Source organism: Phycisphaeraceae bacterium (assembly GCA_040222855.1).
Classification (GTDB): domain Bacteria; phylum Planctomycetota; class Phycisphaerae; order Phycisphaerales; family Phycisphaeraceae; genus Mucisphaera.
Map to the genome: position 1 here is coordinate 519,044 of JAVKCD010000003.1, position 115,343 is coordinate 634,386.

A 115,343-nucleotide genomic window follows, 5' to 3' on the forward strand; every position below is an offset into this window, starting at 1 on the left:
GCACGGTCCGCGCCAGCAGGACCCGGATCATCGAGTACGGCGTCCTGGTGCCCTACCTCTCCGACATGCAAAGCATGGTCTGCCCGATGTACGAATCCATCGTCGAAGGCGGTGTCCCCAACGGCACCTCCGCATCCGAACCCGACAACGTCTACTTCTCGTATTCCTATAACTTCAACCTCGATCGCAACCTCAACGATCGAGACAAAGTCGGCGGCTACGAGGGCGAGAAGTTTTCTCGCGCTACACAGATCAAAGACACCACCGGCATGGCGGTCTTCACCGAAGAAAACCCGTGGCCTCACCCCACATTCGCCGGGCAGTACGGTGCCATCAACGATGGCGTCTTCCTTCCCTACGCATACAGCACACTCAAATGGCCAGCGCTCGACACCATCGCGACCTTCCATGGCAGCAAAAACCCCAGCCGCTACAGCGCCGTGGGGGCCAACATCCGTGATTCTGATATCGGCGGAGAGCTGAACTACGGCGTCGGCCATGTCGCTTTCCTCGACGGGCATGTTGAAGCCGTGGAATCCTTCAGATCGATCGAAGTCTGCTTTGATGGCGAAGCGCCCGCGAACGGTCCGGTCGGACGCCGTGGCGGGCAGCGAGGCGGATAAACCTCGCGATCAGTAATCACCCAACGAACAAGGCCGCATCGAAGGCCTTGACCGCGGTGCCTGGGGTGGGCTTGAAGGAGCCGCCGGATTGTACGGTGAGTTCTGTCTCGATCGCACTCAGGGCGACCCGGGTGTCCTCGGCGTCGACGAAGCCCATGTGGGAGACGCGGAACACACGGCCCTTCCACTTGTCGCCGCGGCCGTCCTGCCCGCCGGCGATGTGAACGCCATGGTTGTCGCGGACGGCCCCACGGAGTTTCGAGTCGTCGATGCCTTCAGGGTAGTACGCGCCGGTGACTGAATCCGACGGGCTGTGGCTCGCCAGCGTCAGCCCCATGGCCTTGAACGCCGCGCGCGTCGCCGCGGCGAGCCCGCCTGTCCGGCGGTGGACGGCCGCCAGCCCCTCCTCAAGGATCATCTCGCAGGCCACCTTCTGGGCCCGGATCAGCGAGACCGGGGGCGTGAACGGGACATCGTTCTTGGCGTGGCTCTTGAGCCATTTTCGCAGGTCGAGGTTGTAGTAGGGGCCTGGCTGAACCTCCTCGAGTCGCGCGATCGCGCGTTGGCCCAGGCCCACAAACCCGAGGCCGGGCGGGAGCATCATGGCTTTCTGGGAACCGGTGACGAGCACGTCAATGCCCCAGGCGTCCATCTCGACGGGCATCGCCCCAACCGAGGTGATGCCATCGACGATCAGGATCGCATCGGTTTTCTGCACGATCTCGGCCAGCCGTTTGGCGTCGCAGACGGTTGCGGTGGAGGTCTCGCTGTGGACGACGGTGACGACCGAGATGTCGGGGTGGTCCTTGAGGGCCTGCTCGACCTCAGCGGGATCGACGGCGTGGCCCCAGGGGACGTTGATCCGGACCTGGGTGGTGCCGAGGGCCTTGGCGTAGGCGTCGTAGATGTCCTGCCAGCGTTCGCCGAACTTGCCGGCGGCGATGGTCAGGGCCTTGGACCCCGGTCGGATCAGGGAGACCTGGGCGGCCTCGTAGGCCGTGGTTCCCGATCCGGCGATGCTCAGGACGGGGCCCGCGGTGCAGTAGACCTGCTGGAGCATGCCTGAGAGGTCGGCGAAGATGGCCTGGAACTGCTTGGTGCGGTGGTGGATGATGGGCAAGGCCATCTCCGTCAATACGCGGGGAGGCACGGCGGTGGGTCCTGGTGTCAGGAGTCGCTGTTGGGGCGCAGTGGCCGTCGTCATGGCAGGCTCGATTCGGGTTAGCGATGAGTGGAGGGCTCGAGGTTGATGGCCAGCGGAAGGCTGGACACCCCTTAGCGACGGGATTGTAGCAGCCCCGCGTCGGCGGTCTCGGTGTATCGCGGCTTTAGCAGCCCTGCAGCGCGAGCATCGCCTCATCGAGCGTTCCGACCACGGCGAGGTCCGCGAGGGCGCGCGCACGGGCGAAATGGGTGTCGAGGAGGTGGTTAAAGAAGGCGATGAGGGGGTCGTAGAAGCCCTGGTGGTTAAGCAGGACGATGGGTTTGTCGTGGTAGCCGAGGTAGCGGAGGACGAGGATTTCTGAGAGTTCCTCCAGGGTGCCTAGCCCGCCGGGGAGGGTGAGGAAGGCGTCGGCGCGGCGTTCCATTTCGGCTTTTCTGGGTCGCATGTGGTCGGTCCAGATGAGCTCATCTGCTTGCTGGTAAGCGACTTCGGTGATGCGCATGGACTCGGGGATGACGCCTACGACTGTTCCGCCACGGTCGTGGACGCCGCGGGCGACCTCGCCCATTAGGCCGACGCCGCCCCCGCCATAGACCAGGCGGTGGCCGTCCTCGGCGAGTCGTCGTCCGACCGAGCGTCCGAGGTCGAGAAAGCCCTGATCGACGTCGCCGGACGCCGCGCAATAGACACAGATGTTGAGCGTTCGGTCGTTCATGACTGCAAAAGCGTACGAAAAGCGCGCACAACGTGCCCAAAACGGCTCCAAACGACAACCAAATGTGCGCGCGCCGTGGCTAACCGGCGTTGACCGCGATAGAGTCAGGTTTCTTAGGATGAGCAGGACTTGGGCACATCACCACCATCATCAGCCGCGCACGCCACATCCGATGGGCCCTCGAATCTGCAACTGATCTGGCGTCTGCTGGGGCTGGCGTGGCGGTACAAGTTTGGCTCGCTGGGGGTGGTGGCGCTGGAGATCGTGCTGTTGGCGTTGACGCTGTCGGGGCTGGGCTTTGTGGGTTTGACGCTGGATGTGCTGGGGCACGCGATTGGTGTGCTGGATCGGGCGCCTTCGTGGCCACTGGGTTGGCATCCGCCTGAGGATTGGGGGCCGATGACGCTTTGTCTGGTGCTGGCGGGGGCGATACTGGGTATTGCGGCGGTGCGTTTTGTGCTGGAGCACATCTCGACGGTGCAGAAGTCGCTGCTGGTGCAGGGGATCATCGTGGACCTGCGGTCCGAGGTGTATGACAAGATCCAGCGGCTGAGCTTTCGGTTTTTCAGCAAGAACCCGTCGGGGTCGATCATCAACCGGGTGACGGGTGATGTGCAGGCGGTGCGGCGGTTTATTGATGGCGTGATCATCGAGCTGATGCTGATGGCGCTGGCGCTGGTTTTTTATCTCGTGTACATGCTGCAGATCCACGTCACGTTGACGCTGGCTTGCCTGGCGACGACGCCGATCCTGTGGCTGCTGACCGGGATGTTCTCCAGGCTGGTGCGGCCGGCGTACCGGACGAATCGCGAGTTGTTTGACCACTCGATCACGGTGCTCTCGGAGAACGTGCAGGGGGTGCACGTGGTCAAGGGGTTTCGGACGCAGGACCGGGAGATTGAGAAGTACCGGACGGCGAACCGGGACGTCTATGAGCAGAAGAACTGGATCTTTCGGCAGATCGGGAACTTTATCCCGCTGATCAGCTTCATTCCGAATCTGAATCTGATGATTCTGCTGTGTTTTGGCGGGTATCTGTTCGCTCAGGGCGAGATCGCTTTTGGTGCGGGGCTGGTGGTTTTTTCTCGACTGCTCGAGCAGTTTTCGGGTCAGGTAGGGAACATCGCGCAGGTGGCCAACGCGATGCAGCAGTCACTAACGGGTGCCCAGCGGGTGTTCGAGGTGATTGATGAGCCGGTGGAGATCATGTCACCGGCTGAGCCGGTGCGTATCTCGAAGCCAAAGGGTCGGGTCGCTTTCGAGGGGGTGCGGTTTCAGTACGAGCACGATCACAGCCCGGTGCTCGACGGGATTGACCTGATCGCGGAGCCGGGTGCGTCGGTGGCGATCGTGGGAGCGACGGGGTCGGGCAAGTCGACGCTGCTGAATATGATCCCGCGTTTCTATGACCCGACGGTGGGACGGGTGACTCTTGATGGTCACGACTTGCGTTCGCTGAGTCTGGATGACCTGCGGCGGTCGATCGGTGTGGTGTTTCAGGAGTCGTTTTTGTTCTCGACGACGGTGGCGGAGAACATTGCGTTTGGTCATCCCGAGGCGACGGACGAGCAGATCGTCCGGGCTGCGGAGATCGCTCAGGCCAGTGATTTTATTGACAAACTCGACCGCGGTTACCGCACGATTCTGTCTGAGGGTGGGGGCAATCTCTCGGGCGGTCAGCGTCAGCGTCTGGCGATTGCGCGGGCGGTGCTGCTTGATCCGGCGATCTTGATCCTCGATGACCCGACCTCGGCGATCGATCCTGAAACAGAGTCGGAGATCCTTTCGGCGATGCACCGGGCGATGTCGGGTCGGACGACTTTCACGGTCGCGCACAGGCTGTCTACTCTGAAGCGAGCCGATCTGGTGGTCGTGCTCGACAAAGGTCGGATCGTGCAGTCAGGCACGCACGATGAGTTGATGGCGGAGGTCGGTCATTACTTCGAGGCGGCGAATCTGCAGCTTATTGATGATGAGAGCCAGCGGTTGCTGCGTGAGACCGAGGAGGCGCGGACATGAGACGCAAGCCGACCCTCGACATTGAGAACGCCCGGCGGGCGATCACGCGACGGACTGCGCTAGACGGGGAGAACGAGCCGAAGCATCGCCCGCTGGATTGGGCTCTGATCCGGCGGCTGTGGGCGTATACCGCGCCTTATGCGGGGCTACGGAACACGCTGATCGTGCTGGTGCTCTTGCGAGCGTTGACCATCCCGATCACGGCGACGCTGCTGGCTTATGTCCTTCAGGGGCCGATCCAGCAGAAGGACGTGCCGGGCATCATCTGGGGATCGATTTACTTCATCCTGTCGGCCGGCTTCACGTCGTTTGTGTTTCGGTACCGGATGATGCTGGCGCTTCGGCTTGGCGAGCGGGTGATTCACGATCTGCGGAACGATATTTTTGATCATCTTCAGCGCCTGTCGATGCGGTTTTACGACCGGACGAAGCTGGGTCGGATCATCTCGCGGATGACCTCGGACGCAGAGGCGATGCGGATGGGTGTGCAGGATGTTTTCTTTGTCTCGCTGGTGCAGCTTGGTCAGATGCTGGTGGCGACGGTGATCATGGCGTGGATCGACATCGGTCTGTTTCTGGCGCTGGCTGTGATGGCGCCGGTTCTGTGGTTTGTGGTGCGGTACTTCCGCAACCGACTTACGAATGTCTACCGGCAGATCCAGGAGTCGTTCTCGCGGGTGACCTCGACGCTCGCAGAGTCGGTTAATGGGATCCGGGTCACGCAGAGTTTTGTGCGGCAGGATGTGAATGCGGACTTGTTTGCTGACCTGGTTGAGGATCACTCGCTGCATCACAACCGTGAGGCTCGGTTGCGGGGTGTGTTTCTGCCGATGCTGGAGCTGAACAATCAGTTTTTTATCGCCATCATTCTGGCGCTTGGAGCGGTGCAGGTGTTGCGGGGCGAGTTTTTTGCGCCTGAGACGCCCGAGCGGGCTTACGACGCGGTGGTTTACTTCTTCTTTTTGGCCCCGCTGTTTTTTGGTCCGGTGACGGCGGTGGGTCGGCAGTACAACACCGCTCTCGCGGCGATGGCGGGTGCCGAGCGTGTGTTCTCGTTGCTCGACACCGAGCCGGAACCGCTGGACGACGCGGATGCCAAGGTCGTGCCGACGCTGTCGGGGCATGTTCGTTTCGAGGATGTGACGTTTGCCTATGACGCGGATCGGCCGGTACTGCACGGTATCAACTTCGAGGTGACGCCTGGGCAGATGATTGCGTTGGTTGGTGAGACCGGGTCGGGCAAATCGACGGTCGTCAAGCTGATCTCGAAGTTCTATGTGCCGACATCGGGGCGGGTGCTTCTCGATGGGGTGCCGACGCGAAAGATCACGACCGACTCGCTGGCGATGCATCTTGGGATCGTGCTGCAGAACAACTTCCTGTTTACCGGAAGCGTGATGGACAACATCCGGGTGGGTAAGTACGACGCCAGCGATGATCAGGTGCTCGAGGCGGTGCGTCGGCTGGACTGCCTGGATCTTCTTGAGGCGCTGCCGGATGGCCTTGGTACGGATGTTGGTGAGCGGGGCGGGAACCTGTCGCTGGGCCAGCGGCAGCTCGTGTGTTTTGCGCGGGCGATGCTGGCGGACCCGGCGATCCTGATCCTGGACGAGGCGACCTCTTCGGTCGATACGATCACCGAGGCGCGGATCCAGCGGAGTCTGTCTCGGCTGCTGGCGGGTCGGACGAGTTTTGTGGTGGCGCACCGGTTATCGACGATCCGGCACGCTGACCTGGTGCTGGTTCTGGATAACGGGAACATCGCTGAGCGCGGCAGGCACCACGAGTTGCTGACCCAGGATGGGCTGTATGCGCAGCTGTACCGGCAGTTTGTCCGTTCCGGCGTCTGAAGCCCCAGCTATCGACCCGTATCGCCCTCACCTACAATCCAGCGTATGAGCATGCCTGAAGCCACCCGGACCACGATCCGACACCTCCGCCACTGGGCTCGTGACGGCGAGACGTTCGCGATTCTCACGTGCTATGACGCCAGCATGGCCCGTTGGCTGGCTCGGGGGGGGATCCGGGTGATGCTGGTTGGGGACACGGCGGCGCAGACCATGCTCGGTTACGACTCGACGCTGCCTGTCTCGATGCCGTACATGGTCGAGATCACGCGGGCGGTTCGGCGGGGTGCCCCGAATGTCTGTCTGATGGCGGATATGCCGTTTGGTTCTTATCAGTGTGGGGATGATGAGGCTGTGGCGAATGCTGCTGCTTTCCTGAAGGATGGGGACGCGGACCTGGTCAAGCTGGAAGTGGATGAGACGTATGCCCCGTTGGTTGAGCGGATGACTCGTGCGGGGATCCCGGTGGTGGCGCACATCGGCAGCCGGCCGCAGACGTATCGGTCGTTCGGGACGCCGGTTGTGGCTGGCCGGGATGAGCGGGTGGCGCAGCTGCTGGTGGAGACGGCTCAGAAGATGATCGACGCGGGGGCGGTCGCCTTGCTGGTCGAGGCGGTGCCGGATGGGGTGACTCGGCGGATCGTGGATCTGGCTGTGCAGCCGCACACCGGGCGGCCGGTGCCGGTGATCGGCTGTGGTGCGGGGCCGGGCTGCCACGGTTATGTGGTGGTGCTTCATGATCTGCTGGGGCTGACGGATCACCAGCCGAGCTTCGCGCGGCCGCAGGCCGACCTGGGCAGGCAGATTCAGGACGCGGCGAGCGCCTGGCGCAAGCGGGTGAACTCGGGCGACTATGTACGTGAGGGCGGGCCGTATGGGCGTGAGTGAACCCGGCCGGTTCTGTGTGCGTATGCTTCTTACGAACTCAACCAACCGTTTCAAGCCAAGCAGGAGTCTGGACGTATGAGTCAGTTACGCTGGTACGGTCCCTCATTGATCCTCATCATCGCCGCAATGGCTGTCATGATCTTTGGACCTACGACGGCCCGGCAGATCGTGCACGCTCAGGAATCGGAGCGGATCATTCTCGCCCGGGAGAGTCTTGAGAGCTCATCGGTGCTGATGGAGTTGTCGGAGGCGTTTACTCGGGTCTCCGAGGCGGTGGAGCCGTCGGTGGTGAAGATTGTGGTGCTGGCGCGTCAGCAGTCGTCCACGTTGAACCGGCCGGGCAACCCCGACCTGAGGGATTGGTTCTTTAATCGGCCCGGTCAGTCGCCGCCCGACCCTCGTGAAGACGAGGAGGAGGACCTGAACCGATTTAATGCGCCGACGGTGATTGGTTCGGGTTCCGGCTGGGTTTATGACACTGAGGGTCACATCATCACCAACAACCACGTGGTGGAGAGTGCCGATCAGGTGCGGGTTGAGTTTGCCAATGGGGACACAATCGAGGCCGAGATCGTGGGTACGGACCCGCGGACGGATATCGCTGTGCTCAAGGTGGATGCTGACTATCTCCACCCGGCGGCGATCAACACACAGCCTGTCCGGCAGGGGGAGATGGTGTTCGCGTTCGGTTCGCCGCTGGGTTTTGATTTCTCGATGTCGCAGGGCATCGTCTCGGCAACGGGTCGGCAGCTCGGCATTCTCCGCAGGGGACGCAACTCCGGTTACGAGGACTTCATCCAGACTGATGCGGCGATCAACCGGGGTAACTCGGGTGGTCCGTTGACGAACGTGCACGGCGAGGTGGTCGGGATGAATACGGCGATCGCGTCGCGCACGGGCGGGTCCAACGGCGTTGGGTTCGCGATCCCGTCGGAGATGATCCTCGATATTGTCACCAAGCTGATTAGCGATGGTCGGGTGTCGCGGGGGTTCATCGGGGTGCGGATCCGAGACATCACCGAGCCGATGGCTCGTGCTTATGGCCTCGATTCAACGAGCGGCGCTTTCGTCGAAGACCCGTTGCCTGGCAGCCCTGCTGAGGTCGCGGGGCTTGAGCCGGAGGACATCATCACGGAGATCAATGGCTCGCCGATCGATAACGCTGACGATCTGCGTTTCCGCATTGCGCGGATGGGGCCTGGGACCGATGTCGATCTGGGCGTTTGGCGTGACGGCACGACGCTGACGATTACCGTCACACTCACCGAGTTCCCCGAGCAGACCATCCGGACGGCTTCGCGTCCCGAACGGGAGCTTGAGGAGATGCCCGAAGCACGGGAGCTGCTGTTTAGGCTGGGGATTCAGGGGATTGCCCGGTTCACGGCTGAGGACGCCCAGCGGATGGGTGTGGACACCGGGGCGGGCATACTGGTGACGTTTGTCCGCGGCGGTTCGGTCGCCGCAGCGCAGGGTATCACGCGTGGGACGGTGATTCTTGAGGCGCAGGGGCAGCCGGTCACCCGGCTCGACGAGCTGAGCCCGCTTATTGAGGGGCTTGGTGCGGGCGACGTGATCCGGCTCCGGGTGACGGACCCGAGGCAGTCGGGAGACCCCACCTTTGTGTTTCTGGAAATCCCCGGCGAGTGATGGTCTCAAGCCATGTTTCGGGCATGGGGTTATCATCTCCCGCATGCCAGAAGCGACCGCCCAGGCCAACGGACACTCTGCAGGCAATCCCGCCAGCGCGCCGCTGCTGAGCGTGCGTGACCTTAAAACTCACTTTCCGGTGAAGCGCGGGCTGCTGCGTAAGACCGTCGGGCACGTCCGGGCTGTCGATGGCGTGTCGTTTGATCTGGCGCCGGGTGAGTCGCTTGGGCTTGTTGGGGAGTCGGGTTGCGGGAAGTCGACGGTGGGGCGTTCGATACTGCGGCTCATCCCGGCGACCTCGGGCGAGGTCTTCTACGAAAACAGCAACGTGTTTGACGCCTCGTCGTCGGAGATGCTCAAGCTCCGGCGGCAGATGCAGATCATTTTTCAGGACCCGGTGGGCTCGTTGAATCCCCGGATGCGGGTGGCTTCGATCATCGGCGAGCCGATCAAGGTCCACGGGCTGGCGAAGGGCTCCGATCTTGATGACCGGGTGGCGGATCTGCTGAAGCACGTCGGGCTCACGCCCGATCACGGTCGGCGGTATCCCCACGAGTTTTCGGGCGGGCAACGCCAACGCATCGGCATCGCTCGGGCGCTGGCGCTCAAGCCCAAGCTGATCATCTGTGACGAGCCGGTTTCGGCGCTGGATGTGTCGATCCAGGCTCAGATTCTCAACCTGCTCAACGACCTGCAGGACGAGTTTGGTCTGACGTATCTGTTTATTGCACACAATCTCGCGGTGGTCGAGCACTTCGCGGATCGTGTGGCGGTGATGTATCTGGGCCGGATTGTCGAGTTGGCTGATCGAGACACGCTTTATCGCAACCCGATGCATCCGTACACGCGGGCGTTGCTCTCGGCGGCTCCTGTGCCCGATCCCAAGCGGGTGCGGAACCGGATCATGCTCGAGGGGGATGTGCCGTCGCCGATCGTGATGCTGGGCGACGACGAGAGCCGCACGAAGAACCGTGGCACAGCGGGCGAGCGTACCGAAGGCGGCGTGACTTTCCTCTCGCGGGACTCGCTGCTCGACCGCCCGCCGCTGCAGGAGGTCCCCGGCGAGCCGGGGCATTATGTGTCGATGGAACAAGACCTTGCGCACGCGTGAGGGGCGTTCAGATCAGGCCGCTTTGACCCGGTGCCTGCCCTTGTTACACTGTTTGGCTCGACCGACCCCAAGGAGATCCCCGTGGTCCGACTTCGTCTCAAGCGCTTTGGCCGTACTCATCATCCGTTCTACCGGCTTAACGCCATGGACATCCGCACCCGTCGTGATGGCCGTGAGATCGAGCAGCTCGGGCATTACGACCCTTGCAATAAGAACGAGGACCAGCAGTTCAAGGTTCAAGAGGACCGGGTGCGTTACTGGTTGAGTGTCGGGGCCCAGCCGAGCGAGACGGTGGCCAACCTCCTGAAGAAGGCTGGCATCGATCCGACCCCGGGCAAGGCCTGACCCCCCCCCGGCCCCCCCGCCCCGCCCGCCCGCTGCGGTCTCACCCCGGCCGCAAGTGTTGGTGCTGGCGGGTTCCAACCGATCGCCCCCCCGAGCCCCGGTCGTTTTTCGGGGCTTTTTGCTGCGCAGCCAGTTATGACCACTCGCATCGACATTTTGACGCTCTTCCCAGAGATGTTCGACGCTGCTTTGGGTTCGAGCATTCTCCGCCGGGCTGCTGAGTCGGTGGCCCATCCGGCGGACCCGAGCCGTGTCCGCGCGCCGGTCGTGAGCTATCACCTCACCAACATCCGGGACCACACTGAGGACAGGCATCAGAAGGTTGATCAGCCGCCGTTTGGCGGGGGTCCGGGCATGGTGATCCAGTGTCAGCCTGTTTTTGATGCGGTCCGTCATGCCGAGGGGCAGGACGCGCGTCCGGCGCGTCGGGTGCTGATGACGCCTCAGGGCCAGCCGCTGACTCAGGCACTCGCCACGGAGCTCTCGAAGGAGCCTCGTGTGCTGATCCTCGCCGGTCACTATGAGGGCATCGACCAGCGTGTGATCGACGCTCTGGACCCGATCACGGAGGTGTCGCTGGGCGACTACGTTCTCTCGGGCGGAGAGCTGCCGGCAATGGTGCTGATTGATGCGATCGTGAGGCTGCTGCCCGGTGCACTCGGCGATGACCAGTCCGCGACGGAGGACAGCTTCACCGGCGACCACGCCAACCTGCTTGAAGGACCGGTCTACACGCGCCCCCGCACCTGGCAGGGGCGGGATGTGCCGGAGGTTCTGCTCGCTGGTGATCACGGCAAGATCGCCGCCTGGCGGCAGGAACAGGCCCTTGTACGCACTCGTGCGCGCAGGCCTGATCTCTTGGGGCACCACACGCCGGGCACGACCGCCCCGCCGGTGGTCCTGCGGACCCCGCGTGCCTCGGACAGCTCAGCCATTCTCGGGCTTGCCGGGACGATTGATCCTGCTGGCGGGCTCGCCGATCGACTCACGGTGCTCTTCAAAGCGGACGAGTTCATCGATTCCCGACTGGCCACGCAGGCCGGTCGCGTCGTCGCTTTTGCCGGGTTGCTGCCAGCGACGCTCGTTGAGGAGCCCTCCCGCAGGGGTCTGCTTGCGTTTCACCCCCTGCTGATTGCCCCGGAAGTCGATGGTGACGCCCTCAGCGCAGTGTTGATTGAGGAACTGACCGCCGCCGCTGACCAGGCAGGGGCGACGGCGACGTTGATCGAATCAGAGTGTGCGCCCGCTGGCTACGCCCCTGCCTCAGACCACCAGATCATCGCTAAAGACCATCTTGAAAAGGGTTTATGGCTCTGTATTCACCGCTCTCAGCGCATGGAGAGCCTCCGGGGCCCGGTCCACTGGCCCCCCGCTGGCGGTTGAGGGCTGCTCGCTGCGGTGGCCTCTGCTGTTTGTCTCCCATGCCCTATCGCGGTACATTATTCGGCTCGCCCGACCCAGAAGGACCCACGCCATGAGCGACGCGATCATGCAGGCCGTGCAGGCCTCACAACTCAAAAGCGACCTGCCCACCGTCAACGTGGGTGACACCGTGAATGTTCACGTGCGCATCATCGAGGGGGCCAAGGAGCGGATCCAGGTCTTCTCGGGTGTCGTCATGAAGCTGCAGGGCAAGGGCCTTGAGCGGAACATGATGGTCCGGCGGATTGTCGCCAACGAGGGTGTTGAGCGAACCTTTCCGCTGCACTCCCCGCGTGTGGCTGCGATCGAGATCCTTCGTCACGGGCACACTCGTCGCTCGCGTCTGTATTACCTCCGGGATCGCGTCGGCAAGTCCCGCCGGCTCCGCGATCGCCGTCGCGGCTTGAAGAACGTCACGGGCGTGATCGAAGCCTCGACCCTCAAGGGTTCCAAGGCCGAGATCATGACCAAGCCAGCAGAGGACGCGAGCTAAAAGCGAGCCCCCCATCCAAGAACAGACCAACGGCCGTCCTCTTGCGGGACGGCCGTTGTCGTGGATGACCCCGACTCGCCGATCTCTTGAGTAACCCGATCGATATGAACCCCTCTGCTACGATCATCACCATGGCCGAACCCACCCCGCCCCAGAAGCCCGAGTCCACCACTTCCGAGCTGCTCGCGGACCGGCGCAAGAAGCTCACGCGGCTGCGTGACGAGTTTGCTATCGACCCCTACGGCCAGCGTGTCGATGGTCTGGTGTCTCTCGACACTGCCCGACACCGCTACGACCCCAGCGCTGATGAGGCTCACAAGGCCAACGCTGATGATGACCGGCGGCCGATGGCCCGTGTCGCCGGGCGTGTGATCCAGCACCGGGTGATGGGCAACCTCATCTTTATGCTCTTGCGTGATGAGTCGGGCGACCTACAGATTGCTGTGAGCAAGAAGGCGGTCGGCCCCGAGACCTTCCGGATGGCCAAGGCCGTGGACCTCGCTGATCTGGTCATGGCCGAGGGCCCGCTGGCCAAGACCAAGACCGAGGAGATCACCCTCTGGTCGACGCGGCACGATGGCGCAGCCGAAGGCGGGTTCGCCGTCACCACCAAGAGTCTGGCGTTGCCGCCAAACAAGTTCCAGGGTCTCACGGACGCTGAGCTGAGGTATCGGAAGCGCTACGTCGATCTATATGACAACCCCGAAGTGATGGGGGTGTTTCGTCAGCGCAGCCGGATCATCGCCAAGGTCCGAACCTTCCTGACCGACCCGCCGGCGCACATCGGCGACGGCTACCTCGAAGTTGAAACGCCGATGATGCAGCCTATCCCGGGCGGGGCTGCGGCGCGACCGTTCATCACCCACCACAACGCGCTGGACCTGGAGTTGTTCCTGCGCATCGCGCCTGAGCTGTATCTCAAGAGGCTGCTGGTAGGCGGGATGCGGCGCGTGTTCGAGATCAACCGGAACTTCCGCAACGAGGGGCTCTCGCCACGGCACAACCCCGAGTTCACCATGCTCGAGCTGTACCAGGCTTACGGCGACTATCAGTCGATGATGGCCCTCACGGAGACCCTCATCAACACGATCGCCAAGGAAACGATCGGGAGCAAGGTCCTGGCGTTCAACGAACAGCAGATCGACTACGCCCTGCCCTTCCGCCGCGCGACCTATCACGAGCTGTTTGAGGAACACAACGGTTTCCCCGCTGGCGACATGGCACTTCTGAAGAACAAGGCGCAAGAACTCGACATCGAGACCGACGGTAAGGACGCTGACCTGCTGCTCTCGGAAGTCTGGGAAGAAACCGTCGAACAACACCTGATCCAACCCACGTTTGTGATCGATTACCCGGCGTCGCTCTGCCCGTTGACCAAGCAAAAGAGTGGCAAGCCCGAGATTGCCGAGCGGTTCGAGCTCTACATCGCGGGGATGGAAATCGCCAACGCCTACACCGAACTCAACGATCCGGATGTGCAGGAGGCCAACTTCCGCCAGCAGATTGACGGTATCGATCATGAGGAGTCGACCTTCCGGAACGTGGATGAGGACTTCCTCGAAGCGCTGCGCGTCGGGATGCCTCCCGCTGGCGGGCTGGGCGTCGGCATCGATCGGCTGGTGATGCTGATGACCAACCAGCGTTCGATCCGTGACGTGATCCTGTTCCCATTGATGCGGCCCCAAGGCGGGAACCGTTCGGCATCGGAACCCATGCCCGAGAACACCGCCAAGGCAGGCGATCCTGCGTGAGCGACCACTCGCCCGAATCAACGGCAGCTGGCGCCGATGACGGTGACAAGGACTCCGGCGTCGCCGGTCTTGTTCTGGGTCTCACCGCTGACCTCGCCGTGACGGTTGCGAAGTTGATCGCCTTGACTGTTGGCGTGCTGGCTTTGATCGGCGTCATCGCCGGGGTGTTTCTTCTTGCGGGGAACCTGCTCTCGGAAGACTACGGCGGCATGGTGCTCTGGGGAGCACCCGTCGCCGCGTTGCTGCTGTTTCTCGTCGTCTCACTCCGAGGCGGGGTGTACCAGCACACGATGGTCCGGCGTTATCTGCGCAGGAGGCTCCCGCCTCTCTTCGCCGCGCTGACGGTCATGCTCTGCACCGCCATGGTGATCATCGTCATCTCGGTGATGGGTGGGTTCATTGATCTGCTGAGCGAGTCCATCCGCAAGCTCTCGGGTGATGTCATCGTCACGTCTTATGCTCAAGAGGGTTTTCCTTACTACGACGCGTACATCCAGCGGATCGAGGCCTTGCCCGAAGTTCGGGCCGCGGCGCCGAGTATTGGTGCTTACGGGCTTGTTCGCTTCAGGGGACAGACCCTGACGGTGCAGGTCCAGGGCATCGACCCGTCACGACTGAATCGCGTGCTCGATTTCGAGCAAACGCTGTACTGGAAGACCGAGGACTATCTTCGTGAGTTTGATGCTTATGTCGATTCCTTCCCGGAGCTCTCGGATCAGGGCCGGGAAGTTGCCAGGCGGCAACGCGAGCAGCTCGAGCAGTCGGACCCGGTGCAAGCGGGTATGACGATGACCCCGCCAGCCACCTGGCAGCTCCCGGAGACTGACCCGCTTCCCGGTCTGGTCATGGGGGTCGAGGTCAACCCGTTTAGTCAGCGCGACCCGACTGGCCAGTATGTCTTCAAAGACCGATCGCTGGAACAGGAAGTCACGCTTACCGTTGTGCCTATCACGCGGTCCGGTGCCTTGCTCGACCCGGCGGTGCGCCGGATGGTCGTGGTCAACGAGTTCAAGTCCGGGCACCACGAGGTCGATGCCAACCGCGTCTACGCTCCCTTCGAGCTCGTCCAGCAGATGCTGCGGATGGACGCTGCGAGCCGTGTGGATCCCGAGACCGGTGAGCCCACCGGCGACATCATTCCGGCGCGGACCTCCGAGATCCTGATCAAGGCCGCGGACGGCGTCAGTCCCGAAGCCGCCGCTGACGCTGTGCGCCTCGCCATCGCCGAGGCACAGATTGACCTGGGATCGGCGCACTCTTTGTATGTGCTGACCTGGCAGCAACGCTACGCGCGCATTCTGACTGCGGTGCAGAACGAAAAGGGCATGGTGACGTTCCTGTTTGTGATCATCTCGATTGTTGCGGTGGTCATGGTCGCGGTGACCTTCTATATGACTGTGCTCTCGAACATCCGCGACATCGGCGTGATCCGTGCGGTCGGGGCTTCTCGGCTCGGCATCCTCAACATCTTCCTCGGCTACGGACTGGCGATCGGCACCGTTGGCGCTGCGCTGGGCTTTGCTCTTGGTGCCTCGATCGTCATCAACCTCAACGAGATTCAGGACGTGATCTACGCGCTGTCGGGCTGGCGGATGTGGGACCCGCAGACGTACTTCTTCGACAGCATCCCGAACAAGATCAACCCGGCTGAAACCCTGGCCATTGTGCTTGGTGCCATTCTTTCCTCGGTCGTCGGAGCGGCTCTCCCCGCCATCATGGCCGCTCGACTCGATCCTGTGGAGGCGCTACGGCATGAGTAAGCTCGCCGCCTCGAACCTCTCGAAGACCTTTCGATCGGGAACCCGGCGGCTGCATGTTCTCGGCGAGGTCTCTCTGGCCGTCGAAACCGGTGAGTGGGTAACGATTCTCGGTCGCTCGGGGTCGGGGAAATCGACGCTGCTGCATCTGTTGGGCGGGCTGGATCACCCTGATGCTGGCAGCGTCGCCTTCGACGATCAGGACATCCGTACGATCGGAATCAACCGTTTTCGCAACACGCATGTCGGCTTTGTCTTCCAGGCGTATCACCTGCTGGCTGAACTCTCGGCGATCGAGAACGTGCTGATCGCCGCCATGATCGGCCCGTCGCCGCTGACCTGGGGGCTCAAACGACGCCGGGCTCGCGCCCACGCCCGTCATCTCCTCGAACGGATGGGGCTTGCGGACCGCATCAACCATCGCGTCGAGAAACTCTCCGGCGGCGAGCGGCAACGCGTCGCCATCGCGCGTGCCCTCATCAACCAGCCCGCCCTGCTGCTGGCTGATGAGCCTACGGGGAATCTCGACGCGCAGACGTCCGCTGAAATTCTCGACCTGATGCGCGATCTTCACGCTGAAGGTCAGACCATCGTGATGGTGACGCACGACCAGACCGTGGCCCGAGCCGCCGATCGACGCCTGACCCTCAAGGAGGGTACTCTGATAGGTAGCCATGAATGAATCACCTGATCCCCTAAGACGTGGCCCCGACGACCAGCCCGGCGATCCTCAGCCCGACAAGCGAGACCCCCTCGCCGTCCCTGGCGACTCGGATCAACCGCAACCCATCGGCGGGCCCGAGCCTGTGGACCCCAACGCCCGTGAGCAACCCGTTGCTCCCGAGCCCGCGTATCAGGGCGAGGTCCAGCGGGATCTTCCGCAGGGCTACGCTTTGTCAGACATCGGTGAATCGGCGAAAGCCTCGACAGCCGATACGCCCGCCGCCGCCGCTCCCGAGATGATCGAGCAGAAGCAGCAGGCTCCCAAGCCATCGAGGCCCATCGGGGTCATGCGCTCCTACGCCGTCGACGCCCTGCGCGGGATCGCCATCCTTGGCATGTGCCTCTCCGGGATCGTCCCCAATGGACTCTGGAACGGCATGTACCACGGCTACTATCCCCGGTTCCTCCCGGCTGAGTATCACCACGATGCGCAGCCCGATCCGGGAGCGACCAACACCGAAGCGCTCGAGGCCTCGCTCGACGTCCCCGTGGTCGATCCGGCCCTCACCGATCAAGCGGCGGAGGTGTGGCCTGCGGTCTCGGACCCCGGAGCCTTCTACGCGGACTGGCCCTCATTTACCTGGGTCGACTGGGTGTTCCCGCTCTTCCTGTTTGCGATGGGGGTCGCGATCCCGCTGGCCTACTACGGCCGCAGGGCCAAAGGCGCATCGTGGTGGGCTTATCCGTTTAGCACGGTCTGGCGCTTCGTTGTCCTTGTCGGTTTCGCCATCTACGTCAGGCAAGTCACGCCCTACTTCATCGATAATCCGCCGACCTTCGGCACCTGGTGCCTGGGGCTCATCGCGTTCCTGATCCCGTTCGCTGTCTTTGCGCGAATCCCCAAGGGCGCGACTTACGGTGCCTGGATCAACCTCCGGCTGCTCGGTGTCGGTGCCGCGATCGCGCTGCTCGCTTATATCAACGGTCGCCCCGGTCACAGCTTTAGCTGGGGCAACTACGACATCATCATCCTCCTGCTGGCCTGGGCCTCCCTGGCCACCTCCCTCATCTGGTATGTGGCCCGCGCCATCCCGGGACTCACCCTCATCATCGGCCTGCCGTTCGCCTTCATCGCGCACCATCAGTCGATGAAAGCCGAGTGGCGTATCTTCTCTCCCAGCCCCGACGGCGTGGCTAACAACATCGGGGACCGGATCAATACCCTTGTCGAGCCCATCTGGTCAGCCCCGTGGCTCGACCTCCGCTGGCTGAATAATCACATCCCCGGCAAGCTCCCCGATGCGCTGCTCGATCTCTCTCCGCTCTACAACTTCGGCTATTTCAAGTTCGTCTGGATCACCGTCGCGGGCACCATCATCGGCGACATCATCATCTCCCGGGCTCGCAAGGCGGCCAATGAGCCCGAAGAGACTGTCGAACGCTGGGGCTATGCCCGCATCACCGCCATCTCGATCCTGATGCTGCTCACCATCATCGGAACCTTTGTGGGACTCAAGGACTACGCCACCCCCTTTGTCGATCTCGGTTTCATCTCGATCGACACGCCTTATGCCTCGCTGCTGGTGCTCTTCCCGCTTGCGCTGACGATCTTTCTGGTCCAGCCCGCGACCGATCTCTGGGACCGTCACGTCCGGGTGCTGACGTGGTGGGGCAGCGCGTGGCTGGTGATCGGTCTGCTGCTCGCCATCGTGCCCTCGGGCGTCGAGACGATGCGTTTCGCCTTCCTCGAAGGCGGGGTCTCCAAGGGTCCGCCCTCGACGCTGAGCTGGTACTGCCTGAGCCTCGGTCTAGGCATTCTGCTCGTCGCCTGGTGGACGATGTGGGTTGATGCCCGAGAGATCCGCTGGCCCCTCGGGCTGCTGATCGCCAACGGCCAGAACCCGATGCTCGCCTACATCGCAATCCGCAACCTGCTCGCGCCCCTGGTCGCGCTGCCGCTGCTGGCGCCTTTCATCTCCGACCCCAGCCTCCAGTCCCTCAACGCCTGGGCCAATGACTACTTCACCCCTGGCGGGCCGTGGTCGCTGTTCCTCTGGGCGCTGGCGCAGACCCTCGCACTGGCCATCGTGGTGTGGGTATTTACCCGCGCGAGACTTGTCTGGCGGAGCTAGAGGCGTATTCAGGCAGGTTTTTTAATCAAAGCAGCGCAGAAACCCCTTGGTGCTCGCGTAAACAACACTTAAAATCCTGACCCGGTATCTAGAAGCAAGAGAGAAGGAGATATCCCGCATGATACGCCTCACCTGCGCTCTGGCCCTTTCCCTGTCCTTCATCCTGGCCCCCGCGTCACTCGCCCAGGAATGGGGCGCTCAATCCACCAGCGGCATTGGCGACATCCGCTCCACGGGCGGACAGTCCAACTTCACTTTCGATTCAGCTGGCGGAGCGGGTATCCCGATCGCCGACACCGAGCTCAATGACGCCGTCTCAACCGACTTCTCCGGCAACGGGCCGTGGGACCGCGGACTCGCTCGCGGCTTCACCGGACTGACCTTTGCCGGCAACCAGCCCAACCCGATGCGTTCGGAATCCACCCTGACCGGCAACCTATCCCAAGAGTTCAAGTTCGGGTCGTTCCCCGCAGGCGCGGTCGCCAGCAATGGCGTGTTTGTCTCCGACATCTTCCTCTACACCGGCAATCAGCCTGGCACGATCACGCTCAACTACAGCCTCGAAGGCACCCTCGTCGACTCGGGCGGCTTCTCCGGCATCGCCGACCCCCTCACCTTCATCCGCGCCCAGGTCGCCGTCTTCGCCGACACCCCGCAGTACCGCTTCCTCGATGACGTTCCGACGCTCACCCTCGAAGAGGGCGCCACCCTCAAACAGGACAGCCTCGGCAATGACGCATACGACCAAGACGCGCTGTTCATCAACAACGACACCGGAGGTGTGAAGGTCACACAAACCACCTCGTTGACCTTCGACGTGGTCCCCGGCGAAACCTTCTACGTCTGGCAGACGCTCCGCACCAGCGCCGCCTTCGGCACCCGCTCCGCCGACGCTTGGGGCACCCTCACCGGCTCGTTCGACCAGCCGGGACTTGTCACCTCCCTGAGCGCCCCCGAGCCGGCTTCCGCCGCCCTGCTGGCGCTGGGCGGGCTCCTCTCGCTCCGCCGTCGATGAGCACCACCCACATCCCGGTACCCCAAGGCCCGCTCTCGCGGGCCTTTTTCATGGCGCGAACCATGCGCACGCCCCCGTCACGCACCACGGTGGTGGCTCAATGCGGTAGTCTGATATCCATCAGCCAACCCCGCACGGAGCAACACCCTTGGCAAGCAAATCCACCCCCAAAGACGGTCTGGCAGACATCGGCCTCATCGGTCTCGCCGTCATGGGTCAGAACCTCATCCTCAACATGGCCGACCACGGCTACACCGTCGCGGTCTTTAACCGCACCACCTCCAAGGTCGATGACTTCATCGCCGAGGCCCGCGAAAAAGAGCCGTCGCACGCCCGGCTGATCGGCACCAAGACCATTGAGGCGTTCGTCTCGTCGATCCGCCGGCCGCGCAAGATCGTCCTGCTGGTTCAGGCTGGCAAAGCCACCGACGCCACCATCGACTCGGTCCTCCCCTACCTCGAGAAGGGCGACATCGTGATCGACGGCGGGAACGCCCTCTGGACCGACACCATCCGCCGGGAGAAAGACCTGTCCGCCAAAGGCCTGCACTTCATCGGCTCGGGCGTCTCGGGTGGCGAGACCGGCGCACGATTCGGCCCATCCCTTATGCCCGGCGGGTCCAAAGAAGCCTGGAAGCAGCTCGAGCCGATCTGGAAGGCCATCGCCGCGAAGGTCGATCGAAAGACCGGCAAGCCCATCGAGGTCAACACGCCCGGCAAGGTCGCCAGAGGTGGGGAGCCCTGCACCGTCCACGTCGGCGAAAATGGCGCGGGCCACTACGTCAAGATGGTCCACAATGGCATCGAGTACATCGATATGCAGCTCATCTGTGAGGCTTACATGCTGATGAAATCTCTGCTGGGCATGAAGCCCGACGCGATGAGCAAGGTCTTCGCCAAGTGGAACAAGGGCGATCTCGATTCGTTCCTGATCGAGATCACCGCCGACATCCTCCAGCAGAAAGACCCCAAGAACCCGCGCAAGTTCCTGGTTGACTGCGTTCTCGATACCGCAGGGCAAAAAGGCACCGGCAAGTGGACCGCCACCAACGCTCTTGACCTGGGCATCCCCGCCAACGCCATCGCCGAAGCCGTCTTCGCCCGATGCATCTCCGCCATCAAAGACGAGCGCATCGTCGCCAGCAAAGCCCTCAAGGGCCCCAAGGCACCCCGCCTGCCCATGAGCAAGGAGAAGGCCGTCAACGCCATCCGCGATGCGCTCTACTGCTCGAAGATCTGCGCCTACGCTCAGGGTTTCCAGCTCATGGCCGAAGCCGCCAACGAATACAACTGGAAACTCAACTTCGGCGCCATCGCCAAGATCTTCCGGGGCGGGTGCATCATCCGCGCCCGGTTCCTCCAGAAGATCACCGAGGCCTACGCCAAGGACCGCAAGCTCCAGAACCTCATGCTCGATCCCTACTTCAAGTCCGCCCTGCACAAGAGCCAGGCCAACTGGCGCTCGGTCGTCGCGATGGCGACCCACGCTGGCGTCCCGGTCCCCGCCTTCTCCTCGGCTCTGAGCTACTACGACGGCTACCGCACCGAAGTCCTCCCGGCGAACCTGCTCCAAGCCCAACGCGACTACTTTGGTGCCCACACTTTCGAGCGACTCGACGCCAAGCGCGGCGAGTTCTTTCACGTCGACTGGCCCGAGCCCGACCGGCCCATGAATAAAGTTTAATGATTTCTTGACATCCTGATTCGATGCGGTTAACTTGCTCTTTCGCCAGTGAGAAGGAGCACGCCATGATTGATGCCGCCGTCGCCATTGTGATCACCGAGATCATGTACAACCCCGCCTCGAACGAGAAACAGCCCGTCAAGGTCGAGTGGGTCGAGCTCTATAACCGCTCGGACCAACCCGTCGATCTCTCGGGCTGGAAGCTCGCCGATGAGGACGGCGAATCCGCACCGATCCCCGATAACGCCATTCTGCCCGGCGGGCAGGCTCTCGTCCTGATCCCCGATGCTCAGGACCCCAGAGCCTTCCGCTCCGCCTGGCCACAACGCCGAGGCGAGCAAACGTACCCCGTCCTCCAACTCGACGGCTGGCGCCGGGGCGGCTTCGGCGGGCTCTCCAACCAGCCCTCACCGACCAACGAGGTGCTCTCGCTCCGACGCCCCGACGACTCCATCGCCGACCTCGTGAACTTCGACGACACCGACCCCTGGCCCACCGACACCCCCGAAGGCCCCTCCATCTACCTCCTGCCCCACGCCATCGACCCCGACCTCAATGACGATGGTCACAACTGGGCACGCTCCGAACCCAGGACCCACCAGGCCCGAAACGCCATCAACCGTGCCGGCTACTCCGAACTCGACATCGGCTCCCCAGGCGTCGTCGAGATCGATCTGCCTGAGGACGCGCCCGAAGAGTGAGTCGTCCGTTAAACTTCGCCGATGAAATCCATCCTCACCCCCCTGCTGCTGACCCTCTCGCTCATCACCCCCGCCCACGCCTGGCACGCTGAGGGCCACATGGCCATCGCTCGCCTGGCCGTCGAATCTCTCCCCGAAGATGTCCCCGCCTTCTTCCGCGACAACGCCCAGGCCATCGCCGAAGGCTCGCTCGACCCCGACCTCTTCAAGAACCGACAGCTCCCTCATCTCACGCCCACCGAGGCGCCCGATCACTACTTCCACCTCGAAGAACTGCCCTCCCCCGAACTCCCTGAAACCCGGGAAGACTGGATCGCCTTCTGCAACGACAACAACATCGCCATCGACGACGCGGGCACCCTCCCATACGTCGTGATGGAGATGACCGAGCGCCTCACGCTGGCCTTTGCCGAAGTCCGCCGTCGGCCCGACTCCGAAGCCGTCAAGCAGCGGGCGATCACCTACGCGGGGCTGCTCGCCCACTACTCCGGCGACCTGTCCATGCCCCTGCACTGCACCGTCCACTACAACGGCCGCGCCAACCCCGACGGCTCCTCACCGCGCACCGGGATCCACGGCCGCATCGATTCTCTGCCGGGCAAGGTCAATCCCGCTCGCTTCACCGCCGAGCCCCTGCCCGCCCCCTATGTCGCCCAGAACCTGCCACTGATGATGGTCCGCGAGATGCGTGTCAGCAACAGTCACGTCGATCTCTCCTACGAACTCGACGACCGCATCCCGCCCATCGGCGTCACCCAACTCGACGACGAGCAGGTCATCGACTACACCATCGACCGTGTCCGACACGGCGCCCACGCCACCGCTTCCCTGTATCTCACCGCCTGGCGCAACTCCGAAGACCTCCGACTCCCCCGCTGGCTCAACAACGCCCTGCCCCCTCACGATCACCAGCACTAGTCGTGCCGCAGCGCGTCAATCGGGTCCTGCCGTGACGCCTTGACCGCCGGGTACAACCCGAACACGATTCCCACCACCGTCGCCACGCCAAAACTGACCAGGACCGACCAAAGCGTCACCACCGGCATCTCGAGCCCGTCCACCTGGGTGTGCAGCAGCGCCAGTACCCCCGCCAGCGACAACCCGACGCCCACGCCCAACACCCCACCCAGGCCCGACAGCGTCGTCGTCTCGACCAGAAACTGAGCCACGATGTGCCCGCGCGTCGCGCCCAGCGCCCGGCGGATCCCGATCTCCCGCGTGCGCTCGGTCACCGTCGCCAGCATGATGTTCATGATCCCGATCCCGCCGACCAGCAGGCTGATCGACGCGATCGCCACCATCAGCAGGTTAAACAGCCGCTGGGTCCGCTCGACCTGAGCCAGCAGCTCAAGCGGGACCACCATCGCCACGTCGTCCTTGCCCGCGTGCGACAGCTCAAGAATCCGCCGGACCCGATCCGCGATCGGCAGCACATCCTCCTGACGCTCCGCGACCAGAATCAACTCCTGCAACTCCACCTTCGTCGCCTCGAACGACCCCGACCGTCGCCGGATCAGCATGTCGCCGAACTGATTCTCCGCCGCCGGCAACGGGATATGCAGGTCGTAGTTCAGATTCCGCCCCACGTCTGACGTGATGTTTCCGCCCAGCACCCCCGTCTCCGCCAGCACACCGACCACCCGAAACGGCGCGTTGTCAATCGTAATCACGCCCTCCAGCGGGTCCGAGAGCGGGAACAACGCCTCCGCGACCTCCGCCCCCAACACCGCCACGCGACGCCCCTGGGTCATGTCCTCGGACTCGATATAACGACCCCGCGCCACCGTCAACGCCGTCACATCCAACAACTCTGGCGTCGTCCCGTAGACCTCCGCAGGTGCCCCGTAAATCCGCTGCATGACCCGATTCCCCACCCGCTTAAGCGGAACCAGCCGCTCGACCCCATCCACTGTCTCCCGGATCCGATTCAGGTCCGTCCGCAGGATCCCGTACGAAATCATCCGCTGATTCGCGTTCGCCGCGCCCAAATCCTCAGGCGGCTTGCGGCTCTGGAGAATGATGTTGCGTGCCCCCAGCTGAGCGATCTCCTCCAACGCCTTGACCTTCGACCCCTCGCCGATCGCCACCATCCCGATCACCGACGCGACCCCGAAAATGATCCCCAGCATCGTCAGCAGCGACCGCAGCTTGTGCAGCAGCAGATTGGTAAAGCCAAGCCGGAGCGTCTCGAGCAAAAACGTCATCAACAAAACCCGCCGTCAAAAACACAACACGAATCACGCCAGGTAAACATCCAGCATACAGCCCCCGCTCACCCCCCACAGGCCTCGCCACCACCCTCTGTCATGCGAAACTCCTCGATCTCATCAAACCGGATCAGGAACCCCTCCACGATGACACCCTCCGCCGTCACCTCCTCCACCGCGAAAAAGCACCGATCCGTCGTCCGCCTCACCGCCAGTGGCGGGTCATCACCCGCAAACACCGCCCCCCCAAGGCCACCATCCACAGGTTCCGGACCGTCGGACGCCATCATGCCGATACCCTTCACAAAGCCCACCCCGCACGATCCGTGCCCCCCTCGCTCATCATGCAGGGGGTTGAGGTGGGGGGTAAAGCGTAGGCGGAAACCATGCCCGAAGTCGAAATCGGCCCCGAAACCCAGTCCGACACCCGCTGGCACTACGACGTCACCGTCTTCGACCAGGGCAAGACCCACCGCTACGAGGTCTCGCTCTCCTTCGCCGACTACGACCTCTGGTCCCGCGGCTCCAAACCCCCCTCCAAAGTCGTCCACGCCGCCTTCACCTTCCTCCTCGAACGCGAGTCCCCCGCCGAGATCATGAGCAAGTTCGACTGCTCGGTCATCCGCCGGTACTTCCCGGAAGTCGATGAACACCTGCCCAAACTCATCTGATCACCACATCACTGCTCTCAACTCAACATCCCCGTTCACCCCGACAATCACTCGAACAACACGCCACCAAAACAAGGGTCTGAACGCCAGTTCCCTGGACAATCGAATCTCGCTCCACTCACCCTGAAGGAACAGAGCACCCCAAATCTGACCATCAACGTCCAATCGCTTAGTCCCACCTGGCGATAATTCCCCAACCCGATAGTGTCCACCGCCACATTGAATAACTAAATGTTCAACGGGCGTGCTCGATTGATTCTCAACAATCACCCAGCAGACGCCGTCCAACGCTATAGCTTCATCAACAATATTAGCGGCAACGACGAACGGAACGATCATCAATGAACACGCGCAGAACGCTTTAATCAACTGGACCCAACCTAGCCGGTCCCTTATCCAGAGAAGAAGAAGCCAGCAACCGAAGACCGGCATCGAACAGAAGAGAAAGAATGTAAGCAGGCAGATCAATAATCCTGCCATCTCAAGCCATGCCCAACCAGTGAACAGCCACACCACAAAAACAAAAAGCCCGGTAATCAAGACTCCGTAGCACACCCGAAACAATGTCAGCACCCGAGCACTAAAGCGATCCGCTGAGCCACCCACGCAACATCTCACCCCTCCACCCCCCGTACCACCCCCTCCACCATCCGCACCTCGCCCACCTCCTTCTCACTCCCCGCCCCGAGCTCCTCAAACCGCCGCGCCTGGGGCAGCACCTGGCGATCCACCGAACCCGCGAACTTGTTGTAGCAGTCCACCGTCGAGTCGATTGCCTTGCCCAGCCGCTGCAGGTGCGCCACCGCCGTCGCCACCCGCTTGTGCAGCTCCCGGCCGTGCTCCGCGATCTCCCGTGCACTCTCAGCGACCCGCTCCTCCCGCCAGCCCATCGCCACCACCTTCAGCAGCGCCATCAGCGTCCCGGGCGTCGCGATCACGATCCCCTTGCCCATCGCCTCCTCGATCAGCGTCGGACGACGCCGAAGCGCCGGCTCAAGAAACGCCTCGCTCGGGATAAACAGCACCACAAAGTCAGGCGAACGCTCAAAGTTCTGCTGATACCCCTTCGATGACAGGTTGTTGACCTGCGTCATGATCTGCGCCGCGTGTCGATCCAGCTGAACCTCCCGGGCCGCCTCATCCGACTCCTGCATCGCATCCAGATAGGCATCCAGAGGTGTCTTCGCGTCCACCACAATCCGCCGGCCCCCCGCCAGCGCCACCGCCATGTCCGGCCGCTGCTTGCCCACCTCCGGCTTGTCAAAACTCGGCTGCTCCGCGAAGTCGCAGTGATCGATCATCCCCGCCAACTCCGCCACCCGACGCAACTGAATCTCGCCCCAGCGCCCGCGCACCTCCGGCCGCCGAAGCGCCTTGACCAGATTCCCCGTCTCATCCTTGAGCTTGATCTGCGTCTCACCAAGACTCACCAGCTGCTGACGCAGCGCGTGATACGCAGCCTCCCGCTCCTTCTCCATCTTCGTCACCGACTCGCTCTGTTTCGCCAGCGCCTCCCGAATAGGCGTCACCAATCCCTCCACCGCCTTCCTGCGCTCCTCGATCTGATGCAGCCCCTCCTTCTGCTCCGTCTTGAGTCGTTGCCCGGCGACTTTGAGAAACTCATCCGTGCTCGACTTGAGTACATCCCCCGCCAGCGCCTTGAACACACGCTCCGACGCCTCCTGCGACTTGGCCAGCGCCTCCTCCAGCGCCTTCTTCTGCTCCACCAGCCGCTGCTCAAAACCCGCCACCTGCTCGCGCAGCCGTGCTTGCTCAACCTCCGCATCGCGCAACTCACGATCCAGGTCCCCCACCAGGTGCTTCTCGTGCTCCAGCGCGACCCGCCGCTCCTCCGCCACCCGTCTCTGCCGTTCGCGCCCCCGCCACAACACCCCGCACCCCAGACCCAGAACACCACACAAGACGCCAAGTCCAACCAATAGCGTTGTCATCATCCCCCCATCATAAACACAACAGACCCCCGCCCTCTCCGGTTCCCCTCTCGCCGCTGTCTCCAATCAACTCGTCAGCGGCCGACTGCTGCGGCTACGCCTTGAGGTCCACATGCTGATACACCGGCCGCTCGCCCTTGGTTTCGCTCGCCACCTTCTCGACCGCCTCCACCCGCTCCTCCGGCTTCGCGTGGCCCTTCACAGGCGGGGTGTCCAGCACCTCCGCCGTCGTCCCCGCACCGTGCTCATCATCCTTGACCCCGCGCGCCGCCGCATCCTTCTCGACCGCGTCATCCGCAATCCGCTGCGACGACGACAACTCCAACTGGTCCGCCGCCGTCTGCCCGCCTCGTGAATCCCGGACCCGCTTGTCCCGATCCCGCGCGACATCCCGAGAGGTCTCCGAGCTCTGCAACGCGGACGAGGCCAAGCCTTGCTGGATAATGTTCATGGTCGCACTCCAGTAAGAGGGCAGGAACACCCGCTCCTACACCCCATATCGGCAAGATCGGCGTTCACCACCACTTTAAGCCCCACCATCAACCCCACTAAGGCCATGCATAACAGGCTTTTATAGGATTTTACCGCGATTCAGAATGGCCCCTAACCCACAAGCGAGCGCCGCTCGCTTAGGCATCCTCAACGCGCTCGATCAGCCAGTACTCCAGTTCCAGGGGCGTCGAACGACCAAAAATCGTCACGATCACCTTCACCTTGCCCTGGTCCGGCATCAACTCGTCCACCGTCCCCTCCATGTTCTCGAACGGACCATCCACAATCTTGATGTGGTCGCCCTTCGCGAACTCCATCTTCACCTGCGGCTGCTCCTCCGCCGGCTTCGACGCCATCAGCATCTTCTCGATCTCCGGCTCCGACATAGGCGACGGACGACCCGCCGTCCCAATGAAATCTCCCACCCCCGTCGTCTCCTTGATCAGGAAAAACACGTCCTGAGGGATCCGGCCATCGTCCTCCAGCGCCATCTCGACAAAGACATATCCGGGATACAGCTTCTTCTCGATCACGCGCTGCTTCCCGCCCTTGATCGTCTTCTCCTTCTCCGTCGGAACCAGAATCCGGTTCACCAGGTTCGTCAGGTCCTCGATCTTGATCTTGCGCAGCAGCGTCTGACGCACCGAGTCCTCTTTGTTCGACGCCACCCGCAGCACAAACCAGTTCATCCCCGGCATCACCAACGGCTCATCCGCAGGAATCCCGCCCTCCGCAATCGGCGAATCCACCGGGGCCGTCGTCTCTGTCCGCGTCATCTCGTCTGACATCATTCATCTCCGTCCCGCATCCCAGCGGGCGCGTCTCTAAAAATCAACCCAACTCACGAACTCTGAAGAACACCGATCTCCTGGAATAACCAGGAAAACGCCACGTCCGCCGACAACAGGAACGCCGCAAAAATCAGCGTCCCCGAGATCACCACGATTGTCGAGCCCACAATCTCTCGACGAGATGGCCAGTTCACCTTCTTCATCTCCGCCTCGGTTGCGATCATGAACTCAGCCACTGCGGGCTTATTGAAAATCCAGTAGAGCAGCGTCCCAAAAATCATCACCGCTGCAAAGGCCATCCCCGCCTGCCAAAACACCCGCGTGTCCGACGGGATCCCCGACATCTTGCCCCACACCCACGCGATCCCGCACAACACCAGCGTCCCCGCACCGATCGCGCTAAGCAGCCGCGTGTAGTAACCCTGACCCGGCTTGTACAACGAAAATGCCATCGACCAAAGCTCCGTTCAGCAGCCTGCCAAAAACAGGCGACGTTCCATGCTACAGCGTCCCGGGCAACGGCCCGACCTGACTCCCCGATAGCGTCAGACTGCACCTCTACACCATAAACCACCCCCGTCCCCAAGTCCACCCCCGCCAGACCCTCTCACAACCCCAAAACACCTACACATGAAGCCATCAACCCCCAAATCACCTTAGCCCTTGACAGGGCACCCCCCCCACGCCGATACTGTTGACTCTGGTTCGATGCGACACGCGGCCACGCGATCTGCATCTTTACCGTACCGGGCGTGTGCCCGGCGGTCGTCCGTTCAGCAGGTTTGCGGGTACTCTCGTGCATTCGACATCAAAGCGTCAGAACGAAGCTCCCGGCAGCTGCATCACTTTTGGAGCTTCGAGATGAAGATCTACGTTGGCAACATGTCCTTCCGCACCACAGAGCAAGGCCTCGAAGGCCTGTTCTCTAACTACGGCCAGGTCGATGAAGTCGCTGTCATCACCGACCGCGAAACCGGACGCCCCCGCGGCTTCGCTTTCGTGACCATGGGCAGCGACGAAGAAGGCCGCGAGGCCATCGAAGCCCTCAACGGCACCGAGTTCGAAGGCCGTACCCTCACCGTCAATGAAGCCCGTCCTCGCGCCGAGCGTCCCGCCGGCGGCGGTGGCGGTGGCTTCGGCGGCGGCCGTGGTGGCGGTCGTGGCGGCGGCGGCGGTGGCCGTGGTGGCTACGGCGGCGGCGGTGGCGGCGGCGGCGACCGCTGGTAAACCAGCTCGCTAACACCCCACATCCAGAACACATCACCGGCACGCCCCTCAGGGCGTGCCGGTTTTCGTTAACCCGCTATGACATCAGATAAAAAGCACGCCCGGCAGCTCAGAGCGACCGGGCGTGCTGTCATGCAGTGACACCATCTTGGCACAAAAAACCAGCCAGTAAACTGATCTAGACCCGCGGGCCTTTACCTCGAACCAAACCCAGAATCAGACTGACCAAAAACAGTATCAGGAACAGCACAAACAGGATCTGCGCGATCGATGCCGCCCCAGAAGCAATCCCTCCAAACCCAAAAACCGCGGCAATGATCGCAACCACGAAAAAAGTCAATGCCCAGCCAAGCATAAATTCTCCTTTCAGGAATAATCACCACCCGTATCACACGTGCTCAACCCGAGCACTCAGTCACTGAATCTCACGCTTAACCTCACGAACTGCATCCTTCACCTCGTCAGCAGCGTCATCCGCCGCATCCTCGATGTTGTCGCCCGTCTCCTCCATATCCTCACCCGCCCCCTCCATCATGTTGCATCCCGTCAACGCACCCGCAACCGGAAACGCCAAACCAAAGCCCAGAAGCAACCCCAAATACCGACGCTTAGACTTAATCATGCTGGTCACCTTTGTAAAAAGAGTTTAACAAACAACCTACCTTGACTGGATACCAAACTTGACTTGAATACACTAGAAAATTCCCGCACATCATCAATGACTAAAAAAAACGCCACACTCAACAGAGTGTGGCGTCAATCAAAAAAAGCGGGTGATGAGATTCGAACTCACGACATTCACGTTGGCAACGTGACGCTCTACCACTGAGCTACACCCGCAAACAACCGACGTTCCAGCCGGGCCAAGTAAGGTACCAGCCACCCCCACCGATGCAAGCCCCAACCAACCTGAACCCAGTTTCTTCACGAGATAGGGTTGTCCCGTATTGACTGGGCAATCCAGGCAACTACCCTGCACTCGCCTCTGGTGCGAGACGGTTCGGTTCCCCGAAAACGTCTCCTGAAAAGGGAAGCGAGGTGAGTCACGGCCCTTCAGACCGTGACAACTCCTCCGCGGACGCGCCGCCGTAATGGGCTCCTACTCCACAAGGGATAGGTAGGTTCGACCCACACGCCACTGCTCTCGCCCGCAACGGGCCCGAGTGGGAAGGCGGGCCGAACCACAGCCCTGAGCCGGAAGACCTGCCCGAGGCTTGGGCTTCTGTCCTCGCGAACAGGACGGCCCGGGCCACGCGCCGTCTCGTTCTCCCGACGATTCAGCCCAACACCCGGACCACGCGAGGACCCCTCTTCCACCCTCGGGAGTCGGCCTGCGCGATGGCCGGAAAGGTCCCCATGACGCACCCACGGTGCCACCGTTCGGCCGTCGCCTGCGCGATCGCCTTCTCCGCCCTCTTCACCCCCAACCCAGCCCTCGCCGGCCCCTTCTCCGCCCCCTCCAATGACCCCGCTCACCCCATCGATCCCCCCATATCAAGCACCGACCCCCGCATCACCGCCTGGAACGGCTCACTCGCCGACTACTCGCCCTCCCCAGGCGTCAACCCAACTTTCAACGACCCCATCACTGGCTTCGCCTCCCTCGGCGACCTCTACGACCCCAACAACCCGCCCCCTACCGGCGAAATACCACCGTTCTCAGGGATCGAAACACCCTTCTCAGGCGACATCAACGACACCACCGACCCCTACGGCTTCACCGGCATCGACAACCCCGGCTCCGCCACCATCCAACTCGCCCACCCCATCGTCGATGGCCCCGGCTTCGATCTCGCCGTCTTTGAAAACGGCTTCACCACCTCCGCCAACCAGCTCTTCGCCGAACTCGCCTTCGTCGAAGTCTCATCCGATGGCACCACCTTCGCACGCTTCCCCTCCACCTCACTCAACACCCCGGCTGATCTCATCGGCTTCGGCGCCTTCACGACCCTCGACACCACCAACGTCCACAACCTCGCCGGCAAACACGCCTCAGGATGGGGCACCCCCTTCGACCTCGCCCAACTCATCGATCACCCCGCTGTCACCACCGGCAACGTCAACCTCCAAGCGATCACTCACCTCCGCCTCATCGATATCCCCGGCACAGGCTTCTTCACCGACACCCACGGCAACACCATCCTCGACGCACACCCAACCCTCGGCTCCGCAGGCTTCGACCTCTCCTTCAACAACGCCGGCGTCGCCCTCCTCACACCACCCAACGCACTCCCTGGCGATATCAACAACGACAGCACCATCACACCCGACGATATCGACACCCTCACCGACAACTTCGGCAACCCCGACTTCGACCTCACCGGCGACCGCCTCGCCAATCAAGATGACCTCCACCGACTCGTCACCGACCTCCTCAACACACACTTCGGCGACACTAATCTCGACCACGCCGTCGACCTCATCGACCTCTCCACCCTCGCCGCTAACTTCGGCGTCGACTTCATCCAACCACCCGGCTGGGGACTGGGTGACTTCAACGCTGACCACACCATCGACCTCATCGACCTCTCCACCCTCGCCGCCAACTTCGGCAACACCACCACCTCCATCCCCGCCCCCTCATCCCTGACACTGACCCTCCTCGGCTGCCGAGCCCTGCTCCGACGCCAACAACAACAACAAAACCCGCCAAAAAACCAAAAACTACGAGCCCCAGGCGCAAGCCTGGGGTCAGGTAACCCACAACCAACCCACGACCACAAACCAACCCCAACAAACACATACCCCCTCACCCCCGCCCTCATCGCCCTCGCCCTCACCACACCCGCCCTCGCCACCACGACCATCACCTTCGACGACCTCACCCCTCCCGGACCCGACTACTTCACCGGCGCCGGATTCAACACACAAAACACAGACTTCACAGGCGGCATCTTCGCCGGCTGGACCTTCTCCAACACCAACAACACCGCCGACGCCTCCTTCAACAACCAATACGCCGCCTTCACCGGCACCGACCTCTCTGGCGACGGCAACTACGCCATCGCCTTCGGCAACGGCTCCTACATCAACCTCCCGCCAGGCCGTTCACCCGAATCTGCCTACATCACCAACACCACCTACACCGCCCTCACCATCCGCGACGGCAACCCGTTCTCAAAACCCTTCGGCGGCCTCACCGGCGACGACCCCGACCGCTTCACCATCACCCTCACCGCCTACACACAACCCAACGGCCAGGGCGACACCATCGGCACACCCGTCGAAGTCGTCCTCGCCGACTACACCTTCGCCGACAACAACCTCGACTTCATCCTCAACACCTGGCTTGAAGTCGATCTGACCCCGCTCGCTTTGGAAAACGTGGGTGGGGGCTCCATCGGACTCTCCTTCTTCTCCACCGACACCGGCACCTTCGGCATCAACACCCCCACCTACATCGCCCTCGACAACCTCACCCTCATCCCCACACCCGCCTCCGCCACCCTCCTCACCCTCGCCCTCACCGCCCTCACCCGACGGACCTCACGATGACACCACAACACCACCACCAACCAACACCACGAGCCCCGGGCGGAAGCCCGGGGGCCTCTCTCACCAATACATCTCGAGGGTTCACGCTCATCGAACTCCTCGTCGTCATCTCCATCACCGCCACCCTCATCGCCATCACCCTCCCCGCTCTCGGCACCGCACGCCACACCACCAAAGCCATCGTTTGCGCCTCCAACCTCCGACAACTCACCCTCGCTAACCTCGCCTACGCTCACGACCACAACCAACACCTCGTCCCCGGTGCCCCCAACATCCTCCAGAACCTCAGGCGATGGCACGGCGAACGAGACACCCTCGACCAACCCTTCGACCACACACGCTCGCCCCTGCTCCCCTACTTCCAGGTCCCCGCCATCAAAGAATGCCCCACCTTCGACACCCCACGCCCAGGCTTCGAAGCAGGCAACGGCGGCTACGGCTACAACCAACGCTTCCTCGGAACCGACAACCCCGACAACCTCCGCTCCGAATCCTCCGCCAGACTCCATCACGCCAAAGACCCCACCAACACCCTCCACTTCGCCGACACAGCCTTCTCCACCGATGGCGTCGAACTCATCGAATACTCCTTCGCCGAACCCCCCTCCCACGGACCCGGCTTCCCCGCCTCCCCCTCCATCCACTTCCGACACCACCACACCACCAACGCCGCCTGGCTCGACGGACACCAAAGCACCCAAACCCTCAGCTTCACCCGAGCCTCCATCTACGGCGTCTCCCAAACCACCAACCAACAACTCCACCTCGGCTGGTTCGGCCCCGACAACAACACCCTCTTCGACCTCGAATAATCAGCTGCTACGTGCACACCCCACACCAAGGGCCAAGTCGGGCGACCACCAACCCACTCCTGTGCCCCGATCACCGCGCAGCGTGGCTCGGGAACCACAAGCCTCCAACCCACCACCCCCGCCTCTCCACCCCCTAAACTCCACACATGCCGAACCGCACCCCGCCACGTACCGACCCCCTGCACACACTCCGCCCCCAAATCTGCATCGACCGTTGCATCTGCGCCGGCATCCCCTTCACCGAACTCCTCGCCCTCGCCAAAGCCAAAAGCCTCACCGCCGATGACCTCGCCCAACAAACCGGCGCGTCCGCCGGCTGCGGCATGTGCCGCCCCTACCTCGAAACCGCCCTCAACACCGGCGAAACCACCTTCACCCAACTCATGACCACGGCGCGAAAAACAAAAAACTAATATTACCTAGACCGAGTTATTTGAGAGTCTTGCAGCCATGCCTGAAGATCCGAAAGACCCAGAACGAGCCGAACTTCTACTTAACCACCTTGCTAAACCCGAATGGGTATCTCTTGTTAATGAGAAGTATCTAGAAGTCATGCACGACGCATGGTTCTTGTATGAGTTTGATGATGAAGAAGTGGATCCAGACCTCGTCCGTACTTTCTATGGAAACTGGTTTAACTCGATCCATAGCAGCTTAAGTCTCAATGAGTTGGAACGGATGCTCAGTATTCATATCGAAAAGTTCCCATCGCCTTGTGTAGCTATCACCGGCGAGTTAGTTGAAGCCTTCACCGCGTACTTTGAAAGATACCGCGACATAGACCAGGTAGAAGGCGATTACAAACGATTTCTTGATCATGTAAACAGCCGAATGCTAAGAGAACATGATCTGAAAATTAAGGTCTGTAGAGTCACAGATTTACCTTCAAAAGATATGTATCAAACTGATATAGGAACGCGAATGCTCTCTCTAGGTCGCGATTCAGTCTTAGGTGAGTTGGATACATCTGATCTGGGTAAATCAAACACATTGACAGATGAATCCATAAGACTCGACGGATTAGTTTTCTGGTCGCAAGATGATCTAGAACTACGTTGCGACCACATCGAAAGCATACGACGAGTACGCAGTACAACGAGGTCAGGTGATGAATCAGATAATGAGAAGCCCTACGGCGATCTGGTAGTAAGCCTGACAGGAAGAATGACCGAAAAGGCTTCCGAGAACATTTGTTCAGACCTGCTTCCATTGCTTCGATGTGCGATGCGTTGTGCAGCACTTGTTAGCCACGGTTCAGATTATCGTACCGACTTACCCTTATCGATCAAGCTCAGCTGCTTAATAGAGCATAAGCAATTTATTGCAAAATGTATGAAGTTCGCTTATGTAAGTAAAAGTGGTAAAGGGACATTGTCTCGTAGACTCGGAAATGCTGTACGTCTGCTCGCGGAATCTGATAGCCAACAGAATGTTGCTGTCTCGCTTGGCTTGGCAGTCACTGCGATCGATGCTCTTCTAGGTCAGAAAGGCGACAGTGCTACAAAAGTGTTGGCTGAACGCGTAGCTGTTCTAATGGAACCCAAGTTGGAAATGAGGACTTCTGCCGAGCGGTTTGTAGAGAAAATTTATGATAAAAGGTCGGATGTCCTACATGGCCGAGATGTTCAGGGCTCAGATAAGGATTATCAGAAGTCGCGGCTTCTCGCTTCAGGCATTCTTTACTCTGTTTGGTTTAGAAGTGACACGCTTGCCAAGATGGCAGTAGATCATGATACTCCCGAAGATCTTGTTAAAGACTTAAGAAATCTTAAATACACCGAAGGTCAGCCAACTGGAGTACTTCCGATCCCGCAAGTGCAACAACTCTGGAGAGAGAGTAACAAGCCATCCGCTAGTTAGTTAATCTGGGTTCACCCACATGTCTCTTCATCGCTGGCTGTTGCCGCGTCTTGGTTCCAACAGCCCCAGACCCCATCTCCCCACAACCCCGCCCCAATCCCCCTCAGCCCCGATCGTGCGCACAATCAACCGCATTCCGGGGGCCATCGGTCACGTTTGATTGACGAGTCCTGCGCATAAACCCCATGAATCAGCCCGTTTAAAGCCTTTCCACTAGCCCCCAGGACCCCCCTGTGGTCTAATAAAGAACACTTTTGCCTCACGCACGCACCTGGAGAGGGAGCACCATGCGCACATCACACCCATTCCACACCCGATCGCTCATCGCCGCCCTGCCCCTGCTGGCCCTCGCCGTCGCGGCCCCAGCAGACGATTTCCAGTGGACCGGCGCCGCAGGGAACTCCAACTGGAACGACGCTAACAACTGGATTAATCTCGACTTAGGCAGCATCGTCTCCGGGTTTCCCACCCTCACAGACACCGCCACCATCCCCGCCAACGCCACCGCCGGGGGCGGGCAGACCGGCGGGCTCACCATCAACCCCGCCATCACCTTCACCCTCTCCCTCGACGACCTCACCCTCACCAACACCCTCACCAACAACGGCACCTTCACCTTCCAGAACTCCGGCTTCTCCAACGCGGAAGTCCTTTCACTGGAAGGAGTTGTGACCTTCACCGGCGGCGGGACCCTCGAACTCAGTAGCGGCGACACCCGCATCAACGCCGCCAGCCCCGGCAGCTCCCTCATCAACTCAGGCCACACCCTCCGCGCCACCGCCTTCAACTCCGGCAGCATCAACCTCGATATCAACAACACCGGCGGGTTCATCGAAGTCCCGGATGGGTCAAGACTTACCATCAACGGAACCGTCACCGGCGGGACCATCGACAACGGTCCCAACGGCTACCTCCGAGGCGGACTCCTCGCCGACATCACCAACGCCGGCACCCTCGTCGTCACCACCGACGACCGCCGCGTCGCCGGAACCCTCAACAACCCCGGCACCATCACCTACGAAAACTCCGGCTTCTCCAACGCAGAAGTCCTGTTCCTGGAAGGACCTGTGAGCCTCACCGGCGGCGGCTCGGTCAACATGAGCAACTTCGAGGCCCGCATCGACGCAGGCCTCCCCGGCTCCACCCTCCACAACGTCAACAACACCATCGCCGGCCAGGGCGTCATCTCCGTCGAGGTCGAGAACGACAGCGTTATCCGCGCCGAGGGCGGCCGACTCCAGCTCGCCGCCACCGACAACACCCAGGGAATCGTCGAGATCGCAGCAGGCGCGCGCCTCAGCCTCACCGGACCGCTCACCGGCGGAACCCTCTCCGCTCAGCCCGGCAGCACCCTAGACGGTAACGGCCTGGTCGATGTCGACCTCCTCGGCACCGTCACCATCCACCGCGACGACCTCGTCGTCACCGGCTCCCTCACCAACCCCGGGCTCATCACCTACGAGAGCAGCGGGTTCTCCAACGCCGAGCAGCTGGGCCTCGACGGTACCGTCACCCTCGATGGCGGCGGCGTCATCGAGCTGAACTCCGGCGACGCCCGCATCGACCAGATCAACCCCGGCGGCGGCGACCTGATCAACGTCGATAACACCCTCCGCGCTACTGCGGGCAACTCCGGTCAGATCAACGTCAACGTCCAGAACGCCGGAACCATCGAAGTCGTGCCCGGCGCCACCCTGACCCTCGGCGGAGAGGTCACCGGCGGCCTCATCGACATCGCCCCCGGCGCGATCATTAACGGCGGGCTCCTCCGCGACATCACCAACGTCGATACCCTCACCGTCTCGATCAGCGACCGCCCGGTCGCCGGCACGATCAACAACCTAAACACCATCACCTTCGAAAACAGCGGGTTCGCCAACAACGAAGCCCTGCTCCTCAACGATCAAGTCACCCTCACCGGCGGCGGCGAGGTCATTATGACCAGCAACGACGCCCTCATCGCCCAGCAGACCGGCACCGGCGGGCTCATCAACGCCAACAACACCCTCCGCGGGCACGGCACCATCAGCGTTCCGGTCGTCAACAACCACCTGATCCGCGCCGAGGGCGGGCGCCTGAACCTCGCCGAAACCCAGAACACTGCCGGTGACGTGGAGATCGCCGCCGGCGCTCGATTGCACCTCACTGGCCCGCTCACCGGTGGCTCGCTGCACGCCGAGGCCGGCAGCTTCATCCAGGGCAACGGCCTGCACGATGTGGACCTCTCCGGCACCGCGACCATCACCATCGACGACCTGGTCGTCAAGGGCACGCTGACCAACACCGGCACCATCACCTACGAGAACAACGGATTCTCCAACGGCGAGATACTCTTTCTCGACGGCCCGGTCACCCTCGACGGCGGCGGCGAGATCGTCATGAACTCCGCCGACGCCCGCATCGATCACGTCGGCGGGACCACCGGGGGGCTCAACAACGTCGACAACACCATCCGTGTCATCGGCCCCGGCAACTCCGGCACCATCAGCGTCGATGTCACCAACGCCGGCACGTTTGAGATCGAGTCGAACTCAACCCTCAACCTCGGCGGAACCGTCGAAGGGGGCACGTTCGATATCGATGGCGGTGGACGGGTTCTTGGCGGGCTCCTCAAGGACATCACCCTCAACGGCGTGATGACCGTCACGATCAATGACCGACGCGTCGCCGGCACACTCCACAACACTGGCGAGATCACCTTCGAGAACAGCGGGTTCAGCAACCCAGAAATCCTTCTGCTCGACGGCCCGGTGGAGATCTTGGGTGGCGGGGATCTCGATATGAACAACTTTGAAGCCAGGATCGGCGAAGTCCGAGGCAGCGGCGGGGTGCTGACCAATACCCACAACACGATCCGTGGGCAGGGCTTTCTTGATATACCGGTCATCAACAACGATTCGATTCAGGCTGTTGGCGGCAGACTCACCGCTCAGCAGGATCTGACATCCCTGGGTGGGGGCTCGGTCTTCATCGCTGCGGGTTCGGAGTTTGAGTTCAATGGCTCCCTGATGCAGCAGCGATCCCTCAGGTTGCAGGACCCGACCGCTGTGTTTGATTTCAACGGCGATCGGCTTGAGGTCGGCACGATCGACGGCGGCTACCTGCACGACCAAGGAACGCTGGCGATTCGGCGGTTCGGCTCGGGACGAGGTGGCAGCGGGCCCCAGATCTCGGGCGACTACAACCAGCTCAATACCACGGTGAACCTCGAGTTCCTGATGAACGGCAACGAGTATCGTGACATCGTCGTGATCGGCGATGTCACGCTGGCTGGAACATTGAGCCTGGTGGGCCTCGACTTCACCGCCATCGGTGGCGAGGTCTATCCGCTGATGACGATCGACGGGACGCTAACAGGCGCCTTCCTCGGTCTGGACGAGGGTGCCTTCGTCGATAACATCGGCGGGGCGGACCTGTTCATCACCTACCTGTCCGGCGACGGCAATGACATCGCGTTGTTCGCCATCCCCGAGCCCACGGCGGCGGTGCTGCTGGGGCTGAGCGCTCTGGTCGTTCGCCGTCGGGCGACCTGATCAGGACGCAGGCAGATGGCTAGCGAAAAACCGGTGCCAGTTCCCCGCGAAGAGCCGGTTGATGGCCTCATCGCTCCAGCCTCGGGTTTCGAGCAGGGCGCCGAGTTTCGGCAACTCGGCGTAGCGATCAATCCCCGTTGGCGTGTATTCGAGACCGAACCCGCCATCCATGTCAGTGCCTAACGCAACGTGGCGATCCGAGCCGGTGAGCTGGGCGATGTGGTCCAGGTGATCGGCGGCATGCTCGATCGAGCAGTGCTCGCGCGGGGTCTCGGGTGCAAAATCAGATACGAGGTAGGGGCCGTGCAGCGGTAGGCCGATCACGCCCCCGCGCTGCGCGATGGTCTTGATGACCTCATCGGGAAGATTCCGCTGGCACTCGGGGACCAGGGCGCGAGCCCCGCAGTGGCTGGCGTAGATGGCCCCGCCAAAACGATCGATCGCCTCATACAGCGACGTGTCCGACAGGTGCGTCAGGTCGAGGGGCATCCCCAGCGCCTCGATCTCGGGCAGCAGCCGACGGCCTTCCGCTGTCAGCGGGCCATCGACATCGTTGGGGTGATGGTTGTAAGGCTCCGACGGGGTGCCGTGGGCGTGAGTCGAGCGACCGAAGTGCGCGAGCATCAGGGTGCGTACACCCTGGGCGTGCCAGCGGTGCAGGTCATCGAGGTCGCGAACCGGGTCGGTGCCCTCGAAGGTCAGGAGGATGGGCAGCGGCTGGTCATCGGTGAGCGGGGTGGGCGTGTCGAGGGCGGGCAGGTCTCGGGTGGTCGTGATGATGCGCAGGATGTTTCGATCTTCGAGGCAGCGGGTGTAGTCGAGCTGCGCCGCCGCCATGGCGTGGGCACCGTCCTGATCGGGGAAGTCGAGCGACCCGACAGCCTGGCCGGAGCGCGACCGCCAGGGACGAGCCCGGGCAATCAGGGTGGTGACGACAAGGATCGCCCCCGCAGCCCGGAGATCGGGGAGGGAGACCGTGGCGGTGTCGAAGGGCCGGTTGGGGCCGCGCGGTAAATCCGCCTCGGCGGCCCGGATCGCTTCAAGGGGCTGCGTGATGGCCCGGCGGATGCCCAGGGCGTTGAGTGCGAGGTCGAGATGTCCGTCGATGAGGGGCCGCAAGTCGTTTCCTCAAAGTATGTTCCTGCTGACGAGCGATGACAGATCGGTCGTGACCACGATCCTCTCGGAGAGGAGCTTTCCGGGCAAGGCAGGGGGATGAGATGATGAGATGTCGAGTTGCTATCGGATCAGTCGGCTTCATCAAACGGCGTGTACGAGAAGCCCGTCAGAATGACTTCGACGGGCTGTCCATCGGTCGGCGGGTCTCCCAAGCCCTGTCTGTCTGCGTTAAGCAACCAGAGATTGATACGCACCGAAGTGGTGGGACTAGGACGCGGGATGGTGATGGGGCCGGTTACTTCGCCCGCCGGGTTGCCTGTGGTGCGTGGCGGGTTGCTGGCGTCGTACGACCACGCAGCGATCAGCCGATCGGCGTCGGGCCCCTGGTCGCCGATATAGCTGGAGCAGGTGATGCGATCGGGTGTCCAGCGGATGACGTGCGTTGAGCCCTCGCCCTGGAGATCAATGGTCTCGGCCCGGTAGCGCTCCCGGTGCCGTTGGCCCTCGACCCCTCGCGTGGGATGGACCGAGTAGTGCAGATTCGGCGCATCAGCTTCTGCCCATCGGGTCAGTTCGATGTCGATCTCGGAGTTGGCGTCGGTGGCCCAGGTGTGATGGTCCCAAGTGAACAGGCCCAGGACGGCGTTTGGGTCGAGGTGTTCAGTGCCTGGCGCAAGTCGGAACTCATACGTACCGTAGCCAACGGGCCAATCTGAGATGATCTCGCTGCTAAGCCAGCGGCCGTCACGCTCGTGCAGACGCAAGTGCAGAAAGCCATCGTCGTCCACCCAGACCTCGGTGGGCTCGTGGGAGAAGTGATTGGGCCCAGGCCCCGCAGGCTCCGGGGTATGCTTGATCCCCCAGGTATAGCCCGCGAACTCCATGCGTTTAATGACCTGCTCCTGAGCTTGGGTCAACGTCGTCATGCAGAAGACCATGCATACGATTGACAGAGAAAAAAAGTGCTTATTCAAGAGACGCCGTGAGTTAAGTTCATCCATTGTTCAGAACAAAGGTAGCAAGTTTAATCCTCATCCGACATGAGCGGCCGTTCGACGCGGGAACAGTTTGGCGGAGTCGCTAGTATCCCCCATATGAATGATGCAGTTGAGCCTAACGGGACGGACGGGGTCGAGAAGGTCGTCATCATCGGCTCCGGCCCGGCGGGGTGGACGGCGGCGATCTACGCGGCCCGAGCGAACCTCAATCCGCTGGTTTATGAGGGTTTCCCCAAGCAGACGCCGTCGATCGTGCTCCCCGGCGGGCAGTTGATGCTGACGACCGAGGTCGAGAACTACCCCGGATACCCCGATGGCCGCACCGGCCCGGACATGATGGGCGATTTCAAGAAACAGGCCGAGCGATTCGGCACCCGGGTCATCATGGCGGACATCGACACGGTCGATTTCTCCCAGCGGCCCTTCGTGCTGACCTCGGGGGAGACCGTGATCAAGGCTCACAGCGTGATCATCGCGACCGGGGCGACGGCCAACTGGCTGGGACTCGACAGCGAGATGCGTCTGGCCCAGATGGGTGGCGGGGTCAGTGCCTGTGCGGTCTGCGACGGCGCGCTCCCGGCGTTCCGGGATCAGCCTCTCGGCGTCGTGGGCGGGGGCGATACCGCGATGGAAGAAGCCAGCTATCTGACCAAGTTTGCCAGCAAGGTCTACATCATCCACCGCCGTGACGAGCTGCGGGCCTCCAAGACCATGCAGGATCGCGTACTGAGCAACCCAAAGGCCGAGGTGCTCTGGAACAAAGGCGTCGTCGAGGTGCTCGGCGAAGAGCGGATCACCGGCGTCCGGCTCAAGGACACCGTGACGGGCGAGGAATCGACGCTGGACCTCGGCGGCCTGTTCATCGCCATCGGGCATACCCCCGCAACCAAGTTCCTGAGTGACTCGGGTCTCGAGTTCGACGACGGCGGGTATCTCAAGGTCGAAGGGTCCGGGACCGACACGAATATCCCTGGCGTCTTCGGCGCGGGCGATGTCAGCGACTCGGTTTACCGGCAGGCCGTCACCGCAGCCGGCATGGGCTGCAAAGCGGCCATCGACGCCGAACGCTGGCTCGCGGATCAGGGGATCGAGTAACCCCCCCGCGAGCCTCGCCGCCATGCATACGCCGCGCATCGACGGTGGTGGCTCGATCGCTGAATGAGGGTAAATCCCCACTGCAATCAACCGACTCTTTCATCGTTAGACAAGCATCTAGCGATGAAAGGGTTGAGCCATGACACGGAACTCACTCAATGGGCTGATTGACTTGGCCTTGGCGGGTCTGATGCTGGGGCTGCTGCTGACGGGTTTGGGGATGGCGTATGTGTTGCCCGCAGGGACGGGGCACTCGGCAACGCTCTGGGGGTTGAGTCGACACGGCTGGGGAGAGGTACATCTGTGGATGAGCTACACGGTCGTAGTGCTGGTGGGTCTGCACCTGGCGGTGCACTGGGGCTGGGTGCTGATTACAGCGCGGCGCGGCGTTTGGCCTGCGGCGAAGGGCTGCCCGTCGCTGGGGACCAAGGTTGTGACAGGCCTGGGCGCGGCGGCGCTGGTGATCGTGTTCGTGCTCAGTCTGGGTTGGTGGGCGACGGAATCGGTCATCCACAATGAGCGCGGCGAGGGCTGGCGGCATGAGGTGGGCGTGGTCCAGACCGATGCTCAGGATCTCCACGCAGATAACGAGCAACGGCCTAGGCGGAGAGCCTGGGGCGAGGGTCAGCGGAGTCGGTAGACCGCGGCCAGGATCGCGTCGGGGCTATCGGCGTCGGGCTCGGCCTTGAGGGCTCGATCGATCAGCACTTCGGCGGTCGCCCGCTGCTCGCCGAGGCGGATCAGGATCCCCGCGGCTTCCTCGGCAGGCCCGGAGAGGCCCGACGGTGAGGCCAATGGTTTTGTGGGGACAGCGGGTCGGTCGGGGTCGGGGAGGGTGAAGCGATCGACCTTGCCGGAGAGGGTGGCAATGATCGTCTCGGCGGTGCGCTTACCGATCTCGGGGAGCCGCTGGAGAGTCGGGAGATCGCGGTGGGTGATGGCGTTGGCGATGGCCGATGCGGGTAGTGCCATCGCACGGAGTGCTTTGCGGTGACCAATGCCCTTGCAGGTGATAAACAGCTCGAAGAAGGCGCGGTCGTCGGCGGTCGCGAAGCCCAGGAGGCGGGGCATGAAGCTCGTGCCCTGGTTCTGGCTGTCGATGATCATCAGGGTGTGCAGGGTGATGTCGCCGCCGAGGCGGTCTTCGAGGCGTTCGGCGTCGGCGGCGGGGACCAGGACGTCGAGGCTCATCGGGCCTGAGCGCAGGGTCACCCGGTCGGGGGCGACACGCTCGAGATGACCTGTGATGCGGCTGATCATGCCCGTGAGTTTACCCACGAGGGGTGCTGAGGGTTGCAAGGTGTCAGCCGTAGCGGGATGGCGTTACCTTGGTGGCATGAACAAGCAGAGCCTGATGTTGTTGCTGGCGGCGGTCGTGGGTCTTGGCGTGATCGCGGATTCCGGGATGGGTCAATCAGACGAACCGCTGGATTTTTCGAGGTACGAGGGCGTCACCCGACCGATGCAGCAGGTCAGGCTGTCGGCCCCGACAGACGGAATAGTTGACGCGGTGCTCATCAAAGAAGGGGCGATTGTCACCGTCGGGCAGCCGCTGATTCAGATGGATGATGAGGTTCAGCGGCTGGCGGCCGAATCGGCCAAGCTCCAGGCAGAGAGTACGGCTCAGATCGAGCGAGCCGAGTACGCGGTCAAGGAGACAGAGATCCTGGTCGATCGGATCCAGCAGAGCTTCGAGCGCGACGCGGCGAGCGAGTGGGAGGTCCGGCGGACATCGCTCAATCGTGACCAGGCCAAGGCCGACCACAAGCTGGCCATGGACAACCAGAAGCTGGCGATCAAGCGGTACGAGCTGGAACTGGCACGGCTTGAACGCTATCGGATTGACGCACCGTTCGACGGCGTGGTGCTCCGTCGGCTGGTGGAGCCGGGCGCGACCGTCCAGCGTGAGGACGAGCTGCTGATCGTCGCGAGCCGAAGCCCGATCCGGGCGGACATCCACCTGCCAGCCCGCGTCTACGGGGCTTTGAAGGTCGGTGGGCAGTATCGGCTGATCGGATCGACGCCCGCCCCCGAAGAGCTGGTCGGCGAGCTGACGGTGGTGGACGCGATGATCGATCCGGCCAGCCAGACATTCCGGTGCATGTTCGAGATCGACAACCCGGACGGCGCCATCCCGGCGGGGTTTGTGGTACGGCTGGGGTCTCTCGACCCGATCGAGTGAGTTCTATTCGGGGGCAAAGCCGAGGTGGCGTTCGAGCCAGTGGTCGTGTTCGAGCACGGCTTTCCGCTGGGCACGGGCAAGACGCTGCGCCCGCGACTGCGCTTGGTTAAACAGAAATCGTGTCGCCGATGGCTTGTTGGCGTAGCGGGTCAGCAACGCACGATCGACTCGGCGGGAATGGCGTTTGATCAGCTCGTCATCCAGGGAAATGAAGCAGACGGCGGAGCCGGGATCGCCCTGCCGGCCGGCACGACCAAAGAGCTGGCGATCGATCCGCCGGGTTTCGTGCCGTTCGGTGGCAATGACCGCGAGCCCGCCCGACTGGGCTACGTTCTGCGCGAGCTTGATGTCGGTCCCGCGACCGGCCATGTTCGTCGCTACGGTGATGCGGCGAGGCTCGCCGGCGCGGGCGACGATCTCGGCCTCTTCTTCGTGGCGGACCGCATTAAGCACCTCGTGCACCAGACCCTGGGCCGTGAGCAGCGTGCTCAGGTGTTCGGAGGCATCGACCGAACGCGTGCCGATCAGCACGGGACGGCCAGCGGCATGGAGTCGGCGGGTCTCCTCGACCACAGCATGCCACCTCTCATCGCTCGATGCGAAGACGCGATCGGGCTGCTCATCGCGGATGCAGGGCTTGTTGGTCGGGAAGCGCACGCTCACGAGGCGGTAGACCTCCCAGAACTCGTTGCGCTCCTCCCACGCCGTGCCGGTCATCCCCGAGAGGTGCTCGTACATCCTGAAAAATCGCTGGAAGCTGATGCGAGCGAGCGTTTCCTTGGCTGGTGTAACATCGATGCCTTCCTTGGCTTCGACGGCCTGATGCAGACCATGCCGCCAGCTGCGATCGGGCATCAGGCGACCGGTGGACTCGTCAACGATGACGATCTTGCCCTCGCGGACGACGTAGTGCTGCCCGCTGAGGAAGAGTTCCTTAGCGGACAGTGCCTGATGGACGAGTTCGTCGCGCCCGCGAGGCGTCGACCAGACGCCTGAGAGATCGAGGGCCTCAGCGAGTTCGGCGGCATGCTCACGGCCCGCGCGGGTGAGGTTAATCTCGCGGAAGCGTGCATCGACGCGGTAGTGTTGATCCCGCTGGAGATTCTCGGCGAGCTTGACAGCCTGCGCGAAGGCTTCGGCCTGTTCCTCGTTCTGGGCTTCAGCGGAGATAATCAGGGGCGTGACGGCCTCATCGATGAGAACCGAGTCGGCCTCATCGACGATCGCACGGGAGAGCCCGCGCTGGACGAGGCCTCTGCCGTGGGCACCACGGCCAGAAGTAATCGTGTCCACGAGGGTCGAAGCCAGCCCACGCTGACTGCCCTGCTTGAGTCGATCGCGGAGGTAGTCAGCGGCGACCTCCTTGTTCGTGAGGTAGGTGATGTCGGCGAGATAAGCCTCCCGGCGGGCGTCGTCGCGCATCTCACCATCGATGGACGCGACACGCAGCTGCGCCTTGCGGTAAAGCGGGGCCAGCGTCTGGGCGTCACGCTCGGCGAGGTAATCGTTGACGGTGATGACGTGGCAACCGCGGCCGATCCAGCCAGCGAGGATCGCCGGGAGCGTGGCGATCAGCGTCTTGCCCTCGCCGGTAGCGACCTCCGCGAGTCGAGCATCCATCATCGCCAGCCCGGCGGCGACCTGAACGACGAAGGGGCGGAGCCCGAGCGTACGGTCGGCCAGCTCGACAACCAACGCCAGTGCAGCATCGGTGTGAACCTGCTCAGCTCGACCGCGACGAAAGAGCGTGCGCAACTCATCGACCTGCTGATCGAGCGCGGGGGATGCGGCGGTACGGAGGGCCTCGGCGGTCGCGTGGACCTGCTCCGCTCGACGAAGGTAAGCAGCGGTGCGCGGGATCAGGGAGACCACGCGCGCACTGGCGGTGTTCCAGAAAGCATCGAGACCACGCGGGAGCTTGGGAGGCTTGGCCGGTCGGCTGAGATTCCGCCAGAGCTGACTGGGCGGAGGCGCTTCGTGGTCAAGTTGGGCGGGTTGCGTGGCGATCACAGCCCGAAGCGCTCCTGCAGCAGCCGCGCGACGGCATCCCACCACTGAGCCAGCAGCGGGCGATGACCGATGGCGAATCGCCCCACGATGCGCTGTCCGGGGCGGAGGTTCGCGGCGAGCGCATCAGTCGGCGTGATGCGAACTTCAAAGAATGGCTGCGCGGCGCGGCGCTGGTTGGGGTCTTCGGGGTCGGTCGCCATGAGCCCGCCAGCGTTCATCGAGAGTGCGGGGCTCGGGAGATTCGACTGGGCTGCGGGCGCGACCCGGGTGATGTCCCCGGTGAGCGTGTGCTCCGGGAGGCCGGCGACACGAAGCTCGACAGCGAGGTCGCCCACGAGATGACGATCGAGCAGGCGCGGGCCGAGTCCCTGATCGGCGATAATGCGGATGTCGAGCGTGGACACATCAAGCAGCGTGCCAAGGGGCTCGCCCTGCTTGAGGAATCGGCCCGGCGTCAGGCCATCGGCGGGGTCCCAATCGCCAGCAAAAGGTGCCTCGACGGTGAGATGACTGACCTGCTCGGCAACTCGGTCGAGCCGCTGAACCAGAGCGCCTCGCTGCTCCTGAAGCGCCTGGGTCTGGGCGGTCGATTCGGTGCGCGCCTGAGCGAGCTGGAGATCGAGCTGGCGAAGCTGGGCGGCAAGCTGCTTGTGCCGACTCATGAGTTCGGGATTCTCAGCAAGCAGCAGTGTGTCATTCTGTGCAAGACTCGCTGACGAAGGGGCACGTTGAATCAGGAAGCCATCGGCACCGGCGACGATGGTCGCGCGTTGCCTGGCCTCGACGACGCCTTCGGCTCGGCCGTGCTCCGGCGCCGGGATGATCGCCAACGCGAGAAGGATCAACGCGATCGGGGCCGCCGTCGTGGCGACAGACCTTGATCGTGTACGCGTGAGCTCCGGGCTCGTCGCGAGGTACTTGATCCACTTGCCAAGCGGGACGAAGACGAATCCGATGATGCCGGAGATCGCGAAGATCGCCCCAATAAAGAAGAACTGATCCGCGACGAAGAGGATGATCGTCACCATCAAAAAGATGCGGTAGATGCCCGAGAGGATGGCGTAGCTCAGCAGCCAGGGCGCTTCGCCGGGTGTGTGAGCGGGGTTGAACGGGCGGCGGACAGCGTAGGCGAACTTCTTGACGAGGTAGTACAGATAGTCCTTGGACCGCTGCATGAGGTTGGGGACCTCGAGCCCGTCTGAAAGCATGTAGTAGCCGTCGAAACGGATCAGCGGGTTGGCGTTGAACAGGATCGTCGAGACGCCTGCGATGAACATGATGTTGTAGGCCAGCGCGTGAATCGGCACGCCGTAGAAGGTGGTCTGCGCGTTGGTGCCGGCCCACACGATGGTCGCGATGGCGGCGGCGGCGAGCTCGAAGTACATGCCCGCGGCTCCGACCCAGAGCCGATGCCACTTGTTGCGCAGCGCCCAGGCAGAGGACGCATCGACATAGGGCACCGGCACGAAGACCAGCAGCATGATGCCGAGCGTGTGGACCTCCCCGCCAGCGTGGCGCTGCTGACCGAAGTGTTTGCAGGCGAAGCCGTGGCCCATCTCGTGCCAGAGCTTGATCACGACGATGGCGATATACAGCCAGAACAGGTTGCGGGGTGCGATGATCGATGACGCCTGGTCGATGAGCATGTCCGCCCGGCTGATGGCGACGAACAGACCGGTCATCACCAGAAGCGCCCAGAAAATCAGGCCGATCGGCCCGAAAGCCCAGCGCGTCAGGTGCACCCAGCGGTCGAGGAAGTTGTCGGGGTCATAAAGCGGGATGCGTGCGAACAGCAGGTTCATCAGGTAGCCGGTGACTTCGCGCCGGCGACGCTCGCGATAACGATCGAAGATCCCCGCAGTATCGGCGGAGACATCCGCATCGAGCAGATTGGCCGTGTAGAGCTGGCCGACGATCTGAATGGCCTCGCCCTGCGTGAGCGCCGTGTCGCCAAGCTGATCACAGCAGGCGTCCCAGACCTGACGGATGGTTCGGCGTCCATCGAGCATCGCCACAAAGCGATACGACGGCTCATCCAGACGGAAGAACTTGTTGTTGGACGGGTCGCGGATCACATGCCAGAGTCGGCCACGATAGTGCTGCCGGTAGGTCTCGACTTGGGGTCGCATGCGCGGTGCCATCTCGGCAACGCGGTACCAGGACTCGGAGAACAGGGGGCGTCGGGAGGACATGGCGTGGTGCTTAGACCCAGAGCTTCATGCGGAGCCATCGGATCGCGTCGCGCGTCCAGATGTAGATCAGAGGTCGCTGGCCGGCATCGATCTTGCCGACGCCTTGCATTCCCGGCTGGAGCGTGGCGTCGGGCTCATCAAACCGCAGGCGGACCTTAAAGACATTGCGACCTTCGACGACCTCCGCAGCGGGGTTGATGCGATCAACCGTGAACGGCAAGTACTTGCCAGGACTCGCCACTGAGGCGAACAGCCCGGTCTGACCCGGCTCGACCTCGTTGATGCGCGATTCGGTCACCGATAGCTCAGCGTACAGATCGTCGAGCGGAGCGATCTCAAACAGCGGTTGCCCCAACTCGAGCGCGACGCCGATCTGCTGCTTGAGATCACCCTCAATCACCACACCCGGGACCGTCGATCGGATCGACGCCTGCTCGATGCGGTAGGCGATGAGGTCAGCGCGGGCCCGGGCTTCATCAATCCTGGCCTGGGCGATCTGAAGCTCCGCGATCTCGCCATCCCGGCGGGCGGTTGCCAGGTCCTTCTCAAAACCCTCGATCTCAGCCAGCAACGAGGCTCGTTCGAGATAGAGGTCGGCGGTGTCCAGCGTGGCCAGAATCGTGATGTGCGGGATGACCGTGTCGCCAGGCTCGACATTCACCGTGGCGAGATAGCCGGCGAAGGGTGCCGAGACGATCTGCCGCTGGGCGGCCTTCACAACAAACGAGCCATCGACTCGATACCGCGCCGGATAAAGCGTCGCGATCAGCAGGAAGGCCAGCAAGCCGATCGCCGTCAGCTTCGCCCAGGTGTGCCGAGGCCCGACCAACTCCCCCACGTGCCGACGCGCCCACGCAGCTGCCCTAGCCCCGAACCAGCGGTCCGATCGCGATTGGCGGATCAGCGTCGGCGCGAGCAGGTCGGCGGCCAGCCGTAGGCCCTCGACCTGCCGGAGCGTCAGCGACTGATCGGACGGTAGTTCGATCAGCAGCACCGCCTCGGGCGTGCCTTCTAGCCGGAGTGGCAGCGCGAGGATTCGTGATGGCCCGTGTTTTTCCGAGAGCTCTGCTGTCGCACGAGAGACATAATCCGCCTCGGGAGACGCCGGCACGAGAATCTCGACGTCCTGGTCGAGGCACTCCTCCATCGCCGACTCGATGTCCTGGACCACGCGCATCTTGCGATTGAGTTGCTCGGTCTGGCTCATCGCCAGCAGGTGGATGTAACGCCCACGAAGAATGCCTAGTGAGACACGCATGGCTTTGGTGCGCTGCGCGATCTCGTTGCACGCCGCCATCGCGGCAGCGCGGAAACGATCGTGCTCCGCGACGGTCGCGAGCAGCGAGACGGCCCCGCCCATGAGTTCGAGATCGGCCTGCTTTCGCTTGAACGTCTGCCGCAGCTCAAAAAGACTGACTCCCGCAGCGGCAAGCTCCAGACGACGCAGAGATTGCTGGGCGCTGCCCGGGTTGCTGTCGCCAAGTAGATAGACCGCAACGCCACGAACGTCGTTCTCGCCACGCAAGGGCAGCAGCGCGACATGACCGGTCGGCGATCCGAGGTAGAGCCCGCTGGTGTCCTGATGAGGCATCACCCGGGGCTTGCCGTCGGTCAGCACAGCGGAGACGTTGGGCATGGCATCGGCAAGCCAACGCGGGCGGCGGGGCTCACCAGCCTGAGGTGCCGGGTCCAGTGCCAGGACCTCGACCACGCCCTGCCGTTCGGGTCGGAGCATCGCGCCAGCAAGTGCCAGCCCCGCGGCTCGCTGGGCTGCCAGGAAGCGCGCCAAAAACTGGTCCGGCGGGCCGTCGAGGCCGAACGGGTCTTCAGAATGCTGTTGCGTAGACGCGGCAAGGTCACCGACGCCGTGGACAGAGGTAGACATCAGCCACCGGTTGGCGGGCACTCACCACGAGCGAGGCCCTGGATTCTCCCTACCCATCCTATCGGCAATCCGCAGGAATCAGAGCGAGAGGACCCAGCTTCACATCATCTTCACCACAGCCCAAATGGGCTCTCGTCGTCGTCTGCGGTGTCCGACTCGAGCCAGCTTGCGCTGGAGGTCGTTGTGGAGCCAAGGGTTGTCTGCCTCGCACTGGCCCAGCGATGAGCCGCCTCGGTCTGTGCGAGGTTGCTGGATGGGGCCGGCGTATCGGTCTCGGCGGTGAGTGCGGGGGCCGGGAGAGGTCCGGTAAGCTCGGTGTCGAAGTTCGAGGCCAAGGTGGAGAGGTCGATGAGATCGACAGCGCCGTCGCCGTTGAAATCGCCTGCGGGTCCTGGGTCACCGAAGTTCGAAGCAAGCGTAGACAGGTCGATCAGATCGACGATCCGGTCGCCGTTGGTGTCACCGGGAAGCACGCCGTAGCTGTAGACAAAACTGCCGCCTGGCAGACCATCACCCGATGCCACAGAAACACCATCAAGCCACTCGCCGTCGAGGCTCACGCCCTGACCATCGACGATCGAACCGATCGCCTGCTGGAGCATATAGTTGCCCGTGCCTGGAGGCGCAGCGAGTGTCCATGTCGCCGTCATGGTGGCGTCGTTGAAGGTGAAGTCAATCACGCTACCACCCAACACCAGATCGCCCTGAGTCACAAAGACCTCCTCGGAGAACACCAGTGAGATGGTGTTGAGATTCGACCACGGCAAGGCGTCAAGTTGATCCGCACCCGTCGGCATCGAGTAGCCCAACCCACGACCCGGATCGATCTGATCGAGGAACGAGGTCGACCATGAACTGGAACCAACCACCACCTCGGTGACCACCGGCGGGTTGTCGGTCGGGATGTCAGCGAGCTGGGTGGCACGGACCGCGTCGGCAACCACAAAACCACCTGGTGGGGATGAGCTGGCATCAAGGATGATGAGCAAATCACCCGCGGGAAGATCATGGACGCCAAGAGATAACCAGCCATCTCCGGTGGAAGAGGATGGATCGATGTCAATGATCTGAAGACCCTCATCGGAGATGAAGCGATACGTTGCGATGTCACCCAGGAAGCCCGCGATGGCGGTTGGGATGAGCGCGTCAAGCTCGTAGCTGCCCGATGCTAGGAGTGACAGCGTCCACGTCGCTGAGTTCGCGTCGCCCGTCGCTGCTGCGTGTGCATCGGAACCCTCGAAGCCAACGCCAGTGAATGGCGACCAGGTACCAAAGAGCTGATTGCCAAAGACCGGCTCGATGTCTTCAATCACCACGCTTAGGCTTTGTGGCATTGCCTGCGCTAGCGATGACGCCAGGCTCTCGGTGTCCTCGGCATTCACCGAGACCACTCGATACGTGTAACTCTGGCCGTTGACCACGGCGGAATCCAGATAGACGGGGTAGGCAACCGGATCAAGCGTCAGACGATTGAAGTCGCCGCCCGGGCTGTCCTGTCGTTCGACGTGGTAGCCAACAATCGAGACATCAACAGGGGCCTGCCAACTCAGCACGACCTGACCGGGGAAGCTCTCGGCGACCACCGACGTCGGCGTATCCGGACGATCGATCGGCTCAGAGCCCAGGAACGTGAGGGCCGCGGCCATGATCGCGTGGCGGTCGGCCTGATCGGTGATCGCCTCGAACGGGAACGCGAGCATCACCAGCCCGCCTTGGCTTCCCAGAGTCGCCTCCGACTGGATCGCCGCTGTCCCGCCGGTGGCGTAGGTCAACGCGGCCTGCGAGAGACCGGTCGCGCTGATCACGTCGGGGGAGTTCACGTCATAGACCAGGTCGCCGTCGTCGAACGACAGCGAAATCCCGGCGAAGATCGATCCCGCAGTGCCCGAGGCGTTGTAAGTGTTCGCGTCATCCGAGACATAATCCGCGCGGAGCGTGTTGGTAAAGAAAGCCGATCCGTTCCCGAGCGCATCGAGGTCCCAGCCGATCTCAGAGCCCGACAGGAAGAGGTTGCCACCAGCGCTCACAAAGTTGCCAACCAGCGTTTGCTCGGTGGCATTGAACGTCGCGTCCGCTGAAGACTCCTCGCCAAGCACCCAGACCACGGTGGTGTACTGCGACAGGTCCACAGCGCCGGAGATCACCGCGTCGTTCTGGACCGAGTCAAAACCGATGCTGCTATCTGCGGCGAAGATCGCGTCGGCGTGCTGGATGGTGTAATCGAACGTGTTCATCCACTGCGGGCGGACACGGTCGATCACCGCTGAGCCGATGAACTGCTCGCGCACATTCAGCGAGCGGTCGTACCGGTCAAAGCCATTGACAATCAGGATCGCCGAGTCATCGGTCTGTCCCGGATTCGCCGCGACCACGGGCGAGTCCAGCGAGACCCCGCCATCGTTCACCGCCAGCACGCGGAAGTAGTGGACGCCGTTGCCCGGATCAAGATTTGTGAATGTAAATGAGGTGCTCGCCCCGCCAGCGACGAACGTCCCTCCATCGAAGCCGTACCCGTCGAAAGAGGTCTGAATGAGGTAGCCGGTGGGCGCTGCGCCGTTGACGCCACCCGAAACAGGGACATCCCAACTGACCGTCACTTCACCCGCCGAGTTGGTTCGTGCCGCGGTGTTGGTCGGAGCCTCGGGGGGCTCGACCGTCGAGGCGATCGTGCCAATCTGATCGAAGTACTGCATCATCGCGTGGACCTGCGACCGCGCGATCCATTGACGCACCTCGGGGTCACGCATCAGCTCGGTATCGAGCTGACTGTCGTGAAACGCCGTCTCGATAATGGTGGCGTCGAACTCGTTATTAATCCTGAAGTTGCTGATCTCGCCGAAGCTGGACGCGAAGACATTGATCGAGCGGTTAGACCAGAGGTGTTCGAGTGCTGGGGTGCCGATGGCCTGAAAATCATCGTTGATGGCGGCACCGGTGAGTTCGGCCCAGAGAGCCTGGTTGGGGGTGGCTGCTCCTGAGCTGGTGTTCAGCAGGCCAACAGCCCCACGGCCCCCACCAGCGTTCGAGTGGAACGAGAGGAACACGCGGTCCTGGAGTGATCCCGACGCTTCGCGGTTCATGAACTCGGCCCAACGCGGGGCCAGACTCACCGTTGCAGAACGATCGTCGGATGACGCTCGGTACTCCGAGGTCGGGATCCCCTGGCTGTCAGTGACCAGGCGCTCGACCCAGTAAAGCCCCGCCTCGTCTTCGCGTGAGCGCCCCGAGAGCTGACCATTGCGTGCGATGTCGCCCATGCCGTTGCCGAACCGGATCGCGTCGGCGATCACGACGCCGGAGTCATCGTTGCGGTTGGAGATATCAACGTAGCCGTCGGTGCCCTCGTCGAAATAGAAGTTACCGAGGTACACCCAGCCGGTGCCGACTTTGGTGTGGTCCACGCTGACCTCGGTGATCCCGCCGGTGTGATGCACCCGGTAGAGCTGGTCGACTCGGTCGGAACCCGAGAGCACAAAGGTGTAGACCGGGTAGTACCCCGCTTCGGGGATATCCGGTCGGTAGCGGGCGTAGGCCGTTTCGGACGCGGAGGTCGAAGCGAAGCGGTAAGGCACCTCACCAGCCTCGCCGTAGTAGACCGTCTGCGAGGAGTTCGACCAGCCGCCAACGAACGTGACTTCGGGATCGACGTTGTCGAGCACAACCTCGTTGAGCTGATGCTGCGCCGGGCGCAGCGGGACGATCGTCGCGCCCGCGTTCCAGAGCTGGTCGACCAGGAAGTTCATCTGATCGATGTTGCCAAGGTCCTCGACCAGCTCGAAGCCCTCGCCGCGCTGCGTGGTCCAGAACGAGCCGTTGGTCCAGGTGAAGCCGTGGCCAGCGTGGACGTAAACGATCTTGCCGGACAAGGCTCCCTGCGGCTGGGTGCCGACGGGTACCGGCAAGTCGGCGGTGCTCGCCTCGGCCAGCTCCAGCGTGACGGAGTTGTCGATCTGGATGACGCCCTGGGTCAGCAGTGCCTGATCGAGCGGGGTCTCGAACACATCAGCGGTCGAGAAACCCGTCCCGCTGAGCAGGACGCGGTCTTCCAAGGATTCGAGACGGGCGGATGGGTCCTGTGTACGGCGAACGACATGCGACACGGGCGGCTCCTTTTTCACTCCGGGTATCCACCAACAGCCTAGCGCTGAAGAGCGGGATGGGTAGGTATAAGAAGTGAAACACAGGGACTGGCTGCCGTCCAGTCGGGATTCGAGTAACTTCCGATACTCATATGCCCACCACCGGATGGTTGGAGGGGGTTATCTGGGTAAACCTGCAGGAGTGAGCATGGACATCGAGCTTCGATACGGATGCAACCCGAACCAGACCGGGGCCCGGGTGATGATGCCGGAGGGCCAGACCCCGCTGCGGGTGGTCAACGGGGGGGCGAGCTATATCAATGTGCTGGACGCCCTGCGGGGGTGGCAGTTAGTCCGGGAGCTGAAAGCGGTGACGGGGAAGCCCTCGGCGGCGTCATACAAGCACGTCAGCCCGGCGGGGTCGGCAATCGCGGGGAAGCTGACCGAGACCTTCTGCCGGGGGCATTTGATCGATGATGGGCCGAATCTGTCGCCGATTGCCACGGCGTACGCGAAGGCACGGAGTTCGGATCGATCGGCGTCGTTTGGGGACTTTGTGGCGTTGAGCGAGCCGGCGGACGAGTCGCTGGCGCGTCTGCTCAAGCCGGAGGTGTCGGACGGGATCATCGCGCCGGGCTATTCGGCAGAGGCCTTGGAGATTCTCAAGGCCAAGAAAGGTGGGAAGTACCTCATCCTGGACATCGACCCGACCTACGAACCACCTGAGCTGGAGGAGCGGGTCGAGTTCGGGATGCGGCTGGAGCAGAAGCGGAATGATCAGGTGATCAGCCCGGAGCTGCTCAAGCGGGTGGTGACGGAGAAACAGGACTTCACGCATGGGGCGGCGGAGGCGCTGATGGTGGCGACGGTGACGCTCAAGCACACGCAGTCGAACTCGGTCGCGCTGGCGGTGAGCGGTCAGGCGGTGGGAATCGGGGCGGGGCAGCAGAGCCGGATCGCGTGCACGCGGCTGGCGTGCGCCAAGGCGGAGGCGTGGCTGCTCAAGACACACCCGCGGGTGCTGGACCTTCCGTTTCGGGAAGGGCTGGCGCGGGCGGAGAAGGTGAACGTGATCGATCAGTTTGTGCGCTGGCAGGAACTGGGGCCGATCGAGCAGCAGCAGGTGCGTGGAGCGTTGACGGCGGACGCGGTGCCGATCACGCCCAGTGAGCGCGAGGCGTATCTCCAGCAGTTTGATGACCTGGCGATCAGCTCGGACGCGTTTTTCCCGTTCCGGGATAATCTGGATCGGGCGGCGCGGACGGGTGTGCGCGCGGTGCTGCAGGCGGGCGGATCGAAGCGGGATGAGGACTTAATCGCGGCGGCGAACGAGCACGGGATGGTGATGGCGATGTCGGGGGTGCGGTTCTTTCTGCACTAAGCTCGTATGCGAATCAGCTTAGGGCGGCGCGTTCGATGCTGGCAACGAGGTGATCGCAGGCGAGGGAGAGGTTGACGTTGGTGCGCACGAGGCGTTGCCAGCGTTCGACGGCGTCGATGGTGCCGAGGGGGCCGGCCATAACCTGATCGGAAGTCTCGGGTGTATCAGGGTCTAAGGTGGGGGCGAGGGTGGTGAGGCGGCGGCGGGCGATACCAGAGATCAGCGCGACCATGAGGCTCAGGCCGAGGCGGTTGGCGGCTTCTTTGGACGCCCCGGCGTGTTTTTCGACCCAGGCGGCGGCGAAGGTGTCGATGGTCTGGTGAATTTCGGCACCGAGTTCGGGCTGCGGTCGGCCGTTTTCGATCTCTTTGAGGCCGCGCTCGACGATCAAAGCTGGTTCGATGAGGTTGAACGTCAACGCAATATGCGCGCGGCCGAGGCTGCCATCGGCGAGGGCGACGAGTCTCTCTGTATCGTCTGCGGACAGGTCTTGTGCGCGGCGGGTGAGGAAGTCGCGGACGTGCTGGTCGTCGAGGGGGATGAAGCCGATGCGTTGGCAGCGTGATCGGATGGTGGGGAGGAGCCGGTCCTCGGAGGAGGTGACGAGGATGATCATGGTGCCGGCGGGGGGTTCTTCGAGGGTTTTGAGGAGGGTGTTCTGGCCGGTGAGGTTGAGGAGTTCGGCTTCATCGACGATGAAGACTTTGCGCCCGCTGAGGACGGGGGCGTGATAGGCGGGTTCGATGAGTTGTTCGCGGAGGATCTCGGTGGGGATCTGGGTGAGTTTGCGTTTGCGGATGTCGGCGTCGTCGGCGTAGCGGGCGAGTTCCTTGGTGATGATGTGGAGGTCGGGATGACCTCCGCCTACCTGACTGAGGTCGAGTTCGGTGGGGTCATCGGTGAGTTGGTCGAGGCCTGTGGCGTTGAGGAGGGTTTCGCCGAGGTGGTTGCAGGAGGGGCAGGTGTTGCAGGGTTGGCCGTCGGCGGGTTGTTGGCAGAGGTAGGCGCCGGCGAAGGCGAGGGCGGCGGTCATTTTGCCGACGCCGGCGGGTCCGTGGAAGATATAGGCGTGGTGGAGTCGGCCCGAGGCGAGTTGCCGGGTGAGGAGGTCGATGGCGTGCTGCTGGCCGATGAGGTTTCGCATATCGATCAGTCTAGTGTGGCGAGGACAAGGGATGGATGGGTCTGTAAACTCGGGCTCATGAGTGAGGACAATCCCTACAACGCGCGGCTGCTGGAACGGATCGATTTCAACCCGGAGCTGGCGGCGTTTCGCGTGGCTTATGAGGATGGGACGGCGATTGATTTTGAGCCGGGTCAGTTTGCGACGCTGGGGGTGATCGACCATGAGGCGGCGCCGAATCCGAGGCGGAAGGGTCCGAAGCTGATTCGGCGGGCGTACTCGATCGCGTCGGCGCCGAGGCAGAAGGAATACCTGGAGTTTTTCATTGTGCGGGTGGATGAGGGGAAGCTGACGCCACGGTTGTGGGAACTGAAGGCGGGCGATGGGTTGTTCATGGATCCGAAGCTCAAGGGGCATTTCACGCTGGAGGGTGTGCCGGAGGGCAAGGACCTGGTGATGATCGGGACGGGGACGGGGTTGGCGCCGTATCTGTCGATGTTCGAGCAGTATCGGGGGGCGGGTCGTTGGCGGAAGATCGTCATCATTCACGGGACGCGGCTGGCGGCGGACCTTGGGTATCGTGGTGATCTGGAGGAGGCGGCGAGGGAGGATGCGTCGCTGGTGTATGTGCCGATCTGTACGCGGGAGCCGGACACGTCGAACTGGAGTGGTTTGCGGGGTCGGGTGCACGTGGTGCTGGAGTCGGAGCGTTACCGTGAGCTGACGGGGGTGGAGCTTACGCCTGAGGATTCACATGTGTTTTTGTGCGGTAATCCGGCGATGATCGATCAGTGTCAGGAAGAGTTGGAGGCGCGGGGGTGGGTGACGAAGGGTCGTGAGCACCCGGACGGGAATCTGCATTTTGAGAGGTATTGGTAGCCCCCCCATCTCGGCCGAAGGCCGAGCTAGAGAGTGGAGAGGAGAAAGTCGTAAGTTGAGGGGAGGGGGCCTCTGGTTCCCGGGTCACGGTGCGCGAGGACTCTGGGCACCCGCCATCAGGCGTGGAGCGTGGCCATGACCTATGGCTTAGTCCTCGCGGGAGAGGGCTTGGGTGGGGGATGGCTGGGGCGAGGTTGGTTCTTCGGCGTCGGTGCGGCTTTGGGCGGGGATGACGGAGATGACGGGTTCGAGGTCATCGGGTTGGCCATCGACGAGGACGCGGAAGACGACGGGGCCGATAGTGATTTCGTCGCCGGGCTCGAGTTGGGCATCGGTGATGCGGAGGCCGTTGTGGTGAGTGCCGTTGGAGGAGCCAAGGTCGCGGACGGTGACGGCGTCGTCTTCGACCTCGAAGACGCAGTGCTTGCGTGAGACGGAGGCGAGGGGGATGCGGAGGTCGCAGCCGGCGGCGCGGCCGACGATGACATTGCCGGTGCTCAGGGGGAAGGCCCTGTGGCTGCCGTCGGCTTTGAACATGACGAGTTCGATGTTCATGTCACCTCACGCACGTTGCGGACTCTTCGGTCATCATACCCTGCGATGGCCCATTCACCGCCCCAAGAAAACCCGGAAGCTGGAGATGGGGTTGGTGCGTCGCTGGGATCAGGGGTCGCGATGATTTCGAGTCTTTATCTGCACGTTCCCTTCTGTTTCCACAAGTGTCATTACTGCGATTTTTACAGTCTGGCGGAGCCTGAGGGCCGGACGGACCGGCACGAGCCGTTTGTGCGGGCGCTGGTGTCTGAGTTGGAGCGAGCGGCGGGGGACATGCGGATCGAGGCGAGGACGGTGTTTGCTGGGGGCGGGACGCCGACGCTTATGAGTCCTGAAGTATGGGGCCTGCTTTTGTACGGGCTAGACAAAGTGCTGGATCGTTCTTTTGTGAAAGAGTTTACGGTCGAGGCGAATCCGGAGACTGTTACAGAAGAGTTGGCCGGGACGCTGGTGGCGGGCGGGGTGACGCGGTTTTCGATCGGTGCTCAGAGTTTTCAGCCGCGTCTTCTGAAAGCTCTGGAGCGTTGGCATGATCCTGTGAATGTGGGTCGGTCGGTGCGGATTCTGCGGTCTGCGGGGGTGAGGCGGCTTAACCTGGACCTGATTTTCGCGATCCCGGGTCAGACGCTGGGGGAGCTGGATCGTGATCTGGATGAGGTGCTGGCGTTGGAGCCGGAGCATGTGTCGTGTTATGGGCTGACGTATGAGCCGAACACGGCGTTGACGACGCGGCTGCGGCTGGGGCGGGTGCGGCGGGTGGAGGAGGAGCTGGAGCGGGCGATGTACGAGCGGGTGCTGGAGCGGCTGGGGGGTGCGGGGTATGAGCACTATGAGATCAGCAACTGGGCGCGGCCTGGGGAGCGGTGTCTGCATAATCTGGCGTACTGGCAGAATGACAACTGGCTGGGGGTGGGTCCGGGGGCGGCGTCGCATGTGGATGGTCGGCGGTGGAAGAACGAGCCGCATCTGGGGCGGTATTTGAGTGGGAGCCCGGCCCCGCCACGGGTGGATGAGGAGGAGCTGCCGGAGCATCAGAGGCGTGGGGAGTTGCTGATGCTGCGGTTGCGGCTGCTTGAGGGGGCGGAGCTGGGTTGGTTGGGGGCGTTGCTGCCTGAGGGTGACTGGCGGTGGGCGGAGATCGAGGGGTTGGTTGGGATGGGGCTGCTGGAGCGGACGGAGACGCACCTGCGGCTGACGGGGCAGGGGTTGTTTGTGGGGGATGATGTGGTGGGGCGGCTGCTTTAGGGGCGGGTGTGCGCATGGGGGTGTGTGCGCATGGTGGGGGTGGATTTTGGGTGGGGTGGGGGTGTCGCAGGCTGTGGCGGGGATTTAGCGGGGTTTGTGGCGTGTTTTGAGGTTGTTTTTGGGGGTGGTTTTGGGCTGTAAAACGACGTGAAGTGGTGGTCAACGACCGTGAAACGACGCCAAAGGGGGTTTAATGGCGGTGGTTTGTGCGCATAGGTAACTGGTGTGCGCATGCGGTGATTCTGTGGGCAGCCTTTGGCTGACCACAGCCACCCCCGGGGGGGTGGACGACAGGTCCTGGCGTGTGAGGGTGCTGGCACACAGCACGCCTTTAGCGTGCCATGTGGCACCCGGAAATGTGGCACCCGAGGGGGGCTGCGGAGGGTGTGGGTTTGGTCTCGGGCTGGGGTGGTTTTAAGGGTTGCTGGCATCCTGGGCTGCTTGCTGGGCTGCTTGCTGGGTCCAGCGCACCTGCTGGTAGCAGCCGGCGGCCCAGGTGCCGAGGATGAGGCCGAGGATGGCGGCGAGGAGGCGGAAGCGGCGGGGTTTTCGGGGTGGGCGGGGCATGGGTTGGAGTGGGGTGGAGAGAACGGTTGGTGGTTCCCGGGTCAAACGCCTGTGGCGTTATGACCCGGGCCACCCATCTTTGGGGTTATGACGCGGGGCACCCCGGGGCTCGTAGGGTTTTTGGTGTGCGGGTTATTTTTTGCCTTTACCGCGGGCGCGGCGTTGTTTTCGGTTGAGAGGGGCGGTGGTGTTGTCGGCCTGGTCGCGGAGTTGGGCGGCGCGTTCTTTGAGACGCTGTTCGGTCTCGGCGCTGACTGCCCCCCCACCCATCCCACCAGGACCCGCGGCGCCCATCGCTGCGTCTGCGGGGTTGCCGGCGCCAGCTGGGGTGGCGGCCATAGCGGACTGTGCGGTGGGGTGTACGGCTTGCTGGTCGCCGTAGACGTTTCGCAGTTTGACGTTGGGTGTGAGTTTGGCGCGGAAGATGAGTTCGACGACGCGGTCGCGCACGCCGGCCTGCATCTCGCGGAACTGTTTGGCGCCTTCCCGTTTGTATTCGATGCGGGGGTCTTTTTCGGCGTAGCCCCGGAGGTTGATGGAGTCTTTGAGGGTGTCCATGCCGTAGAGGTGATCTTTCCAGGCCTGGTCGAGGATCTGGAGGAGGACGAAGCGTTCGAGTTGGGTGAGTTCACTGCGGAGGGTCTCACGGCAGCGAGGGTTGAGGAAGTCGGCGATGTTGTCGGCTTGTTCGAGTTCATCGGGTAGGACTTCGACGCCAAAGCGTTCGCGGACCCATGCGGCGACTTCTTTGGGGTCGGCGTTGCGTTGGCTGATCTGCTGGTCGAGGTATTCTTCGAGTCGGCCGTCGCGGAGCCAGCCCTGTGCGGTGTCCATGAGTTTGTCGTAGATTTCCTGGGCGGACATGGCGCCGATGGTTTCGTCGTTCCAGTCGAGTCCGTAGCGGTTGTTGGCGAGTTCGAGGAGTCGGTCGAGTGCCCAGCGTTGGTCCTGGAGGGCGCCCTGATAGACGGCTTCGAGGTGGTATTCGACGGGGTAGACGATTTCGCGTTCGGAGTAGGCGTGCTTGGCTTTTTCGAGGATGTGGTCGACGGTGTCGTCGAACTCCTGCTCGAAGATGTCGTCGATATCGATCTTGATCTCGAACTTGGCATTGGCCCATTCGGCGAGTTTTTCGTAGCCGAAGCGGGCGTTGAGGTAGATAGCGAGTTTGGAGAGGTCTCGTTTGTCAACCTGTTCGGCGGCGGCTTCTTTGAGTTGGTCGCGGACTTCTTCGGCGGACATTTTTTCGATGCGTGAGATGGGGAGGTTGACCTGGAAGCGGCTCATGGCCCATGCGGAGAGTGCTTTGGCGTCCCAGGTGGAGGGGTTGTGTTCGTCGGGCATGTATTCGCCGAGGGTGACGTTGATGGTATCGCGGGATTCGTTGATGGCGCCGTTGCGGATGGAGGCTTCGAGGTCGTCCTGGCTGTCGAGGTGGATGCGAGCGGGGTCGATGCTGAACTCGAGGTTGGTTCGGCACCACTCGGCGACCTGTCCGCGACGGAACTCGGGGTCGAGGTAGAGGCCGACGGCGTCTTCGATGGCGTCTTCGAAGTATTCGAAGATGAGGTCGCGGATGGCGGTGCCTTCGAGGACACGTTGTCGGAGGTCGTAGAAGGTGTTTCGCTGGTGTTCCATGAGTTCGTCGAACTCGAGGAGTTGTTTGCGGATCTGATAGTTGCGTTCTTCGACCTTGCGTTGGGCGCGTTCGACGGACTTGGTGACCCATGAGTGTTCGATGGCGTCGCCTTCTTTCATGCCGAGTTTGGAGAGGGCCATCATGGTGGTTTTGCCTGCGAAGAGTTTCATGAGGTCGTCTTCGAGGCTGATGAAGAATCGAGAGGAGCCGTTGTCGCCTTGTCGTCCGGCGCGACCGCGGAGCTGGTTGTCGATTCGGCGGGCTTCGTGGCGTTCGGTGCCGACGATGTGGAGTCCGCCCATTTTTTCGGCGTGGGTCCAGATCTGGAGGCGGTGTTTGACGTAGTCGGGGAGCTCGTCGAGGGCCTTGGTGCAGTCGTCGAGGTCCATTTTCTCGACGCGTTTTTCTTCGAGGAAGGCGTCGGTGAGGCACCAGTGGCGGAAGAGTTTGAGGCGGAGCTGGTCATCGGGGAGTTCTTCGAGGTCGCGTTTTTTGAGGCCGAGTTCGGTGGCTGCCTGGTGTCGGTAGGCGAGGTTGATGAGTTCGTCATCGGTCATCTCGGCGGCGGCCTGCTTGGGCAGGAGGTTGCGGAGTTGCCAGTGGCGGACGAGGTTGGCGCGGTCGATGGCGCGGAGTTTGATGTCGGTTCCGCGGCCGGCCATGTTGGTGGCGATCATGACGGCGCCGAGTTCGCCGGCGGCTTCGACGATGTGTGCTTCGCGTTCGTGCTGCTTGGCGTTGAGGACCTCGTGCTTGATGGCGTGTTTCTGGTTGAGGAGTTTGGAGAGCATCTCGGATTTTTCGACGGAGGTGGTTCCGACGAGGACGGGTCGGCCGTAGTCGTGGACGCGTTTGATCTCGTCGACGATGGCGTTCCATTTATCTTTGGAGGAGAGGAAGATGAGGTCTTCGCGGTCGTGTCGTGCGATCTCGCGGTTGGTGGGGATGCAGACGACGTCGAGTTCGTAGATTTCGCGGAACTCGGTGGCTTCGGTGATGGCGGTACCGGTCATGCCGGCGAGTCGTTTGTAGAGTTTGAAGAAGTTCTGGAGGGTGACGGTGGCCATCGTCTGGGTTTCTTGTTTGACGGTGACGCCTTCTTTGGTCTCGATGGCCTGGTGGAGTCCGTCGGACCATTGCCGGCCGACCATGAGGCGGCCGGTGAACTCGTCGACGATGACGACTTCGCCGTTCTGGACGACGTATTCCTTATCGCGTTCGTAGATGACGTGACCGCGGAGGGCGTTTTCGAGGAGGTGGGGAAGGTCCATGTTGGTGCCGACGTAAAAGGAGCCGACGTCGGCCTGTTTCTGGGCTTCTTCGATGCCTTCGTGGGTGAGGTAGGTGGCTTTGCGTTCGCGGTTGACCTCGTAGTACTGGGTGTGCTGATCGCGCTGGGCTTCGAGGATCGGGACCTGCTTGGCGAGGTCTTTCATCTCGGCTTTCATTTCGGCGATCTTGTCTTTGTCGCGGCTGTTGCGGATGTCGCCTTCGAGTCCCTTGATGCGTCGGTTGGCAGCCTGGACTTTTTCATCGGCGGCGTCCCACTGCTTCTGGCACTGGATGAGGTGTCGAGCCATCTGGTCGGCGAGAGCGTAGCGAGGCTGCTGGTCGTGTGCGGGGCCGGAGATGATGAGGGGTGTGCGGGCTTCGTCGATGAGGATGGAGTCGACTTCGTCGACGATGCAGAAGTCGCGTCGTTTCTGGACCTGCTCCTGGGTGGAGAGTTTCATGTTGTCGCGGAGGTAGTCGAAGCCGAACTCGGAGTTGGTGCCGTAGACGACGTCGCAGTGGTAGGCCTGGGCTTTGAGTTGAGGGGGGACCATGTGCTGGGGGTGGATGGCGCCGACGGTGAGTCCGAGGGCGTAGTAGAAGGGGAAGACCCAGTCGCGGTCGCGTTGGACGAGGTAGTCGTTGACGGTGACGACGTGGCATCGGTGGTTTTCGATGCAGGCGGCGTAGCAGGCGAGGGGAGCGACGATGGTTTTGCCTTCGCCGGTTTTCATTTCGGCGACGCGTCCTTCGGAGAGGACCATTCCGCCTATGAGTTGGACGTCGAAGGGTCGGGCGCGGAAGGGAGGTCGTGACTGGGGGTAGATGGCGCGGATGGCGTCGTAGAGTTCGTTGGGAACCTCGACCTGGAGCCAGCCGGGGGCGGGTTCTCCGCCTATGACGGGCTCGGGTTCGAGGGCGGAGGCCTTCTCGACGAGTTCGTGGTAGAGCGGTTGGAGGTTTTCGGGGAGTTGGGATGCGTCGAAGCCGTTGGCGGGGTCGAGGGTTTTGCGGAGTCCGACGGCGCGGTCCATGGCTTCGCGGGCGACGGCCATGACTTCGGGGAGGAAGGAGCTGAGGGGTGTGCCGTCTTTGACGCGTTGGCGGAACTCGGCGGTTTTGTCGCGGAGCTGGGCATCGGTGAGTTGGCGGGTGGCCTGCTCGTGGCTGCTGATCTGCTCGACGCGGCGGTGGTAGCTCTTGACGAGGCGCTGGTTGCGGGAGCCGAAGAGCTTGCTGAAGACCTTGCTGACGGCCTTGGAAACCATGTGATTGACCTTTTTGCGAGAGAGCGTCCGGGGCATTGGCCGCGGGCGGGATGGTTTATGGCCCCCGTGTGGCGGGCGCCATCTGGTGTGTTTATCGGAGAAATCGGGGGGGAGGGCCCGGTGAGGCGGCAGGAGGGCCGATCATCGGGGTTCGACGCGGATCAGGCGATCTGGGCGGGTGGAGGCAGGTCGAGGAGGGCTTCGAGGTCCGATAGCGGGTTGGTGGATGCGGCGGAGGAGGCTTTGGCGACGCGACGGAGGTCGGATCGGGCGGCGTCCTGTCGGGCTTCGTGGGCTGATGCTGCGGTTTTTTCGGAGACGGTGTGGAGGGCGTCGGCGGGCAGGAAGCAGACGAGTCGTAGGAGTCCGTGGTGGCCGTTGGTGCCGTGGGGCACGGTGAGGGCCATGAGGCAGGGGCCGATGAGGACGAGGGTGATGACGCCGGTCCAGGCACAGGCTGAGGTGTTGAGGGTGGGCTTCTGCACGGTGTCATTATGCCCCCCTTGGGGGCGGAGTTCCAGTGGGTGTGGTAAGGGATGCTGAAGGCGGGGGCTGATCCGGCTAGACTCGTCGTCCCTCACCCCGAACCGGAAGGCGATTTGAGTATGAACATTCACGAGTACCAGGCGCGCGAGTTGCTTCAGAAGTTTGGTGTGCCGGTTCCGCCTGGGATCGTGGTGACGAACCCGATGGAGGCGGAGAAGGCATATGAGACGCTGGCGAAGCGTCATGGGGCGACGTTGGCGGTAGTGAAGGCTCAGGTGCATGCTGGTGGGCGTGGCAAGGGTGGTGGCGTGAAGCTGGTGCGGTCATCGGAGGAGGCACGGAAGGCGGCGGCGGCGATTTTGAGCAAACCGTTGATCACGCCTCAGACCCCGCCTGAGGGTGTGCCGGTGACGAAGCTGCTGGTGGCGGCGGGTGTTGATATTGAGAAGGAGTATTACCTGGCGATCGCGGTGGATCGGAAGACGGGGGCGCCGGTGCTGATTGCTTCGTCGCAGGGAGGGATGGATATTGAGCAGGTGGCGCATGAGAACCCGGATGCGATTATCCGGGAGTCGATCAGCCCGATCGCGGGGCTGGCGCCTTATCAGGCGAGGAAGATTGCTTATCAGTTGGGGTTCAAGGGTCAGCAGGTGCGGATGGCGGGGAAGATCATGCACCAGTTGTCGGACCTGTTTTTGAAGAGTGACTGCTCGTTAGCGGAGATCAACCCGTTGATTGTGACGAAGGCGACGGACGAGCACCCGGATGGTGTGGTGATGGCGATTGATGCGAAGCTGAACTTTGATGAGAACGCGATGATGCGTCAGGAGGAGATCAAGGGTTACGAGGATCCGGCCGAGGTGAACCCGGATGAGGCGCACGCGGCGCGGTTTGGGTTGTCGTATATCAAGCTGGACGGGACGATTGGTTGTCTGGTGAATGGTGCGGGGTTAGCGATGGCGACGATGGACATCATCAAGCTGCATGGCGGGGAGCCGGCGAACTTTCTGGATGTGGGCGGTTCGGCATCGGAGGAGGCGGTGACCGAGGCGTTTCGGATCATTCTCAAGGACCCGAAGGTGGACGGGGTGCTGGTGAATATTTTTGGTGGGATTGCGAAGTGTGACACGATTGCGCGGGCGATCGTGGTGGCGGCGAAGGAGGTTGGGTTCAAGGTCCCGCTGGTGGTTCGGCTGGAGGGGACGAATGTTGAGCCGGCGCGGAAGATCCTGGAGGCGGCAAAAAAGGAGATCCCGACGATGCAGATCGGTGCGGACCTGACGGACGCGGCGAAGAAGATCACGGGCGCGGTGGCTGCGTAGCGGGGAATCGGTCATTTATCCCTGAAAAAGCTGACTAGACACTCTTGTGATATCGCATTGGTGGGCTTAATGTCGGTGTTCCGGGGCATGCCGTGGGTGTGCCTGTGTCTTGACTCTGGATAAGGGATTGACATCATGCTCAGGGGTACGATCGCCATGGTCATCGCGGGGTTGCTGGGTGCTGGTTTGTGGGCGTGGGTGGCGTTTGCCACGGAGTATGAGTTTGCGGTGGTGGCTTGTCTGATCGGGGTGTTTGTCGGGGCGGCGGCGTATTACGGTTCGGGTGGTCATCTCACGGCGATCAACGGTTTGTTGGCGGTGGCGGTGACGTGTGCTTCGATCACGCTGGGCAAGATGGCGATCGTGGAGATCATGATTCAGGATGAACTGTCAACGGCACAATCGCAGTTGTTTGATCCGGTGCTTGATCGGCTTGCGACGGATGATGAGTATGTGATCAGTTATCTGGCGGACGATGTGGCGATGGAGCGGACCGATGCGGGCGAGACGCTGGCGTGGCCGGGTGGTGACGAGTATGAGGAGCGGGAGCGTGAAGCGGACTATCCAGCGGCTATCTGGGCGGAGGCGGAGGCTTTGTGGGAGGGCATGTCGCCAGCGGATCGTCAGGATTATCGAGAGGAGTTGATTGAGAATCAGGAGGCGGTTCACGAGGCATTGATGGGCTATGTCAGCAGTGAAGCGCGTGACGCGGGGATTCTCGGGATGTTCCACCCGATGGATTTGCTCTTTTATGCGATCGCCATGTACATCGCCTATCGGGCCGGGTCGGGGCGGATAGCCGCGGAGGGGTGAACGGGTCGCGATGGATGCCTACACTGCGGGCATGAAACATGAACCTTTGCTCGCGGAACTGGATCGGTTGCGGAAGGACTTGGACAAGGACCCGACGGATATTGAGTGGCTGACGTTGCATCACGCGTTTGTGTTTATCAGCTACAAGACGAATGAGTTTGCTGAGTATGTGGCTGAGGCTTCGGCGCGGGGTGAGTTTGCTGAGTGGGAGGAGGAGAACGGGTGAGTGGTGATGGCTGATGTGGTGACTGTGGCGGTTTGTGGGGATGAGCTGACGCTGGCGACGGAGGTCACGGCGTTGTGCATGCGGACGTGGCCGTGGGATGAGCCGGTGGCGGCTGAGGTTGAGGCTCGGCGGCTGATTGAGGAAGCGGAGGCGTATGAGGGGCCTGCGGAGCGGGGGCATCGGTATCACGTGATCAAGGAGGGGGATCGGGTGTGTGCGGTGGCGCGGACGTTTGCGCGGACGATCGGGACGGTTGCTGGGCGGATGGAGGTTCTTGCGTTGTCGGGGGTGGTGGTTGAGGAGGCGTTTCGGGGTCGGGGGTTGGGGGCGGCGGTGGTGCGGGGTGCGCTGGAGCGGGTGGATCGGGGTGTGTTCGGGTTTTCGCTGTTCCAGACGGGTGAGCACAACCGGGGGTTTTACACGCGGCTGGGTGCGATGGTGGTGGGTAATGAGGTGATCAACTCGCTGGCGACGGAGGGGATGCGGATGCCGGCGTTTAATCCGGATGAGCTGGTGGTGGTGTATCCGGAGAAGGCGGGTTGGCCGGACGGGACGATTGATCTGCTGGGGTCGGGGTACTGAGCGGGTTAGGCGAGTTTTTTCTGGGCGGTGGTGCCGTCTTTGGTGGTCTGGACGATGTAGCCCATGGCCTGGAGTTTAGCGCGGGCGGCGTCGGCGGCGGGGAAGTCTTTGGTGGCGCGGGCGTGATCGATGGCGGCGCAGAGTTGTTGGGCTTGATCGTCTATGCCGGAGGCTGATTCGGTCTCACGGATGATGCCGAGGACGGAATCCATGGCAGCGAGAACCCCCCCCTCATCAGCAGAGTCCTGGGTGGCGGCGTTCTGGGCTTGCGGGCTTGTGATGAACTCGAAGACGGCGGCGAGGGCTCCGGCGACGTTGAGGTCGTCGGCGAGGGCGCGGATGAAGGGTTGGAGTTGGGGGTGATCGGCAGGGGCGGGTGGGGTGTCCGGGGTGAGGTTGAGTTTGCGGGCGGCTTCGCGGAGGCGGCGGACGGCGGAGGCGGATTCTTCGAGGCCCTTGAGTCGGAAGTCGGCGTTTTTGCGGTAGTGGCCGCGCATGAGTTCGAGGCGGATGACCGCAGGGTCCACCCCCCCCACCCCCCCGCCCCCCCCTACCCCCCGACCTTCGCCGCCACCCACTCCATCCGTGCTTTTGTCGGTGAGGTCGCGGAGGGTGTAGAAGTTGCCGAGGGACTTGGACATTTTTTCGCCATCGACGAGGAGGAATCGTGCGTGGAGCCAGTAGTTGGCGAAGCGGTCTTTGCCGGAGGCTCCGCGTGACTGGGCGATCTCGCACTCGTGGTGGGGGAAGATGTTGTCTTCTCCGCCTGTGTGGATGTCGATGATGTCAGCGTTGAGGGAGGCTCGTGCCATGGCGGAGCACTCGATGTGCCAGCCGGGGTAGCCGGTTCCCCAGGGGGAGGGCCATTTCATGAGGTGGTTGTGGTCGGGTTTCCAGAGGAGGAAGTCGGCGGGGTGTCGTTTGGCTTGTTGGTTGGTTTCGGAGACGCGTCCGCCTGCGCCGCCTCGGAGCTGGTCGAGTGTGTTGCCGGAGAGTTGGCCGTAGTCGGGGAAGTTTTCGACGGAGAAGTAGACGGCGCCATCGTCTGCGACGTAGGCGTGGTTGTTGTCGATGAGTCGGGCGATCATGGGGATCATGGAGGGGGAGACGTGGTCGGTGGCGCGGGGGCGATGGGACTCGGGGTCGTCGGCGATTTTGAGTCGTAGGGCGCGGGCGTCGTCGAGGAAGGCCTGCTCGAAGTAGCGGGCGACCTGGTAAGGGTCGGTGGGGTCATCGACGTTGGCGGTACCTTGTTTTTTGGAGGCTTTGAGGCGTTGTGCGGCGAGTGCCATTTTGTCTTCGCCGGCGCCGTCGACGTTGCGGTCATCGGTCATGTGGCCGACGTCGGTGATGTTCATCACCTGGTGGACGGCGTAGCCGAAGAGTTCGAGAGAGCGCCTGAGGACATCGGCGAAGAGGAAGCTGCGGAAGTTGCCGATCTGGGCGTAGTCGTAGACGGTGGGCCCGCAGTTGTACATGAGGACGCGGCCGGGGTTGATCGGCTGGAAGTCTTCGAGGCGGTGGGTGAGGGTGTTGTAGAAGCGGGGCTTGATCATCGGCGTGATTTTAGCGGAGGATCAGGCGGCGTTGTCGTCGGGTGCGGCGGGGAGTTCATCGAGTTTTTCGATGCGGACGCGGACGACGCGGGTTTTTTCTGCGGCGACCACGGTGAAGCGGACGCCTTGGAGATCGAAGGTCTCGTCTTGTTTGGGGATGTGTCCGAGGTGGCTGAGGACGAAGCCGCCGATGGTGTCGAAGTCGTCATCTTCGGGGAGTTCGAGGTCGAGGCGGTCGTTTACTTCGTCGATCGAGACGCGGGCGTCGATGTCGGCGGCGTGTTCGTTGATGGGGTAGATGGTGGGGTCGGGCTCGGCGCCTTCTTCGTATTCGTCGCGGATCTCGCCGACGATTTCTTCAAGGATGTCTTCGATGGTGATGAGTCCTGCGGTTCCGCCGTATTCATCGAGCACGATGGCCATGTGCTGGTTGGTGCGTTGGAACTCGGCGAGGAGGTCGGCGACGGATTTGCTTTCGGGTACGAGGTAGGGTTCGCGGAGAATTTGGTCGAGGTCGAAGTCGGCGGCGTCGCCGAGGTACTTGATGAGGTCGCGGGCGTAGAGGAGTCCGATGATCTGGTCGAGGCTCTCTTCGTAGAGGGGGATTCTGGAATAGCCGATGGTGGTAACGGCGTCGCGGATCTGGGGGAGTGTTGCCTCGGTGGTGTCGATGCCTTTGACGTCGGTGCGGGGTGTCATGATCTCGCCGGCGGTTGTGTTGGGGAGGTCGAAGACGGCTTCGAGCATCTGTTTCTGGATTTCGTTGACGTTTCCGCCATGCTTGTGATCTTCGACGACGGAGAGGACGTCGTCGGAGAGTTCATCGGCGGGCACGAGATCGACGCCTGAGACGCGGCGGACGAGGGGGTCGATGGTGTTGAGGAGTTGGAGTACGGGCGTGAGGATGAAGTAAAGGATGTAGAGGACGGGCAGTGAGGCGGCGATGAGGCCTTCGGGGGTGTAGCGGCCCCAACTGGTGGCGATGGCGACGGTGAAGACCGCGAGGATCGATCCGGCGCAGACGAAGGCGAGGCCGTAGGCGACCCAGCCCTGGTAGGAGCCCACGAAGAGGTCGAGGACGGCGAGGAGGACGAGGAGGCTTGAGGCGGTGCGTAGCAGTCCGGTCATCAACTGGAGTTTGGGGAGGCGCTGAGTGAAGGTCGCCATGGCTGACTGGCGTCCCTGAGACTCCAGGAGTTCTTCGAGTTTACGTCGAGAGAAGGTCTTGAGGGCGACGTTACAGGCGGCCAGGTAAGTGCCGAGGAGGGTTGCTACCACTGTGATGATGATCGACAGTTCCAAAGGTCAGGCGTCTCGCTTCCCCGGTGTTGCGGCGGTTTGCCGCATCGTCGCGACTGGCGGTCCGGGGCCCGCCAGCGCTCGCGGGCGTTTAGCCCGGTGCGTTTCTGGTTTGGACGGCGTAGACCGGGCCGACGCCTATGCGGGTGAGCAGGCGGTCTTCCTCGGCGTGCATCTTGCGAGCTTGATCTGGGTCGTGGTCGTCGTATCCGAGCAGGTGGAGGACGCCGTGGACGGCGTAGAGCAGCAGTTCGTGCTCGATCGAATGGTTGTGTAGGTCGGCCTGTCGGCGGGCCTGATCGACACAGAGGACCAGCTCGCCCTCGATGGTGCGGGGCTGGTCAGCGAGATCGAAGGTGATGACGTCGGTGGTGGTGGGGTCGCCGAGGTATTGGTCGTGGAGTTTGGCCATCGTGGCGTCATCGACGAGGGCCAGGCTGAGGCTGATGAGGGGTGTGTTGAGTTGTGTGATGACCTCGGCCAAGCGTGCGGCGAGCCAGTCGGCGTGGGGCTGGGCCTGGGGATGATCGGGGGAGACGGCGATGAGGTTAGCGGGGTGCGTGGGCTCATCGGCCCTGGAAGGGTCGGGGTCGTCGTCGCCTGGGGCGTTGGCGGGATCGTCCTGGAGGATGATGGGGGTCAGCATCGGATTCGCATTGTACCCCCAACCCGTCGGGGAGTGGGTTCCTGTGGTCTCGAAGAGGACTTGGTTTCAGAGCTTGATCGGTTTTGGGAGTTTGCAGTCTCTTGACTTGACGAGGGTGACGCTGTTGCCGCAGTCGTTGTAGGCGACGGAGGTCATGTAGGCGGCCATGAGCATGACGCCTCGGCCGGAGGGTCGTTCGAGGTTTTCGGCGAGTGTGGGGTCGGGTACGGCACCGGGGTTAAAGCCCTGGCCCTCGTCGCAGACGGTGATCTGGATTTTCTGGTCGTCGATGGTGTAGGAGATGGTGACTTTGCGCGTGGGGTCGGAGTCGTTGCCGTGTCGGATGGCGTTGGTGACGGACTCGTCGAGGCAGAGCTTGAGGGCGAACTGGGCATCTTCGGAGAAGCCGGCGTCGCTGGCGTCCTTGAGGATGCGGTCCTGGACCCCTGAGACCTCAGCGAGGTCGCTGGGGATGATGATCTGGTGGGTTTTGGGCTCGCCTTTTGCGCCCATCGTGCCTCGTCTCCCTCCGAACTGGGGGTCAACTGAAGCTAGCGAGCGCCTTGTCGGTGGTCTCGTGGATCTGGAAGAGCTTGTTGAGCTTTGTGATCACGAAGACCTCGTAGATCTGGGGGTCGATGTTGGCCAGGCGGAGTTGTCCGGCTTTCTGGCGGATTTTGTTGTTGATGGTGATCAACGTTCCCAGAGCTGCGGAGGACAGGTGCTCGACCCTCTCGAAGCTGATGAGGATCTTGGGGTTCGACGATTTTTCGATCAGGGTGGAGATCTCTTCGCCGATTTGTTGGATGTTCGCCTCCTCGAGGATGTTCCTGTCGAGGAACTCGATGCGGGTGATCTCACCCTGCTCGTGGATGACGAGTCGCGAATCCTTGGTGGTCATCAACCGCTCTCCTGGGAGCCCGTAGTCGGGTGCGCGACGTTAGCCGGGGCCGAAACGGGTGTCAAGCAATCGTTGCCTGCTGGGGGTGATGGCTTGAGAAACTCGCGGGGTTTGGGGAAAACAGGCAGGCTGTTCGCGTACACTAAGGGCATACACCCCGGCGGTCCAGAACTCATGAAACCTACCTATTACATCGCGTTGCTTCTGGGCATAGGCGTCTGTACGTTTGCGGTGGGTTATCGGATCATGGTTCCGGGGTCGGAGGGTGAGGTTTTGACGGGGTCGGACGAGGTCTCGGCGGGTAGCGGGCTCAAGCCTCCGCCAGCGGACACGGTGCTGGTGGCAGACGGGCGGCCGTCGATCGTGAGTAACCGATCGAGTCCGGAGGCGGGTGAGGGTGAGGACAGCCCTGGTGCTCGGACTCGTGGTCCGCTGATTCCGGTCAACACGGTGGAGCCGACGCCACGGGTGAGTTCGGGTCCGCTGATCCCGGCGGGGCTGGCGGATCAGACGGATGCCGTGGCTGAGGATGAAGCCACGGCCGATCGGGCCGCTGAGTCGGGCGACACGGGTGCGGGTACGGAGACGGCCTTGTCGGAACCCCCGCGACCTGGGGCGCAGAGGACCGTACTGCGGGCGACACCCGCAGAGAGCGGTCCTGAGCCGAGGACGTATGAGGTGTCGGAGGGTGACACGCTCTCGACGATTTCGGACGAGCTTTTCGGTAGCAGTCGCTATTGGGTGGATCTGGCGCGGGCGAATCCGACGGTTGATCCGATTCGGTTGCAGATCGGGCAGACGATCGTGATCCCGGCGATTGACGCGGGTACCGAGTCGGGTGCCCTGACGGACAAAGAAGCGGGGATCCGGGCCCCGCGGGCTGTGCAGCGGCACACGATTCGGCCTGGGGAGTCGCTGTCGTCGATCTCGGTTCGCTACTACGGCACGGCGACCCATTGGCGGGTGATTTTCAATGCCAATCGCTCGTCGATCGGGCCGGATCCGAATGCGGTGCGGGCGGGGATGTCGATTGTGATTCCATCGGTTCCGGTTCGCGAGCGTGATGATGACTGATTGCTGCAGGCTTGGGTCGTCTACCATCTTCGATCATGCCTGAGGCTCTTCGACTGGACGTGGTGATTTTTGGTGGCGGGGTGGCTGGTCTGTGGACGCTGGCGCATCTCAAGAGTCTTGGTTACTCGGTTGTCCTGCTTGAATCGCGGCGACTTGGGCAGGGTCAGACGGTGAGTGCGCAGGGGATTCTGCATGGCGGGGTGAAGTACACGTTGTCGGGGATGATGACCGATTCGGCGCGAGCCCATCGGGATGCGCCCACGATCTGGCAGCGTTCTCTTGCCGGTGAGCGTGAGCCGCTGCTGACTGAGACGAGTGTGCTCACGCGTGCGTGTCTGCTCTGGCGGACGACGGCGCTGAGTTCGATCATGGGGATGGTGGGGGCTCGGGCGGGGCTGTCGACGCGGCCGATCAAACTCGATGAGAAGGATCGGCCAGCGGCGCTGGCGGGGTGTCCTGGCGAGGTGTTTCGTGTTGATGAGTGGGTGATTGATCCGGTGTCGATGGTTCGTGATCTGAGTCAGCAGCACAGCGAGTCGATCGTTTGTGTGGATGCCGATACGGCGATCGAGTTTGGGCGTGAGTGTGATCGGGTTACACGGATTGAGGCGACGAGCGCCAACGGGCAGGCGTTGTCGCTGGCTCCTGAGCATGTGATCCTGACGGCGGGGTCGGGCAACCGTGTGCTGCGTGAGTGGATCGGGCTTGCGCGTGAGGCGACGCAGAAGCGACCGTTACACATGCTGATGATGCGTGGCGAGCTGCCGGAGGTGTATGGCCATTGCGTGGATGGTGCGCACACGCGGGCTACGATCACCAGCGGGACTGATCGAGCGGGCCGAAGGGCCTGGCAGGTGGGCGGTCAGGTGTCGGAGGATGGGGTGAAGATGGAGCATGAGCAGTTGCTTGAGCATGGGAAGCGCGAGGTCGGTGCGGTGCTGCCGGGGCTTGACTTGTCGGGCGTTGAGTGGAGTGCTTATCGGGTTGATCGTGCGGAGGCGACGACGCGGACGGGGATGAAGCCGGATTCGGTGACGCTTCGGACCGAGGGGAATGTGCACACGGCGTTTCCGACCAAGCTGGTGCTGGCTCCTTATCTGGCGAGCAAGGTGGCTGAGACTCTGCCGGCGGCCGGGGTGGGTGATGCCGAGGGTTTACGTGAGGCGTTGGCGTCGATGGCTCGGCCGGAGGTGGCGTTGGCCCCGTGGGATGAGGACGTGACGTGGACGAGGCTGTGATCCGACGATCGCTTGGGCGGACAGGGCTGGAGATTACGCCGATTGGTTTTGGTGCGTTCAAGATCGGTCGGAATACGGGGATCAAGTACGACCGTGCTTACGATTTGCCTACGGAGGAAGAGGCGGCCCGGCTGCTGCATCGTGTGCTGGACCTTGGCATCAACCACATCGATACGGCTCCTGCGTATGGGGTTAGTGAAGCGAGGATTGGCAGGGCGCTGGCTGGGCGTCGGGAGGAGTTCATCCTGTCGACGAAGGTAGGTGAGACTTTTGAGAGCGGGCGATCGCGATACGACTTCTCGGGCGACGCGGTGACGGCGTCGGTGCGGCGGAGTCTTGAGCGGCTGGGGACGGATCATCTTGATGTGGTGCTGATTCATTCGGATGGCAGGGATGTGGAGATCATGGAGAAGTCGGGTGCGTGCGAGGCGCTGGATCGATTGAAGAGGTCTGGCGATGTGCGTGCGGTCGGGCTGTCGGGGAAGACCGAGGCGGGTTTCGATCGGGCGATGGCGTGGGCTGATGTGTTGATGGTTGAGTATCACAGTGATGACACGCGGATGGCGGGTGTGATCGCGCGGGCGCACGAGGCGGGGGTTGGTGTGCTGATCAAGAAGGGGCTGGCGTCGGGCAAGCTGGGGGCTGCGGATGCTCTGAGTTTTTTGCTGGCTGACGGTGGCGTGGATTCGGTGACGCTGGGGTCGCTGAACCTCGACCACCTGCGGAGCAACCTGAATGAGGCGCAGCGTGTGCGTGGTGTCAAGAGGGGATGACCCTGAGGGATGAACCGGGTTAGCGAGGGGAAGGTTGTGAGTTTTTCAAAACTGATCGTGGCGTTGGGGGCTGAGCCGATATAATGCATGGACAAGTCAAGAGTGTCCCAGGGTTGCTGGGGTCGATCCAGTTTTCAGACCCACATGCCTCGAGCCCTTACGGACCCCAAGGGAGCAGGATCGGGCGCGACGGCCAAGCCGCCACTGAGCGGAAGGCCAGGATGATCCGGCGACGCACCCACTTTGAATCTGGGGTTCGAGCATCGGTCTGACGACCCCCGCATTCCTGCGACACTCACCGACTAGTTGAACAAGCGACGCGCCGGGGCGCGTCGCTTGTCGTTTTTTGATGTGTTGCGTTGTCAGCTATCAGTCCTGGACGGGGACCGAAGCGGTGCTGGTACGTGGTGTGAAGCCGGGGACTTCGGCGAACTCGGCGGCGAGTGCTTCCTGAACGGCTTGCTCGGCGATCTGCCTTGCGAGCTTAGCGGAGGCTTCAGCGGAGAGGACTTCCTGGTTGCGGAGGCGTGCTTCCTTGTTGGCACGCTCGGCGACTGACCAGGCTTTGAGTGCGTTGACGCCTTGGGTGGCGAGACTCTGCTCGGCTTCGCGGAGCATGCTCTCGGATTCCCTGAAGACCAGACGTGCTTCTTCGAGGGCGCGCTCGGCGGCCTGGGCTTCGGCCTTGGCCAGTTCGACGTCGATGTGCGCGTCGACGGCCTTGTCGCGGAGGGCGAGTGCTTCCTCGGCACGGTTCTGTGCGAGGCGCATAAGACGCTCGGCGATTTGTGTTGCTTCGCGGGCGGCGCTGGTGCGTGCCTCGGCGATCTGGAGCGATGCCTGGGCTGTCAGCACGGCCTGCTGGTGTTCTTGGGTGACCACCGCGATCGAGCGCGATGCCTGCGAGCGAAGTTGGTGGGCCTGATAGACGTTCTCGGACTGCTGGCTGACGCGCTGGGCGGCGCGCTCGGCGGCGGCTCGCTTGGCTTCGGCTTCGCGGAGTGATTGTTCGGCTTCACGGCGAGCACGTTCCGCATCGAAGCGGGCCTCGTTGGCGCGGGCTCGGGCTTCTTCTGCCTGACGCGAGGCTTTGGCGGCCTGCTGGACCTTGTCGAGTGAGACACGAAGCAGCGCGTAAGGCTCGCTGCGCTGGCTGGTGGTTGCGTAGGGCGATACGAGGTCACGCATCGATGTGGTGAAGTAGAGATAACCATCCGGGCCCAGAGCGATGGAGTCGGGCCACTTGAGCTGAGGTCCGGCGACGACGGTTTCGACGAGGCCATGGGGCTCGCGGACGATGATGGCGTGGTTTTCGAGGCCAGCAGCGTAGAGGCGGTCATCCTGGTCGAGCCAGAGGCCGTCGATGGCGGTTCCGAGGTCGCCAACGAGTTCGACGCGATGGGTGAGTTGGGCGTCGCCTAGGTTGGCATCGAGCAGGGCCTGAGTCGAGATGCGGTAGAGCTCGCGGGCGCCTAGTGGCTGGTAGTAGAGCCATTGTTTGTCATTGGAGAGGGTCAGTCCCCAGACGCCGAGGCGGCCAGCGCCGGCGGCGCGGGTGCGGTCGGCGGTGAACTCGGTGCCGGGGACCGGTGCGGTCGAAGGGTCGCCGAGGAGGCGGCTGGCAGCCCAGCGCTGAGTCAGGTCGTAGACGATGATGGCGCCGGAGCCGGCATCTGCGAGGTAGGCGACTCGTTTCTCAAGGTCGACTCTGAAGTCGCTGAGGAAACTGTTGGTGCCGAGTTGACGCTTGTGATCGATGTAGAAGACCTGAGCGACGGTGTTGTCGGTGAGGTCGATGCGGACGATTTTGGGTCCTGCGGTGACGATGCCGTCGCCGGCCTGGGGATTGCCTGAGTCGAGAACCCAGAGGTAGTTGAGTTCATCTACAAAGATGGCTTCGGCGGAGACCAGGCTGTTTAGGGCGGACGGTCCGGCTTCGCCATCCCAGCGGTTCCAGGCGAAGGTTGGGAAGGGACGGATGGTGCCGTCGGCGAAGACCTCGGCGAGGGCGACCTCGGGCTGCTTGGTCCAGTAGGGGAAGCTCACGAAGACGCGGCCGTTGTCGGACACTGCTACGCCCGAGGGCTGGGCGTCGGTGAAGCTGGCGACCTTGACCACCAGCTTCTCGAAGCGGTTCTGGATGTCGGTGGGTCCTGCGGCGGTCGTTGCGAAGGCGGTGCGGTCGTAGGCCTGCTTGGGATCGGCCGGGCTCGTCGGCTTCTCGGCGAGAGGCTTGGGTTGCGCGGGTTGGGTGTTCTGAGAGGCGAACGGGCTCTGGAGCCCGGTGCTCGAGCAACCGCCTGCGGTCAGGGCCGCGGCCAGCAGGCTCATCGCTGTCATCCCACGCCATCCGATTTGCTTAAGCCTCGTTTTCATCGTCAGTCCACCTTCTTCCCATCAGGGATCTGTAACCTTGGTTCTCGCGCATGCGGTCATTGGAAGCCATCGGCCCTCGGATGGGCCGGGTTGAGTCCGGGAAGGCGTGCATTGCGAGAACTAACCGTGTTGTGCGGATGCTCAGAGCATCTGCGAGGATGGCAACGACTGGACCGTCTGTAACGCTCGTGAGGCCTGTATGTCTGACACCCCCCCGCATCCCCCCCACCCTGCTCCCCCCGCAGCTCTCCGCCCGACTTATGTGGCTCGAAGGGCGAAGCGGCCGCCGGTTCTTGAAGGTCACGATGCGTTGTGGTCGATCGCGGATGTGGCTCGAGTCGAGCATTTTCACGAACGCAGCTCGAGCCATCACCCCAAGACCACGGCGAGGCTGCTGTATGACGAGGACAACCTCTACCTGCGATTTGATGTTGAGGACCGTTATGTGATCGCCACGCGGACCGAGTCGAACGAGCCGGTCTACAAGGACAGCTGCGTGGAGTTCTTTTTTCAGCAGCGCGAGAACCACTACATCAATCTTGAGATGAACGCGATCGGTACGATCCTGCTGGGGCACTGGAAGGACGAGCCGAGAGAGGGCGGGGAGGTCGATCCTAAGCTCATCGAGCAGGTCGAACGCTGGACTTCGTTAACAGGGCCGATCGAGGAAGAGATTGAGGAACCGATTGCGTGGCACGCGAGTCTGGCGATTCCGCTGAGTCTGATTGCGGAGCTTGAAGGGGACCTGGGTGAGCGCAAGCCTGCGGCGGGTGTGAACTGGCGGTGTAATTTCTACAAGATCGCGGATGAGAGTTCGCATCGGCACTGGGGCGCGTGGGCACCGATTGGTGAGCGGTTGTGGTTTCATCAGCCGGCGTATTTTGGTCACTTGAAGTTCGTCTGAGACTGTGATGCCTGCGAAGCCCCGCCGACCTCATCGTTTGTCACTTTATGTGTGCTCGGTCCAGCATCCGATGGCCGAGGTGGCGATGATTGAGACGGCCTATGCCCAGCACAGCGACAGTACGCCGCTGCTGCTGCGCGAGGACTTCGCGGGTACCTCGGCGGTCGCGATGGCGTGGGTTGCTTCCGACCCGGATCGTCAGGCGATGGCGATCGAGCGCCACGGCCCGACGGCGCGATGGGCGGCGAAGCGTTGCGTTGACACGCTGGGGCAGCGCGCTGATGACCTTCACATCGTTGAGGCGGATGTCCATGCGGTGCCGGGGCCAAAAGTCGATGTGACGGCGGTGCTGAACTTCAGCTTGTGTGAGTTGCACACGCGAAAGGCGCTGGTGGGTTATCTCAAGCACTCACGTAAGGGGCTGCGCCCCGACGGGATGATCTATCTGGATTTGTTTGGTGGTCCTGGGTCGCAGCGCACCGGCACGCAGACCCGACGGCACGAGGAGCCGATTGACCCGTGTACGGGTGAGCGTCTTGCGGCGTTTGATTATCACTGGGAGCAACGGGCTTTGGACGCCAGCAGCGGGCGGATCGATTGTCGGATTCACTTCGGCTTTGATGATGGGCCTGTGATGTCATCGGCTTTTCGATACGACTGGCGGCTGTGGACGCCCGCAGAGGTCCGGGATGCGCTCGATGAGGCGGGCTTTAAGAACGTGACGGTCTGGTGTGATTGTTATGACGAGGGAGCGGGGTCATCTGATGGTTTGTATCGGCCGGTCAAGGCGTTGCCGACGCGAGAGGACTGGGTTGTCTACATCACGGCGACGCGGTGAGGTTGTGGGTACTCATCGCGATGGCGAAGTCATCGGGGATCGGGGCTTCGATGATGTGGCCGTCGAACTCGATGCGTTTGGCGTGCAGCATGGGTCGGGGAGCGGGGAGGGAGGCGTTGTAGTGGGTGTCGCCGAGGACGGGGTGGCCGTTGGCCGCCATCATGGCACGGATCTGGTGGAGGAAGCCGGTGCCGAGGTCGATCTCGATCAGTGACGCGGACTCGTTCTTGCAGAGAGAGCGGAAATATAGATCGCACATGCGGCCATCGGGCTGATACTTGAGGTGTTGGCTGGGTGGTCGAGCTTGGACTCTGGCGGGGTTGTGTTGATGGATGCTCAGGCACATGCGGACATTACCCTCGCCATCAAGTTTTCCTTCAACAAGGGCGAGGTATCTCTTGAGCAGTAGGCGATCCGCGAACTTGTTACGGAGTCTTCGCCATGCTCTTGAGTTCGTCGCTATGAGCAGGACACCTGTCGTGCCCACATCGAGTCTGTGGACGACACCTGAACGCAGTCCGGCTTCACCGATATCCTGGATCGTCGGATAGCGAGCGACCGCTGCATTGAGTGTTGTGCCGGTCTCGTTCCAAACCAGCGGGTGTACGGGCTGTCCTGATGGCTTGTTCACGGCGATCCAACCATCGCCATGAGCGAGGATGTATAGCGGGGCATCAGGTTCGGGCAGGATGCGTTGATCGGCAGTTGCGATCGGCCCGGTGATCTCAATCATAGTTCCGGGCTCGATCTGTTCCGCGTTGCGCCGAGCCACATGCTGATTGATGAGGACATGACCAGCTTCGATGGCGCGTTTAGCATCCCCTCTTGTGACATCGAGTCGCTGAACTAAAAGCAGATCTAATCGCTGGATCTCATTGTGATGGGTCCATCGTTGGTTCATCTTCCACGAGCTTAGCGATTTAACTTTTGACGCCGGTCAGGGTTACTGCCTGGCCGGAGCCGACGGTTCCGCCTTCGCCCTGGGTGTCGGGGATCCACTGGACGAAGGCTTCGATCGCCTCGTACTCGGCGAGGCCGAGTTCGTCGTAGAGTTTGGCGGTGCCGCGGTTGCGGTCTTCGGCGCGTTGCCAGAACTCTCTGGGGTCGCTGCCTGGGAACAGGGCCCTGTCTTTTTGTGATTCGTGCTTGAAGATTGCCTGGCGTTTGCGGAGCAGTTCCTGTGGCGAGATCGGCACGGCCATCTCGATGTGCTCGGGTTCCCACTCCTGCCATGCGCCGCGATAGAGCCAGAGGTTGCAGTTTTTGAACCACTCGTGGTGCTTGACGCGGTGGACGGCGGCGAAGATCGCCATGAGGCAGACGCGGTGGGTGCCATGAGGGTCGGAGAGGTCGCCGGCGGCGTAGATCTGGTGGGGCTTCACCTTTTCGAGGAGGTCGACGATGATCTGGATGTCGTCTTCGCCGATGGGCTTCTTGCGGATCGTGCCGGTCTCGTAGAAGGGCATGTCGAGGAAGTGCAGGTTTTCGTCGGGCACGCCAGCGGCGCGGGCTCCAGCGCGTGCCTCGCCGCGGCGGATGAGGCCTTTGATTTTCTGGATCTCGGGGGAATCGACCTGACCTGGCTGTTTCCTGCGGAGGAACTCCTCGATATGTGCTTCGATCTCGGTGGCTTTATCGTCTTTGACGCCGAACATCTTGTTGAAGTCGGCGGCGAAGTCGGCGAAGCGGAGTGCGTCCTCGTCAAAGACGGCGATGTTGCCGGATACCTGATAGGCGATGTGGACCTCGTGGCCCTGATCGCAAAGACGGATGAGCGTCCCGCCCATGGAGATCACGTCGTCATCGGGGTGGGGGGAGAAGACGATGGCGCGTTTGGGGAAGATCTCGTCGCTGGCGCGGCGTTGATCGCCGGGTCGTTTGGCGCTGGTCGGTTTGCCGCCGGGCCAGCCGGTGATGGTCGCCTGGAGGTAGCGGAAAACATTGACGTTGATGCTGTAGGCCGGGCCGTGTTCGGCGATGAGGTCCTGGAGTCCCGACTCGTTGTAGTCCTCATCGGTGAGTTTGAGGACCGGCTTCTTGACCTGCTGTGCCAGCCAGATCACCGCCCGGCGGATGAGTTTGGCGTCCCAGTCGCAAGGCCCGACCAGCCAGGGCTGGTTGGTGCGCGTGAGGCTGGAGGCGGCGGCCCCGTCGAGCATGACCTGCGCGTTGGGGTGATCCTGGAGGAAGGATGCGGCGATGACTGGTGTGACGGGCCCCTCGATCGCCTCGGCGGAGATTTTTGACTTGCCCTCGCCAAAGGCCATCATGATCAGACGACGAGCGCCGAGGATGGTCCCGACCCCCATGGTGATGGCCTTGGTCGGGACGTTCTCGATGCCGAAGAAGTCGCTGGCGGCGTCGATGCGTGTTTTGCGGTCGAGCCAGATGAGGCGTGTGCGGCTTTCTTTGCCTGAGCCTGGCTCGTTGAAGCCGATGTGCCCGGTGCGCCCGATGCCCAGGAGCTGGATGTCGATCCCGCCGGCATCGGTGATGGCTTTTTCGTATGACTGGCAGTAATGGGGTACTTCCTCGATCGACAGCGTGCCGTCTGGGATATGGACGTTCCTGGGGTCGATGTCGATGTGATCGAAGAGGTGCTCGTGCATGAACCGGTGATAGCTCTGCAGCTCGTTGGGCTGCATGGGGAAGTACTCGTCGAGGTTGAAGGTCACGACGTTCTTGAACGACAGGCCTCGTTCTTTGTGCAAGCGAACCAGTTCGGCGTAGACGCCTGTGGGGGTTGAGCCGGTGGCGAGACCGAGTACTACGGATTTGCCCTCTTTTTGACGCGTCTCGATCAGCTCGGCGATCTCGGCGGCGACCGCCTGGTTGACCTCGGCGGGGTCGGTCAGGACACGGGTCGGGATCTTCTCTCGACTGGCCATCTGCAGATCAAAAGCGGAAGACAAGGGCAGGCTCCTCTTGGATACACGGGCAATATAAGCGAACGTAGGGCCAGGACCGCCCGGCGCTGGAGAGCATGTTACATGAACGAAGGGCTTAATCTATCAACTATAATAATCGAAAGACTTTTGAGCGACAACCCTTGTCTGGACTCATAACTTCCTAACAGATAAAGAAAAAGCCCCGCCGCCTCGCTGTGAAGCGAGACGTCCGGGGCCGATCCAAGGCATGGGGGTTGGGTCAATCTTTTGGCGGCTCGTAGACCCCGGGGTGAAGTGCTTCACGGAGATCGTCTGCGGACATCGGGTCGACGGCGTAGACATCTTCGAGGAGCTTCGCGGCTGCGTCGCGGGCCAGGGCGTCGAGCCCGCCTGTGGCGGTCTCGGGTCGGGTCTCCAGCAGGGCGGCCACCTCGGGCTGGCGGAAGTAGTGAAACTCGCCGAGGGCGTCGCCGGAGCCGAGGTTGGTCGAGGGCCTAGCCGAGAAGAGGACGCCGCTGGATGTTGCGGGGTCTCTGTGTTCGGCGGCGTCGAATGCCTTGCATCCGACCGTGGTCAGGATGAGTCCCGCAGCCAGGAGTGCTCTTAGGGCCATGATCGTCCTCCAGAGACCGCAGTGATCTCCAGAGCAGGTCATCGAACCGGCCTTGGCCCGGATCGAGTCTTACCGGACACAACCAGGACACTTATGAAACACGATCTCAGCACAGCCGCCAGACACGGCCCAGGCGTTAAGCTTGACCTAGTCAGCCTGACAGTCATTGAGTATTTGTTAGCCCCCTAGGCGGCCGGTCAGGCTTGCGTCAGTCGTCCGCTGATGTGGCGGGCTGCGAAGGCGATGTCCTCGACCCGCTGGTCGCCGGCCTCGCGCTCGATGACCAGATCGCCACGGTATCCGCCCTGTTGAAGTGCATTGAGAAAGGCGGGCCAGTCGACCGCCCCGCTGCCGACGCGTTCTTCGCTGCCCCAGGTTCCTGGTTGCGGGGTTGGCAGCGCGTCTTTGATGTGTACCTGCTTGACCCAGTGCATCAATGACTTCACGGCCTCGATCGGATCGCCTTTGCCGTAGAGGATCATGTTGGCGGGGTCGAAGTTCACGCCCACCGCAGGGTGATTCAACGCTTGGAGGAATCCGGCCAGGTCGGCGGCTGTTTCCTGACCTGTTTCCAGGAGCAGATCAATCCCCGCAGAGCGTGAGAGGTCTGCCAGCTCGCCAAGTCGTTCGGTGACCTTCGATCGCACTGGGTCGTTGGGGTCGTGCGGGATAAAGCCGGCGTGAAAGGTGATCTGATCGAGGCCCAGTGCGGTCGCGATGCCCACTTGTCGGGCGTACAGATCGCGATTAGCGGGCCAGTGCTCATCCGGCACGATCCCGCCGGTGAGTTTGATGGTTTCGAGTGTGCTGTAGTCCTCGCCGATGGGCATGAACATGCCCGAGACCAGTTCGATGCCGGCGTCCTTCAGCGTTGCGCCGGCACGCGACCACGACAGGTCTTCGACCAGGGGGTTGAGACACAGCGACGCGCGAGACAAGCCTGTACACCCGAGGCTCTCGATGAGGTCCGCAGGGCTGTCGGGCTGAAAGCTCCAACTGCAAGCGGCCAGCCGTTCGTTCATCGACCCCTGGCTCATCCTGTTTACCTTTCTGAGTATCTTGACTCAGCGCTGGGCGATCACATCGTCGGCAGAGACTATCGAAGCCTGATTGCCCCACGATTGTCTGACATAACTCACCACCGCAGCGACTTCCTCATCCGAAAGAAAACTGATTCCCGGCATGATCGATCCGTAGGCTCCCGACCCAGGCAGTGCCCTAGGCCCCGCGCCGACGCCATGAAGTGTCATCCGGATCAACAGTTTCGGATCGCCAACGACGGTCTGGTTGCCCTTGAGCACCGGGAAGCCGCCATTCATCCCGCCGCCGTCTTGCCCGTGGCAGCCCGCGCAGTTGGCCTGATAGACCTGCTGTCCGAGCACGCGATCAAAGACCACCACCGGATCGGGATTTACGACGACCAGTGGCTCCGAAGGTCCGGAAACGTCGACCTCTTTGTCGGTCTGTTCGTCACAGCCGACGAGTCCCAGGGCTACCGCGAGCCCTGCCATTTGCAGTAACCGTCGCTTGGCTTTCATACCCTCATGATACCAGCCAACTATTAGTTAGAGATCGATCACCATGTCGGCTCGCGCCAGCTCCACCTTCTCGGCACGGTTGCGGCACCAGCGGGCGAGGCCGTCATCGATGGCGTTTCGCTCGGACCACTCCCGATTCGGGTCGTGGTGCCCGATCAGGGTCCGCTCGACGCCGCAGCGCTGGGCCATCTCCTGGATGTCCTCGATGCACGAGTGGCCCCAGTCGAGCCGTGACACTGTGGATGAGGAGCCGATCGCCGAGATGCCGTCGTAGTCGCTGCGGAGGTACTGGCCGTCTCGATAGAGCAGGTCGATACCGTCGCAGTGATCCATCAGCGATTCTTCTGCTGCGACGGACGCCTGCTGTCGGGGATCGCTTTCGTCCGAGCCGTGGCGAAGCTCGTGATCGGTGCAGAACACAAAGGACGACGTTCCGTGGTCCACCCGGTAGGCCAGGCACGGTGCGGGGTGATAGACCTCGAACGCCATGACTTGCGTGTCGCCGACCATGATCGGTTTGGGGAGCGCGTGGTCTATGGCGCGAAGGTCATACTTGGCGGATGATTGATCGGGACCTGTCAGCGCGACCGCCTCGAAGGTTGCGGGCATGACGTTGTAGTAAATCGGTGTCTGAACGCCGTGCAACTCGCTGTCGAGTTTGCGCGAGAAAATTCCCAAGTAGCTGTCGAGTGCCCGGAGGAACTGTGGGTTGCCGTAGACCTTCAATCGATTTCGCGGATCAAAACAGACTGCGGCCTGGTCGAAACCGACCGTGTGGTCGTTGTGCGAGTGACTGCCGAAGAGATGCAGGGTGCGCTCGGGTTGATCAGCCCACTTCACCTGAAGGTCTTTGGCGCAGTTTCGAAAGCCGGAGCCGGCGTCAAAGATGAGGTCATGGCCGTCGGGCGTTTCGACACGCACACAGGTCGTCCAGCCGTCGTAGACCCGTGGAGACGGCAGATCAAAACGATCGCGGTAGGCCAGGAGGCGTTTTCGGGTCACTGGCCCGCCAAGGATCTTCTCGATTGAGTCCACCCGCTCGCGCCGCCTGAGGGCATCGTGCAGGACGACCTCGATCAGGTGCGCATCGGAAAGGTCCTTCCGTGCCTGGCGCTCGGCCGCCGAGGGGAAGATCGAGCAGCTACCCTGCGTCCCGTACAGGGTGACTCGCATGTTTCGGATGCGCTCAGCCACGTCCACTCCGACCACGAGTCCATCGTTCGCACCATTGCCCCCGGGACTTTGGTGGCTATCGACAGTCTAACGCCGCCGCTGTATCGCCAGCAGGCCAAGAAGTAATCCTGCCGTGGCGGGCTCCGGGACGGCCGCGCCGAATCCGAAACCTGACGCCAGGAGGCTGAGGTCCACCAGGCCGACCTCGCCGTCACCGTTGAAGTCTCCTTGCCCCCAACCCAGCCCAGATTGGCCGAAGTATGAGGCCAGGAGCGAGAGGTCGGTGAGGTCCACATTTTTATCGAGGTTCGTATCACCGAGCTTGCTGCCGAATAACTCCTCGATCCAGAACCTCAGGTCGTCCGCCGTGGTGGTTCCGTCGCCAGTGAGGTCGTAATCAGGCGTGCCCATGCCTGCGGCGATCAGATTGAGATCGACCATCGAGTACCCGCCGTTGCCGTTGAAGTCGCCCAGCCAGGGGTCCAGCATGCCGTCGGGGTTGTGGGCCAGACGATCGACCAGGAGCCAGGACACGCCTTCGCCGATGACACGGAGGCTTCTTAGGGACACGATCGCTTCATCAAGGACGCCGTTGCCGGTTCGCGATGACAGGCCGAACCAGTCGTCGGGGTTATCGAGGTCCCACTGAACCAGTCGCCAGACGCCATCGCCGATCAGATCACGGTCCGCTGACACTTCGGTCTGGCCGCCATCGGCGAGGGTGAGGCTGATGCTCACGTCCGTTGATTCCGTCTTGACCCACAAGCCCAGCCAGCCTTGCGAAGCAAACTCATCGATCGGGTCAGACAGCAGGTCCAGCGTCCAGCCCGAAGCATCGCCATCGACGTCAATTCTCAGTGACTGCCCGCCATCGATGGCGCTCTGCGTGGTGACCTGCTGCGAGGAGCTGTTGACGAACCTGGTCAATGCCGATGACGACGCGGGGGTGGTGAACGGCTCGGGTTCGATGGTGAAATCAGCTAGGACAGTGAACTCAGCGGGTGTGACGAGGCTGGCGATGTAGTCGGCAATTGCCGTGCGCATCGGGCCGGTGTTCCTGATCGTCGAGTAGGCGTACATCTGAAAACCGTGTGACCCGTTGTCCCGCGATCGCTCGATCTGGTCGAGCGTCAGCGCCGTGTCGGTGCCGTGGAGGTAAGGCCCCAGCCCCGTGACGACCGCTGTATCCCCGCCGATGCCTGCGTACATCTGGACGTTCGATTCCAAAAGGTGATCGTACTGCTGGCTGAGGTAGGTCATCGGCAGGGCGAGGTCGAGGATCTCTTCCTCGATCCAACGCTCGGAGTTCTGCTGGTGGCTGTTCATGGCGATGTTGAAATCGCGCCAGACTGCGGCCGAGAGGATCTGATTCTGGTCAAGGGCCTTGATTGAGTCTCGTACCTTGACCACCAACTCGGTGATGTTGTCGGCGATCCACTGCTTGAAGGCGCTGTTCGCGCCTGTGAAGGGCAAGCCGGTATCAGCGGTAAAGCGAGCGCGCGAGGCAGGGTCCTGGGCGTAATCATCCCCGGCCCCGCTGACCATGCGCACGTAGTCGAGGTGAATGCCGGCGACGCCGTAGTTCGCCACGATGTCTGCTGCGACGTTGGCGATGTGGTCCTGCGCCTCGGGCACGGTCGGGTTGATGCCGACGTAGCCGTTGTAGAGCGGCTGGTCGTTGCCGTTGAAGTCCTTGAGGCGCCACTCGGGGTGGGCGTTCCAGAGGTGGTTCGGGTCGGTCGGCGGGCTGCTGCCGTTCCACATTGGGATGGTGTTGAGCCATGCGTGGAGGCGGACCCCGTGCTGATTGGCCTCGTCCACGGCGACGGCCAGGGGGTCCCAGCCCGGGTCCTGGCTGAAGTAGGGGGACTGTTGAGGCCAGACCTCGAAGTTGCTGTCGTAGCGTGCATCGCCCTGGCCGCGGACCTGGAACTGGATGTCGGTGAACCCGAGGCTGGCGGCGTCGGCGATAATCGAGCGGACCTGAGCCTCGCTGGAATAATCGAATCGCGTGACCCAGATGCCGACGTAGTCCTCGTAGCTCATGGACGAGTTGATCACCGGATGCCCGGCCCGGGCGACTCCGCCCAGCGAGGCCACGACCAGTGTCACCACAGCAACCCGAACCATCCAGCCCGATCGTTCGATCACATCAAACTCCTTTGATCACTAGCGGCCACCCGCTGGGGAGCAACTATCGCCGGGGCGGGAAGACGCCACTCCAAGCACCCGACCGGACTCACCTTATCCATCATGCCATGCTTTTCCGTCTGGGGCGATTGAAATATGGTTCTTATACAGCTTATTCGCGGTCTCCTGATCAACCTGACCCCTCCAAAAGCCCGAAAATAAAAGAGGAAACTGAGCCAAAGCGCGTTAAAATTGTTGCAGAAGACCCCCAATCGGGTATAAGATGCTTAATAAAGTCTTATACTTCCGTTTCAGCACCCCTCACTGATGAGGTTTCATCATGAAGAACGCTCACCGCCCCGCTTTCACGCTCATTGAGTTGCTCGTGGTGATCTCGATCATCGCGCTGCTGATTGGGATCCTGCTGCCGGCACTTGGTGCGGCACGGGCGACGGCGAGGGACATTGCGTGCCTGAGCAACACTCGCCAGCTTTCCATCGCGAGCTTCTCGTACGCTACGGATAACGCTGATTATTTTGTGCGGTTCTCCGACATGGCCGTTGCAGCGGGACGAGGGGGCAAGCCCTCCAACCTTGGTCAGAACGGGCTGGATGGTGTGCTTCCTGGAAATGCCAGTCATGCTTGGACCTGGACCTTTGTCGCCGGCAACTACGCCTCCACCGATCTCTACGAGTGCCCCAGCTTCACCGAAGCCGAAGAGTTCAGCACTGGCGGTGGCTCCCTGAATATCCGTGACGCCTCGGTCGAGAAGAACACCGACGGCAGCATCGATCAGAACTGGCGGAATTCTGATTACGGCGTCAATATTGCTTGGTTAACCGCCATGCGTCGCAATCCCAATGTGAATGAACTGGTTCCTGGAGGTGGCCGTGGTCTCGCTGGCAAGGAATACGAGATCTCTTCACGCCTAAGCAGTGTGGAGGCACCGACTACAACTCTGTTCGCCGCTGACACATACTTCGCTGGAATCGCAGCTGCCGACCAGGGCACCTATGGTGTGTTCTTTGCGAGTGCTACTAATGCTAACTCAGAGACCGTACACGCACGACATGGTAGCGGGGCAGTCAATATTTCTTACGCTGACGGACATTCTGGCTCTGAGACAATGCCTATTAATCAGAGCCTCACAGCAAATAGTGCCGTAACCGTTTATGACTGGATCAGTGTCCTTGGTGCTTACAGCAATACGACACCAGTTGGTAACCCTGACAACAAGTGGGACTTGCTTTCAGGCGATGCCTATTAGCACTCAGTTACGACCGATCGCCCCCCGACCCCGCTCCGGCGGGGTTTTTTTATTTCCCATCTGGCGGGGTTTCTTCTGGCGTTCAGAACGACAGCAAGGGTAAAATGGATGTGCCTGTCGATTCAATCGCATTCAAACACATTTCAGCACGAGGTTCTGTCATGCTCACTCCGCCGCGCAGCCCGTCGCCTCGTGCTTTTACGCTCATCGAGTTGCTTGTGGTGATCTCGATCATCGCGCTGCTGATCGGGATCCTGCTGCCTGCCCTCAACAGCGCCCGGGGAACCGCCCGTGACATTTCCTGCCTGAGCAACACTCGGCAGATGTCGATCGCCAGCTACGCCTACGCCACTGACAACCGGGAGTACTACGTTCGTGCCTCGGATGAATCCGTGAGCCCGGGGCAACTAGGCAAACGTGCCGGTCTTGGCAGCGGCCCCATGGGTAACACCGACTTCACTCAGACCACGACCCATTGCTGGACATGGAGCCTGGCCAACGGCGGTTACGCCACCCGAGAGGTCTACACCTGCGCTCGCTTTCCGGAAGCTGAAGAGCGTTCCGTCGATGGCAGCAGTTACGAGAATATCCGAGACGCTGACATCGAGAAGAACACCAATGGGACCATTGACAACGGATGGCGCAACACTGACTACGGTGTGAATGTTGCGTGGCTCACCGCACGTCGCCAGCAGGATGAAGGCGAGCTCAAAGCCCAGCTCGGTGTCGCGAACGCCCGGCCGCCGGTCTCCGGATTCCAGTTCGCGATTTCCTCGAAGCAGGCGGAGGTGCAGGACCCTTCTGATACGCTATTTGCCGCCGACTCCTGGGTGCTGCTCTTTGTCAATGACGGTGCCATCCCCACCGGCGTCTACTGGGCGAACGCACGCACCAACTATTCTGAGACGGTTCATGCCCGCCATGGCGGGAGCAAGGGCGGGAGCGTCAACATCGCCTGGGCCGACGGGCACTCGTCTTCACAGAGCCTGCCCATCAATCAGGAACGGTCTGATGCTGCAGAGGGCTATGTCATCTACGACTGGCAGAGCGAACTTGGCGCCTACGACTTTGCCAGCCCGCCCAACCCCGTCGACAACCCGGACAACAAGTGGGACCTTCTCGCTGGGGATGCCTTCTGAATCTGCCGGTTGATCTTTCCGTTTGTCCCCGGCTGGCCTGCTCCCTAGGATGCTCCGTTACCCATTGATACGGAGCCCCTATGCCCTCTCCCGACGACCGTAAGTACCTTGATTCTCACGAATGGCACAAGGCCGAAGGCGATCTGGTTGTGATCGGGCTGTCGCAGTTCGCTGTCGATGAGCTCGCGGACGTGACTTACGTCGAGTTCATCAAGGACTCGGGTTCGGTGACGGCGGGCGAGACGTTCGGGGAGATCGAGTCGGTCAAGGCGACCTCCGAGCTCTACTGCGGGATCGACGGCGAGATCGTCGAGACCAATCAGCAGGTCATCGACAACCCAGCGATGGTCAACGAGGACCCTTTTGGTGACGCCTGGCTGATTAAGGTCAAGCCCGCGAACGCTGGTGACCTTGAGAAGCTCCTCTCCGGCCCGGACTACGACAACAAGGTCGGCGCGTGAGGGTCATGCGCCCGATCAACCCCCTGCTGCTGGCCCTGACGCTGCTGCTGACGGGCTGTGACACGGTTGGTCTGTCGAGTCTTGGCACGCTGACGATCACCTCGCGTGCCGATGAGCGGGTTCAGCTCACCGCCAGCATCGACCGGGCGATCTATTCTCTCGACGGCAAGCAGGCGCTTACCGCGATCCTGCTCTCCGGCTCCGCCGAAGCCCCGCAGCGCGCGATTGTCCTGCGTGTGTTCTGGAGTCCTCGTGCTGGCGCGACGCCTGTCTCGCGCTCGGCGACCAACACCTCGATTGAAGTCATGGTCTTTGCTGACCGGGTTGATCAGGACCTGCGCGAGGTTGGTCTGTATGCGGGAGCAGGCTACGTCTACCTCAACGACAAGCCCGGTGATCGGCTGGTTGGTGCCGAAGTCTGGGAAGCCGACCTGATCCTCACCGACCAATCGCTGGGTTTTCGCGACCGGCTGGGTCGCAGCAACCTGACCGGGCGCTTGCAACTGCGGCGTGATGACGCTGGCGTCCAGACGATCCTCGCCTCACTCCGGGCCCAGGCGTCGGGGGCCCTCGAGTACCCCCGGCTGGTCAGCGCAACGCCCGCATCCCGATCATTTTGATAACCTGATCACGCGTCAGTGCCTGTGTCATCTCGCCTCGTAGAAGGGTCCATCATGCGCCTAGGCCGTCTCCTGTCCGCCCACGCCGGACACGCTCTGCTCGCCATCGTGATCCTACTGCTCTGCTCGGTGACCACCCTTGCTCAGGATGCTGAGCCCGCTGCATCCGAAGCGGGGCCCACCCTGGTCGAGCAACTCGACATGACCATCGGCTGGGCCAACGGTCACATCTCGACGGTCCTGTTCTTCGACATCAGCTTCGGCATGTTCAAGTCGGTCAACCCGATCTCAGGGGAACTCGAAGGCCCCGAGACGCCGTTTCTTGTCGTTTGGCTGATCATCGGTGCTCTCTTCTTCACCTTCTTCCATCGCTTCCTGACTCTGCGCGGCTTCGGACACGCGATCAACGTGCTGCGCGGGAAATACACCTCCTCCGATGACCATGGTGACGTCTCCCCGTTCCGTGCGCTGACCTCCGCTCTCTCGGCCACCGTGGGCCTTGGTAACATCGCTGGCGTGGCCATTGCCATGAAGATGGGCGGCCCCGGTGCTCTCTTCTGGATGATGTTCCTGGGTTTCTTCGGCATGGCGTCGAAGTTTCACTCCTCCACACTGGCTCAGATGTACCGCGTCCGGCACAAGGATGGCTCCTACTCCGGCGGGCCCATGTACTACCTTTCGCGAGGTATCCGCGAGCACTACCCTGCCCTCGCGCCGTTCGGGGTGTTCCTCGGCGGGTTCTTCGCGGTCGCCTGCATGTTCGGGGCCATCGGCGGGGGCAACATGTTCCAGGCGAATCAGTCCGCTCAGGCTTTCTTCCAGACCTTCGTGCAGCCTGGCGTCATGGCCGCCTACCCGGAGGCGACCGCGACCGAGATTGCCGCCATTCAGGGATGGACCAACGCGGGTTTTGGACTGCTGATGGCGACTGTCGTTGGTGCCGTCGTCCTAGGGGGCATCACGCGCATCGGCGCGACGACGTCCAAGCTGGTCCCGGGTATGGCCGTTATCTACGTCGCTGCGTGTCTAACCATCATCATTGCCAACTTCTCTGCCCTACCCGATCTGATTGGTCAGGTTCTCGGGCAGGCTTTCGCCGCAGAATCCATCTATGGCGGGATCATCGGCGTGATGATCATCGGCTTCCAACGGGCCGCCTTCTCGTCCGAAGCCGGGCTCGGCTCGTCCGCCATCGCGCACGCCGCCGCCCAGACCAAAGAACCCACTCGGGAAGGCTTCGTGGCCTCCCTCGAACCTTTTGTCGATACCGTCATCATCTGTTTTATGACGGGCATGGTGGTTCTGATCACGGGTGCCTATAAGACCGCTGAAGGCGATGGCGTCGCGGTCACGCTGGCCGCTTTTCAGTCCATCCCCTTCCTCGCCTGGTTCCCCTACGTCTTGTCGATCTCGATCATTCTGTTCGCCTTCTCGACGATGATCTCGTGGTGCTACTACGGCGAACGCGCCTGGGGTTATCTCTTTGGGCTCCGCTCGGTCTTCATCTTCCGGATCATCTTTGTCGTCTTCGTGTGGATCGGTTCGGTTGCCAGCCTTGGGAATGTTCTCGACACGGCTGACCTCTCGATCCTCTCCATGGCCCTCCCCAACATCCTGGGCGGTATCCTGCTGGCTACCGTGGTTAAGCGTGAAGTCGACCACTACTGGCAACGCCTTCAGGATGGTGAGTTCCATGCCGATGAATCCGCCGGGTCCGACATCTGATCCAAGCCCGCCTGCCGCCCTGCTGGTCGTACGATCAGCTCTGGGGGGGACTCTCATGGGCCTGGCCAATCTGGTCCCGGGAATCTCAGGCGGGACGATGCTCCTGGCTGCGGGCATCTACCCGCGCTTCATCAACGCCATCGGCGAAGTCACGACTCTGCGATTCCGGCGTGAGTCGATGATCACGCTTGCCACCGTCGTGGTCGCCGCGATCCTTGCCATCGCTCTGCTTGCCGGCCCCGTTAAAGACCTCGTCGTCTATCACCGCTGGATCATGTACAGCCTGTTCATCGGCCTCACGCTCGGCGGGGTTCCGGTCGTCTGGCGGCTGATCAACCAACCCACCGCTGCGACCTGGCTGGGTGTGCTCGTCGGCTTTGCCGGCATGGCTGCCCTTGCGATCGCTCAGAGTGAGGCGACCGGCGCTACCCAGAACGACGGCTTCCTGTTCATGCTGCTTGCCGGTGTCGCGGGAGCCTCGGCGATGATCCTCCCCGGCGTCTCGGGCGGGTACCTGCTGCTGGTTCTCGGTGCGTATGTCCCCATCCTCGCCGCCATCTCGAGCTTCGTCGATGCGCTCAAAGCCGTGGATACCGCCACCCTCCTCGCCGTTGGATTCGGTACGATTCTCCCGGTCGGACTCGGTGTGGTTCTCGGTATCGCCGCGGTCTCGAATCTGCTGCGATTCCTGCTGCGCCGCTACGAGAAGGCGACTCTTGGCGTGCTCCTTGGGCTCCTGCTCGGGGCTGTCGTCGGCCTTTATCCCTTCGTTGAGCCGGTCGCGCCAAACCCCGGTGACATCCTCAAGAACCAGACCCTCATCGTCGATGACAACAACACGCTGATCTATGAACAGACCGGGAAAGCCGTCGAACCCGAGGACTACCCCACCGCCACCTTCCAGCCCTCTTACACGCAGCTCACCGGAAGCCTGACCCTGATTACCCTAGGCATCGGGCTTACACTGCTCGTCGATCGCATCGGTCGCGACAAACCCAGCAGCACTACTGAGCACACCAAGGACCCAGAAGCATGAAGGTCATGGTCACCGGCGGAGCCGGCTACATCGGATCACACGCCGTCAAACGACTCCTTGCTGACGGACACGAGGTCGTCATCCTCGACAACCTCTATCGCGGGCACCGCGATGCCATCCCGGATGGCGTGACCCTCACCGAACTCGACCTCCGAGACACCGACGGTATCGAGACAACGCTCCGCGAGTACCGGGTCGAGACCGTGATGAACTTCGCTGCGCTGGCCTACGTCGGCGAATCCGTGACGCAGCCCATTGACTACTACGAGAACAACACTGCGGGCGTTCTCTCGCTGCTCCGCGCGATGCAGCGAGCGGGCGTTAACCGCATGGTGCACTCCTCGACTTGCGCGACCTATGGCGAGCCTGAGACGGTCCCGATCACTGAAGAGACACCTCAGTCGCCGATCAATCCTTACGGCTGGTCCAAGCTGTTTGTCGAACGCATGCTGATCGATATCGCTCAGGCCAACAAGAACTTCAGCTTTGCCGCCCTGCGTTACTTCAACGTCGCCGGGTCAGCTCGCGACGGGTCCATCGGCGAAGACCACGAACCCGAGACGCATCTTATTCCCGTGATGCTGCTGACCGCCCTGGGCCAGCGCGAGAAAATGACCATCTTCGGCACCGACTACCCCACGCCCGATGGCACCTGCATCCGCGACTACATCCATGTCGAGGACCTGATCGACGCTCACGTCACCGTGATGAGCGCTCTGGCTCCGGGCGACAAGCGGTTCTACAACCTGGGTATTGGTAACGGTTTGTCGGTCAAGCAACTCATCGACGCTGGGAAGAAAGTTACTGGCGTGGACTTTCGTGTTGACCTCGGACCGCGCCGGCCGGGCGACCCCCCCATGCTTTACGCCGACGCATCGAAGATCGAACGCGAACTGGGTTGGAAAGCACAGATCACTGATGTGCATGAGATGATTGAGTCCGCCTGGAACTGGTTTCGTGAGCACCCCCACGGCTACAACGACTGATTCACCGCTCGGCGAATCCGAACCAGCGCTCGATCGCCAGCAGCAACGCGCCGATCGGCCCCGCCAGCAGCGCGGTGTAGATCACCGACAGGAACCCGCGAAACAGCGAGTCGGCGGCGCGCCATCCTTCGATCATCTCTCCGACCGGCCACGGGAGCGTCCGCACCGCCATCAATGAGACTGAGAAGATCTCTGTAAACAGCCCGCAGACGGCGGTCAGGATCACGACCGTCAACAGGGAGTGACGAAACACGACTCCGCGCAGTTGATGCACCACGAACGCCCCGGCCACGGTGCCGATCGCCATCGGGCCGATCAACACGACGCCCCCGGGATACACCGTCAACAGATCGAGGCACAGGCCAGCAGCCACCGCCGCCCAGCTCGCGGTCCGCCACGGTGCCATCAGCGCGACAAACGCCACCAGTACCAGGATCGGTTCGGGTCGAACGCCCGCTACCTCCATCGCGCCCCCTGCCGCGAACGACACGCCCAGCAGCAGATAAGCCACCACGCCAAACAGCGCCCAGTTCATCCGCCACCCCCCGCCGTTGCCCGCTCCACCACCACCGTCACCCGACGCAGGTCCGTCGCCCGATACACCGGCTCGATCACCACCCGCTTGAGCAGCAACGGCTTGCTCGTCCGGTCATCGACGATCGCCACCCGCCCGACGATCCGCCCCCGCGCCAGCAGCGGCCAACGCTCATCGACCAGGTGAGCGACATCGCCTTGCTCGACCGGCACATCCAGCGCCAGCTCCGCCACAAACCCGCCCGCCTTCTCGTCGTAGTCCACCCACGCCAACGCCTCTCGCGTCGGAGCCGTCACGGTAGCGGGCACCACCCGCACCTCGAGACGCACCCCCGGCCGCGCGATCGCATCCATATCGCAGGTAAGCGGTGCCACCCCCGACACCCTACCGATCAGATGTGAGCCCACGACCACCGGGTCCTCCAATCGGACCCCGCTGGTCTCACCGGCGCGCACCGACAATCCCGAGCCGCCTTGATAGACCGCCAGCACTGGCGCGAGGACCAGCCGGGCCGAAGGCCGTGCCAGCAACTCCCGCGACTCTGCGAGTTGATCGACCAGCCCCCGCAACCGTCGATTCTCATCTTCCAGCGCCCGGAGATAATCCAGCGCCGGGCCTTCTCCTAAGGGGGCTCGACCCCCGCCATCGACCGTGTCCATTCCCTCGGAATCCAACAGCCCCGTCCGACCGAGCACCTGACTCACCGGGACCAGTGCTGACACGAGCAACCCGCGTGGCCACGACGCTAGCGCCGTCACCATAGCGCCCGGCATGAGCACCAGCACCACGCAGGCCAGCACCACCAGCGTCTGCACTCTCGGGATGGGAAAACCAGGACCTCTGATGCTCGTTCTCCTGGTGCACCGGCCCTCGGCCGCGAGCGGAGCACGAACCCGCAACCAGCCGACGACTAGAAGTCGTCCGAATCACTCTCCATCGTCCCCTTCCACTCCTCGAGATGCTCGAGGTAGATCGCTGTGCCTCGGGCCACACACGTCAGCGGGTCATCAGCGATCCGACAGTCCAGCCCCGTCGCGTTCGAGATCACAATATCGATGCCCCGCAGCAGCGCCCCGCCACCTGCCAGCACGATCCCGTTGTCCACCAGGTCTGCGGCGAGTTCCGGCTCGGCGCGCTCGAGTGTCCGTGTCACGGTCTCGATGATCGCAGACAAGGGCTCCTGGAGCGCCTCGCGGATCTCCTCGGAGGTGATCACCGTCTTGCGTGGCAAGCCGGAGATCATATCTCGGCCGCGCACCTCCATGGTTCGTTCTTCCCCCTCGGGCGCCGCCGAGCCGATCTCGATCTTGATTCGTTCGGAGGTCTGCTCCCCGATCATCAGGTTGTAAGCCTTCTTCATGTGGTTGATGATCGCCTCGTCCATGTCATCGCCGGCGACACGGACCGACTCGCACTGCGCGATGTCGGCCAGCGACATGATGGCCACTTCCGTCGTCCCGCCGCCGATATCGACGATCATCGATGCGGTCGCCTCAACGATCGGCAGGTTCGCCCCGATCCCCGCCGCCATCGGTTCCTCAACCAGATAAACCTTCCGAGCCCCCGCTTTCTCCGCGGAGTCCAGCACGGCCCGACGCTCCACCGCCGTGATGCCTGAAGGCACCGCGATGACCACTCTCGGCCTCACGAGCGGGTGCCGGCCATTCACCTTGCGGATGAAGTAACTGAGCATCGCCTCGGTGATCTCGAAATCGCTGATGACCCCGTCCTTGAGAGGCCGGATCGCCGTGATCGAGCCCGGCGTCTTGCCCAGCATCTCCTTGGCCACCCAGCCCACGGCCAGCTCGTTGCCGTTGCGCAGCACCTGGGTTGTGTTCTTCTTGACCGCCACCACGGACGGCTCGTTGAGCACGATCCCCTCGCCGCGCACACACACCAGGGTGTTGCACGTCCCCAGGTCAATGCCCATATCGACACTGAACCAGCTCAGGAAGTTGTCGTAGAGGCCGTCAAAGATCAAAGAGACCCGTCCCTTGCATGAAGATCGCGCCGCCACGCAGGCCGCAGACGCCGCATCATAACCAACACCGCCCATACGCGAGCAGCAGCCGGTATCTGTTTCATCGGCAGCCCGCCCCCCGTAACTTGCGATTCCACACAACCTTCGGCGAACGTACCGCGACTCGACCCTCGATCTGCTGTTCTTTACTGCCCCTCCACCTCAAGAAAACAAGCCGAGCTGAGGGTCGGCTTGATCAATCCTTCAAGACGGTCTGTTCCGAAGTTAGAATGGCAGTACTGGCAGCATTCCGCCAGCCAACTCTGCACTGCGCATCCACACCACCCCGATGCCGGCCAGCAGCATCAGCAGCGCGATCAGCAGCAGAACCGAGTAAACGCCATCATCAGAGTCGTACTGAGCCATCGTCGTCGGTCTCCGGATTACTGAGTCAAACCAGCCAGGGCGCTGTCACCGATCTCGATCTGGCCCGTCGCCAGCTCAATGCTGCCGGCGGCTGAATCGGTGTCCACTGTCGTGATCCGCAGCTTGCCGAGGTAACGGCCATCGCGGTGAACCCGGAAGACCATGTTTCGCTCAACGCCATCGACCTCGCCGACGTTGACCTGCACGAGCGTCAACTGATCGACTTGCTGCATGCCCGTGACCATCCCGCGGATCATTGTGGAAGGCTCGATATCGATCGTATCGCTGTCGGCTGAAGCCTCACCCATCACGATCGCACGCATCTCCTCAGGCAGCTTGCCGACAGACGCCATGAGCTGTGCGTTATCACGCTCGGCCTGGGTCATGCCCTCCTGAAGACGACGAACTGTGCGCTCAAGGCTATCACGCAGGCTCGCCAACTCGGACACCTCGTCCTGCAGCTCCACACGCTTGGCCTCGGCATCCACGCGGCGTGACTCTGTCGAAGCGATGCGGTTGGTCAACTCTGTAATCAGGACTGAGTTCTGCCGGGCGGTGGCGGAGAGGCTCGACATGTCCGACTCTCGCTGTGCCAGCCGCGACTTGGCATCAATAAGCCCCGCGTTGGCCTGAGCCAACTCCGACTGGGCGTCTGCCAGTTCGCCGGTGAGCTGCTCGATCGTGGCCTGCAAGGACGCCGACTTGGCCGACTCATCGGCCAGGGCAGCATTGATCTCCGCCTGAGCACTGCGGGCTTTCGCCTCAGCGACCTGCTGGGCGGCACGGGCCTCCTCAAGCTCGCCGCGCACGTCCTCGACTGTTGCCACGTAGGGCACGGTCAGAGCGACCAGCACGATCGATAAAAAGGCCACCACGAGCACGAAAATCTTGGTCAGCAAGCTCAACGGGAAACCCTCTCGAAAGCTCGAAAATCGCCCAAAACCGGCGATTGAGTCAACACAATACTTCGGGTTATCGCAGAGCCTCTTAAGCCTGTCAACAACCCCAACCTCTCGCCTCCCAACCGCTTAACGACGGGCAGACTGAGCTTCCCCGGCCGTTGGCAGCCGCTTGAGCACCGCCGCCGCCGCCGCGAGCCGGACCATGGGGACCTCGTCCTCCAGCGTGTCCCCCAGCAGCGCCAAACCGATCGGGTCCCCGCTGTCGCCGAGCGAGAAGGCCGCCTGAGCACGCACGGTCGGCATCGCCGAATCCAATCCCCGCACCAGAATCGGCATCCCGTCCTCAACCCCCAGCTGCATCAGCGACCGCGCCGCTGCCAGCTGCAACTCTACGGGTGGCTGCTCCAGCATCCGCGCCAGCATCGGGATCATCCGTCGATCCCCCAGCGGGCCCAGCATGCTGACGGCCAGCACTCGGATCTCATCACTCTGTGAATACGCCGCCGCGCGAATCGGCGTCAACGCCTCCAGATCACCCAGTTTCACCAACGCCTCCGCCACCTGGACCTGCACGATCTCACGGCGGATCGCCATGATCCGCCGGTCAAACGGCACCCGTGCCGCCTCGTGCAGCATCTCCTTGGCACTGGCATCACCCATCTCACCCAGGATCAATGCCGCATTGCCCCGCACACCCGGCTCGGGCGAATGCACCAGCCGCGCCAGCGGACTCACGTCCACGGCCACCCCGTTCGCATCCGCCGCAAAGATCGCGGCGGCTCGCACCGACAGGTTCTCATCCAGCGAGAGGTCTGCCGCCGCCTGGCCATGCTCCTCGAGCTTCAACTGCCCGACCGTCATGAGCGCCGCGAAACGGACTGGCGCTACCTCATCCAGCAGCATCGGCTCCACCAACTCACTGGCCAGACCCGGCACCGGGTGAGATGCCTCGATCGCGTTCATCCGCAGTGCTGCATCCTCCGCCGCTGCGGCCGCTCGCACTTCCGCGATCGCCCGGTCCCGCAGCGTCGCCGCCTCATCGGTGCTGAGCGACCGCTGCCCCAGGAACTGCCCCCACGACAGCCCCGCCCCCCAGGAACCCATCAGCACCACCATCGCCACCAGAAACGCTCGACGTGTGTTGTTCATGCTCATCCCGGGATTCTAACCCCGTCGCACGCGATCCAACACCCCCGACCCCAGGAACCCCACCAAGAACAGCCCCACCAGCAGCGGAACCTCCCCCCAGAACCCGTAAAGCCCCCGCCAGTCGGCCACATGACCCGGCGCCAGCTGCACCCCACTCGACCACAGGTGCCCCAGCACCCCCTTGCTCTCGCCCTCAACCTCCACCACCGAGACCACCTCACCCCGCGCCGAGATCAAGCCGCTCACCCCCGTGTTCGCCGCCTTGGCCATCGGCACCCGGTTCTCGACACACCGAAACGCGGCGATCTGCAGGTGCTGATACCCCTGCGATTCCAATCGGAACCACCCGTCGTTCGTCACGTTCACCAGCAGCACCGGCCGCTCTGATTGCGCCAGCGCCACCCCCACCATCTCACGCACGACCCGGGCCACCGTGTCCTCAAAGCAGATCGGCGTCACGACAGCAAACTCGCCCGCCTCAAAAACGACCGCCTGAGTGCCCGCCTGAATCGTGTAGCTCGACTCATATGGCGTCAGGTTCTTCACCACCCAGTCCTCAAGCCAGGGCATCAGGTCCATGCCGGGCAGGTACTCGCCGAACGGCACCCGGTGCATCTTGTCGTACCGCCGCTCCGCCCGCGTCCCGTCCGCCCGATAGTGAAACACCGAGTTGAAGCCCATCCCGGGCACCGGCCGCTTTACGCCATCGACCTCCCGTAGCTCCCAACTCTCGTACGCCGGTGCACCCACGATCAGGTCCACGCCATAGCTCGCCGCCAGGTCCCGGACCTGTCCCTCGATCGTCAGGATCGCCGCCCAGTCTTCCGCCCCAGCCAGCCCCAGCGTCTCCTCGTTGATCGGCATCGGCACCGCCGACTCCGGCCAGATCACCACGACTGGTGACCCCGCCTCGGCCTCGTCAAGCCTCGACTCCAGCGACCGCCGCGTCTCAGCCAGCAACGCATGCCAGTCCGCGATGCGGTCCTCCAGAGAGGGGCTCTGCCGATTATTCTGCGGCTCGTTGGTCTGAATCACGACCACGGTCGTGGAGGAATCCGGGAGCAAACTCGGCATCGGCGGCGTCATGCCGTACCCGACCACCGTGGCCACCACCACACCCACCACCACCACCCGCGCCACAAACCGCTTCCGCAGCGGCTCAAGCGTGACGCCCTCCTTCGGCGCCGAAAACGACTGCCGCGCGACGTCCGCGAGAAAACCATTCACCAGCGCCACAAACGCCGTCACCGTCAGCTCACCAAACAGGTCGGCGATCTGAATCAGCATCGCCGAGTGCCCCGGTCGCCACGGCCCCTGACTGTGACCGAGCAAGAACCACGCGAACCCTCCGAACGGATACTGGGTTCGCAAAAACTCCACCAGCACCCACGCCACCGGCACCGCCCAGGTCAGCGACAAGCGACCCTGAAGCGTCAGCCGTCGGATCAGCAGCCACCCCAAGGTCGGGAACACACTGAGCACCAGCGCCGCTGCCACCGTCCCGCCCACCGTCACCGGTGACAGCCACCAGAGCATCACACACCACCAGGTCCAGAACACCAGTGTCGACACCCACACCACCCGCCACATCGACGCCGAACGACTGACCACCAACGCACCCGGCACCAACGCGATGTATGCCAGCCACCACCACCCCAGCACCGGATAGATCACCCCCATCAGCACTGCCGACAACCCCAGCATCACAAAATGACTCACGACCCCGGGCGGGCGATCAGGGTCTACTGGCGCGATAGCAAAGGATTTGGCCATCGCCCGAGCATACTCGGCCCACCCACAACCGTCTCAGCCCCCAATCAAAAAGCCCACGGACCGTCCTGGTCCGTGGGCCGCGTTCCTTCGGCGTCCTTGCCGAGAGAGTTCTCTATCCTCACAAGCCTCACATCGCCCGCGGGTGAGCTTCCTCATAAGCCGTGCGCAACCGGTTCGCTGTTAGGTGCGTGTAGACCTGCGTCGTTGACAACGACTGATGGCCCAGCAACTCCTGCACGCTCCGCAGGTCCGCTCCGTTGTCGAGCAGGTGCGTTGCAAAACTGTGCCGCAGCGTGTGTGGGCTGATCGAAGGATCGAGACCCACCTCGATCAGATACTTGTCCAGCTTCCGCCGGACCGACCGGCTCGACAGACGCCCGCCATTTTTGTTCACAAACAAAGCCACCTGGGGATTCACCAGCGACTCCTGACGAACCTTCGTGAACCGGGGGTCCGGCTCCAGCAGCGTCAGGTAGTGCCGGATCGCCGTCATCGCGTGGGAACCAAGAGGAACGATCCGCTCCTTCTTGCCCTTGCCACGCACCAGCAGCGTCTGATTGTCCGCATCCAGGTCAGCACGGTTCAGATCAACCAGCTCGGATACACGCACGCCCGTCGAATAGAGCGTTTCCAAGATCGCTCGGTCACGCGCCCCCAGCGTCTCGCGGTTGTCCGGTGCCGAGAGCAGCTTCTCCACATGCTCCACCGTGATCGCCCTTGGCAAACGCTTGGTCTGCTTGGGCGTGCGGATCAGCAGCATCGGATTCGACTCCACCAGGTCTGTCTTGAGCATCCACTTGTAGAAGCTACGAAGCGTCGCAATCTTCCGCGCCATCGTCGCCGAACTGTATCCAAACGTATCCAGCTTGGCGAGGAAATCGCGGATCAGTACGGGGTCGGCCGTGCGCAGCTTGCCCTCCAGATAGCCCTCGCTGTTGCCACTCGCCTCGTCGGGAGCCACATCCGTGAGGTGCTCCACAAACTGGCGCAGGTCCGCGCCGTAGCACCGCGCCGTGTACGGGCTGAAGTGGCGCTCGTGACGCAGGTAGTTCGAGAATCGTTCCAGCAGAGAAAGGGTCAGAGCCATCGTTTGCATCCTCTATAGAAAAGGGCGTTCCAGCCTCTTTTAGGCAGATTTCCGCCGTTGCAGCTTCTTCCGCAGCCTCATCCCCATGTGATGAGACAGCACCGCGGCATCAAACCAGTCCAGGTCGTTCCCCGGATCATCAACCATCACCGCCAACTGGTTGAGCAACGCCGCCTCTTGCCCCGGCTCACACCGGAACACGTGACGCTTGCCCTTTTTCACCAGCACCAACTCGTGGTCATTATCCCATACAGGGCCATCGACCTCGATGGCCTTCAACGTTGCCGCTGGTTGGGATGACGATCCGTCCATGCTTCGCTCCAAACCCGATCCGCGTCGGGCCGGCGAGGCCATGACGGATCACTAAGGGGCCCGACCGACTCCCGCGAGCCGATCCCGAATCCCACGCTTCCCGGCGGGAAGCGGCACGCCAAGGCGCTGCGCCTCGGCCAAAAGCAGTCGCCCGGCCAACTCGTGGCAGGCAAACTCGATGTACAGGTTCATGTTCCGCTGATGATGCACCCACGCGTCCGGAGCTTTCGACGCAGGACCACGATCCACCGCGTACGCCATCAAAGCGTCCCGCGTCCTCGGGTCCGAGGCATCCAACACCGCGCTGATCGAAGACGACGCGCCTTCCGGCACGCCCGATTCCGACGACGAAACGCGACCCGCCAGACCGCTGCCTGCACGGGTCATGCCGCGCAGATCAACCGCCGTGCTCTGGCGCTCATCGACCTCGTAAACCTCTGCCGCGAGTCCGATCGTCGGCGGGTCATACGGGTCATACGCCGTGATCGTCCCGACCACCAGGCAGTCGGCTCCGATCCCACGCATGAGCGCCCGCGCTTCGCCGGGTGAGGTGATCCGCCTCACATCAAGACGCTCCATGCCCGCCAGAACACGATTCACCGGCAGGGCAACCAGGCCATCGGCCTGATCAAGCGTTCTGGTCAGGGCGTCCGCCACCACCTGCCCGCTCGCCGCACTCATGCCCGATTCATTCACAAAGGGCACGACCGCGACCACCCGGGGTTCCGGGTAAGGCGAGACCAGAGGTGGCGATCTCCGCGGCTCAAATAACGAGCAGCCGCTCAGGAGAAACACCAGCGACACCAGGGTCAGCTGAACCTGTTGACTTGTCATGGCATCCTGCCCACTCAGCAGGCGTTTCCAACGCCCGCAAGCCTTCAAACCTTTAGCACACCGTTCTTACTGCGTGCCGGGAAGCGGAACACCAAGCCCCGCTTCCCCCAAACGAGCTTCCTGTGCCGGAGCCAGGCGAAGTGCCTGATCCGGACGGGCCGCCCAGATGTTCTGAGTCCCGAGTCCCGCTCGATCCGAAACGAAATACACATATCCGTCGCTGCCCCATGTCGGGAGCAGATTCTCGTAACGACCGCCGGTCAGCCGCGAGCGGCCGCCGCCGTCCGAAAGCATCACCCAGATATCCTTCGGACCGGCCTCATCCATCTCTGCAGTACCGGGCTCCACCACCGTGCAGAACACGATGTAGTTGCCGTCCGGGCTCCAGTCAGGTGTGATCGCCGCCGCATTCGTGCTCGCCGCCAGCTCTGTCGGCAACGTCGCCTGGCCATTGACATATGTCAGCACCCAAACTCCAAACCGACGATCCCCACGCTCGCGCTCCCGCTGATAAACGATCCGGTTGTCCACAGGTGACCAGCTCGGAAACAACCCGGGCCCCAGAAACGTCTTGGTCCCGGGACTGTCCACGTTCACTACCACGAGCTGCCACTCCTGAGCCTGCTCGTTGAAGCTGCAAAACACCACACTCCGGCCATCCGGCGAAAAACTCGGATGCATATCGATCGCGTCATCATCCGTCAGACGAACCGCCGTCCGACCCCCCACTTCCATCATGTAGATGTCCCAGGACCCCGAACGATCCGACGTGTACACCACGAACTCACCGTCAGGCGACACATCCGGCATCTCATCACTCGACGGGTCATCCGTCAGACGAGTCACCGAGTTGGCCCCGAACTTCGTGTAATAGAGATCTGGCCGCTCGCTGTGCCGGGTCGAAGCGAACACCAGAAACTCGCCCGCCGCATCGATCGACGGATCGAAATCCCCGCCCTCCTCGGTGAAGGTCACCCGCACCAGGTTGTCGAGACCCGATCCGCTTGACGCGAACCCCGCACCCCCGCGAGAACCAATCTCCCCAAACAGACGCGAAGACCCGACCGCTCGCGCAGCCGGCTCCGCCCGATCACTGATCAACTGATAGTTGGCATCCTGAATACCCGCCACAGGACTCGCTGCGGGAACCGCCACAGGCCGAGACACCGGACGATCAGGCGTCTGACGACGCCGGGGGTCCGTCTCGAACCGGGCCATCGTGTCACCACGACGGCCCGAAGCCGACTCCCTCTGCAGCTGCGTGCGATACGCCTGCTGAAACTCCTCGTAGTTCCCCTCGCCTCCCTTGGGTGCCCCAAACGTCAAAGCGCCGTTGTAGTGCTGCGTGCAACCAGCGGTGCCAAGCACCAGCGTTGTCGCAGTCAAAAGGGCCCAGCTCTTCAGGAGATTCATGATGGTGCAACCTCGTTCTACGGCGTCCAGTCCCGGCCAAGTGGCCCTGCCGCTGCACCGTTATCGGGAGGCCGCCGGTCCGACACTCGAATCCGACGACACCCTGCCTTATCGGACGACTCCCCCGAACCCCTCCACACACCAACGACCCCCAGGGAACAACAACCCGCTCCCGCAAGTTCCATCCTCATACCCTAGAATCCGGTTCATCCCCGGCTAACAGTTCCCGCAACCCTCCCCCACGGACGCCCCATGACCTCCCTCGCCCTCCTGGGCCTCGCCCCAGCCATCGAACGATCCATCCTCATCACGGCATACCTCGCGATCATCGCGGTCATCTGCTTCTATGGACTCCACCGCTACTGGATGGTCATCCTCTTCGCCCGCCACCGCTCCAAACGCACCCGACCCTCAGCCCGACTCCAGAACCTGCCGCCCGTCACCGTACAGGTCCCTCTCTATAACGAAGGCGCCGTCGCCGCCCGCATCATCCACGCCGTTAGTCAACTCGACTACCCCCCAGACCTGCTTCAGATTCAGGTCCTCGACGATTCCAACGACGGCTCGGAGAACACCGCCGAGCAGGCCGTCCGCCAGGCACAGGCCCGAGGCGTCAACATCACTCACATCCGCCGTCCCGACCGCGTGGGCTTCAAAGCCGGTGCCCTCGAGTACGGCATGGCCTCGGCCACCGGCGACCTGATCGCCATCTTCGACGCCGACTTCGTCCCTCACCGATCCTTCCTCCGCCGAACCGTCCACCACTTCGCCGACCCCGCCACCGGCGTCGTCCAGACCCGTTGGGCCCACCTCAACCGCACCGACTCCCTGCTCACGCGCTCTCAGGCCGTCTTCCTCGACGGTCACTTCGTGATCGAGCACACCGCCCGTTCCCGAGGCGGGGCCTGGATCAACTTCAACGGTACCGCAGGAATCTGGCGAAAAACCGCCATCGAACAGGCCGGCGGCTGGCAGCACGACACCCTCACCGAAGACGTCGATCTCTCCTACCGCGCCCAGCTCCTCGGCTGGAAGTTCCGCTACATCCCCAACCTCACCTGCCCCGCTGAACTCCCACCCAACATCACCGCCTTCAAGTCCCAGCAGTTCCGCTGGACCAAAGGCTCGATCCAGACCGCCATCAAACTCTTGCCCAGAATCCTCCGCGCCGACCTGCCCTGGCTTGTCAAATCCGAAGCCTTCTTCCACCTCACCTCCCCCGTCGTCTACCTCTTCATCACCCTCTTCGCCCTGCTGCTCTACCCCACCCTCGTCATCAACATCAATCCCTTTGGCGACACCATTCTCTCTGGCGCCATCCTCGGCCTCACCCTCTTCTCCCTCGGCACCACCTCCGCGGCCCTCTTCTACCTCACCTCCCAGTGGGCCCAGCGGCGCTCCCTCCTCCAGACCATCGCCCTCATCCCCGCCCTCATGGCCGTCGGCATCGGCATCTCCCTCTACAACGCCCTGGGCGTCCTCGAAGCCCTCCTCGGCCGCACCTCACCCTTCGTCCGCACCCGCAAGTACGGTGACAACCCAGATCACAAACTCAACCTCTCGAAGGCACTCCGCGGACTCCGCCTGGGCGACCTGCCCCGCTTCATCCCCCTGATGAGCCTCGTCGAACTCGCCATGGCGGCCTACATGGCCTTCTGCATCGCCACCATGCTCACCATTCCCGGCGCCTTCATGGGGCTCCCCTTCGTCATCCTCTTCACCGCCGGCTACGTCTACGTCGCCCTCTCCGGCTTCCTCATTGCCACCCGAGATACCCTGGAAACCGCTGCGGTGCGAGCCGACCTCACCCCTGAAGATCAGCCCGCTTCGACCGCTGCTCCGACAACTCCGTGAGCACCCGCTGCGCGATCGTGCAGCTGCCGACCACCTGCTGGAGCTTGCTGACCACTGAGACCATCTCCTCGGCACTGGGCGGAACCGCATCCGCCGTGCTCAGCCGCGCCAGTGAATCCGCCGCATCGCGCACCGCCGCGATCGCAGCGTCTACCGCGTCCTTGAGGTCCACCCGGCCATCTCGGTTGTAATCCAGGTCCATTTCCACCCGCACGAACTGCCACTGTGTCCCGCCGGCAAACACCGCCAGCAGAGCCTCCTGAGCCTCCTTGCTCGGCAGATGCCGCAGCAGCAACCGGATCGAATCAAAGTCCGGCCGGCTCTGACCACTCAGCCAGCGATAAACCGTCGATGTTGAGACCCCGGCCAACTCACTGACCTCCGTCACCGATGTCCGCTGGCGGTCTATCAGGCTCTGCAAGGTCTGAGCTAACACCGACATCCAATAACTCCTGTGAGCCGAGCCGTGTCGGCCCGGTCTGGTCGCCAATCAATCGCCCTCAATCGGCACCACATGAAACCGCGGCACCAACTCCACCACAAGATCGTAGCGTGTCTCCAGCCCCCGACGCCGCAACGCCCGCCGCACCGCCGTCGCCGAGCCCTCGATCTGCCCGAGCCGCGAGGCCCGCGAAATACTCTGCTGATGCACCCGGTACGCATAGAGCACCTCACGCAGGTGCTCTACCTCCGTCACCTCCGACACCCGGAGGCATAGATCGTAATCCTGCGCGTAACCAAAACGCACATCAATCCCGCCCACGGCATCAAACACCTCCCGCCGCATCAGCCGGAAGTGAAACGCCATGAAGTCGCGCAGCAAGCGATTCTTCGAATAAGGAATCGCGCACCGCGCACCGACCCGCAGCTCCCGCCCTGTCTCATCCATCTCCACATGATCCGTATAGACCATCCCCACCTCGGATCGAGTCTCCAGCACTCCAACGCACTGCTCCAGCGCCCCCGCCATCAACCGATCATCCGAATCCACCCACCCCAGATACCCACCAGCGGTCAAAGCCAACCCGTCATGCAAGGCGAAATACATCCCCCGATTCCGCTCATCACGGACATACCGGACCCGCTCATCCCGCTTCGCATAACCCCGCGCGATCTCACTCGAACCATCCGTCGAACCATCATCCCACACCACCAGCTCCCAGTCCTCGAACGTCTGGGCCAGAACCGACTCGATCGCCTCTGCGACGTATTTCGCCCGATTGTAAAGCGTCATCACCAGCGACACCCGCGGACCCGTCCTCGCCTGATCGTCCATGACGACCAGTGTACGATCTCCCTCTCAACAACGACCCAACCCAGGAGCCTCCCCGTGCCCCACACCAACACCACCATCAAAAACTGCGGCTTCCACCACGTCGCCGTCGTCGTCTCCGACTTCGACAAGTCCCTCGATTTCTACACCAACCTCCTCGGGATGAAAGAAGCCGCTCAGTGGCAGGCCCCACCCAAACGCGCCATCATGCTCGATACAGGCGACGGCAACTACATCGAGATGTTCGAGAACAAAGACCGCCCCCAACACGCCGACGCCGGCAACGAACCCTGGTTCCATATCGCCCTGCGAACCACCAACCTCGATGAGGTCATCGCCCGCGTCCGCGAAGCCGGGTACCCCGTCACCATGGAACCCACCCACATCGACATCAAGACCACCGACGACCGAACCATCCCCGTCTACATCTGCTTCTTCAAAGGTCCTGATGGCGAATCCATCGAACTCTTCCAGAACGACATCCTCTAATAGCACACGACCATGACAACAGCCCTCTCCGTCAACCTCAACCGCGTCGCTCTGCTGCGCAACCAGCGTGACAGCAACACCCCCAACCTCGCCGACTTCGCCCGTCTCGCCCTCGACGCTGGAGCCGATGGCGTCACCGTCCACCCACGACCCGACCAGCGTCACACCCGGCCCGCAGACGTCCATCTCCTCAAAGCCGTGGTCTCCGAAGACTCTTACAAAGACAAAGAACTCAATGTCGAAGGCAATCCCTTCGAAGGCGACTTCATGACCCTGCTCCTGCAGGTCCGACCGCACCAGGCCACCCTGGTCCCCGACCAACCTGGACAGAAAACCTCCGACCACGGCTGGGACCTCCGCCGCGACGCCGAGCAACTCGCCCCCGTCATCCGCGAACTCCAGGACGAAGACATCCGCGTCTCCCTCTTCCTCGACCCCGTCGCCGCGCAGATCGAGGCCGCCGCCGCCCTCGGCACCGACCGCATCGAGTTGTATACCGAGCCGTACGCCGCCGGCTTTGCGCGAGGCGGGTCCGAGCGCGAACGCCTGCTCGCCAGCTACGCCGCCGCCGCCCACATCGCCCAGGCCCTCCGGCTCGAAGTCAACGCCGGCCACGACCTCGACCTCAACAACCTCCCCGACCTCGCCAAACACGTCCAACCCCTCCACGAAGTCTCCATCGGACACGCCCTCACCGCCGACGCCCTCCGCCTCGGCATGACCGAAACCATCAAGGCCTACCTCAAAGCCTTGGGCAGGTAGTACCGGGTGCCACACTTCGTCGCCGCGTAGCGCAGACAAAGTGTGGCCGTAACAAAAAACACGCCTCACCCTCCGCAGCGCCCCCTCCGGTCACATCCCCGCCAGCATCGCCCGATACCGCTAGCCTCATCCATCACCCCGCTACCATCCAGACATGCACCTCGCTCGCACTCTCCTGCTCCTGATGATCCTGCTCTGCACCACCTCAGCCCGCGCCGACTTCACGCCCCTCACCGACCACATCCGCATCGACCGCGACACTCGCACCATCGAGATCGATGCCACCGTCGTCTACGAACGCCGCGAGGTCCGCTCCGAAGAGACAGGCGAACTCCTCTACACCTTCGGCGACTGGCTCGAACTCCTGCTCTGCACCACCAATACCCGCGAGCACGAGTCCCTGCTCGCCACCGACGCCAAACCTTCCGACCTCCACGCGGCCCTTCTGCTGCTCGGGCTCCAACCCGGCCGGCCCGCCACACCCATCCAATCCCCCGATGGCGACTGGACCACCGCGCCCCCCACCGGCCCGGAACTGCTGATCACCCTGAGCCTTGCCAACGACCCCGACGCCTCTGGCATCCCCGCTGGCGGCTGGATCACCCACCAGCCCACCAGAACGACGCTCGAACACACCCCGTGGCTCTTCACCGGCTCCCGAACCATCACCCACGAAGGCAGCGATATCTATCTCGCCGACCTCTCCGGCAGCGTCATCTCCCTCGTCGCCTTCCGCGATGACCTCATCACCCACCCGACCACCACCTCACCTGCCGACGACGATCAGGCCTTCCAGGCCACCCCAGACCTTATCCCACCCCCCCAAACCCCCATCCTCCTCAGAATCCGCCCGGCTGATCCCCCCGAGACCGGCGATGCCGACCCGGACGCCACCCCCGAAACCCCCGAGGTGACACAACCCCCTGCCTCCCGTTAAACTCTGACCGTACAGTCACCCGCAGTAACGAGGATTGATCATGCGCGGAACTTTCCTGGCCCTCTCACTCGTCGCCTCCCTGGCCCTCACCGGCTGTGGTGGGCCCGAAGAACTCCAGAGCCCCGTCACCTCTTCCCAAATCCGCGGGAACATCTCGCCCACCCTCGACTCCACCGCCACCACCGATGAGCAGGATGTCAACACCATCGCTCGCTCCATCGACATGGACATCCGCATGTTCCGCGACGACTTTATGCGCTTCTTCATGCTCGACCGAACCTCGCGTCTCCACGGGACCCCCGTCTACTAAGTCAATCACGTCCCATCAGGCTAGCTACTGCACCGCAGGCTCGGGTCCTATATTAAGGTCGGTGGGCTGCATAATGGCATTATGCAGAGGTTAGATGCTTCCCTGAAACCGCATAAACCGCAAACACCTGTAATGCTTTCAGACCGCACCATCCCTGCGTCATGAAGTTCTCTCGAACGCATGTCGATAGATCTCTTTAGGACCATTGACCGAAAAAGGTCCAACTCAGTCCAGAGAGAGGTCTCCCATGTCGATCGCTTCTTCAAGAGATGTTCTGGAAGCTCTCGAAAAACTCGAAAACCTCCGCGACCCTCAGCACCTCCCTCGCCGAGCTTTCCAACGCTTCCTCGTCAGGGGCGAGGCCCACCTGCTCCCCATGGATAAGCCGCACATCAGGAATAACCCCAGCTCAAACGCCATCGAGGTCAAGCTCCGAGATATCTCCCGGGGCGGTCTCGGATTCGTCTCGACCCAGAAAATTGAACCCGGCTCCACATGGCGCATCGTCTTCTTCCACGAAGGATTCGCCGCCGGCGAACAAGCCGGCATCATCCGCTACTCCCGCGAGATACAGTCCGGACTCTACCTCTCCGGGGCCGCCTTCATCATCAGCAACGGCATCCTCTCCATGCTGGGCGTTGACCTGGCCCATGTGGATGACGCCGACGACACCAACTTCAACATCCCCAACGACTTCACTGACCACAACAACTAAACCTCGATACTCCATGACATGCAAGTGCTCATCCTCGGCAACAGCGGCTCCGGCAAGTCCACTCTCGCCCAAGCCCTCACCGAGCAACACCAACTCGCCCACCTCGACCTAGACCAGGTCGCCTGGCAGACCGCCTCGCCCCCCATCCGACGCCTCCTCCCCGACAGCTTCACACTCATCGACCACCACACCACGCGACACACCCGATGGGTGATCGAAGGCTGCTACGCAGATCTCGCCGCCCACGTCCTTCAGCAACGCCCAACCCTCGTCCTGCTCGACCCGCCTCTCGACACCTGCCTCCGTCACGCCCGACAACGCCCTTGGGAACCCCACAAGTACCCAAACCCCGAAGAGCAGCAAGCCAACCTACCCATGCTCCTCGACTGGATCACCGAATACCCCGGAAGGTCCGACGCCACTGGCAGGCAGGCCCATCTCGAACTCTTTCACAACTACACCGGCACCAGACACCTCCTAGCCAGTACCGAACATTTCGCTCTCCCGCCCGACTAATACAAAGCCTCAGCTCGCACTCACTGGAGCCGGGAAATAATCCTGCAGCGCCGCCACACGCCACGCACCCTCCTTGAGCGCCTCGATAGCCTGCACCGCACTCTGGGCAGCCGTCACCGTCGTGATCATCGGCACCCCGAAACGCACCGCCGTTGACCGCAGCTTTCCCTCGTCCGTCTTCAAGCCTTTGCGCGTTGGCGTGTTGATGATCAGCGCCAACTCCTTGTTCTTAATCAGGTCCAGCGCATTGGGCCGACCCTCCGAAATCTTGTTGAGCACCCTCGCCTCCATCACGCCATGATCCACCAGATACGCTCCGGTCCCGCTCGTTGTGAACACCTCAAAACCCAGCCGCAGCAGGTCGCGCGCGATCCCTACCGCCGCTGGCCGATCCGCCTCACGCACCGACAAGAACACCTTCCCCTCCAGCGGCAACACCGTTCCTGCCCCCATCTGCCCCTTCGCAAACGCCATCGGGAAGCTCGCGTCGATCCCCATCACCTCACCGGTCGATCGCATCTCCGGCCCTAGAATCACATCAACACCGGGGAACTTCGCAAACGGGAACACCGACTCCTTCACCGCCGTGTGCTCCGGCCATGGCAACTCCTCCACTCCCAACGCGTCGAGACTCTGACCCATCATCACCTTCGCCGCCAGACGAGCCCAGGGAACCCCCGTCGCCTTGGACACAAACGGCACGGTCCGCGACGCGCGAGGATTTACTTCCAGAATAAACAACTGGTAATCACCCTCCCCGTCGTGCGGACGACGGATCGCCCACTGCACATTCATCAGCCCACGCACGCGCAACGCCTCCGCCAGCGCCCGCGACTTCGCCTTGAGCTCCTCGACCACGCGCTCAGGCAGCGAGTGAGGCGGGATCGCACAAGCCGAGTCCCCCGAATGCACCCCCGCCTCCTCAATATGCTCCATCACCCCGCACACCACCGCCCGACCGCCCGACGCCTTGCCCTCCGGATCAAAATCCGCCAGCACATCGACATCACACTCAATCGCCTCGGCCAGAAAACGATCAATCAGGATCGGCTGATTCTCAAGGTCCGACGCCCCGAGCGCGATCTGCATGTAATACCCTAGCTGCTCATCATCAAACACCGTCTCCATCGCTCGACCGCCAAGCACAAAGCTCGGCCGCACCAGCACCGGATACCCGATCCGATTGGCGATCTCCACCGCCTCCTTCGAGTCGTAAGCAATCCCGTTGTCCGGCTGCTGGATGTCCAGCTCGTGACACAACGCAGCAAACCGTTTCCGGTCCTCCGCCAGATCAATCGAGTCCACCGACGTCCCGATGATCGGCACCCCCGACGCCCGCAGTCCGTTGGCCAAGTTCAAAGGCGTCTGACCACCAAACTGAACAATCACGCCCTTCACATAAGCGCCCGCACCCGTTTCCCCACACCGACCGCCGTTAATCCGCTCAATCAGATTCAGAGTGTCCTCCAGCGTCAACGGCTCAAAGAACAACAAATCCGAGGTGTCATAGTCCGTCGACACCGTCTCTGGATTCGAGTTCACCATGACCGCCTCGAATCCCAGCTCCCGCGCCGCAAACGCCGCCTGCACGCAGCAGTAATCAAACTCGATCCCCTGACCGATCCGGTTCGGACCCCCACCCAAAATCACCACCTTCGGGCGGTCCGTCACCCGCACCTCGTCGTCCGCTAGCGACTCGCCACCCACCGTCGCCACCGTACGCTCGTACGCCGAGTAGTAATAAGGCGTCACCGCCTCAAACTCCGCCGCACAGGTGTCCACTAACTTATAAACCGGCGAAACCCCCATCGTCTCGCGCGCGCGACGAACTGCAATGATATTGCTCGTCGTGATCGCACCGAAGTACAAATTCGCCAGCTGCATGTCCGAGTACCCAAGCTCCTTCGCCCGGAACATCACCTCCCTAGGCACATCCTCCAACGCCGTGTACCCCGACAGCACATCCTCAAAGTCCACCAGTTGCTGAAGCTGATCCAGGAACCACGGATCGATCTTCGACAGCTCGTGAACTTTCTCGATCCCCCAGCCCATCTTCAGCGCATACCGAACGTAATACAGCCGCCCCTGCGAAGGCACCGTCAGCTTGCGCTTGAGCTTGCTCTCGTTGATCGGCCACTCGACCGCCGAACCGTCCGCCGCCTTCACACCCCGCGAAGCCCCCAGCCACTTGTCGTTCGCATCCAGCCCGAAACCAAACCGCTTGACCTCCATCGACCGGATACCCTTCTGCAGGCTCTCCTTGAAGGTCCGACCGATCGACATCGCCTCACCCACCGACTTCATCTGCGTCGTCAGCGTCTCATCCGACTCCGGGAACTTCTCGAACGTCCACCGCGGAATCTTGGTCACGACATAATCAATCGACGGCTCGAAACACGCCACCGTCTGACCCGTGATGTCGTTCGGCAGCTCCCAGAGTCTATACCCCACCGCCAACTTCGCCGCCAGCTTTGCAATCGGGAAACCCGTCGCTTTCGACGCTAACGCCGACGACCGCGACACCCGCGGGTTCATCTCGATCACCACCATCTCACCATCCGCCGGGTTGATGCCGAACTGGATGTTCGACCCGCCGGTCTCCACGCCCACCGCCCGTATGATCGCCTGCGAGGCGTCACGCATCCGCTGGTATTCCTTGTCCGAGAGCGTCTGCGCGGGTGCCACGGTGATCGAATCGCCCGTGTGAACCCCCATCGGGTCAAAGTTCTCGATCGAGCAGATGATCACCACGTTGTCATCGCGGTCGCGCATCACCTCCAGCTCGTACTCCTTCCAACCCAGCACGCTCTGGTCGATCAGGATCTGCGAGTTCATCGAGGCATCCAGCCCCCGCCGCGCGATGTCCTCAAACTCCTCCAGGTTGTACGCGATCCCGCCACCCGATCCCCCCAGCGTAAACGCCGGCCGAATGATCGCTGGCAGCCCCGTCTCCTCCAGCACCGACCTCGCCTCCTCCAT

103 protein-coding genes, 1 tRNA gene and 1 riboswitch (2 of these 105 running past the window's edge) are annotated in these 115,343 nt (G+C 62.5%); of the genes, 53 read left to right on the forward strand and 51 right to left on the reverse strand.

Annotation, left to right across the window (positions count from 1 at the left end):
* Positions 1-623: the 3' portion of a prepilin-type N-terminal cleavage/methylation domain-containing protein gene (locus tag RIG82_02335; GenBank protein MEQ9459779.1), read on the forward strand. The gene continues 304 nt to the left of window position 1, outside the view; the window shows 623 of its 927 coding nt (coding positions 305-927); its start codon lies beyond the left edge, outside the window; its stop codon occupies positions 621-623.
* Between the two features lie 16 nt (positions 624-639).
* Here RIG82_02335 and RIG82_02340 read toward each other — a convergent pair whose 3' ends face one another.
* Complete coding sequence (locus tag RIG82_02340; GenBank protein MEQ9459780.1) at positions 640-1,827, reverse strand: alanine--glyoxylate aminotransferase family protein; 1,188 nt, start codon at positions 1,825-1,827, stop codon at positions 640-642.
* A 124-nt stretch (positions 1,828-1,951) separates the two neighbouring features.
* Positions 1,952-2,503, reverse strand: a complete 552-nt coding sequence (locus RIG82_02345; protein ID MEQ9459781.1) for a TIGR00730 family Rossman fold protein — start codon at positions 2,501-2,503, stop codon at positions 1,952-1,954.
* A gap of 129 nt (positions 2,504-2,632) precedes the next feature.
* Between RIG82_02345 and RIG82_02350 the strand changes: the two genes are divergently transcribed.
* The 16 genes from RIG82_02350 (at position 2,633) to RIG82_02425 (ending at position 22,896) form a co-directional block, all read left to right on the forward strand.
* Positions 2,633-4,522 carry an ABC transporter ATP-binding protein gene (locus tag RIG82_02350; GenBank protein ID MEQ9459782.1) on the forward strand — a complete coding sequence of 630 codons (1,890 nt, stop codon included), beginning with the start codon at positions 2,633-2,635 and terminating at the stop codon, positions 4,520-4,522.
* On the forward strand, positions 4,519-6,372 hold the full coding sequence (locus RIG82_02355) for an ABC transporter ATP-binding protein (protein ID MEQ9459783.1): 1,854 nt from the start codon (positions 4,519-4,521) through the stop codon (positions 6,370-6,372). The genes RIG82_02350 and RIG82_02355 overlap by 4 nt, the downstream gene beginning before the upstream one ends.
* Positions 6,373-6,417: 45 nt before the next feature.
* Entirely contained in the window at positions 6,418-7,257 is an 840-nt protein-coding gene (gene panB, locus RIG82_02360) for a 3-methyl-2-oxobutanoate hydroxymethyltransferase (protein ID MEQ9459784.1), read from the forward strand.
* 75 nt (positions 7,258-7,332) lie between these two features.
* Positions 7,333-8,904: a trypsin-like peptidase domain-containing protein gene (locus RIG82_02365; protein MEQ9459785.1), complete on the forward strand. Its 1,572-nt coding sequence runs from the start codon at positions 7,333-7,335 to the stop codon at positions 8,902-8,904.
* Positions 8,905-8,947: 43 nt separating this feature from the next.
* Positions 8,948-10,015 carry an ATP-binding cassette domain-containing protein gene (locus RIG82_02370; protein ID MEQ9459786.1) on the forward strand — a complete coding sequence of 356 codons (1,068 nt, stop codon included), beginning with the start codon at positions 8,948-8,950 and terminating at the stop codon, positions 10,013-10,015.
* Between the two features lie 81 nt (positions 10,016-10,096).
* Positions 10,097-10,360 carry a 30S ribosomal protein S16 gene (gene rpsP, locus RIG82_02375; protein ID MEQ9459787.1) on the forward strand — a complete coding sequence of 88 codons (264 nt, stop codon included), beginning with the start codon at positions 10,097-10,099 and terminating at the stop codon, positions 10,358-10,360.
* Between the two features lie 135 nt (positions 10,361-10,495).
* Positions 10,496-11,743, forward strand: coding sequence for a tRNA (guanosine(37)-N1)-methyltransferase TrmD (trmD, locus tag RIG82_02380; GenBank protein ID MEQ9459788.1), 1,248 nt, complete (start codon positions 10,496-10,498; stop codon positions 11,741-11,743).
* Positions 11,744-11,834: 91 nt separating this feature from the next.
* A complete protein-coding gene (rplS, locus tag RIG82_02385; protein MEQ9459789.1) occupies positions 11,835-12,275 on the forward strand; it encodes a 50S ribosomal protein L19 in 441 nt (146 codons plus the stop codon).
* 104 nt (positions 12,276-12,379) lie between these two features.
* Entirely contained in the window at positions 12,380-14,026 is a 1,647-nt protein-coding gene (lysS, locus tag RIG82_02390) for a lysine--tRNA ligase (GenBank protein ID MEQ9459790.1), read from the forward strand.
* Positions 14,023-15,786 (forward strand): FtsX-like permease family protein, encoded by a 1,764-nt coding sequence (locus tag RIG82_02395; GenBank protein MEQ9459791.1) that lies wholly within the window; start codon positions 14,023-14,025, stop codon positions 15,784-15,786. The genes lysS and RIG82_02395 overlap by 4 nt, the downstream gene beginning before the upstream one ends.
* Entirely contained in the window at positions 15,779-16,465 is a 687-nt protein-coding gene (locus RIG82_02400; GenBank protein ID MEQ9459792.1) for an ABC transporter ATP-binding protein, read from the forward strand. The genes RIG82_02395 and RIG82_02400 overlap by 8 nt, the downstream gene beginning before the upstream one ends.
* Positions 16,458-18,578, forward strand: coding sequence for a DUF5009 domain-containing protein (locus RIG82_02405; protein MEQ9459793.1), 2,121 nt, complete (start codon positions 16,458-16,460; stop codon positions 18,576-18,578). Before RIG82_02400 ends, RIG82_02405 begins: the two co-directional genes overlap by 8 nt.
* 118 nt (positions 18,579-18,696) lie before the next feature.
* On the forward strand, positions 18,697-19,593 hold the full coding sequence (locus RIG82_02410; GenBank protein ID MEQ9459794.1) for a PEP-CTERM sorting domain-containing protein: 897 nt from the start codon (positions 18,697-18,699) through the stop codon (positions 19,591-19,593).
* Positions 19,594-19,741: 148 nt separating this feature from the next.
* Positions 19,742-21,277, forward strand: a complete 1,536-nt coding sequence (gnd, locus tag RIG82_02415; protein ID MEQ9459795.1) for a decarboxylating NADP(+)-dependent phosphogluconate dehydrogenase — start codon at positions 19,742-19,744, stop codon at positions 21,275-21,277.
* Between the two features lie 65 nt (positions 21,278-21,342).
* Positions 21,343-21,978, forward strand: a complete 636-nt coding sequence (locus RIG82_02420; GenBank protein ID MEQ9459796.1) for a lamin tail domain-containing protein — start codon at positions 21,343-21,345, stop codon at positions 21,976-21,978.
* Positions 21,979-21,999: 21 nt separating this feature from the next.
* The gene (locus RIG82_02425; GenBank protein MEQ9459797.1) at positions 22,000-22,896 is read left to right on the forward strand and encodes a hypothetical protein; all 897 of its coding nucleotides are present in this window, start codon (positions 22,000-22,002) and stop codon (positions 22,894-22,896) included.
* Here RIG82_02425 and RIG82_02430 read toward each other — a convergent pair.
* Together RIG82_02430 and RIG82_02435 are read right to left on the reverse strand one after the other, a co-directional pair.
* Positions 22,893-24,182: an ABC transporter permease gene (locus tag RIG82_02430; GenBank protein ID MEQ9459798.1), complete on the reverse strand. Its 1,290-nt coding sequence runs from the start codon at positions 24,180-24,182 to the stop codon at positions 22,893-22,895. The genes RIG82_02425 and RIG82_02430 overlap by 4 nt on opposite strands.
* Positions 24,183-24,250: 68 nt before the next feature.
* On the reverse strand, positions 24,251-24,475 hold the full coding sequence (locus tag RIG82_02435) for a hypothetical protein (GenBank protein ID MEQ9459799.1): 225 nt from the start codon (positions 24,473-24,475) through the stop codon (positions 24,251-24,253).
* Between the two features lie 96 nt (positions 24,476-24,571).
* Between RIG82_02435 and RIG82_02440 the strand changes: the two genes are divergently transcribed.
* On the forward strand, positions 24,572-24,856 hold the full coding sequence (locus RIG82_02440; GenBank protein ID MEQ9459800.1) for a hypothetical protein: 285 nt from the start codon (positions 24,572-24,574) through the stop codon (positions 24,854-24,856).
* Here RIG82_02440 and RIG82_02445 read toward each other — a convergent pair whose 3' ends face one another.
* The 5 genes from RIG82_02445 to secE form a co-directional block, all read right to left on the reverse strand.
* Entirely contained in the window at positions 24,857-25,429 is a 573-nt protein-coding gene (locus RIG82_02445) for a hypothetical protein (GenBank protein ID MEQ9459801.1), read from the reverse strand.
* 41 nt (positions 25,430-25,470) lie between these two features.
* The gene (gene rmuC, locus RIG82_02450) at positions 25,471-26,811 is read right to left on the reverse strand and encodes a DNA recombination protein RmuC (GenBank protein ID MEQ9459802.1); all 1,341 of its coding nucleotides are present in this window, start codon (positions 26,809-26,811) and stop codon (positions 25,471-25,473) included.
* 91 nt (positions 26,812-26,902) lie between these two features.
* A complete protein-coding gene (locus RIG82_02455) occupies positions 26,903-27,259 on the reverse strand; it encodes a hypothetical protein (GenBank protein ID MEQ9459803.1) in 357 nt (118 codons plus the stop codon).
* A 178-nt stretch (positions 27,260-27,437) separates the two neighbouring features.
* Positions 27,438-28,088 carry a transcription termination/antitermination protein NusG gene (gene nusG, locus RIG82_02460; protein MEQ9459804.1) on the reverse strand — a complete coding sequence of 217 codons (651 nt, stop codon included), beginning with the start codon at positions 28,086-28,088 and terminating at the stop codon, positions 27,438-27,440.
* A gap of 53 nt (positions 28,089-28,141) precedes the next feature.
* Positions 28,142-28,543, reverse strand: coding sequence for a preprotein translocase subunit SecE (secE, locus tag RIG82_02465; GenBank protein MEQ9459805.1), 402 nt, complete (start codon positions 28,541-28,543; stop codon positions 28,142-28,144).
* 409 nt (positions 28,544-28,952) lie between these two features.
* Between secE and RIG82_02470 the strand changes: the two genes are divergently transcribed.
* The gene (locus RIG82_02470) at positions 28,953-29,318 is read left to right on the forward strand and encodes an RNA-binding protein (protein ID MEQ9459806.1); all 366 of its coding nucleotides are present in this window, start codon (positions 28,953-28,955) and stop codon (positions 29,316-29,318) included.
* A 178-nt stretch (positions 29,319-29,496) separates the two neighbouring features.
* Here the strand turns inward: RIG82_02470 and RIG82_02475 are convergent, their stop codons facing one another.
* The 3 genes from RIG82_02475 to RIG82_02485 all read right to left on the reverse strand — a co-directional run bounded on the left by RIG82_02475 (position 29,497) and on the right by RIG82_02485 (position 30,158).
* Complete coding sequence (locus RIG82_02475; protein MEQ9459807.1) at positions 29,497-29,673, reverse strand: DUF1328 domain-containing protein; 177 nt, start codon at positions 29,671-29,673, stop codon at positions 29,497-29,499.
* Between the two features lie 60 nt (positions 29,674-29,733).
* The gene (locus tag RIG82_02480) at positions 29,734-29,940 is read right to left on the reverse strand and encodes a hypothetical protein (GenBank protein ID MEQ9459808.1); all 207 of its coding nucleotides are present in this window, start codon (positions 29,938-29,940) and stop codon (positions 29,734-29,736) included.
* Between the two features lie 146 nt (positions 29,941-30,086).
* Positions 30,087-30,158 (reverse strand) — tRNA-Gly (locus RIG82_02485).
* 144 nt (positions 30,159-30,302) lie between these two features.
* Positions 30,303-30,544, forward strand: a riboswitch (cobalamin riboswitch).
* A gap of 130 nt (positions 30,545-30,674) precedes the next feature.
* Between RIG82_02485 and RIG82_02490 the strand changes: the two genes are divergently transcribed.
* The 5 genes from RIG82_02490 (at position 30,675) to RIG82_02510 (ending at position 39,018) form a co-directional block, all read left to right on the forward strand.
* Positions 30,675-32,813 (forward strand): DUF4465 domain-containing protein, encoded by a 2,139-nt coding sequence (locus tag RIG82_02490; GenBank protein ID MEQ9459809.1) that lies wholly within the window; start codon positions 30,675-30,677, stop codon positions 32,811-32,813.
* On the forward strand, positions 32,810-33,625 hold the full coding sequence (locus RIG82_02495; GenBank protein MEQ9459810.1) for a type II secretion system protein: 816 nt from the start codon (positions 32,810-32,812) through the stop codon (positions 33,623-33,625). Before RIG82_02490 ends, RIG82_02495 begins: the two co-directional genes overlap by 4 nt.
* 146 nt (positions 33,626-33,771) lie before the next feature.
* Positions 33,772-34,038 carry a (2Fe-2S)-binding protein gene (locus tag RIG82_02500; GenBank protein ID MEQ9459811.1) on the forward strand — a complete coding sequence of 89 codons (267 nt, stop codon included), beginning with the start codon at positions 33,772-33,774 and terminating at the stop codon, positions 34,036-34,038.
* Positions 34,039-34,075: 37 nt separating this feature from the next.
* Positions 34,076-35,485, forward strand: coding sequence for a hypothetical protein (locus RIG82_02505; GenBank protein MEQ9459812.1), 1,410 nt, complete (start codon positions 34,076-34,078; stop codon positions 35,483-35,485).
* A 287-nt stretch (positions 35,486-35,772) separates the two neighbouring features.
* Positions 35,773-39,018: a hypothetical protein gene (locus RIG82_02510; protein MEQ9459813.1), complete on the forward strand. Its 3,246-nt coding sequence runs from the start codon at positions 35,773-35,775 to the stop codon at positions 39,016-39,018.
* On the opposite strand, the gene RIG82_02515 is transcribed toward RIG82_02510, so the two are convergent.
* Entirely contained in the window at positions 39,019-40,137 is a 1,119-nt protein-coding gene (locus RIG82_02515) for a membrane dipeptidase (protein ID MEQ9459814.1), read from the reverse strand.
* Positions 40,138-40,265: 128 nt separating this feature from the next.
* Positions 40,266-41,063 (reverse strand): glycoside hydrolase family 16 protein, encoded by a 798-nt coding sequence (locus RIG82_02520; protein MEQ9459815.1) that lies wholly within the window; start codon positions 41,061-41,063, stop codon positions 40,266-40,268.
* A 168-nt stretch (positions 41,064-41,231) separates the two neighbouring features.
* On the opposite strand from RIG82_02520, the gene trxB reads away from it, so the two are divergent.
* Both trxB and RIG82_02530 read left to right on the forward strand, forming a co-directional pair.
* Entirely contained in the window at positions 41,232-42,230 is a 999-nt protein-coding gene (gene trxB / locus RIG82_02525; protein MEQ9459816.1) for a thioredoxin-disulfide reductase, read from the forward strand.
* 139 nt (positions 42,231-42,369) lie between these two features.
* Complete coding sequence (locus RIG82_02530; GenBank protein MEQ9459817.1) at positions 42,370-42,870, forward strand: DUF4405 domain-containing protein; 501 nt, start codon at positions 42,370-42,372, stop codon at positions 42,868-42,870.
* Here the strand turns inward: RIG82_02530 and ruvA are convergent.
* A complete protein-coding gene (gene ruvA, locus RIG82_02535) occupies positions 42,855-43,490 on the reverse strand; it encodes a Holliday junction branch migration protein RuvA (protein MEQ9459818.1) in 636 nt (211 codons plus the stop codon). The genes RIG82_02530 and ruvA overlap by 16 nt on opposite strands.
* Before the next feature lie 76 nt (positions 43,491-43,566).
* Here ruvA and RIG82_02540 point away from each other — a divergent pair, with 76 nt between their 5' ends.
* Positions 43,567-44,412, forward strand: coding sequence for an efflux RND transporter periplasmic adaptor subunit (locus tag RIG82_02540; protein MEQ9459819.1), 846 nt, complete (start codon positions 43,567-43,569; stop codon positions 44,410-44,412).
* Positions 44,413-44,415: 3 nt separating this feature from the next.
* On the opposite strand, the gene RIG82_02545 is transcribed toward RIG82_02540, so the two are convergent.
* From RIG82_02545 to RIG82_02560, 4 genes are all read right to left on the reverse strand, one after another.
* Positions 44,416-46,422 carry a hypothetical protein gene (locus tag RIG82_02545; GenBank protein MEQ9459820.1) on the reverse strand — a complete coding sequence of 669 codons (2,007 nt, stop codon included), beginning with the start codon at positions 46,420-46,422 and terminating at the stop codon, positions 44,416-44,418.
* Positions 46,419-48,614: a hypothetical protein gene (locus RIG82_02550; GenBank protein ID MEQ9459821.1), complete on the reverse strand. Its 2,196-nt coding sequence runs from the start codon at positions 48,612-48,614 to the stop codon at positions 46,419-46,421. Before RIG82_02550 ends, RIG82_02545 begins: the two co-directional genes overlap by 4 nt.
* A gap of 10 nt (positions 48,615-48,624) precedes the next feature.
* A complete protein-coding gene (locus RIG82_02555; GenBank protein ID MEQ9459822.1) occupies positions 48,625-50,499 on the reverse strand; it encodes an efflux RND transporter periplasmic adaptor subunit in 1,875 nt (624 codons plus the stop codon).
* Positions 50,500-50,609: 110 nt separating this feature from the next.
* A complete protein-coding gene (locus tag RIG82_02560) occupies positions 50,610-54,599 on the reverse strand; it encodes a hypothetical protein (protein ID MEQ9459823.1) in 3,990 nt (1,329 codons plus the stop codon).
* A 187-nt stretch (positions 54,600-54,786) separates the two neighbouring features.
* On the opposite strand from RIG82_02560, the gene RIG82_02565 reads away from it, so the two are divergent.
* On the forward strand, positions 54,787-55,959 hold the full coding sequence (locus tag RIG82_02565) for a phosphoribosylaminoimidazolecarboxamide formyltransferase (protein MEQ9459824.1): 1,173 nt from the start codon (positions 54,787-54,789) through the stop codon (positions 55,957-55,959).
* A gap of 13 nt (positions 55,960-55,972) precedes the next feature.
* On the opposite strand, the gene RIG82_02570 is transcribed toward RIG82_02565, so the two are convergent.
* Complete coding sequence (locus RIG82_02570) at positions 55,973-57,103, reverse strand: DNA polymerase III subunit (GenBank protein ID MEQ9459825.1); 1,131 nt, start codon at positions 57,101-57,103, stop codon at positions 55,973-55,975.
* Between the two features lie 57 nt (positions 57,104-57,160).
* Here RIG82_02570 and RIG82_02575 point away from each other — a divergent pair, with 57 nt between their 5' ends.
* Positions 57,161-57,961: a ferredoxin--NADP reductase gene (locus RIG82_02575; GenBank protein ID MEQ9459826.1), complete on the forward strand. Its 801-nt coding sequence runs from the start codon at positions 57,161-57,163 to the stop codon at positions 57,959-57,961.
* A gap of 147 nt (positions 57,962-58,108) precedes the next feature.
* On the opposite strand, the gene RIG82_02580 is transcribed toward RIG82_02575, so the two are convergent.
* Positions 58,109-58,516 (reverse strand): FHA domain-containing protein, encoded by a 408-nt coding sequence (locus RIG82_02580; protein MEQ9459827.1) that lies wholly within the window; start codon positions 58,514-58,516, stop codon positions 58,109-58,111.
* 120 nt (positions 58,517-58,636) lie between these two features.
* Between RIG82_02580 and hemW the strand changes: the two genes are divergently transcribed.
* Positions 58,637-59,761, forward strand: coding sequence for a radical SAM family heme chaperone HemW (gene hemW, locus RIG82_02585; protein ID MEQ9459828.1), 1,125 nt, complete (start codon positions 58,637-58,639; stop codon positions 59,759-59,761).
* A 414-nt stretch (positions 59,762-60,175) separates the two neighbouring features.
* Here the strand turns inward: hemW and RIG82_02590 are convergent, their stop codons facing one another.
* From RIG82_02590 to RIG82_02600, 3 genes are all read right to left on the reverse strand, one after another.
* Positions 60,176-60,328, reverse strand: a complete 153-nt coding sequence (locus RIG82_02590; GenBank protein ID MEQ9459829.1) for a hypothetical protein — start codon at positions 60,326-60,328, stop codon at positions 60,176-60,178.
* Positions 60,329-60,460: 132 nt separating this feature from the next.
* Complete coding sequence (gene secA / locus RIG82_02595) at positions 60,461-64,507, reverse strand: preprotein translocase subunit SecA (protein MEQ9459830.1); 4,047 nt, start codon at positions 64,505-64,507, stop codon at positions 60,461-60,463.
* 161 nt (positions 64,508-64,668) lie between these two features.
* Positions 64,669-64,992: a hypothetical protein gene (locus tag RIG82_02600; protein MEQ9459831.1), complete on the reverse strand. Its 324-nt coding sequence runs from the start codon at positions 64,990-64,992 to the stop codon at positions 64,669-64,671.
* Between the two features lie 120 nt (positions 64,993-65,112).
* On the opposite strand from RIG82_02600, the gene sucC reads away from it, so the two are divergent.
* The 4 genes from sucC (at position 65,113) to RIG82_02620 (ending at position 67,936) form a co-directional block, all read left to right on the forward strand.
* Positions 65,113-66,315 carry an ADP-forming succinate--CoA ligase subunit beta gene (sucC, locus tag RIG82_02605; GenBank protein MEQ9459832.1) on the forward strand — a complete coding sequence of 401 codons (1,203 nt, stop codon included), beginning with the start codon at positions 65,113-65,115 and terminating at the stop codon, positions 66,313-66,315.
* A gap of 135 nt (positions 66,316-66,450) precedes the next feature.
* Entirely contained in the window at positions 66,451-67,128 is a 678-nt protein-coding gene (locus tag RIG82_02610; protein MEQ9459833.1) for a hypothetical protein, read from the forward strand.
* Positions 67,129-67,159: 31 nt separating this feature from the next.
* The gene (locus tag RIG82_02615; GenBank protein ID MEQ9459834.1) at positions 67,160-67,354 is read left to right on the forward strand and encodes a hypothetical protein; all 195 of its coding nucleotides are present in this window, start codon (positions 67,160-67,162) and stop codon (positions 67,352-67,354) included.
* Positions 67,355-67,360: 6 nt separating this feature from the next.
* A complete protein-coding gene (locus tag RIG82_02620; GenBank protein MEQ9459835.1) occupies positions 67,361-67,936 on the forward strand; it encodes a GNAT family N-acetyltransferase in 576 nt (191 codons plus the stop codon).
* A gap of 5 nt (positions 67,937-67,941) precedes the next feature.
* Here the strand turns inward: RIG82_02620 and RIG82_02625 are convergent, their stop codons facing one another.
* The 5 genes from RIG82_02625 to RIG82_02645 form a co-directional block, all read right to left on the reverse strand.
* Positions 67,942-69,492 carry a cysteine--tRNA ligase gene (locus tag RIG82_02625; protein MEQ9459836.1) on the reverse strand — a complete coding sequence of 517 codons (1,551 nt, stop codon included), beginning with the start codon at positions 69,490-69,492 and terminating at the stop codon, positions 67,942-67,944.
* A 21-nt stretch (positions 69,493-69,513) separates the two neighbouring features.
* The gene (locus RIG82_02630) at positions 69,514-70,794 is read right to left on the reverse strand and encodes a hemolysin family protein (GenBank protein ID MEQ9459837.1); all 1,281 of its coding nucleotides are present in this window, start codon (positions 70,792-70,794) and stop codon (positions 69,514-69,516) included.
* 88 nt (positions 70,795-70,882) lie between these two features.
* Positions 70,883-71,437 (reverse strand): rRNA maturation RNase YbeY, encoded by a 555-nt coding sequence (gene ybeY, locus RIG82_02635; GenBank protein MEQ9459838.1) that lies wholly within the window; start codon positions 71,435-71,437, stop codon positions 70,883-70,885.
* A 66-nt stretch (positions 71,438-71,503) separates the two neighbouring features.
* Entirely contained in the window at positions 71,504-71,950 is a 447-nt protein-coding gene (locus RIG82_02640; GenBank protein ID MEQ9459839.1) for an ATP-binding protein, read from the reverse strand.
* 28 nt (positions 71,951-71,978) lie between these two features.
* Positions 71,979-72,338: an STAS domain-containing protein gene (locus tag RIG82_02645; protein ID MEQ9459840.1), complete on the reverse strand. Its 360-nt coding sequence runs from the start codon at positions 72,336-72,338 to the stop codon at positions 71,979-71,981.
* A gap of 174 nt (positions 72,339-72,512) precedes the next feature.
* On the opposite strand from RIG82_02645, the gene RIG82_02650 reads away from it, so the two are divergent.
* Genes RIG82_02650 through RIG82_02660 form a run of 3 tightly spaced genes read left to right on the forward strand, consistent with a single transcriptional unit; the run spans position 72,513 to position 75,423 of the window.
* On the forward strand, positions 72,513-73,412 hold the full coding sequence (locus tag RIG82_02650) for a LysM domain-containing protein (protein ID MEQ9459841.1): 900 nt from the start codon (positions 72,513-72,515) through the stop codon (positions 73,410-73,412).
* A gap of 35 nt (positions 73,413-73,447) precedes the next feature.
* On the forward strand, positions 73,448-74,650 hold the full coding sequence (locus tag RIG82_02655) for an FAD-dependent oxidoreductase (GenBank protein ID MEQ9459842.1): 1,203 nt from the start codon (positions 73,448-73,450) through the stop codon (positions 74,648-74,650).
* Complete coding sequence (locus tag RIG82_02660) at positions 74,635-75,423, forward strand: aldo/keto reductase (GenBank protein ID MEQ9459843.1); 789 nt, start codon at positions 74,635-74,637, stop codon at positions 75,421-75,423. The genes RIG82_02655 and RIG82_02660 overlap by 16 nt, the downstream gene beginning before the upstream one ends.
* A 369-nt stretch (positions 75,424-75,792) precedes the next feature.
* Here the strand turns inward: RIG82_02660 and RIG82_02665 are convergent, their stop codons facing one another.
* The gene (locus tag RIG82_02665) at positions 75,793-77,763 is read right to left on the reverse strand and encodes an L-dopachrome tautomerase-related protein (protein ID MEQ9459844.1); all 1,971 of its coding nucleotides are present in this window, start codon (positions 77,761-77,763) and stop codon (positions 75,793-75,795) included.
* A gap of 235 nt (positions 77,764-77,998) precedes the next feature.
* On the opposite strand from RIG82_02665, the gene RIG82_02670 reads away from it, so the two are divergent.
* Positions 77,999-78,703, forward strand: a complete 705-nt coding sequence (locus tag RIG82_02670) for a carbohydrate-binding family 9-like protein (protein ID MEQ9459845.1) — start codon at positions 77,999-78,001, stop codon at positions 78,701-78,703.
* A 7-nt stretch (positions 78,704-78,710) separates the two neighbouring features.
* Positions 78,711-79,541 carry a hypothetical protein gene (locus RIG82_02675; protein MEQ9459846.1) on the forward strand — a complete coding sequence of 277 codons (831 nt, stop codon included), beginning with the start codon at positions 78,711-78,713 and terminating at the stop codon, positions 79,539-79,541.
* Here RIG82_02675 and RIG82_02680 read toward each other — a convergent pair.
* The 7 genes from RIG82_02680 to RIG82_02710 form a co-directional block, all read right to left on the reverse strand.
* Entirely contained in the window at positions 79,525-80,442 is a 918-nt protein-coding gene (locus tag RIG82_02680) for an RluA family pseudouridine synthase (protein ID MEQ9459847.1), read from the reverse strand. The genes RIG82_02675 and RIG82_02680 overlap by 17 nt on opposite strands.
* A 19-nt stretch (positions 80,443-80,461) precedes the next feature.
* Positions 80,462-82,453 carry a glucosamine-6-phosphate deaminase gene (gene nagB / locus RIG82_02685; GenBank protein ID MEQ9459848.1) on the reverse strand — a complete coding sequence of 664 codons (1,992 nt, stop codon included), beginning with the start codon at positions 82,451-82,453 and terminating at the stop codon, positions 80,462-80,464.
* Between the two features lie 235 nt (positions 82,454-82,688).
* The gene (locus tag RIG82_02690) at positions 82,689-83,042 is read right to left on the reverse strand and encodes a hypothetical protein (GenBank protein MEQ9459849.1); all 354 of its coding nucleotides are present in this window, start codon (positions 83,040-83,042) and stop codon (positions 82,689-82,691) included.
* 197 nt (positions 83,043-83,239) lie between these two features.
* Positions 83,240-84,064: a sugar phosphate isomerase/epimerase family protein gene (locus RIG82_02695; protein ID MEQ9459850.1), complete on the reverse strand. Its 825-nt coding sequence runs from the start codon at positions 84,062-84,064 to the stop codon at positions 83,240-83,242.
* 42 nt (positions 84,065-84,106) lie between these two features.
* Positions 84,107-84,580 (reverse strand): cytochrome c, encoded by a 474-nt coding sequence (locus tag RIG82_02700; protein ID MEQ9459851.1) that lies wholly within the window; start codon positions 84,578-84,580, stop codon positions 84,107-84,109.
* 27 nt (positions 84,581-84,607) lie between these two features.
* Positions 84,608-85,774: an MBL fold metallo-hydrolase gene (locus RIG82_02705; protein MEQ9459852.1), complete on the reverse strand. Its 1,167-nt coding sequence runs from the start codon at positions 85,772-85,774 to the stop codon at positions 84,608-84,610.
* 66 nt (positions 85,775-85,840) lie between these two features.
* On the reverse strand, positions 85,841-87,904 hold the full coding sequence (locus RIG82_02710) for a family 10 glycosylhydrolase (protein MEQ9459853.1): 2,064 nt from the start codon (positions 87,902-87,904) through the stop codon (positions 85,841-85,843).
* Positions 87,905-88,223: 319 nt separating this feature from the next.
* Here RIG82_02710 and RIG82_02715 point away from each other — a divergent pair, with 319 nt between their 5' ends.
* From RIG82_02715 to galE, 7 genes are all read left to right on the forward strand, one after another.
* The gene (locus RIG82_02715) at positions 88,224-89,150 is read left to right on the forward strand and encodes a prepilin-type N-terminal cleavage/methylation domain-containing protein (protein ID MEQ9459854.1); all 927 of its coding nucleotides are present in this window, start codon (positions 88,224-88,226) and stop codon (positions 89,148-89,150) included.
* A 161-nt stretch (positions 89,151-89,311) separates the two neighbouring features.
* Entirely contained in the window at positions 89,312-90,289 is a 978-nt protein-coding gene (locus tag RIG82_02720) for a prepilin-type N-terminal cleavage/methylation domain-containing protein (GenBank protein ID MEQ9459855.1), read from the forward strand.
* 80 nt (positions 90,290-90,369) lie between these two features.
* Entirely contained in the window at positions 90,370-90,750 is a 381-nt protein-coding gene (gcvH, locus tag RIG82_02725) for a glycine cleavage system protein GcvH (GenBank protein ID MEQ9459856.1), read from the forward strand.
* Positions 90,751-90,755: 5 nt separating this feature from the next.
* Positions 90,756-91,370, forward strand: a complete 615-nt coding sequence (locus tag RIG82_02730; GenBank protein MEQ9459857.1) for a hypothetical protein — start codon at positions 90,756-90,758, stop codon at positions 91,368-91,370.
* A gap of 54 nt (positions 91,371-91,424) precedes the next feature.
* Entirely contained in the window at positions 91,425-93,095 is a 1,671-nt protein-coding gene (locus RIG82_02735; protein MEQ9459858.1) for an alanine/glycine:cation symporter family protein, read from the forward strand.
* Complete coding sequence (locus tag RIG82_02740) at positions 93,064-94,131, forward strand: DUF368 domain-containing protein (protein MEQ9459859.1); 1,068 nt, start codon at positions 93,064-93,066, stop codon at positions 94,129-94,131. The genes RIG82_02735 and RIG82_02740 overlap by 32 nt, the downstream gene beginning before the upstream one ends.
* Positions 94,128-95,117: a UDP-glucose 4-epimerase GalE gene (gene galE, locus RIG82_02745; protein ID MEQ9459860.1), complete on the forward strand. Its 990-nt coding sequence runs from the start codon at positions 94,128-94,130 to the stop codon at positions 95,115-95,117. Before RIG82_02740 ends, galE begins: the two co-directional genes overlap by 4 nt.
* Before the next feature lies 1 nt (position 95,118).
* Here galE and RIG82_02750 read toward each other — a convergent pair whose 3' ends face one another.
* The 11 genes from RIG82_02750 to RIG82_02800 form a co-directional block, all read right to left on the reverse strand.
* On the reverse strand, positions 95,119-95,652 hold the full coding sequence (locus RIG82_02750) for a hypothetical protein (protein ID MEQ9459861.1): 534 nt from the start codon (positions 95,650-95,652) through the stop codon (positions 95,119-95,121).
* The gene (locus RIG82_02755; protein MEQ9459862.1) at positions 95,649-96,467 is read right to left on the reverse strand and encodes a rod shape-determining protein MreC; all 819 of its coding nucleotides are present in this window, start codon (positions 96,465-96,467) and stop codon (positions 95,649-95,651) included. The genes RIG82_02750 and RIG82_02755 overlap by 4 nt, the downstream gene beginning before the upstream one ends.
* A 95-nt stretch (positions 96,468-96,562) precedes the next feature.
* A complete protein-coding gene (locus RIG82_02760) occupies positions 96,563-97,633 on the reverse strand; it encodes a rod shape-determining protein (protein ID MEQ9459863.1) in 1,071 nt (356 codons plus the stop codon).
* A 264-nt stretch (positions 97,634-97,897) separates the two neighbouring features.
* Positions 97,898-98,038 carry a hypothetical protein gene (locus RIG82_02765; GenBank protein ID MEQ9459864.1) on the reverse strand — a complete coding sequence of 47 codons (141 nt, stop codon included), beginning with the start codon at positions 98,036-98,038 and terminating at the stop codon, positions 97,898-97,900.
* Between the two features lie 17 nt (positions 98,039-98,055).
* On the reverse strand, positions 98,056-98,937 hold the full coding sequence (locus tag RIG82_02770; GenBank protein ID MEQ9459865.1) for a hypothetical protein: 882 nt from the start codon (positions 98,935-98,937) through the stop codon (positions 98,056-98,058).
* A gap of 129 nt (positions 98,938-99,066) precedes the next feature.
* A complete protein-coding gene (locus RIG82_02775) occupies positions 99,067-100,095 on the reverse strand; it encodes a HEAT repeat domain-containing protein (GenBank protein ID MEQ9459866.1) in 1,029 nt (342 codons plus the stop codon).
* Between the two features lie 9 nt (positions 100,096-100,104).
* Positions 100,105-101,862, reverse strand: coding sequence for an apolipoprotein N-acyltransferase (gene lnt, locus RIG82_02780; protein MEQ9459867.1), 1,758 nt, complete (start codon positions 101,860-101,862; stop codon positions 100,105-100,107).
* Between the two features lie 127 nt (positions 101,863-101,989).
* Complete coding sequence (gene xerC, locus RIG82_02785) at positions 101,990-102,949, reverse strand: tyrosine recombinase XerC (protein MEQ9459868.1); 960 nt, start codon at positions 102,947-102,949, stop codon at positions 101,990-101,992.
* Positions 102,950-102,988: 39 nt separating this feature from the next.
* A complete protein-coding gene (locus RIG82_02790) occupies positions 102,989-103,261 on the reverse strand; it encodes a hypothetical protein (GenBank protein MEQ9459869.1) in 273 nt (90 codons plus the stop codon).
* 51 nt (positions 103,262-103,312) lie between these two features.
* Positions 103,313-103,942, reverse strand: coding sequence for a hypothetical protein (locus RIG82_02795; protein ID MEQ9459870.1), 630 nt, complete (start codon positions 103,940-103,942; stop codon positions 103,313-103,315).
* Positions 103,943-104,161: 219 nt separating this feature from the next.
* Entirely contained in the window at positions 104,162-105,508 is a 1,347-nt protein-coding gene (locus RIG82_02800; GenBank protein MEQ9459871.1) for a DPP IV N-terminal domain-containing protein, read from the reverse strand.
* 252 nt (positions 105,509-105,760) lie between these two features.
* Here RIG82_02800 and RIG82_02805 point away from each other — a divergent pair, with 252 nt between their 5' ends.
* Entirely contained in the window at positions 105,761-107,362 is a 1,602-nt protein-coding gene (locus RIG82_02805; GenBank protein MEQ9459872.1) for a glycosyltransferase, read from the forward strand.
* Here RIG82_02805 and RIG82_02810 read toward each other — a convergent pair.
* A complete protein-coding gene (locus RIG82_02810; protein ID MEQ9459873.1) occupies positions 107,313-107,804 on the reverse strand; it encodes a helix-turn-helix domain-containing protein in 492 nt (163 codons plus the stop codon). The two genes, RIG82_02805 and RIG82_02810, sit on opposite strands and share 50 nt — an antisense overlap.
* Before the next feature lie 48 nt (positions 107,805-107,852).
* A complete protein-coding gene (locus tag RIG82_02815; protein MEQ9459874.1) occupies positions 107,853-108,638 on the reverse strand; it encodes a glycosyltransferase in 786 nt (261 codons plus the stop codon).
* Between the two features lie 54 nt (positions 108,639-108,692).
* Here RIG82_02815 and RIG82_02820 point away from each other — a divergent pair, with 54 nt between their 5' ends.
* The 6 genes from RIG82_02820 (at position 108,693) to RIG82_02845 (ending at position 112,364) form a co-directional block, all read left to right on the forward strand.
* The gene (locus tag RIG82_02820; GenBank protein ID MEQ9459875.1) at positions 108,693-109,124 is read left to right on the forward strand and encodes a VOC family protein; all 432 of its coding nucleotides are present in this window, start codon (positions 108,693-108,695) and stop codon (positions 109,122-109,124) included.
* Positions 109,125-109,136: 12 nt separating this feature from the next.
* Positions 109,137-109,886: a pyridoxine 5'-phosphate synthase gene (locus RIG82_02825; protein MEQ9459876.1), complete on the forward strand. Its 750-nt coding sequence runs from the start codon at positions 109,137-109,139 to the stop codon at positions 109,884-109,886.
* Between the two features lie 154 nt (positions 109,887-110,040).
* Entirely contained in the window at positions 110,041-110,823 is a 783-nt protein-coding gene (locus RIG82_02830) for a YdjY domain-containing protein (GenBank protein MEQ9459877.1), read from the forward strand.
* Positions 110,824-110,863: 40 nt separating this feature from the next.
* Entirely contained in the window at positions 110,864-111,133 is a 270-nt protein-coding gene (locus RIG82_02835) for a hypothetical protein (protein ID MEQ9459878.1), read from the forward strand.
* A gap of 247 nt (positions 111,134-111,380) precedes the next feature.
* Positions 111,381-111,848 (forward strand): hypothetical protein, encoded by a 468-nt coding sequence (locus RIG82_02840; GenBank protein ID MEQ9459879.1) that lies wholly within the window; start codon positions 111,381-111,383, stop codon positions 111,846-111,848.
* Positions 111,849-111,866: 18 nt separating this feature from the next.
* Positions 111,867-112,364, forward strand: a complete 498-nt coding sequence (locus RIG82_02845) for a hypothetical protein (GenBank protein ID MEQ9459880.1) — start codon at positions 111,867-111,869, stop codon at positions 112,362-112,364.
* A gap of 9 nt (positions 112,365-112,373) precedes the next feature.
* Here the strand turns inward: RIG82_02845 and carB are convergent, their stop codons facing one another.
* On the reverse strand, positions 112,374-115,343 hold the 3' portion of the coding sequence (carB, locus tag RIG82_02850) for a carbamoyl-phosphate synthase large subunit (protein ID MEQ9459881.1). It continues 468 nt past the right edge of the window; only the last 2,970 of its 3,438 coding nucleotides appear in the window; its start codon lies off the right edge, out of view; the stop codon is at positions 112,374-112,376.

Excerpts from the sequence above, each read along its gene's own strand:
- RIG82_02340 (MEQ9459780.1), bottom strand. The coding sequence starts at position 1,827 with ATGACGACGGCCACTGCGCCCCAACAGCGACTCCTGACACCAGGACCC.
- RIG82_02345 (MEQ9459781.1), bottom strand. The coding sequence starts at position 2,503 with ATGAACGACCGAACGCTCAACATCTGTGTCTATTGCGCGGCGTCCGGC.
- RIG82_02355 (MEQ9459783.1), top strand. The coding sequence starts at position 4,519 with ATGAGACGCAAGCCGACCCTCGACATTGAGAACGCCCGGCGGGCGATC.
- panB (MEQ9459784.1), top strand. The coding sequence starts at position 6,418 with ATGAGCATGCCTGAAGCCACCCGGACCACGATCCGACACCTCCGCCAC.
- RIG82_02365 (MEQ9459785.1), top strand. The coding sequence starts at position 7,333 with ATGAGTCAGTTACGCTGGTACGGTCCCTCATTGATCCTCATCATCGCC.
- RIG82_02370 (MEQ9459786.1), top strand. The coding sequence starts at position 8,948 with ATGCCAGAAGCGACCGCCCAGGCCAACGGACACTCTGCAGGCAATCCC.
- trmD (MEQ9459788.1), top strand. The coding sequence starts at position 10,496 with ATGACCACTCGCATCGACATTTTGACGCTCTTCCCAGAGATGTTCGAC.
- rplS (MEQ9459789.1), top strand. The coding sequence starts at position 11,835 with ATGAGCGACGCGATCATGCAGGCCGTGCAGGCCTCACAACTCAAAAGC.
- lysS (MEQ9459790.1), top strand. The coding sequence starts at position 12,380 with ATGAACCCCTCTGCTACGATCATCACCATGGCCGAACCCACCCCGCCC.
- RIG82_02400 (MEQ9459792.1), top strand. The coding sequence starts at position 15,779 with ATGAGTAAGCTCGCCGCCTCGAACCTCTCGAAGACCTTTCGATCGGGA.
- RIG82_02405 (MEQ9459793.1), top strand. The coding sequence starts at position 16,458 with ATGAATGAATCACCTGATCCCCTAAGACGTGGCCCCGACGACCAGCCC.
- RIG82_02410 (MEQ9459794.1), top strand. The coding sequence starts at position 18,697 with ATGATACGCCTCACCTGCGCTCTGGCCCTTTCCCTGTCCTTCATCCTG.
- RIG82_02420 (MEQ9459796.1), top strand. The coding sequence starts at position 21,343 with ATGATTGATGCCGCCGTCGCCATTGTGATCACCGAGATCATGTACAAC.
- RIG82_02425 (MEQ9459797.1), top strand. The coding sequence starts at position 22,000 with ATGAAATCCATCCTCACCCCCCTGCTGCTGACCCTCTCGCTCATCACC.
- RIG82_02430 (MEQ9459798.1), bottom strand. The coding sequence starts at position 24,182 with ATGACGTTTTTGCTCGAGACGCTCCGGCTTGGCTTTACCAATCTGCTG.
- RIG82_02435 (MEQ9459799.1), bottom strand. The coding sequence starts at position 24,475 with ATGATGGCGTCCGACGGTCCGGAACCTGTGGATGGTGGCCTTGGGGGG.
- RIG82_02440 (MEQ9459800.1), top strand. The coding sequence starts at position 24,572 with ATGCCCGAAGTCGAAATCGGCCCCGAAACCCAGTCCGACACCCGCTGG.
- rmuC (MEQ9459802.1), bottom strand. The coding sequence starts at position 26,811 with ATGATGACAACGCTATTGGTTGGACTTGGCGTCTTGTGTGGTGTTCTG.
- RIG82_02455 (MEQ9459803.1), bottom strand. The coding sequence starts at position 27,259 with ATGAACATTATCCAGCAAGGCTTGGCCTCGTCCGCGTTGCAGAGCTCG.
- nusG (MEQ9459804.1), bottom strand. The coding sequence starts at position 28,088 with ATGTCAGACGAGATGACGCGGACAGAGACGACGGCCCCGGTGGATTCG.
- secE (MEQ9459805.1), bottom strand. The coding sequence starts at position 28,543 with ATGGCATTTTCGTTGTACAAGCCGGGTCAGGGTTACTACACGCGGCTG.
- RIG82_02470 (MEQ9459806.1), top strand. The coding sequence starts at position 28,953 with ATGAAGATCTACGTTGGCAACATGTCCTTCCGCACCACAGAGCAAGGC.
- RIG82_02475 (MEQ9459807.1), bottom strand. The coding sequence starts at position 29,673 with ATGCTTGGCTGGGCATTGACTTTTTTCGTGGTTGCGATCATTGCCGCG.
- RIG82_02480 (MEQ9459808.1), bottom strand. The coding sequence starts at position 29,940 with ATGATTAAGTCTAAGCGTCGGTATTTGGGGTTGCTTCTGGGCTTTGGT.
- RIG82_02490 (MEQ9459809.1), top strand. The coding sequence starts at position 30,675 with ATGACGCACCCACGGTGCCACCGTTCGGCCGTCGCCTGCGCGATCGCC.
- RIG82_02495 (MEQ9459810.1), top strand. The coding sequence starts at position 32,810 with ATGACACCACAACACCACCACCAACCAACACCACGAGCCCCGGGCGGA.
- RIG82_02500 (MEQ9459811.1), top strand. The coding sequence starts at position 33,772 with ATGCCGAACCGCACCCCGCCACGTACCGACCCCCTGCACACACTCCGC.
- RIG82_02505 (MEQ9459812.1), top strand. The coding sequence starts at position 34,076 with ATGCCTGAAGATCCGAAAGACCCAGAACGAGCCGAACTTCTACTTAAC.
- RIG82_02510 (MEQ9459813.1), top strand. The coding sequence starts at position 35,773 with ATGCGCACATCACACCCATTCCACACCCGATCGCTCATCGCCGCCCTG.
- RIG82_02520 (MEQ9459815.1), bottom strand. The coding sequence starts at position 41,063 with ATGACGACGTTGACCCAAGCTCAGGAGCAGGTCATTAAACGCATGGAG.
- trxB (MEQ9459816.1), top strand. The coding sequence starts at position 41,232 with ATGAATGATGCAGTTGAGCCTAACGGGACGGACGGGGTCGAGAAGGTC.
- RIG82_02530 (MEQ9459817.1), top strand. The coding sequence starts at position 42,370 with ATGACACGGAACTCACTCAATGGGCTGATTGACTTGGCCTTGGCGGGT.
- ruvA (MEQ9459818.1), bottom strand. The coding sequence starts at position 43,490 with ATGATCAGCCGCATCACAGGTCATCTCGAGCGTGTCGCCCCCGACCGG.
- RIG82_02540 (MEQ9459819.1), top strand. The coding sequence starts at position 43,567 with ATGAACAAGCAGAGCCTGATGTTGTTGCTGGCGGCGGTCGTGGGTCTT.
- RIG82_02550 (MEQ9459821.1), bottom strand. The coding sequence starts at position 48,614 with ATGTCCTCCCGACGCCCCCTGTTCTCCGAGTCCTGGTACCGCGTTGCC.
- RIG82_02555 (MEQ9459822.1), bottom strand. The coding sequence starts at position 50,499 with ATGTCTACCTCTGTCCACGGCGTCGGTGACCTTGCCGCGTCTACGCAA.
- RIG82_02565 (MEQ9459824.1), top strand. The coding sequence starts at position 54,787 with ATGGACATCGAGCTTCGATACGGATGCAACCCGAACCAGACCGGGGCC.
- RIG82_02570 (MEQ9459825.1), bottom strand. The coding sequence starts at position 57,103 with ATGCGAAACCTCATCGGCCAGCAGCACGCCATCGACCTCCTCACCCGG.
- RIG82_02575 (MEQ9459826.1), top strand. The coding sequence starts at position 57,161 with ATGAGTGAGGACAATCCCTACAACGCGCGGCTGCTGGAACGGATCGAT.
- RIG82_02580 (MEQ9459827.1), bottom strand. The coding sequence starts at position 58,516 with ATGAACATCGAACTCGTCATGTTCAAAGCCGACGGCAGCCACAGGGCC.
- hemW (MEQ9459828.1), top strand. The coding sequence starts at position 58,637 with ATGATTTCGAGTCTTTATCTGCACGTTCCCTTCTGTTTCCACAAGTGT.
- RIG82_02590 (MEQ9459829.1), bottom strand. The coding sequence starts at position 60,328 with ATGCCCCGCCCACCCCGAAAACCCCGCCGCTTCCGCCTCCTCGCCGCC.
- secA (MEQ9459830.1), bottom strand. The coding sequence starts at position 64,507 with ATGGTTTCCAAGGCCGTCAGCAAGGTCTTCAGCAAGCTCTTCGGCTCC.
- sucC (MEQ9459832.1), top strand. The coding sequence starts at position 65,113 with ATGAACATTCACGAGTACCAGGCGCGCGAGTTGCTTCAGAAGTTTGGT.
- RIG82_02610 (MEQ9459833.1), top strand. The coding sequence starts at position 66,451 with ATGCTCAGGGGTACGATCGCCATGGTCATCGCGGGGTTGCTGGGTGCT.
- RIG82_02615 (MEQ9459834.1), top strand. The coding sequence starts at position 67,160 with ATGAAACATGAACCTTTGCTCGCGGAACTGGATCGGTTGCGGAAGGAC.
- RIG82_02620 (MEQ9459835.1), top strand. The coding sequence starts at position 67,361 with ATGGCTGATGTGGTGACTGTGGCGGTTTGTGGGGATGAGCTGACGCTG.
- RIG82_02625 (MEQ9459836.1), bottom strand. The coding sequence starts at position 69,492 with ATGATCAAGCCCCGCTTCTACAACACCCTCACCCACCGCCTCGAAGAC.
- ybeY (MEQ9459838.1), bottom strand. The coding sequence starts at position 71,437 with ATGCTGACCCCCATCATCCTCCAGGACGATCCCGCCAACGCCCCAGGC.
- RIG82_02640 (MEQ9459839.1), bottom strand. The coding sequence starts at position 71,950 with ATGGGCGCAAAAGGCGAGCCCAAAACCCACCAGATCATCATCCCCAGC.
- RIG82_02645 (MEQ9459840.1), bottom strand. The coding sequence starts at position 72,338 with ATGACCACCAAGGATTCGCGACTCGTCATCCACGAGCAGGGTGAGATC.
- RIG82_02650 (MEQ9459841.1), top strand. The coding sequence starts at position 72,513 with ATGAAACCTACCTATTACATCGCGTTGCTTCTGGGCATAGGCGTCTGT.
- RIG82_02655 (MEQ9459842.1), top strand. The coding sequence starts at position 73,448 with ATGCCTGAGGCTCTTCGACTGGACGTGGTGATTTTTGGTGGCGGGGTG.
- RIG82_02665 (MEQ9459844.1), bottom strand. The coding sequence starts at position 77,763 with ATGACAGCGATGAGCCTGCTGGCCGCGGCCCTGACCGCAGGCGGTTGC.
- RIG82_02670 (MEQ9459845.1), top strand. The coding sequence starts at position 77,999 with ATGTCTGACACCCCCCCGCATCCCCCCCACCCTGCTCCCCCCGCAGCT.
- RIG82_02675 (MEQ9459846.1), top strand. The coding sequence starts at position 78,711 with ATGCCTGCGAAGCCCCGCCGACCTCATCGTTTGTCACTTTATGTGTGC.
- RIG82_02680 (MEQ9459847.1), bottom strand. The coding sequence starts at position 80,442 with ATGAACCAACGATGGACCCATCACAATGAGATCCAGCGATTAGATCTG.
- RIG82_02690 (MEQ9459849.1), bottom strand. The coding sequence starts at position 83,042 with ATGGCCCTAAGAGCACTCCTGGCTGCGGGACTCATCCTGACCACGGTC.
- RIG82_02695 (MEQ9459850.1), bottom strand. The coding sequence starts at position 84,064 with ATGAACGAACGGCTGGCCGCTTGCAGTTGGAGCTTTCAGCCCGACAGC.
- RIG82_02700 (MEQ9459851.1), bottom strand. The coding sequence starts at position 84,580 with ATGAAAGCCAAGCGACGGTTACTGCAAATGGCAGGGCTCGCGGTAGCC.
- RIG82_02715 (MEQ9459854.1), top strand. The coding sequence starts at position 88,224 with ATGAAGAACGCTCACCGCCCCGCTTTCACGCTCATTGAGTTGCTCGTG.
- RIG82_02720 (MEQ9459855.1), top strand. The coding sequence starts at position 89,312 with ATGCTCACTCCGCCGCGCAGCCCGTCGCCTCGTGCTTTTACGCTCATC.
- gcvH (MEQ9459856.1), top strand. The coding sequence starts at position 90,370 with ATGCCCTCTCCCGACGACCGTAAGTACCTTGATTCTCACGAATGGCAC.
- RIG82_02730 (MEQ9459857.1), top strand. The coding sequence starts at position 90,756 with ATGCGCCCGATCAACCCCCTGCTGCTGGCCCTGACGCTGCTGCTGACG.
- RIG82_02735 (MEQ9459858.1), top strand. The coding sequence starts at position 91,425 with ATGCGCCTAGGCCGTCTCCTGTCCGCCCACGCCGGACACGCTCTGCTC.
- RIG82_02740 (MEQ9459859.1), top strand. The coding sequence starts at position 93,064 with ATGCCGATGAATCCGCCGGGTCCGACATCTGATCCAAGCCCGCCTGCC.
- galE (MEQ9459860.1), top strand. The coding sequence starts at position 94,128 with ATGAAGGTCATGGTCACCGGCGGAGCCGGCTACATCGGATCACACGCC.
- RIG82_02750 (MEQ9459861.1), bottom strand. The coding sequence starts at position 95,652 with ATGAACTGGGCGCTGTTTGGCGTGGTGGCTTATCTGCTGCTGGGCGTG.
- RIG82_02765 (MEQ9459864.1), bottom strand. The coding sequence starts at position 98,038 with ATGGCTCAGTACGACTCTGATGATGGCGTTTACTCGGTTCTGCTGCTG.
- RIG82_02775 (MEQ9459866.1), bottom strand. The coding sequence starts at position 100,095 with ATGAGCATGAACAACACACGTCGAGCGTTTCTGGTGGCGATGGTGGTG.
- lnt (MEQ9459867.1), bottom strand. The coding sequence starts at position 101,862 with ATGGCCAAATCCTTTGCTATCGCGCCAGTAGACCCTGATCGCCCGCCC.
- xerC (MEQ9459868.1), bottom strand. The coding sequence starts at position 102,949 with ATGGCTCTGACCCTTTCTCTGCTGGAACGATTCTCGAACTACCTGCGT.
- RIG82_02790 (MEQ9459869.1), bottom strand. The coding sequence starts at position 103,261 with ATGGACGGATCGTCATCCCAACCAGCGGCAACGTTGAAGGCCATCGAG.
- RIG82_02795 (MEQ9459870.1), bottom strand. The coding sequence starts at position 103,942 with ATGAGTGCGGCGAGCGGGCAGGTGGTGGCGGACGCCCTGACCAGAACG.
- RIG82_02800 (MEQ9459871.1), bottom strand. The coding sequence starts at position 105,508 with ATGAATCTCCTGAAGAGCTGGGCCCTTTTGACTGCGACAACGCTGGTG.
- RIG82_02805 (MEQ9459872.1), top strand. The coding sequence starts at position 105,761 with ATGACCTCCCTCGCCCTCCTGGGCCTCGCCCCAGCCATCGAACGATCC.
- RIG82_02810 (MEQ9459873.1), bottom strand. The coding sequence starts at position 107,804 with ATGTCGGTGTTAGCTCAGACCTTGCAGAGCCTGATAGACCGCCAGCGG.
- RIG82_02815 (MEQ9459874.1), bottom strand. The coding sequence starts at position 108,638 with ATGGACGATCAGGCGAGGACGGGTCCGCGGGTGTCGCTGGTGATGACG.
- RIG82_02825 (MEQ9459876.1), top strand. The coding sequence starts at position 109,137 with ATGACAACAGCCCTCTCCGTCAACCTCAACCGCGTCGCTCTGCTGCGC.
- RIG82_02830 (MEQ9459877.1), top strand. The coding sequence starts at position 110,041 with ATGCACCTCGCTCGCACTCTCCTGCTCCTGATGATCCTGCTCTGCACC.
- RIG82_02835 (MEQ9459878.1), top strand. The coding sequence starts at position 110,864 with ATGCGCGGAACTTTCCTGGCCCTCTCACTCGTCGCCTCCCTGGCCCTC.
- RIG82_02840 (MEQ9459879.1), top strand. The coding sequence starts at position 111,381 with ATGTCGATCGCTTCTTCAAGAGATGTTCTGGAAGCTCTCGAAAAACTC.
- RIG82_02845 (MEQ9459880.1), top strand. The coding sequence starts at position 111,867 with ATGCAAGTGCTCATCCTCGGCAACAGCGGCTCCGGCAAGTCCACTCTC.